The following is a 97,389-nucleotide window of genomic DNA, read 5'->3' as shown; positions in this document are numbered from 1 at the left end:
GCGGTGTATCAGGCACACATTTGGTGACTGGCACAGCGCATTCGCGAGCAAGCCCGCTCCCACATTGGTTATGCATTTATCCAGAAAAAAACCGGGCGGCTTTTGGGGCCGCCCGGTTTTGGTTGTGATGCGGTTACAGATGCGTTTCGGCGTATTCAGCCAGGATCGAGCGAGGCACCCCTTGCAGGGTGATGTGCACACCGTTCGGGAAATCCTTGAAGCGTTCGGTCAGGTAGGTCAGCCCGGAGCTGGTCGCGGACAGGTAAGGGGTGTCGATCTGTGCGAGGTTGCCCAGGCACACCACTTTCGAACCGGCGCCGGCACGGGTGATGATGGTTTTCATCTGGTGCGGTGTGAGGTTCTGGCATTCGTCGATCAGGATCAGGCTCTGCTGGAAGCTGCGACCACGAATGTAGTTGAGCGATTTGAACTGCAGCGGCACTTTGCTGAGGATGTAGTCGACGCTGCCATGGGTGTTTTCGTCATCCATGTGCAAGGCTTCGAGGTTGTCGGTGATGGCGCCCAGCCACGGCTCCATTTTTTCCGCTTCGGTGCCGGGCAGGAAACCGATCTCTTGGTCGAGACCCTGCACGCTACGGGTGGCAATGATGCGGCGATAACGTTTGCTGACCATGGTCTGCTCGATCGCAGCGGCCAGCGCCAGAATGGTTTTACCGGAGCCTGCCGCACCCGACAGGTTGACCAGATGAATGTCCGGATCGAGCAGCGCGTACAGCGCCAGACTTTGATAGATGTCGCGCGGCTTCAGCCCCCACGCTTCCTGGTGCAGCAGCGGTTCCTGATGCAGGTCGAGAATCAGCAGGCGGTCTTCTTCAATCTCCTTGATCCAGCCGACGAAGCCCTGTTCATCAATGATGAACTCGTTGATGTGCACGGCCGGCAGGTTGTCGATCAGTTGTACCTGGTGCCAGGTGCGGCCGTGATCCTGACGGGTTTCGACCTTGCTCACGCGGTCCCAGAAGGAGCCGGTCATGTTGTGATAGCCGTTCGGCAGCAAGGACACGTCGTCGACCAGTTGGTCGGTGCTGTAGTCCTCGGAAGCGATACCGCAGGCGCGCGCCTTGAGGCGCATGTTGATGTCTTTGGTGACCAGCACCACCGGTTTTTTCGGGTCGCGAGTGTGCAGGTCGATCAGTTGGTTGATGATTTTGTTGTCGTTCAGATGCTCGGGCAGAATCAGGTTCGATTCGGCCTGCTTGCTCATCAGAATTGACAGCAAGCCCTTCGGCCCGCCCTTGCCGCGCTGGATCGGCACACCCAGTTCGACATCTTCCGGGGACGCATCGCCCAGGGTTTTGTCGATCAGCCGGATGGCCTGACGGCATTCAGCGGCCACGCTGTGATGCCCGCTCTTGAGCTTGTCCAGCTCCTCAAGCACGGTCATCGGGATCGCGACGTGGTGTTCTTCGAAATTCAGCAGGGCGTTTGGATCGTGAATCAATACGTTGGTATCGAGTACATACAGGATTGGCTGGTTGGAAGAAGGGCTACGTCCGTGATCATCCATACTCGGTCACCTATGTCAGAGCCAGTAGACGCAATACCTGAGCGGTGCTGCGCCTCGAAGTGACTGCCGAAATCTCACCTGCGGAGATTCAAGTGACTGCAAACAAACGGGTCTTGGAAGACGCCACCTGTGTTGCAGGTTTCGGCGGTCTGTCTTCGTAATACTCCAAAACCGATGACATAAAAAAGTACTTTGACGGTTTTTTTAAGTTTATTTTGCAAAGTGACGAAAAGCCCTTGGCGGACTCCGTCGACACCGTTAGAGTCGGAAGTCCACCTGCAGCAAATTCTCTGAAAAAATCACCCCAAGCCCAATGTTTCCGGGCTTTTAGCGTTTCTCAGCGAAACGCGTCCTGACAGTCTTCCCAACCGATGCCGCTCTGCGCGGTTTGCGTGATCAGCCACGGCAACGAGGTCTTCACCGCGTCCTGTTTCATGTTGAAATTGATCACCCCGTGACGCCACAACAGCATCAGGGTCAGCACCCGTTGCGCGCTCGGCGCGCCCTTGAGTTTGCCGGCACCGTCCTGAGCATCAATGTCCCACAGCGCCACTTGCAGGCCCTGAGTGTTGAAGAAACCTTGCGCATCACTGCGGCGCTGGCCGTCCGGCGGACGGAACAGCGGTACGTAGTTTTCCGGCAGTTTGTTCTTCACCAGATCGGCGCTGCGCCGCACCGAATCCTGCCAGTCCTGCCAGTGGCTGTGGGAGCGGAACTCCCAGCCCTGCACGCCGACGCACTGTCTGGAGAACTCGGTTTGCAGGCTGCTCACCGAACGATCGCTCAGGCGTGCCTGAATATCCTTGCCCAACACAAAGAACGTGCCGCTCAGATTAGCCTTGCGCAGATAGCCGGTGAGCCAGTCGGTATTGTCCGGTTGCAGGTTGGCGGCGCTGTCGAACGTCAGCAGAAACAGCCGGTCGTGCATCTCGTCGCCGTTGCGCTCGTAGTCGCCGAAACGATCGACTTCGCTGCTGGTCTGCGGAAACAGCGCGGCCTTACGCATCAGTTCATCGAGATACTGCACATGGAAGATCCGACTCGGCTCGGCCCACTTGGTGTAATAGCTGTCGTCGCTGACGACGAACTTGGCAGCTTGCTCACGCAGGGTCGGCAGGTCTTCGACGAGGAAGCAGAACGAGGCGTCCTGATCGCAGCTTTGCTGGGCGTAGTTGTAGTTGGCCAACAGGCGCTGCCAGAGGCGCTGACGCAGGCTGTTGACCGCGTCGATATTCACCGTGCGCAGGCCGAGGCGCTGGGCCAGCGCGGTTTCGTCCAGCGCCTCGGTGCCGAGCAGGCCCCGGGCGAACATGAGAATTTCGGCGCGCGAGGCGACGTCGAACAGCGTCGGGCTGCTGAGCTGCTCCGGCCAGGTGCTGCGATCCAGCGTCGCTACATCGCCCGGCGCCGCGATGGCACCGAAGCTCAACAGCCACGCGGTGAATAAAAGAACAATGCGCAAAGGGGCGTCTCCATAACAAAACCCGCGCGGCACTATAGCTGATTAGATACGACGCTGATCCCTGTGGGAGCGGGCTTGCTCGCGAATGCGGTGGGTCATTCAACACATACAGCGACTGACAGGGCCTCTTCGGGAGCAAGCCCCCTCCCACAAAGGATTTGAGGTGAGCCGTCGATCACCTATGGGCTTGATAGCTGGAGTCAACACGGACAACCCCCTAGAATCGCCCCCACCATTAAAGGAGACGACTTCATGCTGATGGTGATTTCCCCCGCCAAGACCCTCGATTACGAAACACCGCCGGCGACCCAGCGCTTCACCCAGCCGCAGTACCTCGACCATTCTCAGGAACTGATCCAGCAATTGCGCGACCTGACCCCGGCGCAGATCAGTGAGCTGATGCACGTGTCCGACAAGATCGGCGGCCTCAACGCCGCGCGTTTCGGCAGCTGGACGCCCGCGTTCACCCCGGAAAACGCCAAGCAAGCGCTGCTCGCCTTCAAGGGCGACGTCTATACCGGCCTCGACGCACAATCTTTCAGTGAAGCCAACTTCGACTACGCGCAAAAGCATCTGCGCATGCTCTCCGGCCTCTATGGCCTGCTGCGCCCGCTCGACCTGATGCAACCGTATCGCCTGGAAATGGGCACCAAACTGGCCAACGCCCGTGGCAAAGACCTGTACGCGTTCTGGGGCACGCGCATCAGTGAATGGTTGAACGAAGCGCTGGCCGATCAGGGCGACGACGTGCTGCTCAACCTCGCATCCAACGAATACTTCTCGGCGGTTAAACGCACGGCGTTGAACGCGCGGATCATTAACACCGAGTTCAAGGATCAGAAGAACGGCCAGTACAAGATCATCAGCTTCTACGCGAAAAAGGCCCGTGGCCTGATGAGCCGTTTCGTGATTCAGGAAAAGATCAACGATCCGGCCCAGCTCAAGCAGTTCGATGCGCAGGGTTATCGCTACAGCGCCGAACAATCGAAACCTGACAACCTGGTATTTCTGCGCGACCACGCCCCCGAATAAAGCATGCCTAATGCACGACTCTTTTTATAAAGAGTCGTGCAGCTCGCACGACGTCAAAAATCCCTCGCTTGATTTCGCCATTTTTATGGCGCCAGAAAAAAATCCCTGTCCTTTCTAATTTTAGTTTCACTCGACACTGATCATTTTTTTCAGTAGTGGCACGTAACTTTTTTCACGGTAGTGGCACAAAACTATCTAGCGCAATGACGCCCCTATCAATAAAGGGCGAAACGGAAAGTGCTATCAAATTGAGACCAGTGCCATCTTTGTCAATATTTCAAAAAATTTCAGATGGCGCGATGAGCGGACTGGAACTATGTCCAAATGCGTAGTTCATACCACCGGTAACGATTCTCGCCGAGTTTGTACGAGATAACTTACGTAGGACAATTAGCCATGTAACCAAGTTGTCACAGCAACTTGCCTAGATGACTAACCGGTCGCAAAGCACACTGAAGGACAGGAGATACGCAGCATTAATATCCCCTACAAGGCCAAGGCCGCGCCCCTATAAACGTGCTCGCCTGAGCACCAAACCGCTTGATCTACGGGCCTTCCTGCCCGCCATCAAGCGCGCAAGACGAATGCACCTGAGTCTTCCACAAGGAAGATCCGCTGCATAACAGGGCAAGTCATAACTATAAGGCCTGGTTGCGCACATCTTGAGTGCACTTATTTAGACACTCGGAACTTTGTATGCCTGCACACGGCATTGTGGCGCCTGTAAGCCGCACTTTCGAGTGCACTAGTGAACGCTGAACACCATTAACTCCGGCCTTCTAAGGCCTGATATATACAGAGGTAATTGCGATGCGCATCAGCATATTTGGTTTGGGTTACGTTGGCGCAGTATGTGCCGGTTGCCTGTCTGCACGGGGCCATGACGTGGTTGGCGTCGATGTTGCCAAAGACAAGATCGACATGATCAACGCTGGCAAATCTCCCATTGTTGAACCGGGCCTGGGCGAACTTCTGCAACAGGGTATTCAAACCGGTCGTCTGCGTGGCACGACCAACTTCGCCGAAGCGATTCGTGACACTGACCTGTCGATGATCTGCGTCGGTACGCCGAGCAAAAAGAACGGCGACCTCGAACTGAACTACATCGAAGCCGTGTGCCGCGAGATCGGTTTTGTTCTGCGTGAAAAAACCACCCGCCACACCATCGTTGTACGCAGCACCGTATTGCCGGGCACTGTTGCCAACGTAGTAATCCCGATTCTCGAAGACTGCTCCGGCAAGAAAGCTGGCGTCGACTTCGGTGTTGCGGTCAACCCGGAATTCCTGCGTGAATCCACCGCAATCGCCGACTACGACCTGCCACCGATGACCGTCATCGGCGAGTTCGACAAGGCTTCTGGCGACGTTCTGCAATCGCTGTACGAAGAACTCGACGCACCGATCATCCGCAAGGACATCGCCGTTGCCGAGATGATCAAGTACACCTGCAACGTCTGGCACGCGACCAAAGTGACCTTCGCCAACGAGATCGGCAACATCGCCAAAGCGGTCGGCGTCGATGGTCGTGAAGTGATGGAAGTGGTCTGCCAGGACAAGACCCTCAACCTGTCCCAGTACTACATGCGCCCAGGCTTCGCCTTCGGCGGTTCGTGCCTGCCGAAAGACGTGCGCGCCCTGACCTACCGCGCCGGTTCGCTGGACGTCGAAGCACCGCTGCTCAACTCGCTGATGCGCAGCAACGAATCGCAAGTGCAGAACGCCTTCGACATCGTTGAAAGCCACGACAAACGCAAAGTCGCCCTGCTCGGCCTGAGCTTCAAGGCCGGCACCGACGACCTGCGCGAAAGCCCGCTGGTCGAGCTGGCCGAGATGCTGATCGGCAAGGGTTACGACCTGAGCATCTACGACAGCAACGTCGAGTACGCCCGTGTTCACGGCGCGAACAAAGACTACATCGAGTCGAAAATCCCGCACGTATCGTCCCTGCTCAACGCGGACTTCGATTCGGTGATCGACAACTCCGACGTGATCATCCTCGGCAACCGCGACGAGAAATTCCGTGCGCTGGCGCAACAGGCTCCGCATGGCAAACAGGTGATCGACCTGGTCGGCTTCATGGCCAAAGCCACCGACGCCGGTACTCGCACCGAAGGTATCTGCTGGTAAGGCAGACGTTGCACGGCGCCGCCCTCGCGACGCCGTGCAACAGAACCCAAATGTAGGAGCTGTCGAGTGAAACGAGGCTGCGATCTTTACCGGCAACGCTTGAGTTCCGAGTGAACCGGCAAAGATCAAAAGATCGCAGCCTTCGGCAGCTCCTACAGGGATCACCTGAATTGCGCGTGACATCGCAGTTTTTTGTAAGCCTGCCTTAACCCCATCGGGCCCGGCCCGAGATAGAGACGGATGCAGATTATGCACAGGCTAAAACACGGCCTACTTCAGGCCGCCGGTTGGCTGTTTTACCTAAGTTTGCTGATGGGCTTGGCCTTGATGCTGCCCACGTCCACGTTCGACTCCGAGTCGAAGGACTTCATTTTCCTGATTGGCGCCGTGGGTATCTGGCGCTATTCGATGGGTGCAACGCACTTTGTGCGCGGCATGATTTTTCTCTACATCGTTTACCCGCACCTGCGCCGCAAAGTGCGCAAGCTGGGTAAAGCGGCGGATCCGTCGCATGTGTTTCTGATGGTCACCAGTTTCCGTATCGACGCGCTGACCACAGCGCAGGTCTACAGCTCGGTGATCCGCGAAGCCATCGACTGCGAACTGCCGACCACCGTGGTTTGCTCGATCGTGGAAATGTCCGATGAGCTGCTGGTCAAGGCGCTGTGGGCGCGGATGAATCCGCCAGAGCGCGTCAAGCTCGACTTCGTGCGCATTCCCGGCACCGGTAAACGTGATGGCCTGGCCTACGGTTTCCGCGCGATCTCCCGTCACCTGCCGGACGACCGAGCCGTGGTCGCCGTGATCGATGGCGACACCGTGCTCGGCGAAGGCACCGTGCGCAAGACCGTGCCGTGGTTCCAGCTGTTCGGCAACGTCGGCGGCCTGACCACCAACGAATTCTGCGAAGTGCGCGGCGGCTACATCATGAGCGAATGGCACAAGCTGCGTTTCGCCCAGCGCCACATCAACATGTGCTCGATGGCCCTGTCCAAACGCGTGCTGACCATGACCGGGCGTATGTCGGTATTCAAAGCGTCTGTGGTGACCAATCCGGAATTCATCGCCGACGTTGAAAGCGACTCGCTGCAACACTGGCGTCTGGGCCGTTTCAAGTTTTTGACCGGCGACGACAAGTCGAGCTGGTTCAGCCTGATGCGCCTTGGCTACGACACCTTCTACGTGCCTGACGCGGCGATCAACACCGTTGAACACCCGCCGGAAAAGAGCTTCATCAAGGCCAGCCGCAAACTGATGTTCCGCTGGTACGGCAACAACCTGCGCCAGAACTCGCGAGCACTGGGCCTGGGTGTGAAACGCCTCGGCGCCTTCACCTCGGTGGTGCTGTTCGATCAACGCGTATCGATGTGGACGTCACTGCTCGGCCTGACCGTGGCGATCATTGCCAGCTTCAAATACGGCACCGCGTTCATCCTCGTTTACCTGCTGTGGATCGGCATCACCCGCCTGATTCTGACCCTGCTGCTGTCGTGCTCCGGTCACCGCATCGGCCCGGCTTATCCCGCGATTCTTTATTACAACCAGATCGTCGGTGCGCTGGTGAAGATCTACGTGTTCTTCCGCCTCGACCAACAATCCTGGACACGCCAACCCACATCCCTGACCCGTGATCTCGCCAGCTTTCAACGTTGGTTCAACACCTGGTCGTCTCGGACCATGACCTTCTCCGCCGGCAGCATTTTTGTCGCCGTGCTGCTGATGATGGTCTGACCCGCCCCTATTGAATTAACAAGGAAATCGCCCCTATGAATACCGCCGTCAACGCCAACGTAGTGCATGAATCCGAAGCCCAGCGCCAACACGCCCGCGTGAAAATCCCGGCCAAACTGCGCTTTTTCGGCCCCGACCGGACACCGGTTGAAGCGCGGGTCATCGACCTGTCGGCCGGTGGTCTGGCGTTCAACGCCGGGCAGTTGCCGCTCAAGGCTGGCGACGTGCACAAGGCGCGTCTGCAATTCGTCATCGACAACCTCGGGCTGGCGATGGACGTGGAACTGCAGATCCGTTCTTACGACCGCCAGACCGGCCGCGTCGGTTGCCAGTTTCAGAACCTCGAGCCGCAGGACATTTCCACCCTGCGCCACTTGATCACTTCGCACCTGGCCGGCGACATCGTCAGCATGGGTGAAGTGCTGGCAACGCTGCAGCGCGACAACTTCACCAAGGCGCGCAAAGTGAAGGACGGCGGCTCCGGCATGACCCCGTTCGGTCGACTGAAAGCAGTGACCTTCAGCGCCGGTGTGTTTGTCGTCGGTCTGGTCGCGGCGGGCTTCATTTTCAAATCGGTGTACGGCATGTACTTCGTCAGCCACGCGCAGGCCGGTCTGGTCAGCGTGCCGGGGATGAACATCACCATGCCGCGCGACGGCACCGTGCAGAGCCTGATCAAGTCCGACGGCGTTGCCGCCAAAGGCGCGCCACTGGCGACCTTCAGCACCAGCATGCTCGACGTGCTCAAGGGCCATCTGGAAGAAGATCAACTGTCCCCGGCCAAGGTTGAAGAACTGTTCGGCAAACAAATGACCGGCACCCTGACTTCGCCCTGCGATTGCACCGTGGCCCAGCAACTGGTGGCTGACGGTCAATACGCGAGCAAGGGCGACGTGATCTTCCAACTGGTGCCGCGCAACACTCAGGCCACCGTTGATGCGCGCTTCTCCTATCGCCAGTTCGGCGACGTGCGTCCGGGCACTCCGGTGAGCTTCCAGATCGCCGGCGAAGACAAGACCCGCACCGGCAAGATCGTCAGCAGCACCAGCCTGAAAAGCGCCGACCTGTCCTCTGACATCCGCGTACAGATCCAGCCAGACGAGCCGCTCGACAGCAACCTCGCCGGCCGCCCTGTGGAAGTCAACAGCGACCGTGGCCCGAACCTGAACTGGCTGATCGACAAAGCCATGGCTGCCGGTCTTTAAGTCGAGGACATGCCTGTGACTACTCCACCCATCCTGAAAACACCGCGATCCCTGTGGGAGCTGGCCTGCCGGCGATTGGATCAGCGCGGTGTGTCTGATGTACCGCGCCGCCTGAATCGCGAGCAGGCTCACTCCTACATGGGCACGGTGTGTGCCTTGGCGCTGGCGGTGAGTCTGGCCGGTTGCGCCGGCCTGCCCGATCAGCGTCTGGCCAACGAAGCGCTCAAGCGTGGCGACACTGCCACCGCTGCGCAGAATTATCAGCAACTGGCTGATCTGGGTTACAGCGAAGCGCAAGTCGGCCTCGCTGATATCCAGGTCGACAGCCGCGACCCTGAGCAGATGAAACAGGCCGAAGCGACTTACCGCGCCGCCGCCAGTGTTTCGCCGCGTGCTCAGGCGCGTCTGGGCCGCTTGCTGGTGGCCAAACCGGGTTCCACCGAAGCCGAGCACCAAGAAGCCGAAACCCTGCTGAAAAAAGCCGCCGCCAATGGCGAAGGCAACACGTTGATCCCGCTGGCGATGCTCTACCTGCAATACCCGCACAGTTTCCCGAACATCAACGCGCAGCAGCAGATCGATCAATGGCGCAAATCCGGTTATCCGGAAGCAGGTCTGGCGCAGGTGCTGCTGTATCGCACCCAAGGCACCTACGACCAGCACCTGGATGACGTGGAAAAAATCTGCAAAGCCGCGCTCAATACCACCGACATCTGCTACGTCGAACTGGCCACGGTCTATCAGAAACGTGCCCAGCCAGAACAGCAAGCCGAGCTGATCAAGCAGATGCAGGCCGGCTACAGCCGTGGCACCGTCACCGCCCAGCGCGTCGATTCCGTGGCCCGTGTATTGGCCGATTCGACCCTCGGCAAGCCCGACGAAAAAACCGCGCAGTCCCTGCTTGAGCCGATCGCTCCTGGCTACCCGGCGTCGTGGGTGACCCTCGCGCAACTGCTGTACGACTACCCGGAACTGGGCGACGTCGACCAGATGATGAAGTACCTCGACAACGGCCGCGCCGCCGACCAGCCGCGCGCTGAGCTGTTGCTGGGCAAGCTCTACTACGAAGGCAAAATGGTCCCGGCCGACGCCAAAGTCGCCGAAGAACATTTCCAGAAAGCCGTTGGCCGTGAAGTCGCCGCCGACTACTACCTCGGCCAGATCTATCGCCGTGGCTACCTCGGCAAGGTCTATCCGCAGAAGGCGCTCGACCACTTGCTGACCGCTGCGCGCAACGGCCAAAACAGCGCCGACTTCGCCATCGCGCAACTGTTCTCCCAAGGCAAGGGCACCAAGCCCGATCCGCTCAACGCCTACGTCTTCAGCCAACTGGCCAAGGCGCAAAACACCCCGAAAGCCGATGAGCTGGCGACCACCCTCGCCGCGCAATTGCCGCCCGAGCGTCTGGCCGAAGCCCAACGTCTGCTGCAACAGGAGCAAGCCAGCCGTGGCGCTCTGAACCAGAACACGCTGCAACTGCACGCCCTGCAAGAAGAAGACGGCGAGGAAAAATTATGAAGTTGAATCCATTCGTGAAGGCCGGCATTGGCCTCACTTTCGCGCTGATCTGGTCTTGCCCGACACTGGCCGCGATGACTGAAACCAAAAACTTCGGCCTCGAAGTGAAAGTCACCGGCCAGTCCGAAGACGACCGTGATCTCGGCACCGCCAGCGGCGGCGACGTCAACGGCGTCGGCCTCGACCTGCGTCCGTGGATCTACGGCGAAAGCGGCGCGTGGAGCGCCTACGCCATGGGCCAGGCCGTGACCTCGACCGACATCATCGAAACCGACACCCTGCAACAATCCGACGGTGAACAAGCCACCGACAACGGCGATCGCAAAACCAAGAAAAACTACCTGGCGATGCGCGAGTTCTGGGTTGGCTACAGCGGCCTCACGCCGTACCCGGGCGAGATGCTCAAGTTCGGTCGCCAGCGCCTGCGCAATGACGACGGCCAATGGCGCGACACCAACATCGAAGCGCTGAACTGGACCTTCGACACCACCCTGTTGCGCGCCAACGCCGGTGTCGCCGAACGCTTCAGCGAATACCGCACCGACTTGAAAGAGCTGGCGCCGAAAGACAAAGATCGCCTGCACGCCTACGCCGATGCCGCTTACCAGTGGACGCCGGGCCAGTGGGTCGGCATTCGTGGTCACCATACCCACGACGACGGCAAACTCGATTACGCCGAGCCGGGTGTCCCGCGTGATTCGCTGGATAAAACCGAGAACGGCGACATCAGTTGGATCGGCCTGACCGCCGACAGCGACGCCTACAACTGGCGCAACACCAACACCGTCAACTACTGGGGCAGCATCACCGGCATGAGCGGCGACCGCGACACGGTTAACGCGCTGAACGCCGATGGCACGCGCCCGGCACAAGCCAAGCGCAGCGATGACGTCAACGGCTGGGCCACCGACATCGGTGTGCGCCTGCGCCTTGATCCGCAATGGCAAGTCGGCGGTGCGTATGCCCGCGCCAGCGCCGATTACGAACAGAATGGTCTGGAGAGCAACCGCTCCAACTACACCGGTACGCGTTCGCGGGTTCACCGTTTCGGCGAAGCCTTCCGTGGCGAAATGAACAACATGCAGACCGCCACGCTGTTCGGTTCGTGGATGGTTAACGACGAGTACGACGCCAGCCTGATCTACCACAAGTTCTGGCGTGTCGACGGCAACAAGCCGGTCGGCAGCAACGGCATCAACGCCGTGGAAAACAACACCGACGACGCCACCGGCGCCATTCTTTCCAGCACCTCGCTGCCGCTTGAAGACGGCAACAAGGATCTCGGTCAGGAGATGGATCTGGTCGTCACCAAGTACTTCAAGCAAGGCCTGTTGCCGGCGGCGTTGAGCCAGTCGATCGACGAGCCTTCGGCCCTCGTGCGTTTCCGTGGCGGTGTGTTCAAACCGGGCGATGCCTACGGCAAGCAGGTTGATTCGTACATGCACCGCGCGTTCATCGACGTGATCTGGCGCTTCTGATGCAAACCGCCAAGGGAGTGCCCGACATGATCAGCACCAGGATAGGCTCACTCAGCCTGCTGGCCGGCGCGATGCTGCTGGCCAGCGCCGGCGCCTTCGCCAATGTGGAGCCGACGGCGCAACAACCGGCCAAGCCGGCAACCGTGGCCAAAGAACTGCAACAGGCCAAGACCTACACCGTCAGCAGCGCGCCGACCGACGCGCTGAATCTGGCCGCGCCAAAACTGCCCGACCTGTCCGGCTTCACCGCCGAAGCCGCTGCGGCGAAAATCGTCCGCAGCAAACCGGGCAAGATCAGCGTGCGCCGGATGATGCAGGAAGACGCCCTGAAGGACTTCATCGGCGGCGACAACAAGATGGCCGAATGGGTGGTGCGTCAGCACGGCATCCCGCAGGCGATCTTCGTCGACGACGGCTACATCAACCTCAAGGATCTGGCGCAGAAACTGCCCAAGCAGTACTTCAGCGAGACCTCGCCGGGCGTGTATCTGTCGAAGCTGCCGATTGTTGTCGGCCGCAAAGGCATCCTCGAAATCGACGGCCAGACTCAGGAACTGCGCCTGTCGCAAGAGGCCGGTTCGTTCCTGGTCAACGACGGTCAGTTGTTCGTGCGTGATACCAAAATCACTGGCTGGCGCGAGAAGGACAACGGCCCGGCAACCTTCCGTTCGCCGAAGGAATTCCGTCCGTTCCTGCTCGCCTGGGGTGGCACCGAGACTTACATCGTCAACAGCAAGATGGCCAGCTTCGGCTACGCCAACAGTAAGTCGTACGGCGTGAGTATTTCCCAGTACACGCCGAACATGGCCAAGGTGCTCAAGCGTCCTGAACCGACTGGCTGGATCGTCGGCTCCGAGTTCTCCGACATGTGGTACGGCTTCTACTGCTACGAGACCCGCGACTTCGTGGTCAAGGGCAACACCTACAAAGACAACATCGTTTACGGCATCGACCCGCACGACCGTTCCCACGGCCTGATCATTGCCGAGAACACTGTGCACGGCACGAAGAAGAAGCACGGGATCATTATTTCCCGTGAGGTCAACGACAGCTTCATCTTTAACAACAAGAGCTTCGACAACCATCTTTCGGGCCTGGTGATCGACCGTAACAGCGTCAACAACATCATTGCCTACAACGAGATCTACAAGAACCACACCGACGGCATCACGCTCTACGAGTCCGCCGACAACCTGCTGTGGGGCAACAAGGTCATCAGCAACAAGCGCCACGGCATCCGCATTCGTAACAGCGTGAACATTCGCCTCTACGAAAATGTCGCCATGGCCAACGGCCTGACCGGCGTTTACGGCCACATCAAGGATCTGAGCGACACCGACCGTGACATCAAGCTCGACCCGTTCGATGCGCAGGTGTCGCTGATCGTGGTTGGCGGTGAGCTGGCGGCCAATGGTAGCGGCCCGCTGTCGATCGATTCGCCTTTGAGTGTCGAGCTGTATCGCGTGTCGATGCTGGCGCCGACCAAATCCAGCGGCATCAGCTTCAACGGCATCCTCGGCGAGCGCCAGGATGAAATTCTCGACCTGCTGGTGCGCCAGCAGAAAGCCGTGCTGATCGACCCTGTCGAACGCCAGACCGAAATGCAGGACTGAGGATAATTTTATGCACCCACACTTGATCAAATTACTCAGCCTGTCGGCCCTGACCGTGGGCATTCTCGCGGCCAGCAACGGCGCCCGCGCCGATGAAGGCGCCGCCGCCACGCCGCCAAAGTTCAGCGCCGAACCGTGCTGCAACCTGTGCCCGGCGGCGCATGACGCGAAAAACTACACCACGCGTTATCAGCAGAACTTCACCACGCTGGTGCAGGCGCAAGGCGACTGGCTGTTCCGCACTCAGGAAGATTTGCGCACCGAGTTCAACACCACCCCGGCCGGCTACAAACGCCTGCAACAGCTGCACGATGCGTTCAAGGCCAAAGGCGTCGAGCTGGTGATTGTTTACCAGCCAACCCGTGGCCTGGTGAACCGCAACAAGCTCAACCCGCAGGAAAAAGCCGCGTTCGATTACGAGAAAGCGCTGGGCAACTACAAGACGATGCTCGGCCGTTTCGCCAAGATGGGTTACGTCGTGCCAGACCTGTCGCCGCTGACCAACGAATCGCTGCCAGACACCCTGCCCGCCCACGATTTCTACTTCCGCGGCGACCAACACTGGACGCCATACGGTGCACAGCGCACGGCGAAAATCGTCGCCGAGAAGGTCAAGCAGATCCCGGCCTTCGCCGACGTGCCCAAGCGTGAATTCGAAACCAAACGCTCCGGGCGCATGGGCAAGACCGGCACCCTGCACAACATGGCCGGGCAACTGTGCGGCACCAGTTACGCGATCCAGTACATGGATCAATTCACCACCGAGCCTAAGGGCGAGGCTGGCGACGGCGATCTGTTCGGTGATTCCGGCAACCCGCAAATCACCCTCGTCGGTACGTCGCACAGCGGCAAGAACTACAACTTCGCCGGCTTCCTCGAAGAAGCCATCGGCGCCGACATTCTCAACGTCGCGTTCCCCGGCGGTGGTCTGGAAGGTTCGATGCTGCAGTACCTCGGCAGCGACGAATTCCAGAAGACCCCGCCGAAAATCCTCATCTGGGAATTCTCGCCGCTGTATCGCCTCGACCAGGAGACCATCTATCGCCAGATGATGTCCCTGCTCGACAATGGCTGCGAAGGCAAAGACGCGCAGATGTCCGCGAGCACCACGCTCAAGCCGGGCGGCAAACAAGAACTGCTGGTCAACAGCAAGAACCTGAACCTGCAGAACAGCAGCCATCAGGTCGACATCCGCTTCGCCGATCCTTCGGTGAAAACCCTGCAAGCCACCCTCTGGTACATGAACGGTCGCCACGAGGACATCAAGATCGAGAAACCGGAAACCTCCGACACCGACGGTCGTTTCGCCTTTGAGTTGCGCACGGACGAAGACTGGGCCACGCAGAACCTGCTGGCGGTCGAAGTTCAAGGCCCGGAAGCGGGCACCGCGCCGCAAAAAGTCGAAGCGAAAATCTGCAAACGCAACGTATTCCCGGGCGCTGGGCAACAAACCGCTCAGGTCGGGCAATGAGGTCTGCTATGCGAAATCCGAAACTCAAAAATCTGTTGGCACCGACGCTGCTGAGCCTGGCGATGTTCGCCGGGGCGACTCAGGCCGCCGCGCCACTGCGTCCACCGCAGGGCTATTTCGCGCCTGTGGATAAATTCAAGACCGGCGACAACAGCGAAGGCTGCGATGCCATGCCGACGCCGTACACCGGGCCGCTGCAATTTCGCAGCAAATACGAAGGCTCGGACAAGGCGCGTTCGACGCTGAACGTGCAGTCGGAAAAAGCTTTCCGCGACACCACCAAAGACATCACCACGCTGGAACGCGGCACTGCCAAACGGGTGATGCAGTTCATGCGCGACGGTCGTCCGGAACAGCTCGACTGCACGCTGAACTGGCTGACCGCGTGGGCCAAGGCCGACGCGTTGATGTCGAAAGACTTCAACCACACCGGCAAGTCGATGCGCAAATGGGCGTTGGGCAGCATGGCCTCTTCGTACATTCGCCTGAAGTTCTCCGACTCGCATCCGCTGGCGCAACATCAGCAGGAAGCGCAGGTGATCGAGGCGTGGTTCAGCAAAATGGCCGATCAGGTGGTCAGCGATTGGGACAACCTGCCGCTGGAAAAAACCAACAACCATTCCTACTGGGCCGCATGGTCGGTGATGGCGACGTCGGTCGCGACCAACCGCCGCGACCTGTTTGACTGGGCGGTGAAGGAATACAAGGTCGGCGCCAATCAGGTCGATGCCGACGGTTACCTGCCGAACGAACTCAAGCGCCAGCAACGCGCCCTCGCCTATCACAACTACGCCCTGCCGCCGCTGGCAATGATCGCCAGTTTCGCTCAGGTCAACGGGGTCGATTTGCGTCAGGAAAACAACGGTGCGCTGAAGCGTCTGGGTGATCGGGTGTTGTCCGGGGTGAAAGATCCGGATGAATTCGAGAAGAAGAACGGCAAAGAGCAGGACATGACCGACCTGAAAGAGGACATGAAATTCGCCTGGCTCGAACCGTTCTGCACCCTCTACACCTGTGCGCCGGATGTCATCGAGAAGAAGCGCGGCATGCAGCCGTTCAAGACCTTCCGCCTCGGTGGCGACCTGACCAAGGTCTACGACCCGTCCCATGAAAAGGGCAACAAGGGCTCTTGAAAGGCGAAAAGCAAAAGCCCCTCACCCTAACCCTCTCCCGGAGGGAGAGGGGACTGACCGAGGTGTTTTTGAGAAATCCGCCGACCTGATACATCGAATCGATCTCAGGTGTTGAAAAACAACCGAGATCAGGCTGTAAGGAAATACCGAGTCGATCTCCATTTCTGAAAACCATGGAGATCAGGCTCCCTCTCCCTCCGGGAGAGGGCGGGGGGTGAGGGGCGCGGTCTGACGGCCAGCTCCGACCTCAAGCAAGCACTGTGTCACCCCTCCACTACCACGGGGGGTTTGGGGGGGCTTTGGCCCTTGACTGTTGGTTCAAACATGGAGAGATCGGGATGGTATTTTCATCCAACGTGTTCCTGTTTCTGTTCTTGCCGATCTTTCTCGGCTTGTACTACTTGAGCGGGCAACGCTATCGCAATTTGCTGCTGCTGATCGCCAGCTACGTGTTCTATGCCTGGTGGCGTGTGGACTTCCTCGCGCTGTTCGCCGCCGTCACATTGTGGAACTACTGGATCGGCCTCAAAGTCGGTGCCGCCGGTGTCAGAACCAAACCGGCGCAGCGCTGGCTGTTGCTCGGTGTCGCAGTCGATTTGTGCATCCTCGGCTACTTCAAGTACGCCAACTTCGGCGTCGACAGCATCAACGCGATGATGACGTCGGTCGGTCTGTCGCCGTTCATCCTCACCCACGTGCTGCTGCCGATCGGGATTTCGTTCTACATCTTCGAATCGATCAGCTACATCATCGACGTGTATCGCGGCGACACCCCGGCCACGCGCAACCTGATCGACTTCGCGGCGTTCGTGGCTATCTTCCCGCACTTGATTGCCGGCCCGGTGTTGCGTTTCCGCGACCTCGCCGACCAGTTCAACAACCGCACGCACACCCTCGATAAATTCTCCGAGGGCTGCACGCGGTTCATGCAGGGTTTCATCAAGAAGGTCTTCATCGCCGACACCCTCGCGGTGGTCGCTGACCATTGCTTCGCCCTGCAAAACCCGACCACCGGTGACGCGTGGCTTGGCGCACTCGCCTACACCGCGCAGCTGTATTTCGACTTCTCCGGTTACAGCGACATGGCGATTGGTCTGGGCTTGATGATGGGTTTCCGCTTCATGGAAAACTTCAAACAGCCGTACATCAGCCAGTCGATCACCGAGTTCTGGCGTCGCTGGCACATCAGCCTGTCGACCTGGCTGCGTGACTACCTGTACATCACCCTCGGCGGTAACCGTAAAGGCACGCTGATGACCTATCGCAACCTGTTCCTGACCATGCTCCTCGGTGGTCTGTGGCACGGCGCGAACATCACCTACATCGTCTGGGGCGCCTGGCACGGCATGTGGCTGGCGATTGAAAAAGCGCTGGGCCTGAACACTTCGCCACGCAGCCTCAACCCGATCCGCTGGGCGCTGACCTTCCTGCTCGTGGTCATGGGCTGGGTGATCTTCCGCGCCGAGAACCTGCACGTTGCCGGGCGCATGTACGGCGCGATGTTCAGCTTTGGCGACTGGTCGCTGTCGGAACTCAATCAGGCCAGCCTCACCGGTCTGCAAGTGGCGACTCTGGTTGTGGCGTACGTGACGCTGGCGTTCTTCGGCCTGCGTGATCTCTACACCAACCAGCCGCCGGCCAAGAGCAAACCTGAAGTCAACGTCGAGGCCAACGGCCCAGCGACGGCGACTCCGGGAATGATCAAGGCAGCCCCTGGCGAAAACCCGGCGAGCATCCATGAGCCTGGCTACACCGTCGGCGTCGAAGCCCAGGTGCAACCGGCCTACTGGAGCGCGGACTGGTCGCGCTACGTGATGCGCGGCTTGATCCTGCTGCTGTTCATCGCCTCGATTCTCAAACTCTCGGCGCAAAGCTTCTCGCCGTTCCTTTACTTCCAGTTCTGAGGGATCTGACATGACCCGCTCATTACGCATCTTCTACATCGCCCTGTTCCTGGTGACCCTGTTGGTCTTGGGTCTGTGGTCGGTTCGCAGCTTCTTCGGCTTCAGCACCAATGCCGATGCGACGGTGCTCAACGGCCGCTGGACCAAGGCTGTGGAAACCCACTACGACGATGAGTTCCCGATCAAGCGTCTGGGCACTAACCTCTGGGCCGCGCTGGATTTCAAACTGTTCAACGAAGGTCGTCCGGGCGTGGTGCTCGGCCGCGATCAGTGGTTGTACAGCGATGAAGAATTCAACCCGATCGTCAACGAAGAGCTGAACCTGCAAGGCAACTACGCGCTGGTCGAAGGCGTGCGCCAGACCCTGAAAGCGAAAGGCGTGAAACTGGTGATGGCGATCGTGCCGGCCAAGGTTCGTCTGTACCCGGAGCATCTGGGTGAAGTGAAACCGGCGAGCATTCACGAAAATCTCTATCAGGATTTCCATGCTCGTGTAGCCGCCGACAAGATCCTCGCCCCTGACTTGCTCAAGCCGTTCCAACAGGCCAAGCAAAGCGGTCAGCAAGTGTTCCTGCGCACCGATACGCACTGGACGCCTGAGGGCGCCGAGGTTGCAGCAAACACTTTGGCGAAAACCATCGCCGACAAGTTCCCGCTCAGCGGCGAGCCGCAGCGCTTCGTTACCACGCCAGCGGAAAAGGTCACGCACAAGGGCGATCTGCGCTTGTTCCTGCCGCTCGATCCGCTGTTTGAAAACCTGATGCCGGCACAAGAGCCGCTGCAAAAGCGCAACACCGTCGCGGCTGGCGATCAGCCTGCCGGTGACGACGCGCTGTTCGCCAGCAATGAAGTGCCGGTGGCACTGGTCGGCACCAGCTACAGCGCCAACCCCAACTGGAACTTCGTCGGTGCGCTGAAACAAGCGCTGCACAGCGACGTGGTGAGCTACGCCGAAGACGGCCACGGCCCGATCCTGCCAATGCTCAGCTACCTGAAAAGCGATGACTTCAAGAACAGCCCGCCACAGGTGCTGATCTGGGAGTTTCCTGAACGATATCTGCCTGTGAACAACGAAATCGGCGACGCCGACCCGCAGTGGGTCGCAGAGCTTAAACAAGCCGGCGCGCGCCAACAAAACGTAGCAATCAACACTAAATCCGAGACGCCCGATCGGGCGCAAAACTGAAAGAGAGGTACACCATGACTTTCACTACTACTCCTCGTCGTCTCGCAAAACGCATTGCACTGGTTGCAGGTCTGAGCGTGCTGTCGGTTCAAGCTTTCGCCGGTGGTGACGCCGCACTTTATGGCCCGACTGCACCGAAAGGCTCGTCCTTCGTGCGCGTCTATAACGCCAGCAACGCTGAAGTCAGCGCCACCGTCGGCAGCACCAACCTGAGCGACGTTGCGCCACTGGCCAGCAGCGACTTCAGCTTCATGCCGGGAGGTGATTACAGCGCCAAAGTCGGCAGCCAGACCCTGCCGGTGAAACTCGCCGGTGACCACTACTACACCCTGGTCAACAACGCTTCCGGCGCGCCGCAACTGATTGAAGAGCCGCCGTTCAAGAACAAGCAGAAATCCCTGGTGCGCGTGCAGAACCTCAGCGACAAACCGCTGACCCTGAAGACCGCCGACGGCAAGACCGACGTGGTGCCGAACGTCGCCGCCAAAGGCCGTGGCGAACGTGAAATCAACCCGGTGAAAGTCAGCCTGGCGCTGTACGAAGGTGACAAGAAAGTCGGCGACGTAAAACCGGTCGCCCTTGAGCGCGGTGAAGCGGCGGTGCTGTACGTCACCGGCAGCGGCAGCAGCCTGTCGCCAGTCTGGGTAAAACGCCCGGTGTCGACTCGCTAACAAATTTCCCGAGAAGACGCTGATCCCTGTAGGAGCTGCGGCACGCTGCGATCTTTTGACTCTGTTTATGAAGATCAAGATCAACAGATCGCAGCCTTCGGCAGCTCCTACAAGGGAATGCGGCGGCCTCTCGGTACGAAACAAAAACAAGAGTGAAACGACACAGCGTTCGTGCCTCTAACCAATCGATTTTATGGAGTAAACAATATGATTCCGGTGATCTTGTCAGGTGGTAGCGGTTCACGTCTTTGGCCGCTTTCGCGTAAGCAGTTCCCTAAGCAATTCCTCGCCCTGACCGGCGAACACACATTGTTCCAGCAGACCCTCGAACGCTTGGTGTTCGAAGGCATGGACACTCCGATCGTGGTCTGCAACAAGGATCACCGCTTCATCGTCAACGAGCAGTTGAGCAATCGTAATCTGGAATGCCAGCGCATCCTGATGGAACCGTTCGGCCGCAACACCGCGCCGGCCGTGGCGTTGACCGCGATGATGCTGGTCAATGAAGGTCGCGACGAACTGATGCTGGTGCTGCCGGCTGACCACGTCCTCGAAGACCAGAAAGCCCTGCAACGCGCCCTCGCCCTCGCCACCGTCGCCGCTGAAAACGGCGAAATGGTGCTGTTCGGCGTACCCGCGACCAAACCGGAAACCGGTTACGGCTACATCAAATCCACTGCAGATTCGCTGCTGCCCGAAGGCGTCAGCCGCGTCTCGCACTTCGTCGAAAAACCTGACGTCAAACGCGCTACCGAGTACGTGCAGTCCGGCGGTTACTACTGGAACAGCGGCATGTTCCTGTTCCGCGCCAGCCGCTTCCTCGAAGAGCTGAAAAAGCACGATCCGGACATCTACGACACCTGCCTGCTGACCCTTGAGCGCAGCGAGCAGGATGCCGACACCGTGACGCTGGACGAAGCTACCTTCGCCTGCTGCCCGGACAACTCCATCGACTACTCCGTGATGGAAAAAACCCAGCGCGCCTGCGTGGTGCCGCTGACCGCTGGCTGGAGCGATGTCGGTTGCTGGTCGTCGCTGTGGGAAGTCAACGAGAAAGACGCCAACGGCAACGTCACCAAAGGCGACGTGGTCATCCAGGACAGCAAGAACTGCATGATCCACGGCAACGGCAAACTGGTGTCGGTGATCGGTCTGGAAAACATCGTCGTGGTCGAAACCAAAGACGCCATGATGATTGCCCACAAAGACAAGGTTCAGGGCGTCAAGCAAATGGTCAACACGCTCAACGAGCAGGGCCGCAGCGAAACCCAGAACCATTGCGAGGTTTATCGTCCGTGGGGTTCGTATGACTCGGTGGACATGGGCGGGCGTTTCCAGGTCAAGCACATTTCGGTGAAACCGGGTGCATGCCTGTCGCTGCAGATGCACCACCACCGCGCCGAACACTGGATCGTGGTCAGCGGCACCGCCGAAGTGACCTGCGATGAAAACGTGTTCCTGCTCTGCGAAAACCAGTCGACCTACATCCCGATCGCCTCGGTGCATCGCCTGCGCAACCCGGGCAAGATCCCGCTGGAAATCATCGAAGTCCAGTCGGGCTCGTACTTGGGCGAAGACGACATCGAACGCTTCGAAGACATTTACGGCCGCTCCACCCCGATCGAACGCGGCGTGTCGGTGAAAACCATCGCGCAGTAACTGATCGGCAAAACAAGAAGCCCTCGTCCAGCCCGTTGCGTTCCCTATCCGCAGCGGGTTGGGCGGGGGCTTTTTTTTAGAAGCGAAAGATCGCAGCCTGCGGCAGCTCCTACAGGGCAAATGCGTTCCAACTGTAGGAGCTGCCGCAGGCTGCGATCTTTTGACTTTGCCCTTCCCATCGCCAACCTCACCTACGCTTAGGTAGGATGACCCTCTCTCTCCTAGAGGTTGTACACATGTTCATCGGCATTTTGCTGGTCATCACCTGGCTGATCCTGTTGCTGCGCTATCCGGCCAAAGCCTTGCCGGTGTCAGTGGCAGCCGCTATCGGCCTCGGTCTGGTAGCGATGTGGGTGGTGTGGCTAGACAACCGCGAGATCAAGCAACTGGCGCGCCTCGAGTTGCGCATCAGCTACGCGCCGGAGCAATGCCCGGCCGATCGCCCGCTGCAACTGAAGATGAACAACGGCAACAGTGTGCCGCTGACCGAACTGCGCTGGCGCATCGCAGCCTACGCGCCGGGCGACACGGTCAATCTGGCCGACAACCAATACACCGCACCGCGCTACCGTGGCCCCGGCGAATTGCAGGCCGGTTCGACGTGGGAAGACTGTTTGCCATTGCCGCCACTGCGTCCCGGTTATCGCCCGCAAACTCTGGAGTTCCGCGCCGAGCATTTGCAGGGTAGTTTCTCCGACTGATCCCCCTTCCCAACTTTTTTGCACAAGGAATGCGCCATGCCCGTTGCGTTGATTACCGGTTGTTCCAGCGGCATCGGCCGCGCGCTTGCCGATGCGTTTAAAACCGCGGGCTATGAGGTCTGGGCCAGTGCGCGCAAGGCTGACGATGTCGCTGCATTGAATGCGGCCGGTTTTACCGCCGTGCAGCTGGATGTCAACGACGGCGCGGCGCTGGCGCAACTCGGCGAGCGAATCAGTCAGGAGCATGGCGGCCTCGACGTGCTGATCAACAACGCCGGTTATGGCGCGATGGGGCCGTTGCTCGACGGCGGTGTGCCGGCGATGCAGCGGCAGTTCGAAACCAATGTGTTTTCCATAGTCGGCGTTACCCGCGCGTTGTTTCCGGTGCTGCGGCGGGGCAAGGGACTGGTGGTGAATATCGGCAGCGTGTCAGGGGTTTTGGTCACGCCGTTTGCCGGTGCTTACTGCGCCTCGAAAGCGGCGGTGCACGCATTGACCGATGCCTTGCGCATGGAACTGGCGCCGTTCGGCATTCGTGTGATGGAAGTGCAGCCGGGGGCGATTCAGTCGAGCTTCGCCAAGAATGCCGGGCATGAGGCCGAGCAGTTGATCAATGAACAATCGCCGTGGTTTCCGTTGCGTGAAGGCATTCTCGCGCGGGCCAAGGCTTCGCAGGACAAGCCGACGCCGGCTGCTGAGTTTGCCGCTGATTTGCTCAAGGCTGTGCAGCAGAGCAACCCGCCGCGCTTGATCCGCATTGGTAACGGCAGCCGGGCGTTGCCGCTGTTGGCGGCGTTGTTGCCGAAGGGGTTGCTGGAGTCGGTGTTGATGAGGCGGTTCGGGTTGCAGAGGCAGCTCTGAGACCAAGTTGACGCCATCGCGGGCAAGCCTTGCTCCTACGGTTTTGTGTGCGCCGCAAACCCAATGTAGGAGCAAGGCTTGCCCGCGAAGAGGCCAGACCAGGCACTGCAGTTCCTCAGCCCCACCCTTTCATGAAATCAATAAACGCCCGCACCTTCAGCGGCAAATGCCGGGTGTCCGGGTACAGCGCGTAGACCCCTTGCTGGGCAAAGCGGTGGTCGGGAAGCAAACGCACCAACCGCTGTGCATCCAGATCCTCCTGAATTAACCATTGCGGCAAAATCGCCACACCCTGCCCGGTCAACGCAAAGGCCCTGAGCGTCGCCGAGTTGTCCGCAACAATCGCAGTGGTTCCCGGTTTCGGCTGGTAGAAATGTTCAGCACCGTGCGGATCAGTCACCGTCATCTCCGGCACCCGCCCGTGCCCCAATGTCGGCATCGACTCCAGCACCGCCAGCGTATCAACCGGCGCAAAGCGCTCGACCAATCCCGGCGCTGCCACCGCGAACACCTCGAATGTCGACAACTGCACCGCTCGCAGATTGGAGTCATGCATGCGCCCCAAACGGATCGCCAAATCAAACCGTTCAGAGATCAGATCGGCATGCGTCGAAGACGTCGACAGGTGAATATTCAACTGCGGTTGCTGTTGACGAAATACCTCCAGCGCCGGCACCACTTGCGCCAGCGCGAACTCCACCGTCGTGGTAATCCGCAACGTGCCCTTGAGCTGTGAATGCTCCGAGCGCGCTTCCTCAATGGCCAGTCGCGCTTCATCCAGCGTGCGCAAACAGCGTCGATAAAAACGCTCGCCCGCATCGGTCAGCGCCAGTTGCCGGGTGTTGCGCGTGAGCAAGGTCACGCCCAATTCCTCTTCCAGCCGCTTGAGATTGAAACTCACCACCGCGCGAGTCTGGCCCAATGTGTCAGCGGCAGCGGTCAACGAGCCGGCCTCGACCACGGCTTTGAAGGTGTCGAATCGATCCAGACTGACCATGGCCACGGCGCTCCTTGTCAAAATAATTTTGACAAACTAGCAGCCAAACCAGCGTTTTCCTATCACCAGAAGCGCCCTACCCTGCACGTCTCATCACAGGGAAGCTGCCATGGCTTATCGCTCGAAAGTCGCGCTGGTGTATCTGTTGGGGTTCGCCCTCGACTTGCTGAACATGTTCGTCGCCAGCATCGCCTACCCCGACATCGCCCAACAATTGCATGCCTCGGTGACGCAACTGGCGTGGATCACCAACGCCTACATGCTCGGGCTGACGCTGATCATTCCGCTGAGCGTGTGGCTGGCGGCACGGGTCGGCGAGCGACGGCTGATTCTCGCCTCGCTGCTGTTGTTCGGGATTGGCTCGGTGCTGGTGGCGCAAGCGGCATCGATCGAAAGCTTGATTGGCTGGCGCTTGCTGCAAGGGCTCGGTGGCGGGTTGTTGCTGCCGGTCGGTCAGGCGTTGGCGTATCGACAGTTTCCTCCATCGCAGCGCGCGCATTTCACCGGCGTGGTGTTGCTGGTGGCGCTGATGGTGCCGGCACTGTCGCCGGCGGCGGGCGGATTGATTGTTCAGGCGTTGTCGTGGCGGTGGATTTTCTACCTGAATTTGCCGGTGACGCTGCTCGCGTTTGGCCTGGGTCTGTTCTGGCTGAAAGCCGATCAGCCTTCGAGTGAACGCCCGACGCTGGATGCGCGCGGCTTGCTATTGGCGGCGACTGCGCTGAGTTTGTTGTTGATCGCCGTCAGCATGCTGAGCGAAACAGACACCCGCATCCTCGGTCTTTTCGTCCTCGTGCTCAGCGTCCTGACCCTGTGCATTTATCTGCGTGACGGCTGGCGTAAACCCAACGCCATTCTCGATCTGCAACTGATCAAAAATTCCTCCCTGCGTCTGGCGATGCTGATCTACCTGTGCGTGCCCGGCGTCTTTACCGGCACCCACATGATCGCCGTGTTGTATCTGCACAACCTCGGCTTAGGCGCAGCGCAAATCGGGGCGTTGATGCTGCCATGGGCAGTGGGTTCGGGCGTGGCGATCATGCTCGGAAAACGCAGTTTCAATCGCCTGGGGCCGAAGCCGCTGTTGAGCGCTGGCATGCTCCTGCAATGCCTCGGTATCGTCTTGCTGATGCGCATCGAACAACCCGCCAGCACGCCGCTGATCATCGCCTACGGCCTGATGGGCCTCGGCGGCAGCCTGTGCAGCGTCACCGCGCAAACCTTGGCATTCGTCGGCATCGTGCCAGAAAAAATGGGCCACTCCAGTGCGCTGTGGAATATCAATCGTCAGCTTGGTTTTTGCCTCGGCGCGGCGTTGCTCAGTTCCTTGTTGGGGGCTTTGGGTGATGAGGGTTTTCGCTACTGCTTCCTCGCTGCCGCGTTGCTGACGATGCTGCCGATGGTCAGTGTTTTGCGGTTCGATTCGACGGTAGTGCTCGCGCTGCTGACTCAAACTCCCCTCAAGGAAAAATCTACATGACCGACTACAGCGAATACTTTGATGAAGTGAATCAGGCACACGAAGCCATCGAACGATGGTTTGCCGTGGAGGGAGACGACGCTGAACTGGAGCGACTGCTAGCGCGGTTTTCGCCTGAATTCTCTATGGTTTCGCCGTTGGGCCGGGTATTGGATTTCGAGGCGTTGAGCGGGTTGTTTCGGATGGCTGGAGGTAAGAAGCGCGGGTTCAAAATCGAGCTCAGCGAACTGTGCGGGATTGCATTACACGAGCGCGGTGCGATGGTGAGTTACCGCGAGCAGCAGACGGATGCGAGCGGGTTGCATACGGATCGGCGTTCGACGGTGGTGTTTGAAAAACCTGAGTCCGGGCGAGTGATTTGGCGGCATTTGCAGGAGACGTTTTGCGCTGAGTGATGACTTGGCACTCTCCTGGGATACCGAGCTTGCTCGCGAATTGAGCGATACGGTCTGTCAGTTATCCACAACGCTTTGATTCACCACAACGGTGCAAGTAATCCCCGCCGCCAACAGAACCCCCTCCGGCACCTCATCAATGTGTATCCGCACCGGCACCCGCTGGGCCAACCGCACCCAGTTAAAGGTCGGATTCACATCGGCGATCAGCTCGCGGCTTTCCGGGTTGTCGCGGTCGTAGATGCCGCGCGAAATACTTTCCACGTGGCCCTTGAGCACTTCGCCGCTCATCAATTGCATGTCGGCTTTATCTCCGACGCGAACGTGGGGCAGTTTGGTCTCTTCGAAGAAGCCGTAAACCCAGAACGAGTTCATGTCGACCACGGCCATTTTCGCTTCGCCGATACGGGCGTAATCACCGCGATGCACGTTGAGGTTGGTCACGTAACCGTCGACCGCCGCACGCACTTCGGTGCGTTTGAGGTTGAGTTCGGCGGCTTCCAGTTGCGCCTGGGCGTGTTGGTAATCGGCGAGCGCGGCGTCGGCGATGTTGCTGGCGTCGTCGCGGTTTTCCTTGGAGATCACCAGGTTGTCGAGGTCGGCGCGGCGATGGGCGTTGACCTTGCGCATCTCCCAGGTCGACTTGCGCGAAGCGACCAGCGACTGCGCTTGTTTGACGGCGATGCGGTAGTGCTCCGGGTCGATCTGCATGAGCAAATCGCCCTTCTTCACCAGTTGGTTGTCGCGCACCGGCACGTCGATCACCTCGCCGGTAACATCGGCGGCGACGTTGATGATGTCGGCACGCACGCGGCCGTCGCGGGTCCACGGTGTGTTCATGTAGAGCTCCCACAACGTGCGGCCGATCCACAGCGCCAAGGCCAGCACCAGCAGGGTCGCGAGCAGGCTGAAAAACTTTTTCATGGGGACGTTCTCAACGGTAGACAGTCAGCGCCATGGCGCCGAACAGACAGGTAAACAGACTCAGACGCAGCAGCGCCGGGTGCCAGAAAAAACGGTACAAATCGAAGCCGGACAAGAACCGGTCCACCGCCCAGGCCAGTGCCGCAGCGATGAAAAACATCAGGGTCATGGTCGGCATGTACACGCCGTGGAAAGCGATTTCACGAGGCATGGGCAAGTCCTTCGGGCTTGGCGACGGCGTAGGCAGCGAGCGGTGATTGCGGGTCGAGCAAGGAGGTGCGGATGAAGTGCAGATAGCTCTTCACCCGGCGCAATGCGGAGGTATCGAAATGCGGCGGGAACGGCTCATCAGTCGCGGCGACTCGACTGATCGCATGATCCACCGCGACCAGTGCGCGTTCGAGATTGCTGGAGTTGGGTTGCAGAAACAGCCGCACCAACGCACGACCCATCACGCGAATTGCTTGCCGCCACGGCTGCGATTCGGCATAGGCCGGGTGCACCGGCAGGATCGCCTGTTCCTTGCGCAACTCGATGATCGCGTGGCCGACTTCGAGCACCACGAACATCCAGCGCAGCAGATTCTTTTGCACCTTCGGCTCACCCGCCGCGAGACCGTAGGCCTGATGCAGCAGATCGCGGGTGCGGCTCTCGAAACTCGAGGCCAGGCCTTTTAGTTTGCCGCTGATTGCGTAAACCACTTGGCCGCGCAGATCCTGCTCCAGACGTTTCCACAGCCAGCGACTGTTCGGCGGCAGAATAATCGCCCCTGCAGCGGCGCAGACCAGCATGCCCATGACCATGGCGATGTAGTCGTTGATGAAGGTGTAGGGGTTGTAGATCGTCAGGTTGTCCGGCACCGAACCGGTGCTGAAGAAGATCAGCAAACCAAGGCCGACACCGGCGTATTGCGGGCGCGACGTGAGGAACGAGCCGAGCACGATCACTGGCGCGAGCATCACGCACAGCAATGGAAAACCGTCGATCCACGGGAAGATGAAAAACATCTCGACGAAGCCGATCAGGGCACCGAGGAAGGTGCCGCAAGCCATCTGGAAAGCCATGCGTTTCGGGTTGGGTGTGGCAGCCGAAAGGCCCACGGTGGCGGCGGCGATCAGGGTCATCGTCGCGCCACTTGGCCATGCAGTGGCGACCCAATAACTGCCGAGCACCACCAGAATGAACGAGGCGCGTATGCCTGATGCCGCAGCGGCCCACCAGTTGGTTTGCGGGGTGAACGGTTCATCCCAGCGCTCGCGTTCGTGACGGTGATCGGCGAGTGACGCGTGGGTCTGTGCATAACTGTGCAGGTCGTCGACGAAGCGATAAAGCAGTTCGTACGCGGTGTGGAAATCCAGTTGTTCGGCTTCGCTCGGATCGGTGTCTTGAAAGATCGCGCGCAAGGTTCGCACGCGTGTCGGCAAACCTTCTTTGTAGGTCGCCAGCGCAGTTGCCAAACGGGCGGCATCGGGGCTGGTGAGGGCGCGGCCGCTGAAGCCATCGAGCACTTCGGCGAGATCCTGCAGGCCCGGCCTGATCGCCGCGACCACGTGTTCTTCGCCGTTGACGCGCAGGCGTTCGAGCAATTGATGGAGGGCGTTGAAGCGTGTGGTGATGCCCATGAATTCGCTGTTCAAACGGCTCAGGCGACCGTTGCGTCGGCGCATGTGCGGGTCTTCGAAAACCGTCACGCTGCGCAAGCCTTCGAGGCCCACGGCTTCGGCGATAAAGCGCACGTTGCTCGCTTCGAAAGACTCGGCTTTGCTGCGTCCGCGCAGGCCATCGGTGACGAACAATGCGAACACGCCGAAGCGCTGGTACAAGGCGTTGCGCATGGCGGCACTGGCGGTTTGCGGCAGGATCGCGGCGCTGATCACGGTCGCGCAAAGGATGCCCAGCGAGATTTCCAGCACTCGCCATACGGCGGCCATGAACGCGCCGTCCGGGTGTGCCAGCGCGGGCAAACCGACCATCGCGGCGGTGTAACCGGCAAGGACAAAACCGTAGGCGCGGAAGTTACGGCAACGCGCGGCGCCGGCCGAACAGATACCGACCCAGATTGCCAATGAGCCGAGAAACAATTCAGTGTTTTGCGCGAATAACGCGATCAGCGTGACCATCATCGCCGACCCGGCCAATGTGCCGAGGAAGCGATAGAAACTCTTGGCAAACACCTGACCGCTTTGCGGCTGCATGACGATGAACACGGTGATCATCGCCGTGCGCGGTTGCGGCAGTTCCAGGCGCATGGCCAGCCACAGCGTGAGGAATGCGGCGAGCAACACCTTGAAGATGTAGACCCAGGTCACGCCATCGCTGCGCGCCCAGTCGAAAAATCCACGGCGCCATTCCAGGGAGTAGAGCCAGCGCAATGGTGCGGGCAAGGGAGTCATTCAATGTACTCAAGAATATTCAGGTAAAACGCGATCCCTGTAGGAGTGAGCCTGCTCGCGATGGCGGTGTATCAGCCAACATAAATGTCAGTTGATAGGGCCGCATCGCGAGCAGGCTCACTCCTACAATTGGTTTTGTGTTCAACGCAGGAATACCGGGGTTTTCGGGGCCGCTGTCTGTTCAGAGCTCGGCACATCGTTGCCAGCGCCAAGACCACCACCCAACGCAGTCACCAGTTCGGCATGCGCACTCAGACGCGCCGCCTGCACCTGCTGCTGCACTTGCTGTTGCTTGAACAGCAACGTCTGCGCATTGAGCACGTTGAGGTAATCGGTGAGCCCACGCTGATAAGCGATCATCGCGATGTCGTAGGTTTTCTGCGCCGTCGCCACCGACTCGGCGGCAAAGCCTTGCTGCTTGTCCATCGATTCGCGGCGGATCAACTGGTCGGAAATGTTCTTCAGCGCATTCACCAGCGTCTGGTTGTAATGCGCCACGGCGATGTCGTAACCGGCGGAGGCTTCACCGAGTTCGGCACGCAAACGCCCACCGTCAAAGATCGGCAGCGAGATCGCCGGGCCGACGTTGTAGTTGAGTTTCTTGCCGGTCAAAAACTCCAGCGCGCCGCCACCGGTGGCCATGTAGCCGAGGCTGCCGACCAAATCGACATTGGGATAAAACCCGGCATGCGCCACGTCGATCCCGCGCGCCTGCGCCGCGACTTGCCAGCGACTGGCGACCACATCGGGCCGCTGACCGAGCAATTCGGCCGGCAAAGCCGACGGCAGTTTCAACTCAGCGCCAAGGGACAAAGTCGGACGCTGCAACTGCGCACCCTCCCCCGGCCCTTTACCCGCCAGCGCGGCAAGTTGATTACGACTGAGGGCGATCTCTTCATCCAGCGCATCGATTTGCCGATGGGTTTCCGGCAGCGGCGTCTCGGCCTGGCTGACTTCGAAGTGCGTGCCGATCCCGCCGTTCAAACGCTTCTGCGCCAGATCGAGAATCTGCTGTTGCTGCTTGAGCGTCGCCGCGACGATGTCGCGCTGGGCGTAATGCAGCGACAGTTCGATGTAGGCGCGGACGATGTTGTTCTGCAATTCCAGCTGCGCCAGTCGCGCTTCGGCCGCGCTCATGTGCGCCAGATCCACCGCGCGCTCGCTGCTATTGCTTTCGCGGCCCCAGAGGTCGAGGGCGTAGCTGAAACCCAGCGCAGCGTTGTTATCCCAGGTCGTGGTGTTGGCCAGATCGCCGGGGCCGTAGAACTGATCGGTCGGCCAATTGTGGCGTTTTAACGTCGACTCGCCATTGATCTGCAACGACTCGGCCGCTTCGGCGACACCGGCCATGGCTTTCGCCTGGCGCACTCGCGCAGCGGCCATGGCCATGCTCGGGCTGCCTTGCACGGCGAGGTCGATCCAGCGATTCAGTTGCGGGTCGCCGTAGGCTTGCCACCATTGCGCGGTGGGCCAGTTGGCGTCACGGGCGGCGTGAGCGATGGCGTCGTCGGTGGCCAGTGAATTGGCCTCCAACGCCTTGCCCTGCGGGGCAATTCCGTCAGTTGAGATACAGCCGCTGAGACCCAGGGTAAAAGCCAGAACACTGAGCGGCAAAAGCGCTCTGTTGATGCGACGCGGCACAGCTGCGAATTCCTGAGAAGAGGATAAGGCGGGGCGTGTTCTCTGTAGGAGCTGCCGCAGGCTGCGATCTTTTGATCTTGATTCCCTTAAACCAAAATCAAAAGATCGCAGCCTTCGGCAGCTCCTACAGGGATCGGCGCAATTCTATGGAAGGCCCTGTGCGGCGATAAGCTGGGATTTCTGTGAATCTTTGTTACGGTTAACGAGATAATCCCTTGGTCGGGGGTCTCAGCCCCCGAAACTTCGTGTCACAATTTGCCATCTCCCTTGAGAGCACCCCATGGACACTTTGCAAAACATGCGCGCCTTCAGTTGCGTCGCCGAAGCCGGCAGCTTCACCGCCGCCGCCGTGCAACTCGACACCACCACCGCCAACGTCTCGCGCGCGGTCTCCAACCTGGAAGCCCACCTGCAAACCCGCTTGCTCAACCGCACCACCCGGCGCATCGCCCTCACCGAAGCGGGCAAACGCTACCTGCTGCGCTGCGAACAGATCCTCGCCTACGTCGAAGAGGCCGAAGCCGAAGCCAGCGACGCCCACGCGCGCCCGGCCGGGCAGTTGAAAGTGCACACCATGACCGGCATCGGCCAGCACTTCGTCATCGATGCCATCGCCCGCTACCGCAAAACCCACCCGGACGTGACCTTCGACCTGACCCTGGCCAACCGCGTGCCGGACCTGCTCGACGAGGGCTACGACGTGTCCATCGTGCTCGCCAGCGAACTGCCAGATTCCGGTTTTGTTTCGCAGCGACTGGGCATCACCTACAGCATCGTCTGCGCCTCGCCGGCCTATGTGAAAGCCAACGGCGCCGCGCAAAAACCCAGCGACCTGCTCAACCACGCCTGCCTGCGCCTGGTCAGCCCGGTGATCCCTTTGGAAAAATGGGCGTTCGACGGCCCGGAAGGCCAGGAAGTGGTCACCATTAACAGCTCACCGTTTCTGGTGAACTCCGCCGACGCGATGAAAACCGCGATCATCAGCGGCATGGGCCTGGGTGTGCTGCCGGTGTATGCGGCGATTGAAGGCTTGCGCAACGGCACGCTGGTGCGGGTGATGCCGAACTACCGCTCGCAGGAATTGAACCTGTATGCGATCTACCCGTCGCGGCAATATCTGGATGCGAAGATCAAAACCTGGGTTGAATACCTGCGCGGGTCGTTGCCAGAAATCCTCGCCGCACACCAAGCCGAACTGGCCGCCTACGAACTCAGCGGCACCCTCGCCGGCGCCCGAGTCGCCAACTGACCTTTAAACACACCACGCCCCTGTAGGAGCTGCCGCAGGCTGCGATCTTTTGATCTTCTTGTTTAAAAATCAAAAGATCGCAGCCTACGGCAGCTCCTACAGAACGGGGATTTCGCGGATGTTTCCGACAGGACGCGTCGGTTGTCCGTCGGAAGCGAGGTGGATAGGCTTTGGGTGTCGCTGACGAATCAGCGACCGGGCTTGGTCGCTCGGGTTTAGAATGGCGCACTTATCAAGCTTGCTTAATGGCGAGCCGTGCGTGGGAGAGCTTCGGCTCTGCCGGGTTTCCATTCCCTGGTCGACCAACCCGCGTACGGTTCGCCACCCTATTGCTTGGTCGCAGTGCTTGGCGAACTCCACTTCCCGAATGGAGCTTCACCATGATCAAACCAACACCGAATCCCCCCGAGCTCGACGACACCACCCCCTACGAATTCCCCGGCTCAAAAAGATTCCACGAAGCCGCCGAACGCGCCCTCGACCACTACCTCAAACCCAACGCACTCACCCTGCGCTTCCACAAACCCAGCACCATGTTCCAGGTCGCCCCGGATCAGGACAGCGAAAGCCTGCTGGTTCACGCCTGCGAATCACTGGCCCAAGCCAGCCTCATGACCAGCGACATCGCCGCCTACATCGAACTCCCGCAGCGAAGAACGATTCTGGCGATCCAGCAAATCATCATGCTCGCCGAACTGGCCGTGAATCGCGCGCTGGATAACCACGAAATAGCCCAAACCCCAGCACACAACTGAAAAGCCCCTCACCCTAACCCTCTCCCAGAGGGAGAGGGGACTGACCGAGGTGTTTGGACGAATGACGCCGACGTGAAATACCGAGCCGAACTTGAGCTTCAAAGCCTGAATCAATAGCCCCTCACCCTAACCCTCTCCCGGAGGGAGAGGGGACTGACCGAGGAGTTTGGGAGAAAGACGCCGACGTGAAATACCGCGTCGAACTCAGATTTTAAAAGGCTCACAAATCGGCTCCCTCTCCCTCGGGAGAGGGCTGGGGTGAGGGGCAAGAGCACCACAAAAACTAAAACCGTGCGCGCTGTGCTCTTCACCACTCAATAGGCCGAGTGTCAGCTCGCCTGCTCTTGATCTTGATCCACGGGCGACGTCGGAAGGCTGAGTGGAGGGATTGATCCGGGGGTGGGAGCGCAGCGACCGTTTGGCGCAGCCAAACACAGCGAGAGGAGGTGCAGCGAAGCAAACCGGAGGCGCTGCGCCCGGATCAATCCCGCAACGAAGGAACCCCGAGCCCCAGCGAGCGGGCCGAACGCAGGAGCAAAGCCTTTTCGGTTACCTTTTCGGCGTTTGGAAAAGGTGACTCGCCGTAAGGGCGAAACCTCAATCCGCCATCACCAAAAAAACGGATATACACCCAACCCCCCAAGAACATGGTCGGCCCAAAGGCCGCCAAGCCCCCCCGAGACAATCAAAGCGAGAAAATGTTAGCTTGCTTGCAATCAAGCCCGTCGAGCCCTCAGCAATGAAAAAGACTGTACTGGCCTTCAGCCGCATCACCCCGCCAATGATCGAACGCCTGCAACAAGAGTTCGACGTCATCGTCCCCAACCCAAAAACCGGCGACATCAACGCCCAATTCAACGAAGCCCTGCCCCACGCCCACGGCCTCATCGGCGTCGGCCGCAAACTCGGCCAGGCCCAACTCGAAACCGCGACCAAACTCGAAGTCGTCTCCAGCGTCTCCGTCGGCTACGACAACTACGACCTCGACTACTTCAACCAACGCGGCATCATGCTCACCAACACCCCCGACGTCCTCACCGAAAGCACCGCCGACCTCGCCTTCGCACTGATCATGAGCAGCGCCCGCCGCGTCGCCGAACTCGACGCCTGGATCAAGGCCGGCCAATGGCAAGCCAGCGTCGGCGCCCCACTGTTCGGCAGCGACGTACACGGCAAAACCCTCGGCATCGTCGGCATGGGCAACATCGGCGCCGCCATCGCCCGCCGTGGCCACCTCGGCTTCAACATGCCGATCATCTACAGCGGCAACAGCCGCAAGACCGAACTCGAACAACAACTCGGCGCCCAATTTCGCAGCCTCGACCAACTGCTGGCCGAAGCCGACTTCGTCTGCCTGGTCGTGCCACTCAGCGAGAAAACCCGCCACCTCATCAGCCACCGCGAACTGGCCCTGATGAAACCAAGCGCCATCCTCGTCAATATCTCCCGTGGCCCGGTGGTCGACGAACCCGCGCTGATCGAAGCCCTGCAAAACAACCGCATTCGCGGCGCCGGTCTGGACGTCTACGAAAAAGAACCGCTGGCCGAATCGCCACTGTTCCAGCTGAAAAACGCCGTGACCCTGCCGCACATTGGCTCCGCAACCAACGAAACCCGCGAAGCCATGGCCAACCGTGCCCTCGCCAACCTGCGCAGCGCCTTGCTCGGCGAACGCCCGCAGGATCTGGTCAACCCACAAGTCTGGCGCGGATAAAAAAAACGGGCAAGTGCAAAACTTGCACTTGCCCGCCACAACTTGACTACACAACTTGACTACACAACTTGAAATCCAACTTTAGCCCTAATAAAAGTCAAGCGTTATAAGCTCTCCACACTATCGAATTAACGATAACGCGCTATGGAGAGCGAACACCTTGAACAACATGACCACCGAAAAACTTATCCGCTACAGCAAAGTTATCTTGATGGCCTACATCAGCTTCTTTGGCCTGTTAGTGATCACCCATAACGTTACCGACTACAATTCAAACTACGAATACGTTGCTCACATCCTGAGCATGGACACCACCACCGCCAACGAAAACATTCTGTACCGGGCGATCGACTCACCGTATCTGCACCACCGGATCTACTGGTTCATCATTACGATGGAGGTCACGTACACCGTGCTCTGCCTGATGGGCACCTATCACTTGTACCGTAAGGTCAATGACTCGGCGGACGCTTTCCATGAAGCCAAGAAGTTTTCGATCATGGGCATACTGGTTGCCATCTTCATCTATTACGTCTGCCTGCAAACCGTCGGCGTCGAATGGTTCGACATGGACACTTCGCAATCATGGAATGCAAAAGACTGGGCTCGACATATCGTCGACTTCATCTTCCCGGTGATGATTTACATCACTTTGAAAGTCGAGCGCTGATCAACAGCGCTCTTTCATATCAAGCCAACTTACCGTGCGGCGGAACCAAGACTGTTTTCGGTTTACGAAACACCAACACGTTACCCAACATCACCAACACCAGCCCGACCAGCGCCGGCGCCGTCCACTGATAACCTTCGGCAAACGCCGAAACGTTAAGCGCGACCACGGGGAACAGCACCGTGCAATACGCCGCGCGCTCCGGGCCCATGCGGCCGACCAGCGTCAGGTAAGCGGTAAAGCCGATCACCGAGCCTGGGATGACCAAGTAAAGCAGCGCGCCGACGTAACGCGGCGACCAGTCCATGTCGAACGGAATGCCTTTGACCAGGCACCACACCGACAGCATCGCCGCGCCATACGCCATGCCCCAGGCATTGGTGGTCAGCGGCTTGAGGCCCGCCTTCTGCTGCAGGCTCGACAGCATGTTGCCCGCCGAAAAACACAAGGTGCCACACAACGCCAGACCCAGTCCCAACAAGGTTTGCGGACTGGCCTGATGCCCGGCCAGTTCGGGCCAGAACAACATGCCCAGACCGAACAGCCCCAGCGCCCCGCCCATCAATACATTGCGCGCGATGCGCTGCCCAAAGAACACCCGCGCATTCAATGCATTCCACAAAGTTGCGGTGGAAAACACCACCGCCACCAGACCGCTGGGGATCCACTGGCTCGCCGTCAGAAAACACATGAAGTTCACACAAAACAGGCACAAGCCCTGCGCCACACAAATCAAATGACCGCGACGGTTCATCGGTTGCAACCGACGGCTGAGCAGCAACAACACAAACAGCACCAGCGCCGCGAGGCCAAATCGATAAACAATCGACACCGGAATCGCCACCACCCCCAACTGCCATTTCAAGGCAATCCAGGTAGTGCCCCAGATCAGCACGGTCAGCAAATACAACGACAGGTTCATGGCGCTTACTCCTCAATAGGCCATGAGTGTCTGCCGAGGCTTGCCCTGGGCGCTTGCAGATTCTTGCGCTTTTGTCCGGCAGTGGGCTGGCAGCGCGAAGTCTACGGAGTAGGATGCAAGGCGTTGGAGAGAACCGATCATGGCCGCAATCGATAACCTGCAAGTCTTTCAAGCCCTCAACCGCTCGCCGAACGCACGCCTTGTGCACAGCGCCGAGCTCGGTGACGGCTTGTCTGCAGCTTTGTGGACCAACCATCACGACGCGCAGGAATACGAAGCGCCGAGCCATCACACGCTGTCCTGCTACATCGCTGGCGGCACCGGCACTTTTCGTCGCGGCCAGCCGGGGCAAAAAGGCGGGCCGGACAAGCTGTGCATCCTGCCCGCCGATCACGAATCGGGCTGGGTGATCAACGGTGATATTCGTTTGGCGCACCTGTATTTCAGCGCTGAACAATTCGCCCTCGGTTGCGTCACGCTGCTGGATCGTGAACCGCGTGAGATGCAATTGCGCGAGCAGACTTTTCTTGAAGATCCGCAACAGGCACAGCGCTTTCGGCAACTGCTGACGTTGAACTGGGCCGAGCCTGCCGAGCGTTTGCTGACCAGTAGCATTGCTCACGAATTGATCAGCCACACTTTGCTCAGCCAGGTTGGCGCGCGTCAGGGTTTGCGTTTGAAGGGTGGGCTGGCGCCGCATCAGCGTCGGCAATTGGTGGAGTTCATCGACAGCCAGTTGGCCGAGCCGATCAGCCTTGGGCAACTCGCCGGATTATGTTCGTTGTCGGAATATCACTTTGCGCGGATGTTTCGGATGAGCTTTGGCTTGCCGCCGCATCAGTACGTGCTGGCGCGACGTCTGGATCGGGCGCGGGCGTTATTGCGCGGTACGGCGTTGCCATTGGGGGAGATTGCTTTGGCTTGCGGGTTTGCCAGTGCGAGCCACTTTACCAATCGATTCAAGCAGGTGTTGGGCGGCACGCCGGGGGAGTATCGGCAGGCGTTTTTGCGTTGAGGCCTGGTTCCCCTCACCCCAGCCCTCTCCCGGAGGGAGAGGGAGCCGATTGGGGGATGCTCAAGCATTACACCGACCTGAAAGTACTTTTCTGAATCCATAATCAATTCGGTGTTTCAGGTCGCCGTATCGCGCAAGACACCTCGGTCAGTCCCCTCTCCCTCCGGGAGAGGGTTAGGGTGAGGGGCTTTTGATTTTGACTTAAAACTCCAACGTGCTGGACAACGAAACCTGCCGCGAATCCCCCATCGACACAAAGAACCGGCTCGCCGCCGACGTGTAATAAGTGCGATCAAACAGGTTCTTCACATTCAGCTGAAACTTGACCTTCTGCCCTTCAACCTGGGTGTCGTAAGTCGCAAACGCATCCGCCACGGTATAGCTCGGCAGATCAAAATCATTCACCGCGTTACCCGCCCGCTCACCGACATACCGCGCCCCGGCACCGACGCGCAATTGATCGCCACCGATCAAGCTGCCGAAGTCATACACCGCCGACAATGAGCCGCTATTCTTCGCCACGTTTTGCAGGCGCTTGCCTTTGTAGTCCGGGTCTTCCGTGACTTCGGCATCGGTGTAGGCGTAGCTGCCGATCATGCTCCAGCGCTCGCTCAACTGACCGCTCAAATCCAGTTCCAGACCGCGCGACCGCACTTCGCCGGCGGCGCTGTAAATCGTCGTTGGGCCTTCAGCATTGGCCACCAAAACGTTGCGCTTTTTGATGTCGAACAATGCAATGTTGCCGGTGACTTGTCCTGGCAGATCGAGGCGCGCGCCCAGCTCCCACGACTTGGCTTCTTCCGGCGCGATGCTGCCGTCGAGCACGCTGCTGCTGCCGCTCAGCGGGGCGATGGTCGAGTTGGGTTTGAACGATTCGGTGTAGCTGCCGTAGAACGACAAAGCGTCGGTGTAGCGATACACCAGCCCCGCGCGCGGCACCCATTTCTGCCCGTTACTGTCGGTGTTGGCCTTGAACGGCACGCCTTTGCCGGCGTACTGGTCGTACTCCTGAAAGCGCCCGCCGGCGACCAGAATCCATTGATCGGTGAGGTGAATCGAGTCCTGCATAAAGATCGAATCGCTGCGCAGTTCATCGGTCTGCGCGCTGTCGGCGGCACTGACCGTGGTGCCTTCGACTTCACGGCCATACACCGGATTGACGTAGCTGAAGGTGCTCAGGCTTTTCTGACGGATCAGGTCGGCGCGGTAGATCTTGCGGTACTCATCGTCGACGCCGAACACCAGGTCATGCTGCATGCCCAACACGTTGACCTTGCCTTCGAGGCTGGCGGTGGTGAAACGGTCGGTGCTGATCGCGTTTTGTGTGCCGTCCATGCTGCGGGTCAGCGTGCCTTTTTTGGTGTCGATGGCGGTGACGCGTACTTGGCTGGCGTCGTAGGTTTCGCGGTTCCAGCTGTAGCCGAAATGGGCTTTCCAGTCGTCGTTGAGTTCGTGGTCGGCTTCGAAGTGATAGAGATCCGAACGCCCTTCCATGTTGTTGAACGGCTCGTCGAGGCGCTCGTTGCGCGAGATATCCAGCGGATGATTGGTGCGCGGATCGATCAACGTGCCACGGTCGAACGGCGTGAGAAATTCGCGATGCTCGTAGGCGAACAACAGCTTGGTGCTTTCGCCGAACCAGACCAGCGAAGGCGCGATCAGGGTTTGGCGGAGCGTGCCGAAATTGCGCCAGTAATCTTCGTCTTCGTGATCGAGCACCATGCGATAGGCCAGCCCGGAATCGCCCAGCGCACCGGTGCTGTCGAAAGTGCCGCCGCTGCCATTCTTGCCGTCGCCGTAGGTCGAGCCGCGCAGGGTCAGCGCGTTGTATTGCGCCAGTTCCGGCTTCTTGCTGACCATGTTGACCACACCGCCGGGGTCTTGAATCCCGTAGAGCAACGACGCCGGGCCTTTGAGCACTTCAACGCGATCGACCGTGGCGTTCATGCCTCGGCCCTGCACGATTGGCATGCCGTCGCGCATGATCGAGCCGTTACGGTTGTCGCCGAAACCGCGGGTCATCACCGAGTCCTGCGTGCTGCCCAAGGTGTTGCCCTGAGTGATGCCGCTGACGTTGGCCAGTGCGTCGTCGAGATTGCGCGGCGCCTGATCGCGGATGACCTGCGCCGGGATGACGTTGACGGTCTGCGGGACTTCTTGCAGCGAGGCCGACGAGCGCATCACCGAACTGGTTTCCGGCGGCTGATAACTCAACGAATCGTCGCGCATCGAAGTGATGGTGGTGGCGCCGAGGTTCAGCGCGCCTGCGGTGGGCTGCGGCTCCAGTGCCAGGGTGTGGCTGTCGGTGCGGCGGAAACTCAGACCGGAACCTGTGAGCAACTTTTGCAGGGCCTGTTCCGCGCTCATCTGGCCGTTGACCGGCGGGGCGGTGAGGCCGTACGGCGCTTCGTCGGTGTAGACCACGCTCTGCCCGGTGACGCGGCTGAAATCGCTCAAGGCTTGCGGCAGCGGTTTGGCGGCCAGGCTGAACGTGAACTGCTTTTGCGGCTGGCTGCTGACGGTTTCAGCGGCGCGCGCCACACTCATCGGCAACAGCGCCAACGCCGAAAAGCTCAACGCCGACACGCCTAACCACTGTTTGACCGAACCCGATTTTGCCCTGGACTTCATGACTCATGACCTGTGTAGAACCGCAACGGATGCGAATGACTCGCAGTTTCAGTCACTACACGGATGGGGCCTGGGTTTACCTCATCACAATTTGAAAATATTTTTTCAGATCAAAAGATCGCAGCCTTCGGCAGCTCCTACAGGGGATCGCATTTCAATGTAGGAGCTGCCGAAGGCTGCGATCTTTTGACTTTGCCTCAACGCAAAATAATCAAATGCCCCAACACCTGATGCTGCTCAAACCCCAACACCCCCTGCAAAGAATTCAACACCGCCTGCGGATCCTTGCTCGGAAAACTGCCACTGACCTTGCGCGCCGCCAGCTCATCATTGAGCAGCACAATCCGCCCCGGATAATACCGGCGCAAATCCTCCACCACGTCCCCCAGCGTCGACTTGTAATACGTCAGCCAACCCTGCCGCCAGGCCAGTTGCGCCTTGCTGTCCACGGCATGCAGTTCTTCCGCCGATCCCGCGCCGTAAGCGACTTGCTGCCCGGCCGTGAGAATCTGCTGTTCGCCATCACGATCCGCCGTCACCCCGACACGCCCGGACAACACCGTCACCTGCGCGCCATGCGCTTGCAGTCGCACTTCAAATCGCGTCCCAAGCACCCGCGCCTGGCCCTTTTCGGCCTCGACCACAAACGGCTCACCGGTGTGCGTAACCGTGAAAAATCCGGCGCCACGGAGCAACTGCACATGCCGCTCACCCCGGCTGAAATCCACTGCAATCGCACTGTCAGCATCGAGGGTGACTTGCGATTGATCGGCCAACGTCACCGTGCGAATTTCCCCCGGCGCGGAAACGTAATCCGCCCCCAGATCATCAATCCAGCGCTGCGGCTGCCACCCGGTGCCAAGGCTGATCATCAACAACAGACACGCGGCCATCGCCAGCGCACCCGACCACCGCAACAGCTGCGGACGACGCGGTCGATCCATCGCATCGAGATAATCCTGCAGCGCCAAAGCGTCTTCATCGGCCAATGTTCGCGCCGGGCCTTCGCTCAGCTCCCAGACCACTTGCGCCTGCGCGTACGCCTCGACGTGCGCCGGATCGGCACGCAGCCATTGGCTGAAGGTGAGTTGATCGCCCGCGCTTGGCCGATCATGCAACAGGCTCAGCCAGGCGAATGCAGCCTGCTCCTGAGCCGGTGTCGGGGTGACGTAATCGGTTGGCTTCACGGTGCTTTCCCTGGCAGACGTGGCGCGGGTTCGCGCAGGCTGGCCTTACAGGCCTCGAGGGCGCGCATCATATGTTTTTCCACGGCACTTTGGGACAGGCCCATGGCTTTGGCGATGTCGGCGTACTTGCGACCGTGGATGCGATTGAGCAAAAAGATCTGTCGGGTGCGCTCGGGCAATGCACGCAACGCGGCTTCGACGTGACGCAGATCATTGCCCGCTTCGAGCGCGGCTTGCGGCTCGCTGCCGTGGCTGTGCGGCTCATCCGGTTGCCAGCCTTCATTGACTCGCGAGCGCGTACCTTCGCTGCGCAAATGGTCGATGGCGATGTTGCCGGCGCAACGTAAAAGATAAGTGCTGAGCTCTTCGACTTGCACCAGCGGCCGCCGCCAGAAACGCAGAAACAAATCCTGCACCAGATCCGCCGCCGTCGCCCGGCAGCCGACGCGCCGATTCACCAGCGCTTCCATCTGCGAACGCTGGGACAGAAACACCTGGAGAAAATGCGCACGCGCCCCGCGCGGTTCGTCGTCGCGGGATTCCGGAGGGAGACCTATCAGCACGTCAGCACTGCGCCCATGCCGCCACCGGGCTGGCCAACAGACTCAGCCCGGCGAGCGCCAACGCCAGACGCGGGCGATACGGCATCAGCAACACCAGCGTCAATGCGCTGAGCATCAGCACGGCGAACCAGTCGACCAAGCCAAAGCTCCAGCCATTGACCGTCACCGCCGCCCACAGCGACAAACACAGCAACAACCATCCGCCGATTTTCAGCGCCTGACGACGCGAGGCCGAAGGTTTGTGGCCAAGCAATTCATCGTGATGTCGCGGCATCGACAGACACAACGCGGTGAACCCGGCATAGCACAGCAGCAGCGCCAGCAACATCAGTTCGCTCCCTGCTCAAGGGTGATCGCCCGAGCCTTTTCGCGACGAGGATTTTTCACGCTGACGGTGCTGGCGGCGCGTTGCATTTTCCATGCGGCCCACGCCAGAAACACGCCGGTGGCGAAGCAGGTCAGATCGAAACCGGCGAGCGTCCAATCGCCCTGCGTCAGGGTTGCAGCGAGATTCCACGGCGTGGTCAGCGCGTTGATTACCGGCACGGCAGTAAACAGCAACGCGCCGCACGCCAGCTGCTCGACCCACGCCTTGCGCCCCGGTCGCAACAGCGCGTGAACCACGCTCAAACCCCAGGCGATAAAGAACGCATTCACTTCCCAATCCGCACGTCCGGCCAGACCTGTCGGCAGCAGACGATTGGCCAGGAAAAAAACCGCGATCGCCGTCACCAGCCCGGCCATGCTGGCGATGTTCAGCACTTCAACCAGCCGCAGTTCGAACGGCATCACACCGCTCTTCGCGTGTTTCAGCTGACGCTTGCCGAGCCAGATCACCAGCCCGGTGCCGATCATCGCCGTGCCGGCGAGCCCGCAAATGAAGTACAGCCAGCGCAGCACCGGGCCGGCGAAGTGGCCCATGTGCAACCCATAAAAAGCGCCGCCGACCGCCATGGCCATCGGCTGATTCTGTGTGCTGCCGAGCATCTGCCCGCTGACGCCATTGAACGTCACCGCACGGCCGAAATCGTGCACCACGCGGTCGCCGGCACGCGACAGCACCACCGTCGCATTGGCGTCGCCCGGATTGTTCACCGACAGTCGCGCCGTATGGCCGCCCGACCATTGTTCGCTGGCCTTGGCCAACAGCGGTGCCATGGGTGCCAGCGCCTGAGGAGTGTTGGCGCGTTCCGGGGTATTCGAGGCTGGGAATACTCCATCGTAAAACTTATTCACGTCGCTGCCGTACGACGCCAAAATGCTCGCCGGCATGACCATCGACATGAAAATCACCAGGCTGCTGTAGGTGATCATCAGGTGAAACGGCAGCACCAGCACGCCGACTGCGTTATGCCCGTCGAGCCAGGAGCGCTGGCCTTTGCGCGGACGGAAAGTGAAGAAGTCTTTGAAGATTTTTTTGTGGGTGATGATCCCGGTGATCAGCGCGACGAACATCACCATCGCGGCGATCGTCGCCAGCCAGCGTCCCCACGGATAGGGCATTTGCAGCTGAAAGTGGAAGCGGTAGAAGAACTCGCCGCCCATGCTTTCGCGGCCCTGCACTTCGCTGCCGGTTTGCGCGTCGAGGGTTTTCGATTCGAAGCGGCCGCGCTCGCCGGGTTTGCCCGGCGACTGCTGCCAGCGCACGGTCAGGCCGGGATCACGGGCGTCGGGCAAGTCGATCAACCAGCGCGAGGCGCCGGTGGCATGTTGCTGTAGATAATTTTGCGCCAGCGCCAGGCTCGCCTCGGCATTCAACGGTCGCGAGGGAATTTCAGGCTGCATCCAGTGCGTGGTTTCATCATTGAAATAGGCCAGCGTGCCGGTCAGAAAAATCGCGAACAGCAACCAGCCGAACACCAGCCCGACCCACGTGTGCAACCAGGCCATGGCCTGGCGAAAACCCTCTTTCATGCAAAGCCCAACCCGCGAGCAGCGCCGGAGATGGTCGCCAGAATCACGCTCGGCACTAGCAAACCGACCCACGCCGACCACGCCGTGCGGCAGGCAAAGCACCACAACACCGCCACCAGATAGACCAGAAACGAGACGGTCATGCCGGTCACCACGGCTTCGGCGCGGTTGAGCGGCAACCACATTGTCAGGGTGACACTGGCCAGCGCCGCGACCAGATAGCCGCCAAACACCGCCGCCAGCACCCGCGAGGTAACGGCCAGACGATAGGACATGGGAAGTGTGGCGAGTTTGGCTTTCATGTTTCGACCCTGAAACGAAAACGTCCGGCCGACAAGCCGAACAACAGTCGAGCAATATTAATGATAAATATTCTCATACGCAAAAGCATCTGATTGCCGGACACCGTCAGCGCACCCTACAATGCGAACAGTTCTTGTTCTCTAACGCACCTCTCTACCGCGTCAACAAAACGCCCGGAGTCACCGTTGTCGTCCGCCCATCCCGTCGAATCGCTCTATCAGGCCCACCACAACTGGCTGACCGGCTGGCTGCGGCGCAAACTCGGCTGCCCGGACAGCGCGGCGGATCTGGCGCAAGACACCTTCATCAAAGTGCTGACCGCTCGCGAACCGCCGGTGATCATCGAGCCGCGCGCGTTCCTCACCACCCTCGCCAAGCGCGTGTTGTTCAATCACTACCGCCGTCAGGATCTGGAGCGCGCCTATCTCGACACTCTCGCGCAGATGCCGGAAATGCTCGCGCCGTCGGAAGAACACAAAGCGATCATCCTGCAAACCCTGATGGAGCTGGATGAGTTGCTCGACGGTTTGCCGCGCCAGGTCAAACGCGCGTTTTTGCTGGCGCAGATCGATGGTCTGACTTATCCACAGATCGCCGCCGAGCTCTGCATTTCTGTGGCCACGGTCAAACGTCATCTGAACAAAGCGGCGATGCGCTGCTACTTCGCCCTATGAATCGCGCGCCGGATTTTTCTTCGCAGGTGGCCGAACAGGCTGTGCACTGGCTGATGGAAATGCAGCAAGGCGCCTTGAGCCCGCGTCAGCAGATGGCGATGCAGCAATGGCTGGAGGCGCACAGCGAACATCGGCGGGCGTGGGAACACATTCAGCGGGTCAATCAGCGGTTGCGCGGTGTGTCTTCACCGCTGGCGCATGCGGCGTTGAACGGGCCGAAGTCGGGCAGTCGGCGTCAGGCGCTGAAATTGTTGCTGATTCTTGGCGCTGGTTCGGCTGCGACCTGGGGAATGCGTGAGCACAATCCGCTGCCGTCGTTGCTTGCCGATTACCGCAGTCCGATCGGTCAACGGCGCAAGGTGGCGCTGGGTGCGGGCGATCAATTGCACCTCAACACGGCGAGTGCAGCTGACGTGCGGATTGATCAGCGTCTGATTCGTTTGCTTGAGGGAGAAATGCTCCTGACCGCGTCGCACGCGTTTGAAGTGCGCACGGCGCAGGGTGTTCTGCAAACCCAGGGCGCGCGTCTTAATGTGCGGCAATTGGCCGATCGCACGCAGGTGGCTTTGTTTGAAGGGCGGGTCGAACTAAGCGCCGATGGGCGTGCGCCGATGCTGCTGCCGGTGGCGCGGCAACTGAGTTTTACCTCGACGTTTGTTGGTGACGCGAAAGCGCTGGATGCCAACAGTGGCGCCTGGGTCGATGGCATGTTGGTGGCGGCGCATATGCGTCTGGGGGATTTTCTCGATGAGCTCGGTCGCTATCGTCGCGGGCAGCTTAATTGCGACAGGAAGGTTGCTGATTTGTTGATCTCCGGGACGTATCCACTGGACGACAGTGAGCGGATTCTTGATCTGCTGGAAATCAGTTTGCCGGTGAAGGTGAAGCGCTTTACCCGGTATTGGGTGACCGTTGAGGCGCGGGTGTAAGGAACAAGATCAAAGGATCGCAGCCTTCGGCAGCTCCTACAGGAGATATGCATTGCAAATGTAGGAGCTGCCGAAGGCTGCGATCTTTTGATCCTTGAAAAATAAATGAGCCGTTTTTCAGATCTGGCGTGACAGAGAAGGAAAGCCCCCTTGATTCAACCTTCTCAGGATCATCCACCATGCACCCCACCCGCCTCACGCCACTGGCCCGCAGCCTGCGCAATCTCGTCCTCGGCGCCAGCCTGAGCTTCAGCGCACTGCCCGCCGCGATGGCGGCCGACGCCAAGGCTTATCACATCGCACCGTCGTCGCTGGAAAACGCCCTCAACCAGTTTGGCCGTGAAGCGGGTGTGCTGATTTCTTTCGGTTCACAAATCACCAGCGGCGTGCAAAGCCGGGGTCTGGAAGGCAGCTTCACGCCTGAGCAAGGTTTGAATGCGCTGCTCGAAGGCACCGGTCTGCGAGCACGCGCCGAAGGTAACAACGCGTTCAGCCTGCAACCGATCACCGATGCCGCGCTGGAGCTGGACACCTCGAAAGTCGTCGGCGACTGGCTCGGCGATGCCGCGCAGATCAACGTCTTCGAACACCCCGGCGCGCGCGATGTGATCCGCCGCGAAGAGTTCGAACGACAAGGCGCGACTCAGGCGCGTGATGTGCTCAACCGCATCCCCGGCGTCAACGCCCCGGAAAACAACGGCACCGGCAGCCACGACATGGCGCTGAATTTCGGCATCCGTGGTTTGAATCCGCGCCTGGCTGCACGCTCGACCGTGTTGATGGATGGCATCCCGGTGCCGTTCGCCCCTTACGGCCAACCGCAGCTTTCGTTCGCGCCGATCAGCATGGGCAACATGGATGCGGTGGACGTGGTGCGCGGCGGCGGCGCGGTGCGTTACGGCCCGCAGAACGTCGGCGGCGTGGTCAACTTCGTCACCCGCGCGATTCCTGAAGCGCCTACGGTCAAGGGTGGCTTCCAGACTGAGACCAGCCCTTCGTCGAGCCACGACGGCTTCAAGACCAGCGCCAACCTGCTGGCTGGCGGCACCAACGCCAACGGTCTCGGCGGCGCATTGCTCTACTCCGGCACGCGCGGCGGTGATTGGCGCGAACACAGCGACACCGAAATCGACGACCTGATCCTCAAGGGCAAATATCAGCTCGACGAGGCCAACAGCTTCAACGCCATGGCGCAGTATTACGAAGGCAAGGCTGACATGCCCGGCGGTCTGAATGTTGCCGATTACGATGCCGATCCGTATCAGTCGACGCGCCCGAAAGACCAGTTCTGGGGTCGTCGCACCATGTTCAACTTCGGCTATCGCTATCAGGAAGATCGCCGCGAATTCACTGCCAATACTTTCTTCACCAAAACCCTGCGCAGCGGTTATCTGGATCAGGGCAGCTTCCTTTCGCTGTCGCCACGCGAGTATTGGGTACGCGGCTTGGAAACCCGTTTCGCCCAAGGCTTCGACCTCGGCCCGACCAGCCATGAAGTCGGCATCGGCTATCGCTACATCAACGAGGCCGGCCACGAACTGCGCTATCGCACGCCGATCGCCAGCAACGAATACCCGACCACCAACAGCCGCAACGACCGCGATACCCGTGGCGGCACCGAAGCCAATGCGTTCTTCGTCGACGACCGCATCGACATCGGCAAATGGACAATCACCCCGGGCGTGCGCTACGAGATGATCGACTCGCAGCAAACCAACAACCTGACCAACGTCAAATACGAGGGCGACTACAACACCGCGCTGCCGGCGCTGAACGTGCTGTATCACCTGACCGACAGTTGGAATCTGTACGCCAACACCGAAGGCTCGTTCGGCAGCGTTCAGTACAGCCAGATGCCCAACCGCGTGAGCAGCGGCGAAGTAAAACCGGAAAAGGCCCGCACCTGGGAGCTCGGTACTCGCTATGACAATGGCGCGTTGCGCGCGGAAATTGGTGCGTTCTTGATCAACTTCGACAATCAATATGAAAGTAATCAGACCAACGATTCGGTGATCGCCCGGGGTGAAACTCGTCATCAGGGCATCGAGACCAGCATCAACTACGCGCTGGATGACTTGAGCCCGGCGCTGGCGGGTTTCGATGTTTACGCGACTTACGCTTTCGTTGACGCGACTATTCGTGAAGACGGGCCGAATAAAGGTAATCGGGTGCCATTCTCGTCGAAGCACAAAGGCACGATTGGTGTGGGTTACACCGAAGGGGCGTGGAAGTTGAATCTGGACAGCAGTTTCCAGAGTGATCAGTTTGCCGATAATGCCAACACTTCGAAGGAAAGTGCGGATGGCAGTAACGGCAAGATCCCGGGTTACATGCTGTTCAGCAGCCGCGCGGGGTATGACTTTGGGCCGCAGTTGTCGGATCTGAATGTGGCGGTGGGGGTGAAGAACATTTTTAACACGCAGTACTTCACGCGCTCGTTTGATGACAACAACAAGGGCAAGTATGTGGGGGAACCGCGGACGGTTTATGTGCAGACTTCAGTAGCGTTCTGAGGATTGAAGAGCCCCTCACCCTAACCCTCTCCCGGAGGGAGAGGGGACTGACCGCGTTGTTTTGGCGTATTGCGCCGACATGCAATATCGAGCCGAACTCAAGTCTTGATACAACTAAGATCGGCCCCCTCTCCCTCTGGGAGAGGGCTGGTGAGGGTTCTCGGCTACAGTGAAATATCAAATCAACTTCACAAGGATCGTGAAGCATGCAAACTCGCCCCACCCTCGTCCAGTTCTCCCGCCAGTTACGCGCTAACCAAACCGACTGCGAACTCCTGCTCTGGCAGAGATTACGCTCCCGCCAAATCGCCAATCTTAAATTCCGCCGACAGTTTCCCTGCCCGCCTTACGTGCTGGATTTTTACTGTGCTGAGCTGAAATTGGTGATTGAGCTGGACGGTGGGCAGCACTTTGAAACGTCGGGATTGATTCATGATCAGCGTCGAACTCTCTATTTGTACCAGCAAGGCATTGAGGTCGTACGTTTCAGCAATCTGGAGGTACTCCAGCAGATGGATAACGTACTGGAGCAGATCATACGAATAGCGGCAGCTCGAAAATTGCCCTCACCCTAACCCTCTCCCGGAGGGAGAGGGGACTGACCGAGTTGTTCTGGCGGGTTACGCCGACATGCAATATCGAGCCGAACTCAAGTTTTGAAAACAACAAAAACCGGCTCCCTCTCCCTCGGGAGAGGGCTGGGGTGAGGGGCTGCTTTCTGCAGCCATACCCAAAACCATCCCACAACACAAAAAAAACGGGCCTGCATTCGCAGGCCCGTTCTCATCAGGTTGGCTTATAAAATCAGCGCATCAACTGTTGATCGCTGCCTGTTCATTCTCGTCAAATTCTTCCGCCAACAGCTTGTCGTTGGCCTTGCCGGTGAAGGGCACTACAGCGGCGCGTGGTTTACCTCGCAGTTTGCCGAAGAGGTGCTCTAGGGCGTGCTCGAGTTTTTCGGCAGCGCCGTCGATCGCCTGTTCCAGCGAATCGGCTTTGTGGGTCACGGAAATCGGTTGATGGCCTTTTGGCCGCGCTTCCAGTTGGCAGCGCATGTCATGCGGTCCTGGTTTGTCACCGTTCTCGTCGCTCAGATGGACTTCGACACGGGTCAGGTCTTCCTCATAACGGTCGAGCGTGCTCTCAATGGTTGTACGTACCCACTCCTCCAGTCGTTTACTGCCTTGAACATGGTTATCGCTGTTGACTTGGATTTGCATAGTTCATCCCTTATTTCAGCTAGCTCGCGAGGGGCCTGAATTGAATTTCCTGACCCCTTGGTTACAACAATCGGCCCGACTGCCGAACATTTCAACCCCTGAGAAAAGATAAATATTCATTCGCAAAAAAGCCGGACAACCGGGTAAAGCGCTGGTAAGGTCGGGAGTTGGGTCGCCTCGCAACCCGGCAAAATCTGCTCACAATTGCCCGTCGTTCAACGGGTGCAAGCTGCGAAAAATCCCCGCCTCTTCGACCAGCCAATCATGCACCGCACGCACGCCCGGATGGCTCAGCGCCCCTGGCGCATAGAGCAACACGTAACGTTTGTGATTGGGCACCGACAAGCCGAACGGCACGATCAACGCGCCCCGCTCCAGCTCATCGTTAAGCAATGTGCGCCGGGCAATCGCCACACCCATGCCGGCAATCGCCGCTTCGATGGTCAGGTGATTGCGGTTGAAGGTGTGCCCGCGCCGTACGTCGGCGCCCTCGAAGCCGATCGCGTTGAGATAAAACTCCCACTCCGCGTATTCATAACTGCCGCGCCAGGCGGTGATGTCGTGCAGCAGCGGGAAATGCCCCAGATCCGCCGGCCCGTGCAGCGGTGGGCGCCCGCGTAGCAGGCTCGGCGCGCACACCGGGAAAATCTGCTCATCGAGCAAGGCTGTGGATAACAATCCCGGATAGCTGCCGTCGTTGAGATCGATCGCCAGATCGAAGTCGCCTTCATGCAACGGCACGCTGCTGTCCTCCGCCACCAGTCGCAACTGGATATCCGGAAAACGCTGTTGCAGGCGCGGCAAGCGTGGCGTCAGCCATTTGCTCAGAAACGATGGAATCGAGCGTACCCGCAGCGTGCCGCTGATCATCCCGGCATCGAGTCGACGTAATTCCGCATCGATGCTGCCGTACGCCTCGTTGACCGTGATCGCCAGCCGCTGCCCTTCCGCGCTCAGTTCCACACCCCGCGCACGCCGATGAAACAAACGAAAGCCAAGGCGCTCTTCCAGTTGGCGGATTTGCTGGCTGACGGCGCCCGGGGTGATGTGCAGCTCTTCCGCGCAACGGGTGAATGACAGGTGCCGCGCGGCACAGGAAAACACCTGCAGCCAGACATAGGTCTGTGCGTGCAATTGACGACTCATCGTTTAGTCCTGCTAAAGGCTGTCTTAGGAAGTTTCGTTGGTCACGTCAGACCGAGAGAGGCAGTATCGCCGACATTGCGCTTGGCCTACAAAAAATGGCGGCGATTCCTACTCCATGACTTGCAAGGCTTTAGTATGGCTATCAGTGTTTTCGATCTTTTCAAAGTCGGCATCGGCCCGTCCAGTTCCCACACCGTCGGCCCGATGCGCGCCGCCGCGACCTTCGCTCAGGCGCTGATCGACCAGCGGTTACTCAATGATGTGCGGCGCGTGGAAATCCGCCTGTACGGCTCGCTTTCCGCTACTGGCGTCGGTCACGCCACCGATCGCGCCACGGTCATGGGCCTGATGGGCGAATGGCCAGACAGCATTGATCCGTCGACCATCGACCCGCGCATCCAGCAATTGCGTGAATCAGGCCAACTGTCCCTCGCCGGTCAACGCGCGATTGCCTTCAACTGGCAGGAAGATCTCCTACTGCTCGACGAGAGCCTGCCCTACCACCCCAACGCCATGTCGCTGACAGCCTTTGGCGAAACCGACGTGCTGCTTGAGCAAACGTACTACTCGGTCGGCGGTGGTTTCATCGTCGAAGCGGCGGAAGCCGAGTCGGGTGTCGCCCCGGCCGGCGACGTGGTGCTGCCGTACGATTTTTCCAGCGCCGCCGAACTGCTGTCGTTGTGCAAAAAGCACGGCCTGCGGGTGTCCGAGCTGATGATGGCCAACGAGCGCGCCTGGCGCAGCGACGCCGAAATCCGTCAGGGCCTGTTGCGCATCTGGTCGGTGATGCGTGAGTGCGTCGAACAAGGTTTGCGCCATGAAGGCATTCTGCCCGGCGGTCTCAATGTGCCGCGTCGTGCGGCGAAATTGCACCGCAGCCTGTTGGAAATCGGCAAACCGAATGTGATCAGCTCGACCTTGTCGGCAATGGAATGGGTGAATCTGTTCGCCCTCGCGGTGAACGAAGAAAACGCGGCGGGCGGGCGCATGGTTACTGCGCCGACCAACGGCGCTGCGGGGATCATTCCGGCGGTTCTGCACTACTACATGAAATTCAATCCGGACGCGTCTGACGACGATGTCGTCGCGTTCTTTCTCGGCGCGGCCGCCGTCGGTATTTTGTGTAAGAAAAATGCCTCGATCTCCGGTGCCGAAGTGGGTTGTCAGGGCGAAGTCGGCTCGGCCTGCGCAATGGCCGCTGCGGGTCTGGCTGACGTGCTCGGCGCCACTCCGGAGCAATTGGAAAACGCCGCCGAAATCGGTCTGGAACACAACCTCGGCCTGACCTGCGACCCGGTCGGCGGGCTGGTGCAAGTGCCGTGCATCGAGCGCAACGCGATCGCGGCGGTGAAAGCGATCAACGCCACGCAAATGGCCCTGCGCGGCGACGGCAATCACTTCATCTCTCTCGATCGGGTCATCCGCACCATGCGCGATACCGGCGCAGACATGCACGACAAGTACAAAGAAACGTCGCGCGGCGGCCTGGCGGTGAACTGGGTGGAGTGCTGATCGCGATTGCACTGTCAGCGGTCATCTGCGCAGTTCTGCCCTGAAACCGCGCGATAAAAAAAGGCGAGCCCCGTGGCTCGCCTTTTTTATCGCCGTGTTCATTGTTCGACAATTTTTCCGGCATGTCCCTTGCAAACTCCCCGTTGGAGCTGCCGAAGGCTGCGATCTTTTGATCTTCATGACTGAAATCAAAACACCGAAGATCAAAAGATCGCAGCCTGCGGCAGCTCCTACACGAGCAATTCGCGAATGGCCACGGAATGGCCGGTGATCAGGTCTGGCGAACCAACCCGATCACGGCCGGTCAACAACTGCACGTTCAATCAGGCGGTGACGCATCATGGACAATCCATTTCAGATCATTACCGATGCCTTTGCGCCGGACTATCAGATCAACCTGAGCATTCAAGGGCTGGACGGCAGCATCATGCTGACCTTGTCCAACAACGGCCGGATCGTGGCCAAACGCATGATCAGCGCCGAACAACGCAACGATCCCGCACGCCTTAAACGGCTGGTGCAGAGCATTCAATTCGGCATCGCCATCGAACAGGGCCACAGCGCCATGGCGATCCTCGAATCGATGACCAGCGGCGACGGACTGACCCCGCCACCGCAAAAAATCATTGATCAGCCCCGACCAGCGGCCGGACTTTAAAGCTCGCCCTTCTCGACCTCGGGATGCTCGCTGGAACCTGTACCGAGGGTGCGCTGTGGTTTCTCGATTTTCACCGAGGGAAATTGTGACGAGGCGTAACGCACCACCAGAATCGCCAGCGCCAGCAGCAGAATCCCGCCGCACAGGTAGATGATGCCCATGTCCGGCGGGTTGTGGTGCGAGACGTTGGAGATCAACAGGCGCGTCAGCGCAGTGATCGCCACGTAGATCAGGAAGCGCACCGGCATGTGGTTGGTCTTGAAATAAATCCCGACCATCGCGCCCAATTCGAGATAGATGAACAGCAGCAGAATGTCATCGATCTTGATGTGGCCTTCCTCGAGCATCCCGAGAAACTCCATCACCGCGGCGTATGCCGTCACCGCACCGATGGCAAACAGCGCCAGATAGTGAAAGGTTTCGACGAACAGGTTGCCCAGGGACTCGGCCAGTTGATGCACGTTTTGCCGCAGTTTCTCGGCCCAGTTTATTTTCACGATGATGTTCCTTAGCTCGATGCGAGCGGATGATGCGCGTTGGACGTGACGGTTTTCTGCACGTAACGGTTTTCATGCAGAAAAGAGGCCACGCCATCATGGCGAGCCATCACCAAACCCGCGCCGTGGCGTTTGGTCGCAGGCCTCGGGTTTGCACGATCCCTGTGGGAGCGAGCCTGCTCGCGAATGGCCCCAACACGATCCCACTGACAAACCCTAAATCCGGTCTACATTAAAATCCCACTACCCATGGCGCAGGGATTCGCTTATCCTTTTCGCTGTATATGGATACAGTAGTCGTCAAGACAACTTAATGTGAAGGCATGTGAGGTGGTGAATGGCCGTCGAAGTGGTATACCGCAGCAGCCGAGATCTGGAGCGCTTGTTCATGGATAAAGCCGAAGCTGACCGTCATGACAAAATGCTCGAACTGGCCGAATATCTGGCCGATGTCCTGCAAAAAGCCGTTCCGTCCCTGACTGAACAGCAAGTGGAAGAAGCCGGGATCTATATGGCGAAGAATCGCGATGTGTTCGCCCGAGCGTTCAAGAGCCAGCCTGACGCGCTGTCGGAGCTGATCAACGCACCGGCCGAGCCTGTCGAGAACGCTGAAGTGGTGGAAGTCGCTGAAGCGCCGGCCAAGCCTGCGAAAGCGGCAAAAGCCCCGAAGTAATCAACAAAGGATCGCAGCCCCTGTAGGAGCTGCCGAAGGCTGCGATCTTTTGATCTTCCCCCCATCACCGATACAAAACCCGCTCCGCCAACTCGTCCGCCACCCGCGCCGGCGAACGCTTCTCCGCCTGCGCATGAGCAAACACTTCCGTCAGTCGCGAACTGATTTTCGACAAATGCGCGGTAATTGTCGGCAACTCTTCGCCGCGATGCTTCAGCGAAACATAAATCAGCCCACCGGCATTGATCACATAATCCGGCGCATAGAGAATCCCGCGCCGTTCCAATTGATCAGCCACGTCCAGATGCGTCAGTTGATTGTTCGCCGAGCCCGCCACCGCCGAGCAACGCAATTGTGTGACGGTGTGACTGTTGAGCACCCCGCCCAGCCCACACGGCGCAAGAATGTCGCACGGCGTACTGAGCAACGCATCGTTGGCAATCGGATGCGCGTTGAGTTGCTCCATCGCCAGTTGCACCTTGCCGTGGTCGATATCGCTGACCAGCAATTCGGCACCCGCCGCGTGTAGTTGCTCCGCCAGCGCATACCCGACATTGCCCAAACCCTGAATCGCCACGCGCAAACCTTCAAGATTATCGCTGCCCAGCCGCGCCATGGCGGTCGCGCGAATGCCGGCGAACACGCCCATTGCCGCATGCGGGGCCGGATCGCCCGCCGAAGTAGTGCTGGTGACGTGTTGGGTTTGTAGAGCGATGCAATCCATGTCCGCCACTGAGGTGCCGCTGTCGATGGCGGTGATGTAACGGCCATCAAGCTGATCGATGCAGCGACCGAACGCCTCGAACAGCGCCGCACGATTTTCCACATGCGCCGGCCGCACGATCACCGCAACGCCACCGCCCTGCGGCAATCCCGCCAGCGCGGCTTTGTAGCTCATACCCTGAGCCAGGCGAATGGCATCCTCGATGGCTGATTCATCATTCGGATAGGCAAGGTAACGACACCCGCCCAGGGCTGGCCCGAGGCGACTGTTATGGATGGCAATGACCGCCTTCAACCCTGAAACCGGGTCGACGCTAAGGTGCAGCGAATCCAGGCGAGTGCTTTGCATGAGCGCAAACATTGTTGGGCTCCCGAATCACTTCTTGTAGAACGCCAGTATAGGCTTGCGCCTGAAAATTGCTGGAGCGCACCGGAATAAGCGGCCTCGAAGACAGATGTTTTGCGGCATAACTCAATCGCTGCAAAATCCGCCACTGGACGAATAGCACTGACGGGGCTAAAACGAGGCATTCGAGGGAGATTGCGATGAGTCCGCGTCAACGATTTTTCGAGTGCCTGCACCGTTCACCGCCCGCGCTGTTAGAAGCCGCGTTGTGGATTGCTGCCGAGCACGAAAAAGACGTCGACCCGGCGGCGCTGCTGCACGACTTCAAAGAGCTGCAACAGCGGGTGAGTTATGGGCTGCCGATGCTGCCGGTCAGTGAACTGGCGCAACCGTTGCTGCGGCGGATGACCGATCTGGGTTTCGCTCAGGATGATTTTTTGCCGTTACGACCGCAGGCGGCGATACTGCCCAAAGTCATGCAGACCCGTCGCGGTCAGCCTTTGGCGCTGGCGTTGATTGCGCTGGAGTTGGCACAGGGCCTGGAGATTCCGCTGGTCGGGGTCAACTTCCCCGGGCACTTCCTGCTGCGAGTACCGGGGGCTGATCACCTGCTTGATCCCTGCGGCGGTCGACGCCTGTATCCGAATGATTGTCGCGAGTTGTTGCAGCGCCAGTACGGGCCGAACATGAAGCTCAACGCCGAGCATTTACTGACCGCCTCGCCGGTGCAGATGCTGCAACGTTTGTCGCGCAACTTGCGGCAGTTGCACCTGACCCATGAGGACTACATTGCCTCGCTGATCGACGCTGAACGGGTACTCGAACTGGGCGATGCTGCTGCCGCTGATTATCTGGCGCGGGCGAGTTTGTATCAGCGGCTGGATTGCCCGAATGCCGAGCGCTTCGATCTGGAGCGTGCGTTGTTGCTGAGCGATGATCCGATCCAGCGGCTGCGCCTGACCGACCGGCTAAGCCACCTGCCGCCTAATTCTGTCGTCCACTGACTCCCGCCACACAATCTTGTAGGAGCAAGGCTTGCCCGCGAAGCAGCCGCCTCGATCCATACGTCAGATCGCGTTATCGTTCTTCGCGGGCAAGCCTTGCTCCTACAGGGGGCGGTGCGGTTTCGGAAGGCGAGCGCACCTGGATGATCAGCAGCGCCGCAATGACCGCCGGAATCGCGCAGAAGAAGAAAATCTGCGCCACCGGAATGTGCATCGCCAGTAGCAGGCTGCCGAACAACGGCCCGAGAATCGAACCAAAACGCCCTACACCCAATGCCCAACCAGTACCCGTGGCGCGAACGTGCGCCGGATAAAAATTACTCGCGAACGCATTCAACGTCAGTTGCCCGCCGATGATGCAGAACCCCGCCGCAAACACGCAGGCCACCAGGTAACGCGGATTGTCGTGATTAAGGCCGAGCAAAATCGTACACAGCGCCGCGCCGGCCAACACGCCAGACAACAGCCGCACCTTGCGCTTTAAACGGTCGGCAAACCACGCCATGCAAATCGCGCCGAGGGTGCCGGCGAACAGGAACATCGACGTCACCAGATTGGCTTCGTTGAGTGTCAGGCCACTTTCCAGCAGCAACGTCGGCAGCCAACTGATCATGAAATACAGAAGAATCAGGCTGACAAAAAACGTCGCCCAGATCAGCAGCGTCGGTCGCGCGTAGCCGTTGCGGAACAATTCAACCACGGTCAGTTTGCTGCCCTGCTCGCGTTCGTTTTGCTCGACGCTCACCACTGGCGGATGCCAGTCCGGCAACATTCGCGCGGTGACTTTGCGCAGGCGCGCATACGGCGGCGCGTCACGCAGCAAACGCGGCAGCGACTCCGGCAGCATCCACCAGAGCAACGGAAACAGCAGCAACGGCGTCACGCCGCCAGCGAGGAACACTGCTTGCCAGCCGAACTGATCGATAAATCCGGCCGCGACAAAACCACCGGCCGCACCACCGAACGAAAAACCGCACGCCGCCAGCGTCACCATCAAAGTACGCAAGCGTGGTGGCGAATATTCCGACATCAACGCCATCGCGCTGGGCATCGCGCCGCCCATGCCGATGCCGCAGATAAAACGCGCGATCATCAGCGTATTCAGGGAATCGGCGAACACCATCAACACGGTGAGCGTGGCGTAGATCAGCACGCAAGCAAGCAGAATCCGTCGCACGCCGAAGCGGTCGGCCAATGGCGTGACCACCAGCGAACCAATGGTCAAACCGAGCAGGTTGGCGCTGAAAACAGGTCCGAATGCGGCTTTTTCCAGACCCCAATCCTGAGCCAGTGCCGGGACAACGTAACCGAGCACCTGCGCGTCGTAGCCGTCGGTGACGAGCAGCAAGGCGAGCAGGATCAGGAGCAACCACTGATAGCGGGACACCGGACGGGCGTCGAGTGCCGCACGGAAGCTGGCAATCTGGTTGTGCATCGCAAGGTACCTGTTTTGTTTTTATGATTTTTTGCTGTGGCCACCGGATCGTTCCCACGCTCCGCGTGGGAATGCCGCCGGGGACGCTCTGCGTCCACTGTGACGCAGAGCGTCACGGGATGCGTTCCCACGCAGAGCGTGGGAACGATCAGTCACAATTTTGGTTACGGGGTGTCAGGTTGATTCGCGGGATGGGCTTTGATGAATGCCGGATGGTCTGCCGCCAGCGCCGCCACTCGGCAGATTCGCGGATAAGCCTCCAACGACACATTGAACCGCTCAGCCGCATACAACTGCGGAATCAGGTAAACATCCGCCACACACGGCCACTCGCCGAAACAGAAACCGCTATCACCAATCAACTGCTCCACCGTGGCCAAGCCTTGGCTGATCCAGTGACTGATCCACTCAACTACCTGCGGCTCTTCCTGCCCCAACTGGCGCAGGCGATTGAGCACGCTGACGTTGTGCAGCGGATGCACGTCGCAACCGATCACCGCCGCGACAGCACGCACATGGGCGCGGGCCGCGAGGTCTTCCGGCAACAACGGCACCTGTGGATAACGTTCCTCCAGGTACTCGATGATCGCCGGCGACTGGATCAACAACTCACCCTCGTCAGTGCGCAAGGCCGGCACCCGGCCTTGTGGATTGATCGCCAGATACGCCGCTTGCCGATGCTCGCCACCGGACGGCGCGATCAGATTGACCGGCAACGCCTGATAATCGAGGCCCTTCAATGCCAGCGCGATCCGCACGCGATACGACGAGGTCGAACGGTAGTAGGTATAGAGATCCATGAACCGCTCCTGTCAGCGCGCCGCCAACACTTTGCCACGGCATTCGCCGAAGCCGATCGAGGCGAAACCATCACGGGCGCAACGTGCGCGCAGGATGATTTCGTCACCGTCTTCAAGGAATTTGCGCACTTCGCCGGAGGCCAGTTCGATCGGTTTTTTACCGCCCTCGGTGATTTCCAGCAGGCTGCCGAACTGACCGTTTTCCGGGCCGGACAAGGTGCCCGAACCGAACAGATCACCGGCCTGCAACTGGCAACCGTTGACGCTGTGGTGCGCGACCATTTGCGCGACAGTCCAGTACATGTAGCGGGTATTGCTCAGGGTCAGGCGATGGGCTGGCAGATTCTGTTCGCGCATGGCTTCGGTGAGCAGCAGCACTTCCAGTTCGATGTCGAAAGCACCGCCGTCCTGATCGCGTTGATCGAACAGGTACGGCAGCGGCTGCGGATCACCCTCCGGACGCTTCGGTTGCGCGGTGCGGAATGGCGCCAGCGCTTCTGCTGTTACGACCCACGGCGAAACGCTGGTGATGAAGCTCTTCGACAGGAACGGGCCCAGCGGCTGGTATTCCCACGCCTGGATATCGCGCGCCGACCAATCGTTGAGCAGGCAGAAACCGGCGATGTGATCAGCGGCATCGCCGATGGCGATCGAATCGCCCATCTCGTTGCCCTGACCGATCCAGATGCCCAGTTCCAGTTCATAGTCCAGACGTGCGCACGGGCCGAAAGTCGGCTCAGTCTGACCGGCTGGTAGCGTCTGGCCTTTCGGGCGACGCACATCGGTGCCGGAGGCGCGCACGGTGGAGGCGCGACCGTGGTAACCGATCGGCACGTGCTTGTAATTCGGCAGCAACGGGTTATCCGGACGGAACAGTTTGCCGACGTTCTGCGCGTGCTCGATGCCGACGTAGAAGTCGGTGTAATCGCTGATGCGTGCCGGCAGGTGCAGTTGGCAATCGGCGGCCAGAGGCAGCAGTTTTGCACCTTGCGCTTCGATGCTGCCACGGTGCGTGCTGCCTTCGCTGAACAGTTCCAGCAAGCGTTCGCGCAGAGCCACACGAGCGTCGCGACCGAGTTCAAAAAACGCGTTCAAGTGGCCGCCGTGCATGGCTTCGACGGCACTGCGCGCGGCGCCGTCGAACAGCCCGGCTTCCAGCGCGACTTGCAGATCAAAAATCTGTTCGCCAATCGCCACACATGCGCGCGGCGCCGAACCGTCGATACTGAACACACCGAGCGGCAAGTTCTGCAGCGGGAAATCTGCGTGACCGTTGGCTGAAGCGACCCAGCTGCGGGTGATGGAATTCTGCGTCATGGGTTATCTCCGGGTCGGGTCGAACGTGGCGGGCAGCGTGGCCCAGCAAGCGTCGTAAGTAGATTGCAGTTGCGGGCAGTCGAGGGCGAAACGGCTTGGGCGCAGCACCTGACTGGTCTCGAACATGAAGGCCATGGTGTTGTCGATTTTCGCCGGTTTGAGCTCGGCGTTGATCGCCTTGGTGCAGGTCTCGCCGTCCGGGCCGTGGGCGCTCATGCAGCTGTGCAGCGACGCGCCGCCGGGCACGAAGCCTTCAGCCTTGGCGTCGTATTCACCCTGGATCAGGCCCATGAATTCGTTCATCAGGTTGCGGTGGAACCACGGTGGCCGGAAGGTGTTTTCGGCGACCATCCAGCGCGGCGGGAAGATCACGAAGTCGAGGTTGGCCAGACCGTGCACGCTGGTCGGCGAGGTCAGCACGGTGAAGATCGACGGATCCGGGTGATCGAAACTGACCGTACCGATGGTGTTGAAACGGCGCAGGTCGTATTTGTACGGCACGTTATTGCCGTGCCAGGCGACCACGTTCAGCGGCGAGTGATTGAGTTCAGTGGCCCACAACTGACCGAGGAATTTCTGCACCAGCGTGGTTGGCTGCTGCAGATTTTCGTAAGCGGCAACCGGCGTCAGGAAGTCGCGCGGATTGGCCAGACCGTTGCTGCCAATCGGCCCCAGATCGGGCAGACGCAGCGGCGCGCCATGGTTCTCGGCGACATAACCGCGCGCTTGCGGGTCGAGCAGTTCAACGCGGAATTTCAAGCCGCGCGGCAGCACGACGATTTCCAGCGGCGCCACTTCCAGCACACCCAATTCAGTGGCGATGCGCAGACGGCCGAGTTGCGGCACTAGCAGCAGTTCGCCGTCGGCATTGAAGAACACGCGTTCCATCGAACGATTGGCGGCGTAGTTGTAAATGCTGATGCCGGACGGTTTTTCGGCGGCGGAGTTGGCCACCATGCTCACCATGCCATCGATGAAATCAGTCGGCTCAGCGGGAATCTCCAGCGGATTCCAGCGCAGACGATTCGGTGTCACATCGCCCAACGGCCCACCGGCCAATTGCCGTTCCAGTTTGACGAACGCCGGGTGATTGGCCGACGGCTGAATCCGGTACATCCAGGTGCGCCGCGCTTCACTGCGGGCCATGGTGAACGCGGTGCCGGAAAACAATTCGGTGTAGAGGCCGTACGGGGCTTTTTGCGGGGAGTTCTGGCCGACGGGCAGCGCGCCGGGCAACGCTTCAGTGCTGAATTCGTTGCCGAAACCGGACTGATACGCCAGCGCCTGAGCGGTTGAATCGAGGTTCATGGAGCCTCCTGAACAGGGAGTCGGCAGTGGCCCATCGCTCTGGCTCAGAGGTTTCGGCACGCCGGGGTTGTTATTATCGTAATTCGATTACGCATAACGTAATTTGCTCGCTATCCAGCGTCAAGCTATAAAGACGCCCATTCGTATCGGAACCCGGCCGCACCATGGAAAAAACCAGCGACAGTAACGGCAAACAGAAAGTCCGCTCCGCCGAAGTCGGCACCGACATCCTCAAGGCTTTGGCCGAGTTGTCACCGTCGACCTCGCTGTCGCGTCTGGCCGAACACGTACAGATGCCGGCGAGCAAGGTGCATCGCTATTTACAGGCGTTGATCGCCTCGGGTTTTGCCGAGCAGAACGCCGCCACCAACCATTACGGTCTCGGCCGCGAAGCGTTGCGCGTGGGTTTGGCCGCACTCAACAGTATGGACGTGCTGAAAGTCGCCGCCCTGCCGTTGGCCGAACTGCGCGACGAACTCAACGAGACCTGTTTTTTGGCGGTGTGGGGCAATCAGGGTGCAACCGTTGTGCACATCGAACCGGCGGTGCGTGCGGTGACGGTGGTAACGCAGTTGGGCTCGGTGCTGCCGCTGCTCAGTTCTTCAACGGGACTGGTGTTCAGCGCGTTTCTGCCGCATCGGGAAACCGATGATCTGCGCGAGCAGGAAATCGCCGTTGCCGATCACCCGCTCAAAGACGAAAAGACTTACACAACCCTGTGCGAACAGATCCGCGAACGCGGTCTGCACCATGTTCACGGCTTGCTGATGCCCGGCGTGGACGCGTTGTCCGCGCCGGTGTTCAATGCCGTCGGCCAGGTCGCAGCCGTGCTCACTATCGTCGGCCCGACCTCGTTGTTTCACGCTGACGAAAACGGCCCGGCGGCGCAGCGCTTGTTGGCGGCGACGCGGGCCGTGAGCTGGCGAATGGGCTTTCAAAGCGATGAGGTCAGTCGCTGAGCAGCGCCATTAGTGTGCGACGCTGTGGCATGGCACGGGACTGGGTCAGATAACCGTGGTTTTACTGGTCAGGGCTTGTGGGTCATCCAAGAGCTCCTGAATGGCATCTTTTGCCAGACCGGGCAGACCAGGGTGTCCTGTTGCCTGCCTGTAAAAACTCTCGATCTTATAAACGTCACCGATGAGTGAACCGAAGCTACTTTGCATTTTCGACGCAGCGCGCTTACCCGCGGCAGCCTTGCCCAACGAGGCCAGTTCCGCAATTGCTTCCACAAAATGCTTCAGCGCTTTCGCCCGATCACCCTGAACAAGTGCATCAAGGCCGGATAACGTTTCTTTGGTGAACAACACAACACTCAGAGCAATGCCCGCCGGCGGAAAGACGAAACTCAGTGCAGTGACCGCCGTGACAACGCCATCAAAAACCAGCCCGAAAATAATTTCGCTCACGCATTCGAGTCGGGCGCGTGACGATTTGTCGTGCAGCCCATACAGCGCAAACTCGGTCAGACTCCGTGAGTTGTCCTGCTGAATAGTGTGCGGGCGTACTTTGAAAACATATTGTGAACGAACGGTGACTTGATCAGGATTCAATACCGCACCTAAATCGAGCCTGATCGAATCAGCAATGACAAAGCGTGCATAAGACTGGAGATCGGTCAGGTGCCCCAGTTGTCGTTCGAGATGCAGTCGACTGGCAACAAGCTGTTGCTCTAACTGCGCAAACTCGAGCTGCTTATCACCCTCGGCATTTCCCAGCCACTTTGCAGGTTCTTGCACGTTCGCCAAAATTCGCTTATCAAACAAGTTGATTCAATGCCCCTGAGTTATTTCAGAACGAGACCAGCCGAATGGCAGGTCAACGGGCAAAAATTACTTCAGTTGGCGAAAACAAAAAAACCGACAAGCAATTCAAAATATGGGCAAAGCATGCAAAACGTCTCAATGACTTCAACGCACTGTTAACACGCTTTATTTTTAACTCAGCACGCCTAACAATTTTGCCTTCGCGACCGCCTGAGTCCGGCGTTCTACGCAGAGCTTTACGTTAATACGTCGAGCGTGAGTCTTTACCGTGTGTAACGAGATAAACATTTCATCGGCAATCTGTTGATTCGAATAACCGAGGGCAATCAGCTTTAAAACTTTCAGTTCGCGCTGACTCAACAAAGGCAAACTGGCGGAGTTTTCAAAATCCGCATGATGAGCCGATGGCAGCGCCACCGTTTGCAGCATCTCGGCCCTGCGCAGACTCAATTCTTGCAACGCCTGACGGCACTGAAAATCCGCCGCCAGCCGCAGCCCCTGTCGCAAGGCTTTATCGGCTTCATCCTTGCGGCCGGCGAGCCACAAAAGCTCGGCGATGACCAGCTGCAATTCCGTGTGCAAGGCGTTCATCGCGCTGGATTGGGCCTGGTTCATCCTGCGCTGCAACTGCGCCAGGTGCTCAGCGTCCATCGGCGAACCGGCAGCGCGAGCAAGGATCAGCAGGTATTCAATTCTCGGGATCAGCAACACGGTTGCTGGCGGAGCCTGCACAGCTTGAGCTCCTTGGTAATGGCGCAACACGCGGCTCAGCGCTTCACAAGCGAGATCCTGACGTTGCTGTTGCAACCAGAAATGGCTGCTGACCTGCAGCAGCACACCGCGATAGACCGTGTCGGGAATCTGCCGCTGCTGCATCAAGCGTTCAGCCGCCCGGAGCCGATTGAAGGCCAGCTCAAAATCACGCTGATTGGCCGCCAATTGCGCCTGTCCCAAATAGCCGTACAGCACTCGTTTGTCGTGGCTGCGCAGGCAATCATTCAGGCCACTTTGAAACAGTGCCGCCGCGCATTCGTCCAGCCCCTGATTAAGTGCGAGGCGCCCGCGCAGCAGCGCGATCCTGCCGTGCAAAGGCGTCAGCCGCACAGTGTGTTCGCGAAGCAATTCATCCATGTTGCTCAATAACGCCTCGGCCCGCGCGCTCGCACCGCGCTGTTCGAGCAGGTGCGCATGATCAAGTTCGAGCAGGCCTTCGAAGACCAATGAATCATGCGCCCGCGCCAGGCACAGCGCTTGCCGGTTGAACGCCTGCGCCACGTCGAGTTCACCGCGCAGAAATGCCTGCTGAGTCAGCCCCGACAGGCACAGCAGTCGGGTCGGCCACGTCTCGGGGGCCAGTTCGGCCAGCGCCTGCTGAAAGTGTTCCTGCGCAGGCTGCATCTGCCCTTGCAAATGCAGGAGCCAACCCTGTTGCGCCTGCCAACGGGCAATTAACTGCCGCTCGGATTGCGCTGACGGTTGTGGCAGGAATCGCGTCATATGCGCAATGCATTGTTCTGCTTGTTCAAACCGTCCGGCAAATAACAGCGCCCCAGTAAACAGACCGACCAATTGCGGCGAACTCAAAATCAATTCTTCGCCCTGTTGCTCGTGCAATTGCAGCAACAACACCACGGTCTGCTCTTCAAAAAGATGCTCGAAACTGAAGTGCTGCAACAGGCTGACCGCCACTTCGAATTCTTCTGCGAGCAGCGCCTGCTCGAACGCCGAACGCCAATCCTTGCCGACGGTAAAAAACTGACAGGCACGCCGATGCCAGGAACGGCTCGCCGGCCATTGCTCTTCGCGCATGACTTGCGCGAGCGGCGGGAACACTTGCAGCCATTCAGCCGATTCGTGCCACGGCTCGATAAAGCAGCCCAGCGTTTGCAGCGTGCGCAAGAGTTGCGCACCCTCGCCGGCACCGAACAAGTGCTCGCACAGTTCGGCATTGAATCGCGGCAGATGCGCCAACACCCGCCAGGTTTCAGCCAGCTCCGGCGTAAGGCTGCTGAAGAGTTCGTGTTGCAGATAATCGAGCAGCGTATCGACCCGTTGTTGCGGTTGCAGACTTTGCGTCCAGTCGCACTTTTGCAGCAGCGCCATGCGCACCCCGGCGCACCAGCCGCCGGTGCGCTGGACAATTCGCCCGGCCACACTGTGGGCCTGCTCTGCCGTCAAATGCGTCAACGCACAGGCGATTTCGTCTTGGGTCAGAGCGAGGGTCACGCTTTCAGATTCATATAACTCATCGTCGAGCAGCAAACGCGGCCAGTTGCATTGCGGACGTCGGCGCGTGCCGATCCACCACGTGAGTGCCGGACTGCTGACCGCCAGCAAGCGATCAAGCAACGCATCCAGCGCCGGATCGGGCAGACGACAGTAATCGTCGATAAACAACCAGGTCGGCTCAGCCCAACGTGCCAGCGTCGCGATCAACCGCGCCTCATCCACCCGCTCGGCCAGTCCCAACGTCTGCGCCAGACGCTGGCAGAAGTCGGCGGGACTGAGCATTGCGCCAGCCAAAGGCAACCACCGCACCTCGCACGCGGGCGGCGCCTGAAACAGACATTCAGCAAGCAATGCACTTTTGCCGCTGCCGGCCGGCGCGCACACCAGCCGCACCCGCGCCACGGATTCGAGCAGTGGCTCGCTCAGGCGCGTACGCGACTGATGATGGGAAGAAAGCCTGGGCAGAAATCCGCGGCGATCCAGGCAGGGCGTCATGGCGGTCATCGAGTGAGCCTTCTTATCGTTGTGCACTCACCCTAGCCCGCTCCGGGCACCTTGTTGACGAGTATTCAGCGCGCTGATTGCGGCCCATAAAAAAGGCGACCGGGTGGTCGCCTTTTGCCTTGCCGATGTATCCAGACCGTTACCGAACGCCCTCGGCGCGCAAGGCCGATGGCGTGTAGTCGGCAGCCTTGGCTTCGAAGCCGAATTCGTAACTGTGTTTCTCTTCGTTCTTCATGCCCAGGGCAATGTAGCGACCGGCGATGATGTCGTAGAGCGCTTCGAGGGTGTAAGCCTGGGCCTGATGCTCGTAGTGATATTCAGAGTGACCTTCGGCCACACGCCACAGTTGACCGCGACCGTCATAGTGATCGACCAGTGCGACTTGCCAGCTGTCCTCATCGATGTACATGTGGCGCTTGGCGTAGATGTGCCGCTCGTTCGGTTTCACCGTACCGATCACCTCCCAGACACGGTGCAGTTCGTAACGGGTCAGATCCTGATTGATGTGCCCGGCCTTGACGATGTCGTCGTATTTCAGGCTCGGCGAATCGAGTTTGTAGCTGTTGTACGGGATGTACATTTCCTTTTTGCCGACCAGTTTCCAGTCGTAGCGATCCGGTGCGCCGGAGAACATGTCGAAGTTGTCCGAAGTACGCAGGCCATCCGCCGCCGTGCCCGGGCCGTCATACGCCACTTGCGGCGCCCGACGAACCCGACGCTGGCCGGCGTTGTAGATCCACGCCAGACGCGGCTCCTTCACCTGATCGAGGGTTTCGTGCACCAGCAGTACGTTGCCGGCCAAACGCGCCGGCGCGGTCACTGACTGTTTGAAAAAGGTCAGCACGTTGGCGGCTTTTTCCGGGTCGATATCCTTGATCAATTGCGGCACGGCGATCTCTTCTTCGAAGCGGATCGGTGTGTAGCTGCCGTTAGTCTGCGGGGTCACCTGAGTGATGATGCGTTTGACGTTGCCGCCGTGGTAACGGGTGATGTGGTTCCACAACACCTCGACGCCGTTCTTCGGAATCGGGAAGGCGTAGTAGCGGTTGCCGGTGAAATTGGCCAGGCCGTTACCGTCGTTGATGGTGGTGACGTTGAGCGCACTGCGCTTGGCCGATTCGTAGATTTCCGGCGGCACGGCGACGGTGCGGTGAGTGGTGTAGACCGGAATTTTGTAGGTTTCAGGATAACGCTTGAACATCGCCACCTGGCCTTCGGACAGCTTGTCTTTGTACTTGTCGACGTTGGCCGGGGTGATGGTGAACAACGGTTTCTCGTTGGCGAACGGGTCGGCGAGGAAACCTTTGCTGTCCACCGCGGCGGCGTTTTTCGGGATACCGCCGGTCCACGCCGGAATCGAGCCATCGGCGTTGCCGGCCTTTTCAGCACCGAGCGGGGTCAGGCTGGTGCCGAGTTTGTTCGCTTCATCCGGCGACACCGCCGCCATCACGTTGGCCGCCAGCACACTCATGGCCAGCACACCACATTGCAGAATCATTTTGCGCATTGCAGTCATCCTTCTCGGGCAGATCAGAAGTTCACGCCGAAGCTCAGGGCCACGAAGTCACGGTCTTCGAGGACGTTGTAGTCACCGCCAAAAAAGTCGGTGTAACTGAGGCTCGCGGTGTAGGTGTTGCGGTAGTCGGCATCGACGCCGACGCTGATCGCTTTCGCGCCTTCGTTGAACAGGCCGTTGGGCCCGTAACCGGCGACGTCATGCGACCACGACAGGTTGGGTTTGAAGTTGATCCCGCCGACCACGTTGGCGTAATCGAGAATCGCCCGGGCGCGGTAGCCCCACGAGGTCGAGGTGACAAAGCCGTCGGTGTCGCCACCGAAACCGTACTGGCCGTACACCGAATCGCGGCCATAACGCAGCTGACTGCGCGACTCCAGACCACCGACGTGCACCACCGCCGCTTCGCCGACCACGGTCAGACGTTCAGCGCCCAACACCTGATCGAAGAAGTGCGTGAGGGTGCTCTGCACTTGCGTCACTTCTTTACGGCGATAACCTTTGTTGTCCGCGCCCGGCGACGTCGCCAGTGGCGAGGCCGCACCGCCGGCAATCGGGTTGAGCAGCGCCAGCGTCAAGTCGTTGGTGTTGACCTGCACCGGCGCGTTGGGCCGGTAGCTGATCTCGCCAGTCCACGCGGTGCCGGTCGGTAAGGTGGTGGAGAAACTCGCGCCGTACAGGCGAATGTCTTCCGGGTATTCGAGGTAGTACTGACCGCGTCCAAGCATCACGCTCTGCGCCAGCCCCGCACCGCTGCCCGGCGCCAGACCGTTGGCAATGCCGACCATGCCCGGCAACGCCGCCAGCGTCGAAAGCCCCGCCGTGGTGGTGCCCACCGTTGGCGTGCGGCTGTGATAGTTCATGAAATAGAGGCCGTACTCGGTATCGTCGCCGAGCCAGCGCAGCGCCGTGCCCCACTGCCCGGAATCCCGCGCATCGCGGTCGCCGCCACGGGGAATCACCACCCCTTCGCGAGTGACCTGAATGCCCTGACCGAATGCCTGGGTCAACGGCACAAACGGTGCAATCGCTGGACTGCCGACGGTGTAGCCGTTGTTGCAACCATCCGCCGCCACGTCAACACCGAAGAACGTGCCGCAGTTGTCGAGAACGGTCTGATCCCACTCCAGTTGATAGAAACCCTCGACCGTCAGTTGATCGGTCAGACCTTGCGAACCGAACAACATGTTCACCGGAATCAGGCCTTCCTTGATCTCGGCACCGGGACGGCGAAACGCGGAAACGTCGACCGGGTTGATGCTGTTGATCGAGTTGCCGATGAAGGTACTTTCGCCCCAACTCACCACCTGCTTACCCGCGCGCACAGTGCCGGGCAAATCAGCGATGGAATAGTTGTGATAGACGAAGGCATCGAGAATCTGCGCGCCGGAAGACTTGGCGCCTTCCTTGCGACCGCTGTCGCTGATCTGTTTGAACTCGCGGTCTTCGTCCTTGAGCTCGAAGTCGTACCAATACTTGCCGCGCACAAACACCCCGGTGTCGCCGTACTTCAGTTCGAGGTCGTGAATGCCTTTGAAGATTTTCGAAAAGGTATCGCCTTTCTTGAAGTTCAGGCGCCCGTCATCACCCGTGGAAGATTGCCCGGTACCGCCGTTGACCGTGCCGACCAGCGACTTGTCGGCATCGCGCATGCCCCAGCTCGCCCCGATCGACAAGGACGAGTCGAACGTCCCTTCGATTTCGCCGATGTTGAACGAAACCGCCTGCGCCTGGGCACAGCAACCCAGAGCCACCGCAGCGGCCAGCGCTTGCGGTGTGAAGATGGCGCGCATTGTTGTTTTTGTCATGCGTCTTCCCCGGTGAGTGACAGAAGGCCCCACCCTACTGCCGCCACCACCGGACGATAAGCGCACCAAGGAGGTATTCACGCTGTCGCTCGAAAGGATGAATGCCCGCACAGCACGGGGCTTTGCGCGATCCATGAGTGAGCTGGATGGACGATCATCAGCGCAGCGCATGGTGCATGCCGGGACACAGCGACTGTTGCATGCTCCGCAATAGTGCATGTCCGGAATCGCTATTTTTCCTACAGGCCGAACTGCTTATTCTGAGCGGGCTTTCACGGGATACGCCGAAAAGCGCCAAAGCACTGGCCATGAGCAACGCTGGCCATTGCTGACAGATTTCAGATGAATCGACGTGTTCGGTTTATCGCCCCGGTGTTCACTGACGTTGATTTGTAGCTCCTTGATCCAACGTCTTACCTTGGCCGCTGCGTTTGCAGCGGCCTTTTTTATGGGCGCTGCATTGATCAGATCCTACAAGGCGCTGAGCTAACTACCGCGGCGCACTGTAAGAAATTTCCGCATTCCTACTAATCCTACATATTCATTAACAAAATCTGTCTCATCGCTTCCCAGACTCTCTTTGTCGTACCAGAAGTTTCCGACAACACACTAAGCCCATTCCTAGAAATTAATCACTTAGCATAAACATACCTGCTCACATCATTGGCGCAGGCTTGCAGCTTTACGCTTGCGACTAATGCCGCACAGCCAAAGCTATTTCGATGCCGCATTTAAAAAGGAATTTAAATGCAACGACCACCACAAGATAATTTTCCGGCTATCCATACTGTTGGACAAGCCCCGGAATGGATGACCCCGATTACCACTCATTCACGCCCTCGCGGCAGTGGCATGTTCGGGAACGGTACCAACACTCAACTCCACCAGGTGGAAACATCTGTCAGAACTCAAGAAGTAAAAAGACAAGTCCAGCAGGAATTTGAAACCAAGTCACAAGCACTGCCGGTTAATCTGGAAGCAGAAATTGCAGCCAATAGATCACTGCTGCCTGCTTCATCGATATCAGCCGTTCAGGCGTGGCAGAGAGAAGTAGATATAAGGGAAACATTACGCGCTCGAAAGACCGTCGAACTACAGCAAAAAAACATTACTGCGAATGCTTTTTTCGGCAGTGACCCGAGAGATAAATCATTCACCGACTTCGTTCGTAAAGCGACAACCATCGACAAGCTAATCTCGCCCGGCGCTCGCTCGACACAACTCTGGGAGCAATCCTATCTCGCGGCGCATGAGGCCCAGCTTCTATCTAAATCGATTGCCCTGCTACACCAGCAAGCGATGAATGCACAAAGTTACTTGAGGGCCGCACAGGCTGATGAGCACGCAAGGAATGCGGCGATGGCCGAGGCAGCTCGAGTGGCAGCCGAAAACGCCCGGATCGCAGCCGAGCAGCAACGGCAGAGAGACATTGCCGATGCGGCCCGCAGACAGGCGGAACACAACAGAGCGCAGGAGCAGGCAAGACTTGCTGCGGTCGCAGAAGCTCAGCGCCTGGCCGCTGAACGAGCACGTATTGCAACGCAGCAACAACGGCAGAAAGACCTTGCTGAAGCTGCACGCAGACAACAGGAAGAACATAGAGCGCGCGAACAGGCACGACTCGAGGGTCTGGCCAACGCCGAGCGCGCTCGAATTGCTGCTGAACAGCAACGCCAGAGAGAACTCGATGAAATAGCTCGCAAAGAGCAGGAAGAGGAGGAAGTCAGAGACCAAGCAGAAAGAGAAGAATTGAGAAAACTTTACAATGAATTAATCGAAAATGCGGCGCGTGAAAAGGCTAAGGCTCGAGCTGATGCTTTGGCATTGAAAACAGCGCTTGCCAGAGCGCAAGTCGATGCAGAAGCAGCCGCACAGTTTTTCGCTGTGGAGCAGGCTCGTCTTACTGCAGAAATGGAGCAGCGAATCGAGCAAATAAAGTCCCGACTGGAAGCCGAGCAGCGACGTCAGGAAACTCTCGACGGCGCCATCAGAACCGCTACATCTGTGGCTCAACAGCAAGCTCAATTGGCAACGCAAAAGATCAATCAGCAAAGAGCAGCGAAGTCGCAAGCGGAGGCCGATGAACGAGATGTAGAAGAGCCTCGGCAAATATCGGAAATTCACACCGTTTACCCAGCCTCCGGAGCGCTGGCTGTCAGCCGGCCGGTTTTCTCGTTCGCATCAAGTGCAGTTCGCCTGCCCCCTGCGACGACGACCTCGATTCTCAACGCTATGAGGTCAGGGCTTTTGACGCTGACAACGGCGGGAACTGCTTTGATAGCTCCAGCAGTTGTCGGTTTCGCGGCACTGCTGATGCCATCGCGCTTGGGTAACGGTGATCGATTCACGCTGAGCGTACCGTTTGCCGAACTTTCTTCAGAAACGCCCGAGACATTGCGCGAAATCGCCGACCGACAAGGAACACTCGATCTACCCGTTGGATTGGGAATTCGATCTTTTGGCCCCGGCGCTGAAGTATTCGTCACGACTACCGACGACTTCCATGTGCGCTCAAGTGTTCTGGTGTTGAACGCTGCATACGATTTATTAAATGACGTGTACGAAGCCGTTCTGCCGGATTCTCCAACTGATTTCCTTACCTGGACGCCCGCCCACTCACCGGGTAACAGCTCTACTGCATCACCCATTACGGAAACAGATACGCCCGCCTACTCGGGAGCCGCCATTATCCCGGTTAGAGGGCGACTGGATATAAATCCGATTCTGGTCGAGGGGTGGGAACGATTCATTATTGTGTTCCCTGATGACTCAGGGATTGCTCCGCTTTATGTGGTGTTCAGCAGTCCATACGAGGGAGCAATCCAAGAAGGAGAGCACAGCACCCGAAAGTTCAATCCGGAGAAAATTGGATTACCGATTATTCTTTCTCATTGGGGTTCTGCAATTGCAACACCGGAAGGAGTTTTTACGGTGGAATCCCACACCCTGAAATTCCCAAAATCAGCTGCAAACGAAATCATGGTCGACAGGTTATATAAAGTTCTTCAAGGGGAGCTTGAGATGACCGACACAGATAAGCGTTTTTACACACATGAAATCAGGGAATTTGAACGACTCAAAGCCATGGGGTATGGCGACAATGAAATGCCCGACAAAGACTCTCCCGTATGGAACAACGTGCATGCTGCGACCTTGGAAGACTATCAATTGAGAGACGATCCGGCTTTGCTCTACACACCGGAAGCTCTGGAAGCCGATGACCTACAGCAAGAGCGCGAATATCAGAAGTTACTCAAGGAGATGTGGTAATGAGCACCATTGAGCAAATCGTAAAAAATGAATCTTTGGATGACATCGTCACCGTATTCTCGCTGTTCAACGCGAATCCGCATCTGGACATGATGATCAGACGTTATAACCGAGAGCTGATCTCCGAATACGGAGCTTTGGAAATGGCATACGCGCGCCTTCTTGCTGCTGGTGTATTGGCACACGGCGACAAAGGCTTGGCAGCCAAAGGCCCAAACTGGAAAGCCCCAAAATTCATGATAGAAAACAGATACTCCTAACCGGACCATCAAGCCTGAGTTTGATGGTTCTTTTCTCAGAACGAAGACTTCTGTAAATGCGCCATCAATTGTCCAAGCGCCTCCATATTTATCTCAAAGATGCGCTCACTGACTTTTGATTTTTAGCTCCTTGATCCAACGTCTTACCTTGGCCGCTGCGTTTGCAGCGGCCTTTTTTATGGGCGCCGTTTTGCCCACCTCTCCTGCATTCATCAGGAAGTTTTCCCATCAGTTGTAGGAAATCTCTTTTTGACCCGCTGATGCCAAGCTTTAATTCAGGGCTAAAGATTATTCATACAAATACGCGCGTCATTACTGACGAACGATGCAGATATGTCTGTTCAAAAGCTGATGTAGGTTAATCGCTCCGAAAAATCCGAAAAACTTGCAGCGAGTAAAACGAATGTTGGAACAAGATTTTGTTAAAGCCGCAGAGACTAAAATCGAAAGAAAAGGATCTGCTGCCGACCTCATCATGCTTGCGCGTCTTGATGCCATCCTGGAGTGCAAGCTTGCGATGACCGACACCGATCGCCGGTACTATGCGCATGCGATTCGAATGATGGAGCGATTCAGAGCGATGGGGTTTGCTGACGACTACATTCCCAAAAGCAATCCGTCGCTTTGGAATAACGTCCATTCGGCCACGCTTGAAGATTTCAAACTGGGTGACGATGAGGCATTGCGCTACACCGCCGAGGCGATTGACGCTGCGAAAAAACAGGAACTGGAAGCATTTGAATGTGTCAGCGGAATCAAGAGTTCGCCTGCAAAACTCGAGCAGGCTGTCAGGCAAGAAAATCTCAGGGATTTGTTATCAGTGTTGGCAATCGGTTTGGCATTTCCCGCCCTCGATACACTGTTCGGGCGTTATCGATTTGAAGTCATTGCGCGCGGTGAACTGTGTAAAACATACGAGGAATTATTTCATGAGGGCGTATTGGCTGAGGGCAAAGAGGCTATCGCCATTTCGGGCCCAAATTGGAAACTCCCGGAATTCATAATTGATAAACGGTACGAGGAATAAAAGAAAGAGCCTCGCCACGTCGAGAACGCAGCGAGGCTAAAACGTCCCTTACAGCGAATACTTCTGCAAATTCGCCATCATTTCCTTCAGCGCTTCAATATTGTCTTTCGGATGCGCCGCCCCTTCGAAATCACAAATCTGCTGCCAATGCGCCGCGACATCTTCCGGCGAGAAACCTACTCGCGGATCAAACCCGGCACCAAGGCTACGCTCCCAACGCACTTTGCCCATCCAGCCGCCACCGACTTCGAACAGTCCAGAAGTCTCTTGGCATTGCTCGCTGGCCAGGTACACCACCAACGGGCTGACCAGTTCCGGTTTGAGTTGTTCGAACACTTGCGGCGGGATCAGGCCTTCGGTCATGCGCGTGCCGCCAGTTGGGGCGATGGCGTTGACGAGGATGTTGTTTTTGCGGCCTTCGATGGCCAGGGTGCGGGTCAGGCCGTAGAGGCCGAGTTTGGCCATGCCGTAGTTGGACTGGCCGAAGTTGCCGTAGATGCCCGAAGTTGATGCGGTGAAGATCACGCGACCGTAGTTTTGCTCGCGCAGGTGCGGCCATGCGGCGCGGGTGACTTTGTAGGCGCCTTCGACGTGGACGCGGTAAACCAGATCCCAGTCGGCGTCGTCCATTTTGTGGAAGGTCTTGTCGCGCAGGATCCCGGCGTTGTTGACCACCACGTCGACACGGCCGAAGACGTCGAGGGCGTTTTGCACGAGTTTGTCGCCGTCGGTGACCGAGTCGTGGTTGGCTTCGGCGGTGCCGCCGGCTTCACGGATTTCGGCGACGACGCGGTCGGCAGCGGAGGCATTGGCGCCTTCGCCCTGAGCCGAGCCGCCGAGGTCGTTGACCAGCACTTTCGCACCTTGTTTGGCGAACAGCAGTGCGTGGGCGCGGCCAAGGCCACCACCGGCTCCGGTGACGATCACGACTTTATCTTCGAAACGCACAGACTCATTCATCGAGGCAACTCCAGCAGGCCAATGGGACATTGAGTCCGAGTGTCAGGCACGGGGCGTGGTGTCACAACGAACAGGGCTGGGGCTGAATAGTGTGCGATAAGGTTGGGGGATAGTCAGGTTTGAAAAGCACAAGATCGCAGCCTTCGGCAGCTCCTACAGGGGATCGGTGTAGGAGCTGCCGAAGGCTGCGATCTTTTGATCTTCAGGAACAGGCCACTTTGCGCGGCGGCAGCACCTGACGCTCGCGAAATTCCAGATAGTGCTTAAGCACCTGCACCGGCGCTTCGGTTTGCGGGTAGTGACCAATGCCCGGCAACAGCACAGCGTCGGCATCAGGAATCAGCTCGCAATAACGCTGCACCATGTGTGCACCAGAGATCGGATCGACTTCGCCATCAATCACCCGCAACGGGATTTCACCGCGCTGCATCGCCGCGACCCAACGATCACGCTGCACCCGACGCTCCGGTATGTAGCTGATCAGTTTGTGCATGATCCGTGGCCCGCGATTGCTGTCGACCAGGCTCCAGAAATCATCCATCTCGCTCTCGGTCGGCCGGGTATTCGGCCCAAAGATCTGCCGAAAACTTTTCACCAGTGCATCGCGTGTAAACGCGCGGCCGATCATCCAGCCCAATGGGCTGAGCAGCAGTTTCTGCATCAACACCGGCCGATGGGTTTCCGGAAACAGGCCACCATTGAGAAACACGCAACTGGCGATTTCGAGGCGGTCTTCGTAATGCCGGGCCAGCAGTTCTTGCGCAACGCTGTCGCCGTAATCATGCGCCAGCACATGCACCGGTTGCTCGACCTGCAGATGCGCGAGCAATGCCTGCTGCAAATCCGCCTGTTCCAGCAAGCTGTAGGTGTGGTTGATCGGCTTGGCCGAATCGCCGAAACCGAGCATGTCGCAGGCAATCACCCGATAACGCTGGGCCAGTGGCTGCCACAGGTAATGCCAGTCCCAACTGGCGGTCGGGAAACCGTGGATCAGCAGCAGCGGCTCGCCCTGCCCCGCCGTCCAGTAACGGATCGGCTGACCACGAAAGACAAACGTCCGGCTGCGTTTACGCCAGACACACAGAGGAATCTCGGCAAGTGGCATTAGAGTTTATATCCGGGGTCTTGTTTATCGAGTTTGCGCAGCAGCGCCGGCCAGGCCAGCGCGCCACCCATGCCTTGAGCACTTTTGGTGACGCCGGCGATCATCGCTTTGGCGCCTGCCAGAATTTGCGGTTCGATAGCGATGAGTTCAGCGCCACCGGTTTGCGCCATCACCTGAATGTCGCAGGCGCGCTGGAAGGTGAACATCATCAAAAAGGTGTCGGCGATGGTGCTACCACAGGTCAGCAGACCGTGGTTGTGCAACATCAGGAAATTGTTTTCGCCGAGGTCGGCCTGCAAGCGCGCTTTCTCTTCGTGGTTCAGCGCCACACCTTCGTAGGCGTGATAGGCCAGGCTCGACAGCACGAACAACGATTGTTGGCTGATCGGCAACACGCCCTGCTTTTGCGCCGACACCGCGACACCGGAGGCGGTGTGCGTGTGCAGCACACAAACCACGTCGTGCCGCACTTCGTGCACGGCGCTGTGGATGGTATAGCCGGCAGGATTGATTTCGTACGGGCTGTCCATGAGTTTGTTGCCGGCCTGATCGACCTTCACCAGGCTCGACGCGGTGATCTCATGGAACATCAGACCAAACGGATTGATCAGGAAGTCTTCGGTGCCCGGCACCTTGGCGGAAATATGCGTGAAGATCAGATCGTCCCAGCCATGGGCGGCGACCAGACGATAACAAGCGGCGAGATCGACACGGGTCTGCCATTCCGCAGCACTGACCTGGTCTTTGACGTTAAGGGACGATTGGACGGGGGCTACGCTCACTGTATGCACCTCTGCGTTCTTATTGTTCTGCAACGTGTGAGCAGTCTAGTCAGGTGCAGGCAATCACGTAGTTGCATTGGCAGCCAGCTTGATGACTGACCGGGTCAGTCGTGCAAACAGCTTGGATCCATGTCAAAGCAACGACGCCAACAAAGGTGCGGCAAACAGATTGAGCAACCCGGTGAGCACCATCACCAGCCCGGCGACAGAGCCTTCTTCACCGCCCACTTCATGCGCGCGACTGACCCCGGCACCGTGCGCGCCGACGCCGAACAACGCGCCACGCGCCAAGGCACTGCGCAGCGGCAACCACTTCAACAGCACGCCGCCGAGCATCGCGCCGAACACGCCGGTGAACATCACGAACACCGCGGTCAGCTCCGGCACACCGCCGAGGTTTTGCGCGAGCGGCATGGCGAACGGCGTGGTGATCGAACGCGGTACCAGCGACATCGTCACCGAACTGTCGAGCGCCAATGCCTTGGCCAAGCCGAACGAGGTGCCGATCGATGCCGCACTGCCCGCCACCATGCCGAGCATCAGCGCCGACCAGTGCCGCATCAGCAATCGGCGTTGCTGCCAGATCGGCACAGCAAACGCGACGGTCACCGGGCCGAGTACCAACATCAGCCAATGGGTGTTGCTGGAATACTCGGCATAGGCGGTGTGCAGCGGCACGGCGAGCGCCAACAACAGCGCCGGCACCAGAATCAGCGGCGACAACACATAGCGTCCGGTGCGCCGATAAATCCAGCGGCTGAACAGGTACGCCAGCAAGGTGAAGGCGAGCCAGAACATCGGCATCCATTCAAGCTTCATGGGAACGCCTCGCGCGCACGGCCAATTCCACGGTGAATGCGGTCACCAGCATCACCATCAAGGTACTGGCGGCGATCACCAGCAAAATCCGCCAGCCGTCATCGCGCAGCAACGTGCCGTAATCGAGCAGGCTCATCAGCGCCGGGATAAAGAACAACAGCATTTCGGCCATCAACAAGCCCGCACCCAATTGCAGCGCCGCCGGTTTGACCCAACCGAATGCGAAGGCCAGCAGCAACAGCGCCATGCCGATCACGCCGCCAGGAATCGGCCAGGCCAGCCACGCGGCGAGTTGGCAGCCTAGCAGGTAGAGACCGAGTAACACGGCGAGTTCGACGAAGAGACGTGAAAGATGTTTGAAGCGGGCGGCGTTCATGAGATTGGCTCCTTACAGAAGCCTATTTTACGAAGTGACCTGCCATCCCCGAAGCGAATTGTTAGACTCAAAGCCATTCCAAAACGGAATCAGGCATATGAAATTCAAACAGCTGCGCAGCTTTGTCGAAGTCATGCATCAGGGCGGTTTCACCCAAGCGGCGAAAACCCTGCACATCAGCCAATCAGCGGTGAGCAAACAAGTCGCGCAACTGGAACAGAGCCTCGGCACGCCGCTGCTGGAACGCCTCGGTTCACAGTTGCGCCTCACCGCCGCCGGCAGCGTGGTCTTGCAACGGGCCGAAGGCATGCTGCGTTTACGCAACGAATTGCTGGTCGAACTGGACGATCTCAGTCATCTGGCCCGTGGCGAGTTGCGCCTCGGTCTGCCGCTGTTGGGCAGCGATGCTTTGTTTGCCGGGCTCTTTGCTGAATATCGCCGGCGCTATCCAAACATCAGCGTGCAGTTGCTCGAGGGCGGCAGCCGCAACATCGAGCAAGCCGTGCTCAACGGGGAATTGGAATTGGGTGGCAGTTTGTTGCCGAAGGATCCGCAGTTCGACTGTCAGCCGTTTTGCGATGAGAAACTTGATGCGTTGCTGCCGATCGATCACCCGTTGGCGGATCGCGGCGAGATCGGATTGGAGGAGCTCGCCGATACGCCGTTCCTGCTTTATCAGCGCAGCTTCGTGCTCAACGATCGTTTGCTGCAGGCGTGCCAGCAAATGGGCTTTACGCCGAAGGAAGGCGGGCGCAGCGGTCAGGCGGATTTTCTTGCGGCACTGGTGGCCGCCGGGCAAGGCGTGGTGTTGTTGCCCAGCGTGGTGGCGCGCGGGCTGGTGCGGCCAGGCGTGGTGCGCCTGACCTTGCGTGCGCCGGACTATCTGCGCTGGGACATCGCGTTTATCTGGCGTCAGGGCGCCTATTTGTCGAATGCCGCACAGGCGTGGCTGGCACTCCTGCGCGAGCGGCCGATCAGCCCTTGAGCGCGTCGATCAACTGCGCCAGCCAAGGCTCGGCGTCGGTTTCCGGGGTCACGCTCTCGCTGGCGTCGATGCGCAGCATCTCCAGCACTTCACGCACGCCCAGTTCGCCGAACAGTTCACGCATTTGCTCGCCGCCACCGCAGAAGGTGTCGCCATAACTGGCGTCGCCCAAGGCGATGACCGCGCCCGGCAAACCGCGCCACGCGGCTGGCAGTTGATCGCGAATGGTCGAATACAACGGTTGCAGGTTGTCCGGCAACTCGCCCATGCCAGTGGTCGAGGTTACCGCGAGGAACGCTTCCGGGCCGAACGCTTGAATGTCCGCCAGGCTGGCGCGCGAGTTGTAGAAGGTTTCAAAGCCAGCGGCTTTCAACAGGTTCTGGGCGTGGCGGGCGACTTCTTCGGCGGTGCCGTAAACCGAACCGGAGAGGATGGCGACTTTCATCAATCTGATCCTGAAACTGAAAAAATGAGCGGCGATAGTAGCAGTCCGAGCCGCAAAGCTGCGATTGGATCTCAACTGGCGATAATGGCCAGTAGACAGCGCTGACGGTTTATCTAGAATGCGAACCCTCGGCCATTCTGAACGGACTCACAGATGATCAACGCCAGCCTGCTGCAAATGGTGATCAACGCCTCCAACGATGGAATCGTGGTAGCGGAAAAGGAAGGCGATCAGGACACCATCCTGATTTACGTCAACCCCGCGTTCGAACGGCTGACCGGCTACAGCAGTGAAGAGATTCTCTATCAGGACTGCCGCTTTCTACAGGCCGGAGACCGCGCCCAGGCCAGTCTGGAGCGGGTTCGCGAGGTGCTGCGCAACAATGGATCGTGCCGGGAAATCCTGCGTAACTATCGCAAGGACGGCACACCGTTCTGGAACGAACTGTCGCTTTCGACGGTAAAAAACGCCGATGATGGGCTGACTTACTTCGTCGGTGTGCAGAAAGATGTAACGATTCAGGTCAAGGCTCAGCAGCGTGTTGCGCAACTCGAAGAGGAGGTCGCGACACTGAAAGCACAGCTGGCAGAACTGAAAGCGACGAACGGCGCAAACAAATCAGCGAACTAATTGTCATTAACTACAATCACCAATGACTTTGTAACTATATCTTTCGAGCTAGCCATGCAACGCGACGCCCTCCTCACTCAGGATGAGCTGGATTTCATCCAGACCATGCAGCACAACCCGCAACTCAATGTGCGGGATGCGACGTCGAGTCTGCTGGTTAATGGCGGTTCGCAGATCCGTGATTTGCTCACGCGCCTCGCCGCTCACGAACAAGTGACCATTCAGGCCAACTTCGAAAATCAGCAAATGACTTTCCCGCTGCACCTAGTGGAAGACGAGTTCCACGCGCTGCATTTGCGCCTCGGCGTGCCGAGCATTTACGAAGACGGCCCGATGGTGCGGCCATGGCGCCTGGCGCTGGACGAGCCGGTGGCGCTGGAAAACGCCAATGGCCAACCAGGGACGTTGTGGGTACATGAGGTGTCGCACAAAGGCGTGTTGCTGGAAGTGCGCAACAAGACCAAACCGCCGAAGCATTTCGCTCTGTGGTTCAGCCCTTCAGGCTATGAGCGAATTTCCCTGCGCGGCAATTTCGAGCGTGAGACCGACAAAGGTTTCTTCGCCTACGAACTGAGCCAGACCGATGCCGATGAAACCGAGCGCCTGCGCCAGTTCATTCTGCAACAACATCGCCTGACCCACCCTGCCCTGCACACCTGAGTCTCAGGTATCGAGTTTGCCCGCGAGATATTGCGTCAGCCGCTGACGCATGGTCGCGCCTTCATTGCCCAGACAACCGATTGACGATCCGGCCAGAGTTTCCTCTGCCAGATCCGCCGCATCCCCCGCCAGCAACACCTGACAATCCAGACTCAGCGCCAAACGGTTCAAACGCCGTGGCAGTTCGACGGCCGGTGCGTGATTGGAAAACAGCACCAGTGCCTGCGGTTTGATCTTTTCGCAGACCAGCGTCAATTCATCGAATGGCTGACCGGTCGTCAATACCCGAACACCCGCATCGCTGCTGCTCAAAAACAGCGCGGCCACCAGCAACTCCAGTTCACGGCACTGACCGGCCAATGCGCTGACGAGAATCTTGCGGGGCTGCGTGGTGCGTAACGCGATGATTCGTTGCAGTACGCGGGTTCTAAGGTAGCCGTCGTAGAACAGCCATTCGCTGGTGTGTCCGAAGGCGTCCTGCCCCAGCAGCAATTGCCGCCACAGCGGCAGCAGGATGTCCTGAAAAACCACGGGCAGCGAATAAGAAGAAAAAATCTGGCCGTAGACTCGATCCAGTTCAAGATCGTCGAAGGCGCTGATCGCACGCTTTACCTGATGCTGCCACTGCTGGTAATCGGCCTGCACCTGATCATCGGAAATGATGTGCGACAGTGCTTTTAGCGGTTCGGTCTTCGCGAGGATTTTGCCGACCTTGCTCACGGAGACGCCACGATCGATCCACTCGACAATGCTCCGAACGCGCTCGATTTCGGTCATTGAATACAGCCGATGCCCACTTTCGGTGCGCGTCGGTTCGATCAAACCGTAACGTCGCTCCCAGGCACGCAGCGTGACCGGGTTGACGCCGGTGAGTCGGGACACTTCACGAATGGGAAAGAGGTCTTCGCGCTCGAGCGCGTCAGACGCCCGTGAAACAGGGCTCAGCTCCGTGATGACAGGCATAGTGCGCTCAACGTCCTTGTAAAGTGATTGGATCCATTCTAGCTGCAATGCCCCCTAAAGGTAAAAGCGATGAACTGCGACGAAAGTCTCTGGTTAAATCGCGAAATTCAGGAATAATCCTTGCTTGGCAATAAACGCGGGCCTCTACCCCGGCGCGCGTCTGGCGAAACTCCTACCCGGAGTGCCGCGAACGAAATACGGAGATACACAATGTCTACTTCACCCGTCACGCTGATGGTCGCGCGTCGCGTCGCCGATGGTCGCTATCAGGATCTGATTGCCTGGTTGCGCGAAGGCGAACAACTGGCCACCGACTTTCCCGGTTATCTCGGCTCTGGCGTGCTCGCTCCGCCGCCCGGTGATAACGAATTTCAAATCATTTTCCGCTTCGTCGATGAACAGACTTTGCATGCGTGGGAGCACTCCGCCTCGCGCACGGCATGGCTGGATCGGGGCAGCGATCTGTTTGCCCATCCGAAGGAACATCGCGTCAGCGGCATCGAAGGCTGGTTCGGCGCGGCCGGTCAACGTCCGCCACGCTGGAAGCAGGCTGTGACGATCTGGCTGGCGTTCTTTCCGGTGTCGATGTTGTTCAACTTCGTGCTTGGGCCGTTGCTCGGCGAAATGAGCCTGCTGCCGCGGGTGTTTATCAGCACGCTGTGCCTGACGCCATTGATGGTTTATTTCTTTATTCCGCTGTCGACGCGGTTACTGGCCAATTGGTTGAACAGCGCGCCAGTTCGACGTGTACCAGCCGAGCCAGTATCCCAAAATCGCTGATATCTTTGTAGGAGCAAGGCTTGCCCGCGAAAGCAGCGTGTCATTCAGCATTGAAGGTGCCTGACACAACGCTTTCGCGGGCAAGCCTTGCTCCTACAAAAGCGCAAAGCAAGCCGTGTCGCTGTTATAGTTTTTGCTCCCACCGCGATGCGAGCCGTTCATGTCCACTTCCGCAGCCCCGATCCTCATCACCGGCGCCGGCCAGCGTGTCGGTCTGCACTGCGCGCAGCGTTTGCTTGAAGACGGTCATCGCGTCATCTTCACCTACCGCACCGAACGTCCCGGCGTACAAACACTGCGCGATTTGGGCGCCATCGGCCTGTTCGCCGACTTCTCCAGCGAAGCCGGGATTCTCGCCTTCATCAGCGAACTGAAAAACCACACCGACAGCCTGCGCGCCATCGTGCACAACGCCTCCGAATGGCTCGCCGAAACCCCGGGCAGCGAGGCCGAAGCCTTCACGCGCATGATCAATCTGCACATGCTCGCGCCCTACCTGATCAACCTGCACTGCGCCGATTTGTTGCAACGCTCGACGCCCGCCGACATCATCCATATCAGCGACGATGTCACGCGCAAGGGCAGCAGCAAACACATCGGCTATTGCGCCAGCAAAGCCGGGCTCGACAGCCTGACGCTGTCCTTCGCCGCGCGCTATGCGCCAGCAATCAAGGTCAACGGCATCGCGCCGGCCCTGCTATTGTTCAATCCCGACGACGACGCGGCGTACCGCACCAAAGCGCTGGCTAAATCGGCGCTGGGCATCGAACCCGGCAGCGAAGTGATCTACCAGAGCCTGCGCTATCTGCTCGACAACCCTTATGTCACCGGTACGACCCTGACCGTCAACGGCGGGCGGCACGTCAAATAACGCCTAGCTGCGAGGATGTCCATGAGCCTTTCCCTGCCCGAAAACTACCGTGAAATCCTCATCGGTCTCGGCGAAAATCCCGACCGCGAAGGGTTGCTCGACACCCCGGTGCGCGCGGCCAAAGCCATGCAATACCTGTGTCACGGTTACGATCAGAGCGTCGAGCAAATCGTCAACGGCGCGCTGTTTGCTTCGGACAGTGACGAGATGGTGATCGTCGCCGACATCGAGTTGTACTCGTTGTGCGAACATCACCTGCTGCCCTTCATCGGCAAGGCCCATGTGGCTTATATTCCGACGGGCAAGGTGCTGGGATTATCGAAGATCGCACGGCTGGTCGACATGTTCGCCCGACGCCTGCAGATTCAGGAAAACCTCACCCGGCAAATCGCCGACGCGGTGCAACAGGTCACCGATGCCGCTGGGGTCGCCGTGGTCATCGAAGCCAAACACATGTGCATGATGATGCGCGGCGTGGAAAAACAGAATTCGACGATGAACACCTCGGTCATGCTCGGCGCCTTCCGCGAGTCGAGCAACACCCGTCAGGAGTTCCTGCAATTGATTGGACGGAGCAAGTAAATGCTACAACTTCAACCGGGAATGGCGCGCATCCGGGTCAAGGATCTGCGCTTGCGCACCTTTATCGGGATCAACGAGGACGAGATCCTCAACAAGCAGGATGTGCTGATCAACGTCACCATTCTGTACGCCGCGCAGGAAGCGGTGCGTGACAACGACATCGATCACGCGCTGAACTACCGCACGATCACCAAAGCGATCATCGCTCACGTCGAGGGCAACCGTTTTGCGTTGCTCGAACGTCTGACGCAGGAACTGCTCGATCTGGTGATGAGCAACGGTTCGGTGCTGTACGCCGAAGTCGAAGTCGACAAGCCGCATGCGCTGCGATTTGCCGAATCGGTATCGATCACCCTCGCGGCAAGCCGCTGAGCTTCAAGCTTCCAGCTGCAAGCGTTAAGCTACCGCCACCCACAATCCAAACTTGCAGCTTGAAGCTCGCCGCTTGAAGCTGTCTCGAAGAGACCTCCATGAACGAGCAACAACGCCTCGAACTCGAAGCCGCCGCCTTCCGCCGGCTGGTCGCCCATCTGGACAGCCGCAAGGACGTGCAGAACATCGACCTGATGAACCTCGCCGGGTTCTGCCGCAATTGCCTGTCGAAGTGGTACAAGGCCGAAGCCGACGAGCGCCAGATCGACGTCAGCCTCGATGACGCCCGCGAAGTGGTTTACGGCATGCCGTACGCCGAGTGGAAAGCCCAATATCAGCAAGAAGCCAGCGCCGACCAGCAAGCGGCGTTCGCCAAAGGAAAAACCCATGAGTGACCTGAACACCCTGCGCGCCAGCCTGAAAAGCGGCGAGCACGCTTTCGCCGACACCCTGGCTTTCATTGCTGCCGGTTACGACTACCAGCCGCAAGCCTTCAACAACGGTGGCGTGGAAAACGCCGCCGGGCAGAACGAAGGTTCGTGCAAGACCTTGGGCCTGGCGCTGCTGGAAGGCCTGAGCGATGAAGAAGCGCTGCTGGCGTTTGGCGAGCATTATCGCTCGGTAGTGGCGACGCCTGAGGGCAGCGATCACGGCAACATTCGTGCTTTGATCAAACACGGTCTGGCCGGTGTGACATTCACCGCGCAACCCCTGACCCGCCGCTGATCAAGATCAAAAGATCGCAGCCTTCGGCAGCTCCTACACCGTGATCGTTCCCACGCTCCGCGTGGGAATGCAGCCGGGGACGCTCCGCGTCCCATCGGACGCAGAGCGTCCAGATGAGGAATTCCCACGCAGAGCGTGGGAACGATCATCACGTGGCTGAATCTGCGGGCACAAAAAAACCGGCCAATATGGCCGGTTTTTTTATGTCTGCGATTTAGAACGAAGCGTTCTGCAGACCGTCCAGGTAACGCTCGGTGTCGAGTGCCGCCATGCAACCGGCGCCGGCCGAGGTGATGGCCTGGCGGTAAACGTGGTCAGCCACGTCACCGGCGGCGAAGATGCCTTCGACGCTGGTCGCGGTAGCGTTGCCGTCACGGCCGCCCTGCACCACCAGATAACCGTCTTTGAGGCTCAACTGGCCTTCGAACAGCGAAGTGTTCGGGGTGTGGCCGATGGCGATGAACACGCCGTCGACGGTGATTTCGTCGAAGCTGCCATCGTTGTTCTTCAGACGCGCACCGGTCACGCCCATGTTGTCGCCCAGGACTTCGTCCAGGTTAGCGTTCAACTTGAGGATGATCTTGCCTTCAGCGACGCGAGCGTTGAGCTTGTCGATCAGGATCTTCTCGGCGCGGAAGGTTTCGCGACGGTGAATCAGGGTCACGGTGCTGGCGATGTTGGCCAGGTACAGTGCTTCTTCAACCGCGGTGTTGCCGCCGCCGACCACAGCGACTGGCTTGTTGCGGTAGAAGAAACCGTCGCAGGTTGCGCAGGCCGAAACGCCTTTGCCCATGAACGCTTCTTCCGACGGCAGGCCCAGGTAACGAGCGCTGGCGCCGGTGGCGATGATCAGGGCGTCGCAGGTGTAAACCGCGCTGTCGCCGGTCAGGGTGTAAGGCTTGGCAGCGAAATCCACAGCGTTGATGTGATCGAAAACGATCTCGGTTTCAAAACGCTCGGCGTGCTCGCGCATGCGCTCCATCAGGGCTGGACCGGTCAGGCCGTGAACGTCGCCCGGCCAGTTGTCGACTTCGGTGGTGGTGGTCAGTTGACCGCCGGCCTGCATGCCGGTGATCAGCAGTGGCTTGAGGTTGGCACGGGCCGCGTATACCGCAGCGCTGTAACCGGCAGGGCCGGAACCGAGAATAATCACTCGCGAATGACGGACTTCAGACATGACCTGCTCCTGTTGACCGGGCCGAAAAAACTGGCACGGATCGCCGGACTGCCGGCGGAAATAAAAAAGGACCGTGGAAAACCTTGGGGAAGGCTTGAGCTCGACAGTCCTGTAAAAAGTTGGGTGCAGCGTATCGAGGGGGGCAAGATTAAGGAAATACGGATTAACAATCCAGCTCATAGGTGGTCTCTATGCCGACACACTGACCAGATGGACGTCTTTGTTACAGTGAATGTCGATCGCTCTACCGTGCTTTCGCCGCCGTTGCAAAGTCGGTAAGGTCGGCGCGTTTTCCCTTGCTCGGAGCACCTTATGCCCGCCCCTGTTCTGTCCGGCCCGCAATACCTGCGCGAAGGCCTCAAACTGGTTCTCAGCCCTGGCCTGCGCCTGTTCGTGTTGCTGCCGCTGGCGATCAACCTCGTGCTGTTCGTCGGATTGATCTATCTGGCAGGCCACCAGTTCAGCCTCTGGGTCGACACGCTGATGCCGTCGCTGCCGGAATGGCTGAGCTTCCTCAGCTACATCCTCTGGCCGCTGTTCGTCGTGTTGGTGGCGCTGATGGTGTTTTTCACGTTCACCATGCTCGCCAACGTGATTGCCGCACCGTTCAACGGTTTCCTCGCGGAAAAAGTCGAAGTGGTCGTGCGCGGCACCGATGACTTCCCGGCCTTCAGCTGGGGCGAACTGATCGAGATGGTACCGCGCACCCTCGCCCGGGAAATGCGCAAACTTGGCTACTTCCTGCCCCGCGCAATCGGCCTGTTCATCCTCTCGTTTATCCCGGTGGTGAACATCATCGCCGCGCCGCTGTGGCTGTTGTTCGGCGTGTGGATGATGGCGATCCAGTACATCGACTACCCGGCAGACAACCACAAACTCGGCTGGAACGAGATGCTCGCCTGGCTGCGGCAGAAGCGCTGGCAGAGCATGAGTTTTGGCGGGATCGTTTATCTGGTGCTGCTGATTCCAGTGGTGAACATTTTGATGATGCCGGCCGCCGTCGCTGGTGCGACGCTGTTCTGGGTGCGTGAGCGTGGCGCCGAGAACCTGGTGACTCAACGCTAACGCGGCGTCACAAATCCATCATCCGAACGTCACAACGACGACATGGCCTCAGCCGACACTGAGGTCATGACGACAGCTCTGCATATCACCCTCATCAGCGAAACCTTCCCACCGGAAATCAACGGCGTGGCCAATACCCTTGGCCGCTTGTGCGATGGACTGCGCGCGCGCGGGCATCAAGTGGATCTGGTGCGCCCGCGTCAGGCCGGCGATCCGCAGCGCAGCGATGACGACGCGCTGCTGTTGTGCCGAGGCTGGCCGCTGCCGGGCTATCCGGGCCTGCAATGGGGCCAGTCGTCGATGCACAAATTGCTGCGCCGCTGGAAACGCCAGCGCCCGGATGTGCTGTACATCGCCACGGAAGGCCCGCTGGGTTTGTCGGCCTTGCGTGCGGCGCGGCGACTCGGCATTTCGGTGGTCAGCGGTTTTCATACGAATTTTCAGCAATACACCAGTCAGTACGGCCTCGGCCTGCTGACGCGGATGCTCACGCATTATTTGCGCTGGTTTCACAATCGTTCGGCAATGACGCTGGTGCCCAGTCCCAGTCAACGTCTGGAACTGGAGCGTCGGCATTTCGAGCGTTTGGCGTTGTTGTCGCGCGGTGTGGACAGCCAGTTGTTTCACCCGAGCAAACGCCTGAACGCTTTGCGTGAGCAATGGGGACTTCGCGAGCGCGACGTTGCCGTGATTCACGTAGGACGCCTCGCGCCGGAGAAAAACCTGGGCCTGCTCAAGCGCAGCTTCGAAGCACTGCGCAGCGCTTATCCACAGCGCAATCTGAAACTCATCGTGGTCGGCGACGGGCCGCAACGGTTGGCGCTGGAAAAGGAACTGCCTGAGGCGATTTTTTGCGGTGCCCAGCGAGGCGAAGCGCTGGCGGCGCACTATGCGTCGGGGGATGTGTTTTTGTTTCCGAGCCTGACCGAAACCTTTGGCAATGTGGTGCTGGAGGCGTTGGCGTCAGGGTTGGGAGTGGTGGCTTACGATCAGGCTGCGGCAGCGCAGCATATTCGCCATGGCTACAGCGGCGTGCTGGCGATGCCCGGGGACGAAGAGGCGTTTTGCGAGGCGGCGGTGTGGTTATTGGAAGAGGATGAGCGCTTGCGTTGCGTGCGCCTGAATGCGCGGCAGCATGCGAGTCGCCAGGGGTGGGCGGCGATTATCGAGCAGTTTGAGAGCCATTTGCGTGGGGCATGTTTGGGGGATTTGGTGGTGCCTGAGGCTCAAACACTGCCTTGAATTATCGTTGCCTTTGAAACAGCTTTCGCGAGCAAGCCCGCTCCCACATTTTGAAATGCATTCCAAATGTGGGAGCGGGCTTGCTCGCGAAGGGGTCGTGACAGGCGCCGCTTAAACCAGCGACATCAACGCCTCACGGCTGAACGGCAAAATATCCTGCTCACGCCCTTCGCGGACTTTCAGCGCCCAGTCCGGGTCAACCAGCAGCGCACGCCCCACCGCCACCAGATCGAATTCCTCTTTGTTCAGACGCTCCAGCAAGTTCTCCAGACTGGCCGGTTGCGCGACCTTGTCGGTGTTGACCATGAACTGCAGGAACTCGCCATCCAGACCAACGCTGCCAACAGTGATAGTCGGTTTGCCGGTCAGCTTGCGCGTCCAGCCAGCGAGGTTCAGGTCAGAGCCATCGAACTCAGGCTCCCAGAAACGGCGCGTCGAGCAGTGGAAAATATCCACGCCAGCGTCGGACAACGGCTTGAGGAATTCACCCAGCCCTTCCGGGGTTTGCACCAGACGCGCGGTGTAATCCTGCTGCTTCCACTGCGAGAAGCGGAAGATGATCGGGAAGCCTTCGCCGACCGCAGCACGCACGGCTTGAATCAACTCGATGGCAAAACGCGAACGGTTGGCCAGACTGCCGCCGTATTCATCGGTGCGCTGGTTGCTGCCTTCCCAGAAGAACTGGTCGACCAGGTAACCGTGGGCGCCGTGGATTTCCACGCCGTCCATGCCGATGCTTTGTGCATCTTTGGCCGCTTGGGCGAATGCTGCGATCACGTCCTGAATATCTTGTTTGGTCATGCCGTGCACCACGACCTGGCCGTCCTTGAGTTTTTCCGACGGGCCGTAACCCGGCACGCTGGCGTCCGGTTCGGTGCCGATGCGGCGCACGCTGCCCACGTGCCACAGTTGCGGAACGATCTTGCCGCCTTCAGCGTGAACGGCATCGACGACTTTTTTCCAGCCGGCCAACGGCGCTTCACCGAAGAACTGCGGCACGTTCGGGTAACCGTTCGAGGCAACGTGGCCAACGGTGGTGCCTTCGGTGATGATCAGGCCAACACCGGCGGCCGCACGACGGCGGTAGTACTCGATGACTTTCGAATTCGGCACGCCACCCGGGGAGAAAGAACGGGTCATCGGCGCCATGACCACGCGGGTCGGCAGTTCGAGGGCACCGAGGTGGAACGGTTTGAACAAGGCTTGAACGGGCATCGAGAGGCTCCACAGAGATGACTTTATGACGGCGATAATATGGAGAGCCGAAGCCTTTGAACAGCATTATTGATTTCGGTGATTAAGGATTAAAAGACGCAAAGCAAAAGATCGGAGCCTTCGGCAGCTCCTACATGGGATTTCGAGGTCACCTGTAGGAGCTGCCGAAGGCTGCGATCTTTTGATCTTGCTTTATCAACTCAGCGCTTTTTCAATCGCATGAACAATGGTCGGATCATCCGGCGCCGTGCGCGGCGAGAACCGCGCCAGCACCCGGCCGTCCTTGCCGAGCAGAAACTTCTCGAAATTCCAGGTGATGTCACCGGGAAACTCCGCGCCCTCGCCCGCCAGCAGACGGTAGAGCTGATGCCGTTCGTGACCGTTGACTTCGAGCTTGCTCGACAACGGAAACGTCACGCCATAGTTGAGGCTGCAGAAATCCTGAATGTCCTTTTCAGAACCGGGTTCCTGACCGGCAAACTGGTTGCACGGCAGGCCCAGCACGCTGAAGCCTTTGCCTTTGAACTGCTGATAGAGGTTTTCCAGCGCCGCATACTGGGGGGTCAAGCCGCATTTGGAGGCGACGTTGACCACCAGCACGACTTGGCCCTTGAAAGGCGCCAGCGGTAGCTCCTGACCATCCAGGGCTGTCAACTTAAGGTCGTGAAAAGCACTCATGACGAACTCCAAGATTCCCGTGTTCTACTCGAAACAGCCACTTGGCGAGACCACCAAGGACAGCCGCGGACTAAAAAGGCGCCCGCAGGCGCCTCTCCAGTACTCGAAGCTTAGCGCAGAAATCAGTGGTGATGGCCACCTTCGCCATGGACGTGACCATGAGCGATTTCTTCCTGGCTGGCATCACGGATGTCAACGATCTTCACTTTGAAGTTCAGACGCTGGCCGGCCAACGGGTGGTTGCCGTCAACGGTCACGTCGTCGCCGTCGAGGTCACGGATGGTGACGATTTGCATCTGGCCGTCCGGCGCCGAAGCGTGGAACTGCATGCCGACTTCCAGCTCGTCAACGCCTTCAAACATGCTGCGGCTCAGGGTGCTGACCAGCTCAGCGGCGTATTCGCCGTAAGCGTCTTCCGGTTCAACGGAAACGTCCAGCTCGTCACCAACGGTTTTGCCTTCCAGAGCTTTTTCCAGGCCCGGGATGATGTTGCCTGCGCCTTGCAGGTAGACCAGCGGAGCGCCGCCGGCGGAGCTGTCGATTACCTCACCAGCGTCGTTGGTCAGGGTATAGTCGATGGAGACAGCCTTATTGGCGGCGATCAGCATGGGGCGAGACCTTTTGCATAAGAATATAGAAAGGCCAAGTTTAGCGAAGCAATCGCGCGAAAGCGAACACAACCCGGACAAACGGGTTTCGACGATCACAGGCTTCCATCAAGACGAAGAGGGCCATTGGGTGGCCGAGCTTTCCTGTGGCCACACCCAGCACCTGCGCCATCAGCCGCCATGGCAAACCCGGGCGTGGGTACTCGACCCGGCGCAACGTATTGAAAAAATAGGCCAACCCTTTGCCTGCGGTTGGTGCGCACAAGGCTCGGTTAGCGATAACCTTGGCGACTGAATTTCGGTAGTCAGCCAGACATAAGCTGACACCACTGCCATGCAACTTTAGAGAATTCGCATGCAAACTTTTTTTATCGCCCCCACCGATTTTGGCGTGGGTCTGACCTCCATCAGCCTCGGGCTGGTGCGCACGCTGGAGCGAGCGGGCCTGAAAGTCGGGTTCTTCAAACCGATTGCGCAGCCGCACCCGGGCGACACCGGCCCTGAGCGTTCCACCGAACTGGTGGCGCGCACCCACGGCCTGAAACCGCCGCAACCGCTGGGCCTCGCTCACGTCGAGCGGATGCTCGGCGACGGCCAGCTCGATGAGTTGCTCGAAGAAATCATCACCCTGTATCAGCAAGCCGCCATCGGCAAGGATGTGCTGGTGGTCGAAGGCATGGTGCCGACCCGTAGCGCCAGCTACGCCGCGCGGGTCAACCTGCACCTGGCCAAAAGCCTCGATGCCGAAGTGATTCTGGTCTCCGCGCCGGAAAACGAAGTGCTCGCCGAACTCTCCGGGCGCGTCGAATTGCAGGCGCAATTGTTCGGCGGGCCGAAAGACCCGAAAGTCCTTGGTGTGATCCTCAACAAGGTCAAAACCGACGAAAGCATGGACGCCTTCGCCGCGCGTCTGAAGGAGCATTCGCCGTTGCTGCGCAGCGGTGATTTCCGCTTGCTCGGCTGCATTCCGTATCAGCCAGAACTCAACGCCCCGCGCACCCGCGACGTCGCCGATCTGATGGGCGCGCAGGTGCTCAACGCCGGTGATTACGAAACCCGGCGGATGACCAAAATCATCATTTGCGCGCGTACCATGCGCAACACCGTCGAGCTGCTCAAGCCCGGTGTGCTGGTGGTGACGCCGGGCGATCGCGACGACATCATCCTCGCCGTCAGCCTCGCCGCGATCAACGGTGTGCCGCTGGCCGGGCTGTTGCTGACCAGCGACACCCTGCCCGATCCGCGCATCATGGATCTCTGCCGTGGCGCGTTGCAGGCCGGTCTGCCGGTGTTGTCGGTGAGCACTGGCTCCTACGACACCGCCAATCTGCTCAACGGTTTGAACAAGGAAATCCCCATTGATGACCGCGAGCGTGCGGAGATCATCACTGATTTCGTCGCCAGCCATCTCGACGCGAAATGGCTGCACCAGCGCTGCGGCACGCCTCGGGAAATGCGCCTGTCGCCAGCGGTGTTCCGTTATCAATTGATTCAGCGTGCGCAGGCAGCGAACAAGCGCATCGTCCTGCCTGAAGGCAGCGAGCCGTTCACTGTGCAAGCGGCGGCGATCTGTCAGGAACGCGGGATCGCCCGTTGCGTGTTGCTGGCGAAACCGGAAGACGTCGAAGCCGTCGCCCGCGCCCAAGGCATCACATTGCCGCCGGGGCTGGAGATTCTTGATCCGGATCTGATCCGCGAACGCTACGTCGAGCCGATGGTGGCCCTGCGCAAAACCAAAAGCCTTAATGCGCCGATGGCCGAGCAGCAACTGGAAGACACCGTGGTGATCGGCACCATGATGCTCGCGCTGGATGAAGTCGACGGATTGGTTTCCGGCGTGATCAACACCACGGCCAACACCATCCGCCCGGCCCTGCAGCTGATCAAAACGGCACCGGGCTGCACGCTGGTGTCGTCGGTGTTCTTCATGCTCTTCCCGGAGGAAGTGCTGGTCTACGGTGACTGCGTGATGAACCCGCACCCAAGTGCCACCGAGCTGGCCGAGATTGCCTTGCAAAGCGCCGATTCGGCTGCGGCGTTCGGCATCACCCCGCGTGTGGCGATGATCAGTTACTCCAGCGGCGAATCGGCCACTGGCGAGGAAGTCGAAAAAGTCCGCGAGGCCACCTTGCTCGCCCACGAGCAACAGCACTCGCTGCTGATCGACGGCCCGCTGCAATACGATGCTGCGGCCAACGCTGAAGTCGCCCGGCAACTGGCGCCGAACAGTCAGGTCGCCGGTCGCGCCACGGTGTTCGTCTTCCCGGATCTGAACACCGGCAACACCACGCACAAAGCCGTGCAACGCAGCGCCGATTGCGTCAGCCTCGGGCCGATGCTGCAAGGCCTGCGCAAACCGGTGAACGATTTGCCGCGCGGCGCGCAAGTCGATGACATCGTCTACACCATCGCCCTCACCGCGATTCAAGCCGCCAACCGACCTATGGATGTGTAAATGCTGGATTTTCTACCTGCACCCGTGCGCGGTGTGATCGCTTCGCTGCTGTTGGCGCTCAACACGATTCTGCTCTGCTCGTTTCTGTTTTGCGTGGCGCTGGTCAAGGCGTTGCCGTTTGCCTTCACCCAGCGCATCGCCGGTTGGCTGATGAGCCACACCCATGAAGCGTGGATCAGCAACAACAAAGGCTGGATGAACCTGGTGCGCCGCACGCGCTGGCACCTCAGCGGCTTGCAAGGCCTCGACTATCAGCACTCGTATCTGATCACCAGCAACCACCAGAGCTGGGTCGATATTCTGGTGCTGCAATACGTGCTCAACCGTCGGATTCAGCCGCTGAAATTCTTCCTCAAGCAGGAGCTGATCTGGGTGCCGGTGATTGGTCTGGCGTGGTGGGCGCTGGGCTTTCCATTCATGAAGCGCTACTCCAAGGCGTACCTGGCCAAGCACCCGGAGAAGAAAGGCAAAGACCTCGAAACTACGCGTAAAACCTGCGCGAAATTTCGCAATAATCCGGTGGGGATTTTCAACTTCGTCGAGGGCACGCGGTTTACCGAGGGCAAACATGCGCAACAGCAATCGCCGTTCAAATATCTGCTCAAGCCGAAGGCTGGCGGCATTGCGTTTGTACTGGATGCGATGGGCGAGCAACTGGAGTCGATCGTTAACGTGACGATTCACTACCCGGCCGGGCGGCCGGGGTTCTGGGATTTGCTCTGCGGCAATGTGCGCGACGTGGTGGTGCATTTTGAAGAGCTGAAAATTCCGCAGCAATTCATTGGCAAGAATTACGATCAGGACGGCGAGTATCGTTTGCAGTTTCAGGGCTGGATCAATCAGCTGTGGCTGGACAAGGATGCGCTGCTGGAACAGATGCACCGCGAATATCCGAAGCATTAAGATCAAAAGATCGCAGCCTCCGGCAGCTCCTACATTGGATTGACGTACATCCTGTAGGAGCTGCCGAAGGCTGCGATCTTTTGACTTTTTAAAGATCACAAAAAAGCCCGCCGATGATACTCATCGGCGGGCTTTTTATTTGTCGCTAACGCTTAGATCGCGCCACGCTGACGCAGCAGATCCAGCACTTGCTTGACGCTTTCTTCCAGACTCAGCGTCTGCGTGTCGATCACCAGATCGGCATTCAGCGGCACGTCGTACGGGAAGGATTCGCCCGGGATGTTGTCGCCACCGGCGGCATACAGACCTTGCGGATCACGCTCGGCGCACACGGCCGGCGAGGCCTGTACGTAGACCGTCAGCAGACGCTCCTTGCCGATCAGATCCTTGGCCTGCTCGCGACCTTCAGCGCTTGGCGCCACGAACGAGGCCAGGGTCAGCAGACCCGCTTCGTTGAACTGACGCGCCACGTGTGCGGCACGACGCCAGTTCTCGGTGCGACCGGCGCGATCCTGTGGCAGGCCTTTGTTCAGGTCCTGACGCAGGTTCTGGCCATCCAGCACAAACACCGCACGGCCCATGTCGAACAGCTTGCGCTCGACCGCGTAGGCCAGCGTGCTTTTGCCCGCGCCCGACAGACCGCTGAACAGCACGGTGGCCGGTTGCTGGCCGAAACGCTGAGCACGTTCCTCAGTCGCAACATGCGCCAGTTTGCCGTGGTGCGTGGCAGTGCCATGCGTCACTGGCTGCGCGACGATCATGCCGGCGCCGACGGTGCCGTTGGTCAGGCGATCGATGATGATGAACGCGCCGGTGGTGCGGTTGCTTTCGTAACCGTCGAGGGCGATTGGCGCATCAAGCGCAATCTTCACCTTGCCGATTTCGTTGAGCTGCAACGCGCTCGCCGGGCCTTCTTCCAGGGTGTTCACGTCAACCTTGTTAACGATGCTGGCAATCGAGCCCGGCACGTAACTGGTGGCGCGTTTGATGTCGTATTTCTTGCCCGGCAGCATCGGCTCTTCAGCCATCCACACCAGCATCGCTTCGAAGCTGTCGGTGACTGGCGGCACGTTGTCGGCATGCACCAACAGGTCGCCACGGGAGATGTCGATTTCGTCTTCCATGGTCAGCGTCACTGCCTGACCTGGACCGGCGTGTTCCAGCTCACCTTCGAAGGTGACGATGGATTTCACGCGGCTGCTTTTGCCCGACGGCAGCACCACGACTTCGTCGCCTTTCTTGACGATGCCGCTGGCCAGCGTGCCGGCGAAACCACGGAAGTTCAGGTTCGGACGGTTGACGTACTGCACCGGGAAACGCAGATCAGTGAAGTTGCGATCGCCCGCCACTTCCACGGTCTCGAGAATTTCCATCAGCGACTGGCCTTTGTACCAAGGCGAGCGCTCGGACTTGTTCACCACGTTGTCGCCCTTGAGGGCAGACATCGGCACGAAATGCATGCTGGTCGGCTTCATCTTCAAGCCTTCGGCGAACTTCAGGTAGTCGGCCTTGATCGACTCGAACACGCCTTCGTCGAAGCCTTTCAAATCCATCTTGTTGATGGCGACGACGATGTGTTTGATCCCCAACAGGGAAGCAATGAAGCTGTGGCGACGGGTCTGGGTCTGCACGCCGTAACGCGCGTCGACCAGGATGATCGCCAGGTCACAGGTAGAGGCACCGGTGGCCATGTTGCGGGTGTACTGCTCATGGCCGGGGGTGTCGGCGATGATGAATTTGCGCTTGGCGGTGGAGAAATAGCGGTAAGCGACATCGATGGTGATGCCCTGCTCACGCTCGGCCTGAAGACCGTCAACCAGCAATGCCAGGTCGATGTCGTCACCGGTGGTGCCGACTTTCTTCGAATCGCGGGTAATCGCTTCGAGGTGATCTTCGTAGATCATTTTCGAGTCGTGCAGCAGGCGCCCGATCAGGGTGCTCTTGCCGTCATCGACGTTACCGCAAGTCAAAAAGCGCAGCAGCTCTTTACGTTCGTGCTGGCCCAGGTAGGCGAGGATGTCCTCGCTGATCAAATCAGATACGTGCGACATGACAGCCCCTTAGAAATAGCCTTGACGTTTTTTGTCTTCCATTGAGCCGGCACCATCGTGGTCGATGACACGGCCCTGGCGCTCGGAAGTTCGCGTCAGGAGCATTTCTTGAATGATGTCCGTCAGCGTTTCGGCTTCGGACTCCACGGCGCCCGTCAACGGGTAGCAGCCAAGGGTGCGGAAACGCACTTTCTTTTTGACGATGCGCGCTTTGTCTTCATCGGACAGGTGCTCGAGGATGCGCTCGTCGTCGATCATGATCAGCGTGCCGTTCTTCTCGATCACTTCGCGTTCGGCGGCGAAGTACAGCGGCACAATCGGGATGCCTTCGAGGTAGATGTACTGCCAGATGTCCAGTTCGGTCCAGTTCGACAGAGGGAATACACGGATGGATTCGCCCTTGTTGACCTTGCCGTTGTAGACATTCCACAGTTCTGGACGCTGGTTTTTCGGATCCCAGCGATGCTTGCTGTCGCGGAACGAGTACACGCGCTCTTTGGCGCGGGATTTCTCTTCATCGCGACGGGCGCCGCCGAAGGCTGCGTCGAAACCATGCTTGTCGAGTGCCTGTTTCAGGCCTTCGGTTTTCATGATGTCGGTGTGCTTGGCGCTGCCGTGGGTGAACGGGTTAATGTTCTGCGCCACGCCATCGGGGTTGATGTGGGTGATCAAGTCCAGGCCCAGTTCTTCGACCATCTTGTCGCGGAACTTGTACATCTCCTGGAATTTCCAGCGGGTGTCGACGTGCATCACCGGAAACGGCAGCTTGCCCGGGAAGAACGCCTTGCGTGCCAGATGCAGCATCACGGCGGAGTCTTTACCGATGGAGTACAGCATCACCGGGTTATCGAACTCGGCGGCCACCTCGCGGATGATGTGGATGCTTTCCGCCTCCAGCTGTTTCAGATGCGTCAGTTTGTCGACCATGGCTACTCACGAAAACTTTCTTATGAACGGCCAGCGGGCCGTGTTCGAGCGGGGAATCCTAGCACAGCGACCTTCTTCTAATCAGGACGCGGGCTAGAACGAAAGGGCATATGAATATGCCTCACAGTTCGGCCAACCCGCCCCTGTAGGAGCTGCCGAAGGCTGCGATCTTTTGATCTTGTTTTTAAAGATCAAAAGATCGCAGCCTTCGGCAGCTCCTACAGAGGTCGTGTCAGTTAGATCGGGTTGGGGATGTCGATGAAGATGTGTTCGAGGGCGAAGCGTTTTGCCAGGTAGTCGCCCAGTGCCTGCACACCGTAGCGTTCGGTGGCGTGGTGGCCGGCGGCGATGAAGCTGATGTCGTTTTCGCGAGCGCTGTGGAAAGTCTGCTCGGACGCTTCGCCACTGAGGAACAAATCGACGCCCGCCGCCACGCCGTGATCGATGTAGCCTTGGCCACCGCCAGTACACCAGCCGACCCGACGAATCATCGGGCTGCCTTCAATCAGCAGCGGCTCACGGCCCATGACTTCCTGCACTTTGCGGGCGAAGTCGCGGGCGGTCATCGGGTCTTTCAACGAGCCGACCAGGCCAACGATTTTCAGATTATCCGGATCCAGCGGCCCTTCCACGGTGATGTCCAGTTGGCGAGCCAGTTGCACGTTATTGCCCACGTCCGGGTGCAGATCCAGCGGCAAGTGATAGGCGAGCAAGCTGATGTCGTGCTTGAGCAGCGTCTTCAAGCGGCGCTGTTTCATGCCGGTGATGCACGGGTTTTCGCCCTTCCAGAAGTAACCGTGATGCACCAGCACCAGATCCGCCCCGGCCTCAACGGCAGCGTCGA

General features: G+C 59.1%; 87 protein-coding genes and 1 pseudogene (1 of these 88 cut by a window edge). 48 read left to right on the top strand and 40 right to left on the bottom strand.

All coding sequences use genetic code 11. The features are described from left to right. Window positions 1–133: 133 nt before the first annotated feature. Together GVL50_RS06865 and GVL50_RS06860 are read right to left on the bottom strand one after the other, a co-directional pair. Window positions 134–1,528 carry a PhoH family protein gene (locus tag GVL50_RS06865; RefSeq protein ID WP_053117311.1) on the bottom strand — a complete coding sequence of 465 codons (1,395 nt, stop codon included), beginning with the start codon at window positions 1,526–1,528 and terminating at the stop codon, window positions 134–136. Window positions 1,529–1,865: 337 nt separating this feature from the next. Beyond that, entirely contained in the window at window positions 1,866–2,990 is a 1,125-nt protein-coding gene (locus GVL50_RS06860) for a polysaccharide deacetylase family protein (protein ID WP_159812216.1), read from the bottom strand. A 252-nt stretch (window positions 2,991–3,242) separates the two neighbouring features. Between GVL50_RS06860 and yaaA the strand changes: the two genes are divergently transcribed. The 15 genes from yaaA (at window position 3,243) to GVL50_RS06785 (ending at window position 23,280) form a co-directional block, all read left to right on the top strand. Beyond that, window positions 3,243–4,022 carry a peroxide stress protein YaaA gene (yaaA, locus tag GVL50_RS06855; protein WP_159812215.1) on the top strand — a complete coding sequence of 260 codons (780 nt, stop codon included), beginning with the start codon at window positions 3,243–3,245 and terminating at the stop codon, window positions 4,020–4,022. An 810-nt stretch (window positions 4,023–4,832) separates the two neighbouring features. Then, entirely contained in the window at window positions 4,833–6,149 is a 1,317-nt protein-coding gene (locus GVL50_RS06850; RefSeq protein WP_008087506.1) for a nucleotide sugar dehydrogenase, read from the top strand. Window positions 6,150–6,398: 249 nt separating this feature from the next. After that, entirely contained in the window at window positions 6,399–7,880 is a 1,482-nt protein-coding gene (gene alg8, locus GVL50_RS06845; RefSeq protein WP_371262356.1) for a mannuronan synthase, read from the top strand. A 35-nt stretch (window positions 7,881–7,915) separates the two neighbouring features. Next, complete coding sequence (locus tag GVL50_RS06840; protein ID WP_053117301.1) at window positions 7,916–9,085, top strand: alginate biosynthesis protein Alg44; 1,170 nt, start codon at window positions 7,916–7,918, stop codon at window positions 9,083–9,085. Window positions 9,086–9,094: 9 nt separating this feature from the next. Continuing rightward, window positions 9,095–10,603, top strand: a complete 1,509-nt coding sequence (gene algK / locus GVL50_RS06835; protein ID WP_306109860.1) for an alginate biosynthesis TPR repeat lipoprotein AlgK — start codon at window positions 9,095–9,097, stop codon at window positions 10,601–10,603. After that, the gene (locus GVL50_RS06830; RefSeq protein ID WP_159812214.1) at window positions 10,600–12,081 is read left to right on the top strand and encodes an alginate export family protein; all 1,482 of its coding nucleotides are present in this window, start codon (window positions 10,600–10,602) and stop codon (window positions 12,079–12,081) included. Before algK ends, GVL50_RS06830 begins: the two co-directional genes overlap by 4 nt. A 26-nt stretch (window positions 12,082–12,107) precedes the next feature. Continuing rightward, window positions 12,108–13,694 carry a mannuronan 5-epimerase AlgG gene (gene algG / locus GVL50_RS06825; protein ID WP_159812213.1) on the top strand — a complete coding sequence of 529 codons (1,587 nt, stop codon included), beginning with the start codon at window positions 12,108–12,110 and terminating at the stop codon, window positions 13,692–13,694. A gap of 10 nt (window positions 13,695–13,704) precedes the next feature. Further along, entirely contained in the window at window positions 13,705–15,165 is a 1,461-nt protein-coding gene (locus tag GVL50_RS06820) for an alginate O-acetyltransferase (RefSeq protein ID WP_053117297.1), read from the top strand. Between the two features lie 8 nt (window positions 15,166–15,173). Further along, window positions 15,174–16,298 (top strand): mannuronate-specific alginate lyase, encoded by a 1,125-nt coding sequence (locus GVL50_RS06815; RefSeq protein WP_053117295.1) that lies wholly within the window; start codon window positions 15,174–15,176, stop codon window positions 16,296–16,298. A 338-nt stretch (window positions 16,299–16,636) separates the two neighbouring features. Then, entirely contained in the window at window positions 16,637–18,202 is a 1,566-nt protein-coding gene (locus GVL50_RS06810) for an MBOAT family protein (RefSeq protein ID WP_053117293.1), read from the top strand. A 10-nt stretch (window positions 18,203–18,212) separates the two neighbouring features. Further along, a complete protein-coding gene (locus tag GVL50_RS06805) occupies window positions 18,213–19,388 on the top strand; it encodes an alginate O-acetyltransferase (protein WP_159812212.1) in 1,176 nt (391 codons plus the stop codon). Window positions 19,389–19,402: 14 nt separating this feature from the next. Continuing rightward, on the top strand, window positions 19,403–20,059 hold the full coding sequence (locus GVL50_RS06800) for an alginate O-acetyltransferase AlgF (protein ID WP_105705573.1): 657 nt from the start codon (window positions 19,403–19,405) through the stop codon (window positions 20,057–20,059). Between the two features lie 207 nt (window positions 20,060–20,266). Continuing rightward, window positions 20,267–21,718: a mannose-1-phosphate guanylyltransferase/mannose-6-phosphate isomerase gene (locus GVL50_RS06795; RefSeq protein WP_159812211.1), complete on the top strand. Its 1,452-nt coding sequence runs from the start codon at window positions 20,267–20,269 to the stop codon at window positions 21,716–21,718. A gap of 236 nt (window positions 21,719–21,954) precedes the next feature. Continuing rightward, complete coding sequence (locus GVL50_RS06790; protein ID WP_053117285.1) at window positions 21,955–22,419, top strand: hypothetical protein; 465 nt, start codon at window positions 21,955–21,957, stop codon at window positions 22,417–22,419. Between the two features lie 36 nt (window positions 22,420–22,455). Further along, window positions 22,456–23,280 (top strand): SDR family oxidoreductase, encoded by an 825-nt coding sequence (locus GVL50_RS06785; RefSeq protein WP_159812210.1) that lies wholly within the window; start codon window positions 22,456–22,458, stop codon window positions 23,278–23,280. A 115-nt stretch (window positions 23,281–23,395) separates the two neighbouring features. On the opposite strand, the gene GVL50_RS06780 is transcribed toward GVL50_RS06785, so the two are convergent. Further along, the gene (locus tag GVL50_RS06780) at window positions 23,396–24,277 is read right to left on the bottom strand and encodes a LysR family transcriptional regulator (RefSeq protein WP_159812209.1); all 882 of its coding nucleotides are present in this window, start codon (window positions 24,275–24,277) and stop codon (window positions 23,396–23,398) included. 109 nt (window positions 24,278–24,386) lie between these two features. Between GVL50_RS06780 and GVL50_RS06775 the strand changes: the two genes are divergently transcribed. Then, complete coding sequence (locus GVL50_RS06775) at window positions 24,387–25,757, top strand: MFS transporter (RefSeq protein WP_159812208.1); 1,371 nt, start codon at window positions 24,387–24,389, stop codon at window positions 25,755–25,757. After that, on the top strand, window positions 25,754–26,152 hold the full coding sequence (locus GVL50_RS06770; protein WP_159812207.1) for a DUF4440 domain-containing protein: 399 nt from the start codon (window positions 25,754–25,756) through the stop codon (window positions 26,150–26,152). Before GVL50_RS06775 ends, GVL50_RS06770 begins: the two co-directional genes overlap by 4 nt. 57 nt (window positions 26,153–26,209) lie before the next feature. On the opposite strand, the gene GVL50_RS06765 is transcribed toward GVL50_RS06770, so the two are convergent. The 4 genes from GVL50_RS06765 to GVL50_RS06750 form a co-directional block, all read right to left on the bottom strand. Then, on the bottom strand, window positions 26,210–27,076 hold the full coding sequence (locus GVL50_RS06765) for an HlyD family secretion protein (protein ID WP_159812206.1): 867 nt from the start codon (window positions 27,074–27,076) through the stop codon (window positions 26,210–26,212). A 10-nt stretch (window positions 27,077–27,086) separates the two neighbouring features. Continuing rightward, window positions 27,087–27,287, bottom strand: a complete 201-nt coding sequence (locus tag GVL50_RS06760; protein ID WP_007914106.1) for a DUF1656 domain-containing protein — start codon at window positions 27,285–27,287, stop codon at window positions 27,087–27,089. After that, window positions 27,277–29,469 carry an FUSC family protein gene (locus GVL50_RS06755; protein WP_159812205.1) on the bottom strand — a complete coding sequence of 731 codons (2,193 nt, stop codon included), beginning with the start codon at window positions 29,467–29,469 and terminating at the stop codon, window positions 27,277–27,279. Before GVL50_RS06755 ends, GVL50_RS06760 begins: the two co-directional genes overlap by 11 nt. A gap of 141 nt (window positions 29,470–29,610) precedes the next feature. Next, window positions 29,611–31,110, bottom strand: coding sequence for an efflux transporter outer membrane subunit (locus GVL50_RS06750; RefSeq protein WP_159812204.1), 1,500 nt, complete (start codon window positions 31,108–31,110; stop codon window positions 29,611–29,613). A 280-nt stretch (window positions 31,111–31,390) separates the two neighbouring features. On the opposite strand from GVL50_RS06750, the gene GVL50_RS06745 reads away from it, so the two are divergent. The 4 genes from GVL50_RS06745 to GVL50_RS06730 all read left to right on the top strand — a co-directional run bounded on the left by GVL50_RS06745 (window position 31,391) and on the right by GVL50_RS06730 (window position 35,498). After that, on the top strand, window positions 31,391–32,359 hold the full coding sequence (locus tag GVL50_RS06745) for a LysR family transcriptional regulator (protein ID WP_008088899.1): 969 nt from the start codon (window positions 31,391–31,393) through the stop codon (window positions 32,357–32,359). Between the two features lie 380 nt (window positions 32,360–32,739). Next, window positions 32,740–33,114 (top strand): DUF6124 family protein, encoded by a 375-nt coding sequence (locus tag GVL50_RS06740; protein ID WP_159812203.1) that lies wholly within the window; start codon window positions 32,740–32,742, stop codon window positions 33,112–33,114. Window positions 33,115–33,853: 739 nt separating this feature from the next. Further along, a complete protein-coding gene (locus GVL50_RS06735) occupies window positions 33,854–34,828 on the top strand; it encodes a D-glycerate dehydrogenase (protein WP_159812202.1) in 975 nt (324 codons plus the stop codon). A gap of 160 nt (window positions 34,829–34,988) precedes the next feature. Continuing rightward, window positions 34,989–35,498: a DUF2165 family protein gene (locus tag GVL50_RS06730; protein WP_159812201.1), complete on the top strand. Its 510-nt coding sequence runs from the start codon at window positions 34,989–34,991 to the stop codon at window positions 35,496–35,498. Between the two features lie 19 nt (window positions 35,499–35,517). On the opposite strand, the gene GVL50_RS06725 is transcribed toward GVL50_RS06730, so the two are convergent. After that, window positions 35,518–36,420 carry a DMT family transporter gene (locus tag GVL50_RS06725; RefSeq protein ID WP_159812200.1) on the bottom strand — a complete coding sequence of 301 codons (903 nt, stop codon included), beginning with the start codon at window positions 36,418–36,420 and terminating at the stop codon, window positions 35,518–35,520. 139 nt (window positions 36,421–36,559) lie between these two features. Here GVL50_RS06725 and GVL50_RS06720 point away from each other — a divergent pair, with 139 nt between their 5' ends. After that, window positions 36,560–37,435 carry an AraC family transcriptional regulator gene (locus tag GVL50_RS06720; protein WP_159812199.1) on the top strand — a complete coding sequence of 292 codons (876 nt, stop codon included), beginning with the start codon at window positions 36,560–36,562 and terminating at the stop codon, window positions 37,433–37,435. A 201-nt stretch (window positions 37,436–37,636) separates the two neighbouring features. On the opposite strand, the gene GVL50_RS06715 is transcribed toward GVL50_RS06720, so the two are convergent. From GVL50_RS06715 to GVL50_RS06690, 6 genes are all read right to left on the bottom strand, one after another. Next, window positions 37,637–40,066, bottom strand: coding sequence for a TonB-dependent receptor (locus tag GVL50_RS06715; protein ID WP_159812198.1), 2,430 nt, complete (start codon window positions 40,064–40,066; stop codon window positions 37,637–37,639). 197 nt (window positions 40,067–40,263) lie between these two features. Further along, a complete protein-coding gene (locus GVL50_RS06710) occupies window positions 40,264–41,253 on the bottom strand; it encodes a FecR family protein (RefSeq protein WP_159812197.1) in 990 nt (329 codons plus the stop codon). Then, the gene (locus GVL50_RS06705) at window positions 41,250–41,816 is read right to left on the bottom strand and encodes an RNA polymerase sigma factor (protein ID WP_053117255.1); all 567 of its coding nucleotides are present in this window, start codon (window positions 41,814–41,816) and stop codon (window positions 41,250–41,252) included. The genes GVL50_RS06710 and GVL50_RS06705 overlap by 4 nt, the downstream gene beginning before the upstream one ends. 1 nt (window position 41,817) lies before the next feature. Further along, window positions 41,818–42,144, bottom strand: coding sequence for a DUF3325 domain-containing protein (locus tag GVL50_RS06700; protein WP_053117253.1), 327 nt, complete (start codon window positions 42,142–42,144; stop codon window positions 41,818–41,820). After that, the gene (locus GVL50_RS06695; RefSeq protein WP_159812196.1) at window positions 42,144–43,730 is read right to left on the bottom strand and encodes a PepSY domain-containing protein; all 1,587 of its coding nucleotides are present in this window, start codon (window positions 43,728–43,730) and stop codon (window positions 42,144–42,146) included. The genes GVL50_RS06700 and GVL50_RS06695 overlap by 1 nt, the downstream gene beginning before the upstream one ends. Then, window positions 43,727–44,032 carry a DUF3649 domain-containing protein gene (locus tag GVL50_RS06690; protein ID WP_053117249.1) on the bottom strand — a complete coding sequence of 102 codons (306 nt, stop codon included), beginning with the start codon at window positions 44,030–44,032 and terminating at the stop codon, window positions 43,727–43,729. The genes GVL50_RS06695 and GVL50_RS06690 overlap by 4 nt, the downstream gene beginning before the upstream one ends. A 186-nt stretch (window positions 44,033–44,218) precedes the next feature. Between GVL50_RS06690 and GVL50_RS06685 the strand changes: the two genes are divergently transcribed. From GVL50_RS06685 to GVL50_RS06670, 4 genes are all read left to right on the top strand, one after another. Continuing rightward, window positions 44,219–44,707: a sigma-70 family RNA polymerase sigma factor gene (locus GVL50_RS06685; RefSeq protein ID WP_159812195.1), complete on the top strand. Its 489-nt coding sequence runs from the start codon at window positions 44,219–44,221 to the stop codon at window positions 44,705–44,707. After that, on the top strand, window positions 44,704–45,636 hold the full coding sequence (locus tag GVL50_RS06680; RefSeq protein WP_159812194.1) for a DUF4880 domain-containing protein: 933 nt from the start codon (window positions 44,704–44,706) through the stop codon (window positions 45,634–45,636). The genes GVL50_RS06685 and GVL50_RS06680 overlap by 4 nt, the downstream gene beginning before the upstream one ends. Before the next feature lie 179 nt (window positions 45,637–45,815). Continuing rightward, window positions 45,816–48,149, top strand: a complete 2,334-nt coding sequence (gene fecA / locus GVL50_RS06675) for a TonB-dependent Fe(3+) dicitrate receptor FecA (protein WP_159812193.1) — start codon at window positions 45,816–45,818, stop codon at window positions 48,147–48,149. A gap of 206 nt (window positions 48,150–48,355) precedes the next feature. After that, on the top strand, window positions 48,356–48,724 hold the full coding sequence (locus GVL50_RS06670; RefSeq protein ID WP_159812192.1) for an endonuclease domain-containing protein: 369 nt from the start codon (window positions 48,356–48,358) through the stop codon (window positions 48,722–48,724). Window positions 48,725–48,961: 237 nt separating this feature from the next. On the opposite strand, the gene GVL50_RS06665 is transcribed toward GVL50_RS06670, so the two are convergent. Further along, complete coding sequence (locus GVL50_RS06665) at window positions 48,962–49,369, bottom strand: HPF/RaiA family ribosome-associated protein (RefSeq protein ID WP_053117239.1); 408 nt, start codon at window positions 49,367–49,369, stop codon at window positions 48,962–48,964. Between the two features lie 198 nt (window positions 49,370–49,567). Then, window positions 49,568–50,515, bottom strand: coding sequence for a LysR substrate-binding domain-containing protein (locus GVL50_RS06660; RefSeq protein ID WP_159812191.1), 948 nt, complete (start codon window positions 50,513–50,515; stop codon window positions 49,568–49,570). A gap of 135 nt (window positions 50,516–50,650) precedes the next feature. Here GVL50_RS06660 and GVL50_RS06655 point away from each other — a divergent pair, with 135 nt between their 5' ends. After that, a complete protein-coding gene (locus GVL50_RS06655) occupies window positions 50,651–52,027 on the top strand; it encodes an L-serine ammonia-lyase (protein ID WP_159812190.1) in 1,377 nt (458 codons plus the stop codon). 340 nt (window positions 52,028–52,367) lie between these two features. Further along, entirely contained in the window at window positions 52,368–52,685 is a 318-nt protein-coding gene (locus GVL50_RS06650) for a DUF3509 domain-containing protein (RefSeq protein ID WP_053117234.1), read from the top strand. Here the strand turns inward: GVL50_RS06650 and GVL50_RS06645 are convergent. After that, the gene (locus tag GVL50_RS06645) at window positions 52,682–53,182 is read right to left on the bottom strand and encodes a phosphate-starvation-inducible protein PsiE (protein ID WP_053117232.1); all 501 of its coding nucleotides are present in this window, start codon (window positions 53,180–53,182) and stop codon (window positions 52,682–52,684) included. The genes GVL50_RS06650 and GVL50_RS06645 overlap by 4 nt on opposite strands. Before the next feature lie 337 nt (window positions 53,183–53,519). Between GVL50_RS06645 and GVL50_RS06640 the strand changes: the two are divergent. Next, window positions 53,520–53,774: pseudogene (locus tag GVL50_RS06640) on the top strand (YebG family protein); the annotation flags it as partial. A 145-nt stretch (window positions 53,775–53,919) separates the two neighbouring features. Here GVL50_RS06640 and GVL50_RS06635 read toward each other — a convergent pair. Further along, the gene (locus tag GVL50_RS06635; protein WP_159812188.1) at window positions 53,920–54,939 is read right to left on the bottom strand and encodes a Glu/Leu/Phe/Val dehydrogenase dimerization domain-containing protein; all 1,020 of its coding nucleotides are present in this window, start codon (window positions 54,937–54,939) and stop codon (window positions 53,920–53,922) included. 185 nt (window positions 54,940–55,124) lie between these two features. Between GVL50_RS06635 and GVL50_RS06630 the strand changes: the two genes are divergently transcribed. Beyond that, on the top strand, window positions 55,125–55,928 hold the full coding sequence (locus tag GVL50_RS06630) for a transglutaminase family protein (RefSeq protein ID WP_159812187.1): 804 nt from the start codon (window positions 55,125–55,127) through the stop codon (window positions 55,926–55,928). A gap of 73 nt (window positions 55,929–56,001) precedes the next feature. On the opposite strand, the gene GVL50_RS06625 is transcribed toward GVL50_RS06630, so the two are convergent. The 4 genes from GVL50_RS06625 to hmgA form a co-directional block, all read right to left on the bottom strand. Next, complete coding sequence (locus GVL50_RS06625; protein ID WP_159812186.1) at window positions 56,002–57,363, bottom strand: aromatic acid/H+ symport family MFS transporter; 1,362 nt, start codon at window positions 57,361–57,363, stop codon at window positions 56,002–56,004. A gap of 164 nt (window positions 57,364–57,527) precedes the next feature. After that, complete coding sequence (gene maiA / locus GVL50_RS06620) at window positions 57,528–58,163, bottom strand: maleylacetoacetate isomerase (protein ID WP_159812185.1); 636 nt, start codon at window positions 58,161–58,163, stop codon at window positions 57,528–57,530. A gap of 12 nt (window positions 58,164–58,175) precedes the next feature. Continuing rightward, complete coding sequence (gene fahA, locus GVL50_RS06615) at window positions 58,176–59,480, bottom strand: fumarylacetoacetase (protein WP_159812184.1); 1,305 nt, start codon at window positions 59,478–59,480, stop codon at window positions 58,176–58,178. Between the two features lie 3 nt (window positions 59,481–59,483). Further along, window positions 59,484–60,788, bottom strand: a complete 1,305-nt coding sequence (gene hmgA / locus GVL50_RS06610; RefSeq protein WP_159812183.1) for a homogentisate 1,2-dioxygenase — start codon at window positions 60,786–60,788, stop codon at window positions 59,484–59,486. Between the two features lie 164 nt (window positions 60,789–60,952). Here hmgA and GVL50_RS06605 point away from each other — a divergent pair, with 164 nt between their 5' ends. After that, the gene (locus GVL50_RS06605; RefSeq protein WP_159812182.1) at window positions 60,953–61,747 is read left to right on the top strand and encodes an IclR family transcriptional regulator; all 795 of its coding nucleotides are present in this window, start codon (window positions 60,953–60,955) and stop codon (window positions 61,745–61,747) included. Between the two features lie 45 nt (window positions 61,748–61,792). On the opposite strand, the gene GVL50_RS06600 is transcribed toward GVL50_RS06605, so the two are convergent. The 4 genes from GVL50_RS06600 to GVL50_RS06585 all read right to left on the bottom strand — a co-directional run bounded on the left by GVL50_RS06600 (window position 61,793) and on the right by GVL50_RS06585 (window position 68,611). After that, the gene (locus tag GVL50_RS06600; protein ID WP_159812181.1) at window positions 61,793–62,554 is read right to left on the bottom strand and encodes a hypothetical protein; all 762 of its coding nucleotides are present in this window, start codon (window positions 62,552–62,554) and stop codon (window positions 61,793–61,795) included. A gap of 171 nt (window positions 62,555–62,725) precedes the next feature. Beyond that, the gene (locus tag GVL50_RS06595) at window positions 62,726–65,287 is read right to left on the bottom strand and encodes a LuxR C-terminal-related transcriptional regulator (RefSeq protein WP_159812180.1); all 2,562 of its coding nucleotides are present in this window, start codon (window positions 65,285–65,287) and stop codon (window positions 62,726–62,728) included. A gap of 139 nt (window positions 65,288–65,426) precedes the next feature. Further along, a complete protein-coding gene (locus tag GVL50_RS06590; protein ID WP_159812179.1) occupies window positions 65,427–66,794 on the bottom strand; it encodes a DUF1329 domain-containing protein in 1,368 nt (455 codons plus the stop codon). Between the two features lie 23 nt (window positions 66,795–66,817). Then, window positions 66,818–68,611, bottom strand: a complete 1,794-nt coding sequence (locus GVL50_RS06585; protein ID WP_159812178.1) for a DUF1302 domain-containing protein — start codon at window positions 68,609–68,611, stop codon at window positions 66,818–66,820. Window positions 68,612–69,358: 747 nt separating this feature from the next. On the opposite strand from GVL50_RS06585, the gene GVL50_RS06580 reads away from it, so the two are divergent. The 3 genes from GVL50_RS06580 (at window position 69,359) to GVL50_RS28940 (ending at window position 73,168) form a co-directional block, all read left to right on the top strand. Continuing rightward, window positions 69,359–71,881 (top strand): S-type pyocin domain-containing protein, encoded by a 2,523-nt coding sequence (locus tag GVL50_RS06580; RefSeq protein ID WP_256671829.1) that lies wholly within the window; start codon window positions 69,359–69,361, stop codon window positions 71,879–71,881. Next, the gene (locus tag GVL50_RS06575) at window positions 71,881–72,141 is read left to right on the top strand and encodes a hypothetical protein (RefSeq protein ID WP_053117206.1); all 261 of its coding nucleotides are present in this window, start codon (window positions 71,881–71,883) and stop codon (window positions 72,139–72,141) included. Before GVL50_RS06580 ends, GVL50_RS06575 begins: the two co-directional genes overlap by 1 nt. A 403-nt stretch (window positions 72,142–72,544) precedes the next feature. Next, on the top strand, window positions 72,545–73,168 hold the full coding sequence (locus GVL50_RS28940) for a hypothetical protein (protein WP_256671828.1): 624 nt from the start codon (window positions 72,545–72,547) through the stop codon (window positions 73,166–73,168). Between the two features lie 48 nt (window positions 73,169–73,216). Here the strand turns inward: GVL50_RS28940 and GVL50_RS06565 are convergent, their stop codons facing one another. The 5 genes from GVL50_RS06565 to GVL50_RS06545 all read right to left on the bottom strand — a co-directional run bounded on the left by GVL50_RS06565 (window position 73,217) and on the right by GVL50_RS06545 (window position 77,210). Then, window positions 73,217–74,128: an SDR family oxidoreductase gene (locus tag GVL50_RS06565; RefSeq protein ID WP_159812177.1), complete on the bottom strand. Its 912-nt coding sequence runs from the start codon at window positions 74,126–74,128 to the stop codon at window positions 73,217–73,219. A 202-nt stretch (window positions 74,129–74,330) separates the two neighbouring features. Next, complete coding sequence (locus GVL50_RS06560) at window positions 74,331–75,233, bottom strand: alpha/beta fold hydrolase (protein WP_159812176.1); 903 nt, start codon at window positions 75,231–75,233, stop codon at window positions 74,331–74,333. Continuing rightward, window positions 75,233–76,015, bottom strand: coding sequence for a class II aldolase/adducin family protein (locus tag GVL50_RS06555; RefSeq protein WP_008084971.1), 783 nt, complete (start codon window positions 76,013–76,015; stop codon window positions 75,233–75,235). The genes GVL50_RS06560 and GVL50_RS06555 overlap by 1 nt, the downstream gene beginning before the upstream one ends. Before the next feature lie 132 nt (window positions 76,016–76,147). Next, a complete protein-coding gene (locus GVL50_RS06550) occupies window positions 76,148–76,834 on the bottom strand; it encodes an LrgB family protein (protein ID WP_053117198.1) in 687 nt (228 codons plus the stop codon). Then, window positions 76,824–77,210 carry a CidA/LrgA family protein gene (locus tag GVL50_RS06545; RefSeq protein ID WP_159812175.1) on the bottom strand — a complete coding sequence of 129 codons (387 nt, stop codon included), beginning with the start codon at window positions 77,208–77,210 and terminating at the stop codon, window positions 76,824–76,826. Before GVL50_RS06545 ends, GVL50_RS06550 begins: the two co-directional genes overlap by 11 nt. A 97-nt stretch (window positions 77,211–77,307) precedes the next feature. Here GVL50_RS06545 and GVL50_RS06540 point away from each other — a divergent pair, with 97 nt between their 5' ends. Next, on the top strand, window positions 77,308–78,195 hold the full coding sequence (locus tag GVL50_RS06540; protein WP_159812174.1) for a LysR family transcriptional regulator: 888 nt from the start codon (window positions 77,308–77,310) through the stop codon (window positions 78,193–78,195). Here the strand turns inward: GVL50_RS06540 and GVL50_RS06535 are convergent. Then, window positions 78,185–78,640 (bottom strand): flavodoxin, encoded by a 456-nt coding sequence (locus GVL50_RS06535; protein ID WP_053117192.1) that lies wholly within the window; start codon window positions 78,638–78,640, stop codon window positions 78,185–78,187. The two genes, GVL50_RS06540 and GVL50_RS06535, sit on opposite strands and share 11 nt — an antisense overlap. Before the next feature lie 153 nt (window positions 78,641–78,793). Here GVL50_RS06535 and GVL50_RS06530 point away from each other — a divergent pair, with 153 nt between their 5' ends. Together GVL50_RS06530 and GVL50_RS06525 are read left to right on the top strand one after the other, a co-directional pair. Next, on the top strand, window positions 78,794–79,270 hold the full coding sequence (locus tag GVL50_RS06530) for a PAS domain-containing protein (protein ID WP_159812173.1): 477 nt from the start codon (window positions 78,794–78,796) through the stop codon (window positions 79,268–79,270). Between the two features lie 54 nt (window positions 79,271–79,324). Continuing rightward, the gene (locus tag GVL50_RS06525; protein WP_053117187.1) at window positions 79,325–79,930 is read left to right on the top strand and encodes a hypothetical protein; all 606 of its coding nucleotides are present in this window, start codon (window positions 79,325–79,327) and stop codon (window positions 79,928–79,930) included. A 3-nt stretch (window positions 79,931–79,933) separates the two neighbouring features. Here GVL50_RS06525 and GVL50_RS06520 read toward each other — a convergent pair whose 3' ends face one another. Beyond that, window positions 79,934–80,893, bottom strand: a complete 960-nt coding sequence (locus tag GVL50_RS06520) for a MerR family transcriptional regulator (protein WP_159812172.1) — start codon at window positions 80,891–80,893, stop codon at window positions 79,934–79,936. 210 nt (window positions 80,894–81,103) lie between these two features. Between GVL50_RS06520 and GVL50_RS06515 the strand changes: the two genes are divergently transcribed. From GVL50_RS06515 to GVL50_RS06490, 6 genes are all read left to right on the top strand, one after another. Beyond that, window positions 81,104–81,673 (top strand): antibiotic biosynthesis monooxygenase, encoded by a 570-nt coding sequence (locus GVL50_RS06515; RefSeq protein WP_159812171.1) that lies wholly within the window; start codon window positions 81,104–81,106, stop codon window positions 81,671–81,673. Window positions 81,674–81,833: 160 nt separating this feature from the next. Beyond that, window positions 81,834–82,544 carry a dihydromonapterin reductase gene (gene folM / locus GVL50_RS06510; protein WP_159812170.1) on the top strand — a complete coding sequence of 237 codons (711 nt, stop codon included), beginning with the start codon at window positions 81,834–81,836 and terminating at the stop codon, window positions 82,542–82,544. Between the two features lie 21 nt (window positions 82,545–82,565). Then, the gene (gene folE, locus GVL50_RS06505) at window positions 82,566–83,126 is read left to right on the top strand and encodes a GTP cyclohydrolase I FolE (RefSeq protein ID WP_053117179.1); all 561 of its coding nucleotides are present in this window, start codon (window positions 82,566–82,568) and stop codon (window positions 83,124–83,126) included. Then, window positions 83,127–83,498: a dihydroneopterin triphosphate 2'-epimerase gene (folX, locus tag GVL50_RS06500; RefSeq protein WP_159812169.1), complete on the top strand. Its 372-nt coding sequence runs from the start codon at window positions 83,127–83,129 to the stop codon at window positions 83,496–83,498. Between the two features lie 98 nt (window positions 83,499–83,596). Further along, window positions 83,597–83,893 carry a DUF1244 domain-containing protein gene (locus GVL50_RS06495; protein ID WP_053117177.1) on the top strand — a complete coding sequence of 99 codons (297 nt, stop codon included), beginning with the start codon at window positions 83,597–83,599 and terminating at the stop codon, window positions 83,891–83,893. After that, window positions 83,886–84,224, top strand: coding sequence for a HopJ type III effector protein (locus tag GVL50_RS06490; protein WP_159812168.1), 339 nt, complete (start codon window positions 83,886–83,888; stop codon window positions 84,222–84,224). The genes GVL50_RS06495 and GVL50_RS06490 overlap by 8 nt, the downstream gene beginning before the upstream one ends. Window positions 84,225–84,438: 214 nt before the next feature. On the opposite strand, the gene trxB is transcribed toward GVL50_RS06490, so the two are convergent. Further along, on the bottom strand, window positions 84,439–85,401 hold the full coding sequence (trxB, locus tag GVL50_RS06485; RefSeq protein WP_159812167.1) for a thioredoxin-disulfide reductase: 963 nt from the start codon (window positions 85,399–85,401) through the stop codon (window positions 84,439–84,441). A gap of 312 nt (window positions 85,402–85,713) precedes the next feature. Here trxB and cysZ point away from each other — a divergent pair, with 312 nt between their 5' ends. Both cysZ and GVL50_RS06475 read left to right on the top strand, forming a co-directional pair. Next, a complete protein-coding gene (gene cysZ / locus GVL50_RS06480) occupies window positions 85,714–86,466 on the top strand; it encodes a sulfate transporter CysZ (RefSeq protein ID WP_159812166.1) in 753 nt (250 codons plus the stop codon). Window positions 86,467–86,508: 42 nt separating this feature from the next. Further along, window positions 86,509–87,708 (top strand): glycosyltransferase family 1 protein, encoded by a 1,200-nt coding sequence (locus tag GVL50_RS06475; protein ID WP_159812165.1) that lies wholly within the window; start codon window positions 86,509–86,511, stop codon window positions 87,706–87,708. Between the two features lie 111 nt (window positions 87,709–87,819). On the opposite strand, the gene GVL50_RS06470 is transcribed toward GVL50_RS06475, so the two are convergent. The 3 genes from GVL50_RS06470 to GVL50_RS06460 form a co-directional block, all read right to left on the bottom strand. Continuing rightward, complete coding sequence (locus GVL50_RS06470) at window positions 87,820–88,923, bottom strand: NADH:flavin oxidoreductase (protein ID WP_159812164.1); 1,104 nt, start codon at window positions 88,921–88,923, stop codon at window positions 87,820–87,822. Between the two features lie 195 nt (window positions 88,924–89,118). Next, window positions 89,119–89,601 (bottom strand): glutathione peroxidase, encoded by a 483-nt coding sequence (locus GVL50_RS06465; protein WP_053117143.1) that lies wholly within the window; start codon window positions 89,599–89,601, stop codon window positions 89,119–89,121. 122 nt (window positions 89,602–89,723) lie between these two features. Beyond that, window positions 89,724–90,209: a peptidylprolyl isomerase gene (locus tag GVL50_RS06460; RefSeq protein WP_053117141.1), complete on the bottom strand. Its 486-nt coding sequence runs from the start codon at window positions 90,207–90,209 to the stop codon at window positions 89,724–89,726. On the opposite strand from GVL50_RS06460, the gene GVL50_RS06455 reads away from it, so the two are divergent. Genes GVL50_RS06455 through GVL50_RS06445 form a run of 3 tightly spaced genes read left to right on the top strand, consistent with a single transcriptional unit; the run spans window position 90,178 to window position 93,567 of the window. Further along, window positions 90,178–90,504 (top strand): DUF3565 domain-containing protein, encoded by a 327-nt coding sequence (locus GVL50_RS06455; RefSeq protein ID WP_082341397.1) that lies wholly within the window; start codon window positions 90,178–90,180, stop codon window positions 90,502–90,504. The genes GVL50_RS06460 and GVL50_RS06455 overlap by 32 nt on opposite strands. Before the next feature lie 60 nt (window positions 90,505–90,564). Further along, window positions 90,565–92,664 (top strand): phosphate acetyltransferase, encoded by a 2,100-nt coding sequence (gene pta, locus GVL50_RS06450; RefSeq protein ID WP_053117139.1) that lies wholly within the window; start codon window positions 90,565–90,567, stop codon window positions 92,662–92,664. Further along, window positions 92,665–93,567, top strand: a complete 903-nt coding sequence (locus GVL50_RS06445; RefSeq protein ID WP_053117136.1) for an acyltransferase — start codon at window positions 92,665–92,667, stop codon at window positions 93,565–93,567. It abuts the gene before it with no gap. 152 nt (window positions 93,568–93,719) lie between these two features. On the opposite strand, the gene cysN is transcribed toward GVL50_RS06445, so the two are convergent. The 3 genes from cysN to GVL50_RS06430 all read right to left on the bottom strand — a co-directional run. Then, window positions 93,720–95,618 carry a sulfate adenylyltransferase subunit CysN gene (gene cysN / locus GVL50_RS06440; protein WP_159812163.1) on the bottom strand — a complete coding sequence of 633 codons (1,899 nt, stop codon included), beginning with the start codon at window positions 95,616–95,618 and terminating at the stop codon, window positions 93,720–93,722. 9 nt (window positions 95,619–95,627) lie between these two features. Beyond that, a complete protein-coding gene (gene cysD / locus GVL50_RS06435; RefSeq protein ID WP_008085033.1) occupies window positions 95,628–96,545 on the bottom strand; it encodes a sulfate adenylyltransferase subunit CysD in 918 nt (305 codons plus the stop codon). Window positions 96,546–96,781: 236 nt separating this feature from the next. Further along, on the bottom strand, window positions 96,782–97,389 hold the 3' portion of the coding sequence (locus GVL50_RS06430; protein WP_159812162.1) for a Nif3-like dinuclear metal center hexameric protein. 151 nt of this gene lie beyond the right edge of the window; the window shows 608 of its 759 coding nt (coding positions 152–759); its start codon lies beyond the right edge, outside the window — the gene reads right to left on this strand; it ends in the stop codon at window positions 96,782–96,784.

The organism is Pseudomonas sp. 18058 (assembly GCF_902706155.1).
Lineage (GTDB): Bacteria > Pseudomonadota > Gammaproteobacteria > Pseudomonadales > Pseudomonadaceae > Aquipseudomonas > Aquipseudomonas rustica.
The sequence above is the reverse complement of the archived record's forward strand: the minus strand, read 5'-3'. Positions and strand labels throughout refer to the sequence as shown.

Coding starts and splice junctions, on each gene's coding strand:
- GVL50_RS06695 (WP_159812196.1), bottom strand. CDS start 43,730: ATGAAAGAGGGTTTTCGCCAGGCCATGGCCTGGTTGCACACGTGGGTC.
- GVL50_RS06660 (WP_159812191.1), bottom strand. CDS start 50,515: ATGAGTCGTCAATTGCACGCACAGACCTATGTCTGGCTGCAGGTGTTT.
- cysZ (WP_159812166.1), top strand. CDS start 85,714: ATGCCCGCCCCTGTTCTGTCCGGCCCGCAATACCTGCGCGAAGGCCTC.
- GVL50_RS06580 (WP_256671829.1), top strand. CDS start 69,359: ATGCAACGACCACCACAAGATAATTTTCCGGCTATCCATACTGTTGGA.
- GVL50_RS06595 (WP_159812180.1), bottom strand. CDS start 65,287: ATGACCGCCATGACGCCCTGCCTGGATCGCCGCGGATTTCTGCCCAGG.
- GVL50_RS06625 (WP_159812186.1), bottom strand. CDS start 57,363: ATGCACAACCAGATTGCCAGCTTCCGTGCGGCACTCGACGCCCGTCCG.
- GVL50_RS06840 (WP_053117301.1), top strand. CDS start 7,916: ATGAATACCGCCGTCAACGCCAACGTAGTGCATGAATCCGAAGCCCAG.
- GVL50_RS06585 (WP_159812178.1), bottom strand. CDS start 68,611: ATGACAAAAACAACAATGCGCGCCATCTTCACACCGCAAGCGCTGGCC.
- GVL50_RS06590 (WP_159812179.1), bottom strand. CDS start 66,794: ATGCGCAAAATGATTCTGCAATGTGGTGTGCTGGCCATGAGTGTGCTG.
- GVL50_RS06810 (WP_053117293.1), top strand. CDS start 16,637: ATGGTATTTTCATCCAACGTGTTCCTGTTTCTGTTCTTGCCGATCTTT.
- maiA (WP_159812185.1), bottom strand. CDS start 58,163: ATGGATCTCTATACCTACTACCGTTCGACCTCGTCGTATCGCGTGCGG.
- GVL50_RS06850 (WP_008087506.1), top strand. CDS start 4,833: ATGCGCATCAGCATATTTGGTTTGGGTTACGTTGGCGCAGTATGTGCC.
- GVL50_RS06525 (WP_053117187.1), top strand. CDS start 79,325: ATGCAACGCGACGCCCTCCTCACTCAGGATGAGCTGGATTTCATCCAG.
- GVL50_RS06800 (WP_105705573.1), top strand. CDS start 19,403: ATGACTTTCACTACTACTCCTCGTCGTCTCGCAAAACGCATTGCACTG.
- GVL50_RS06630 (WP_159812187.1), top strand. CDS start 55,125: ATGAGTCCGCGTCAACGATTTTTCGAGTGCCTGCACCGTTCACCGCCC.
- GVL50_RS06550 (WP_053117198.1), bottom strand. CDS start 76,834: ATGAAGCTTGAATGGATGCCGATGTTCTGGCTCGCCTTCACCTTGCTG.
- GVL50_RS06815 (WP_053117295.1), top strand. CDS start 15,174: ATGCGAAATCCGAAACTCAAAAATCTGTTGGCACCGACGCTGCTGAGC.
- GVL50_RS06530 (WP_159812173.1), top strand. CDS start 78,794: ATGATCAACGCCAGCCTGCTGCAAATGGTGATCAACGCCTCCAACGAT.
- GVL50_RS06775 (WP_159812208.1), top strand. CDS start 24,387: ATGGCTTATCGCTCGAAAGTCGCGCTGGTGTATCTGTTGGGGTTCGCC.
- GVL50_RS06560 (WP_159812176.1), bottom strand. CDS start 75,233: ATGCCACTTGCCGAGATTCCTCTGTGTGTCTGGCGTAAACGCAGCCGG.
- GVL50_RS06565 (WP_159812177.1), bottom strand. CDS start 74,128: ATGAATGAGTCTGTGCGTTTCGAAGATAAAGTCGTGATCGTCACCGGA.
- GVL50_RS06475 (WP_159812165.1), top strand. CDS start 86,509: ATGGCCTCAGCCGACACTGAGGTCATGACGACAGCTCTGCATATCACC.
- GVL50_RS06455 (WP_082341397.1), top strand. CDS start 90,178: ATGGAGACAGCCTTATTGGCGGCGATCAGCATGGGGCGAGACCTTTTG.
- GVL50_RS06755 (WP_159812205.1), bottom strand. CDS start 29,469: ATGACTCCCTTGCCCGCACCATTGCGCTGGCTCTACTCCCTGGAATGG.
- fahA (WP_159812184.1), bottom strand. CDS start 59,480: ATGACGCAGAATTCCATCACCCGCAGCTGGGTCGCTTCAGCCAACGGT.
- GVL50_RS06680 (WP_159812194.1), top strand. CDS start 44,704: ATGAATCGCGCGCCGGATTTTTCTTCGCAGGTGGCCGAACAGGCTGTG.
- GVL50_RS06700 (WP_053117253.1), bottom strand. CDS start 42,144: ATGTTGCTGGCGCTGCTGCTGTGCTATGCCGGGTTCACCGCGTTGTGT.
- GVL50_RS06655 (WP_159812190.1), top strand. CDS start 50,651: ATGGCTATCAGTGTTTTCGATCTTTTCAAAGTCGGCATCGGCCCGTCC.
- GVL50_RS06495 (WP_053117177.1), top strand. CDS start 83,597: ATGAACGAGCAACAACGCCTCGAACTCGAAGCCGCCGCCTTCCGCCGG.
- algK (WP_306109860.1), top strand. CDS start 9,095: ATGCCTGTGACTACTCCACCCATCCTGAAAACACCGCGATCCCTGTGG.
- GVL50_RS06720 (WP_159812199.1), top strand. CDS start 36,560: ATGGCCGCAATCGATAACCTGCAAGTCTTTCAAGCCCTCAACCGCTCG.
- cysN (WP_159812163.1), bottom strand. CDS start 95,618: ATGTCGCACGTATCTGATTTGATCAGCGAGGACATCCTCGCCTACCTG.
- GVL50_RS06795 (WP_159812211.1), top strand. CDS start 20,267: ATGATTCCGGTGATCTTGTCAGGTGGTAGCGGTTCACGTCTTTGGCCG.
- GVL50_RS06575 (WP_053117206.1), top strand. CDS start 71,881: ATGAGCACCATTGAGCAAATCGTAAAAAATGAATCTTTGGATGACATC.
- alg8 (WP_371262356.1), top strand. CDS start 6,399: ATGCACAGGCTAAAACACGGCCTACTTCAGGCCGCCGGTTGGCTGTTT.
- GVL50_RS06670 (WP_159812192.1), top strand. CDS start 48,356: ATGCAAACTCGCCCCACCCTCGTCCAGTTCTCCCGCCAGTTACGCGCT.
- GVL50_RS06715 (WP_159812198.1), bottom strand. CDS start 40,066: ATGAAGTCCAGGGCAAAATCGGGTTCGGTCAAACAGTGGTTAGGCGTG.
- GVL50_RS06520 (WP_159812172.1), bottom strand. CDS start 80,893: ATGCCTGTCATCACGGAGCTGAGCCCTGTTTCACGGGCGTCTGACGCG.
- GVL50_RS06650 (WP_053117234.1), top strand. CDS start 52,368: ATGGACAATCCATTTCAGATCATTACCGATGCCTTTGCGCCGGACTAT.
- GVL50_RS06460 (WP_053117141.1), bottom strand. CDS start 90,209: ATGCTGATCGCCGCCAATAAGGCTGTCTCCATCGACTATACCCTGACC.
- GVL50_RS06545 (WP_159812175.1), bottom strand. CDS start 77,210: ATGAACGCCGCCCGCTTCAAACATCTTTCACGTCTCTTCGTCGAACTC.
- cysD (WP_008085033.1), bottom strand. CDS start 96,545: ATGGTCGACAAACTGACGCATCTGAAACAGCTGGAGGCGGAAAGCATC.
- trxB (WP_159812167.1), bottom strand. CDS start 85,401: ATGTCTGAAGTCCGTCATTCGCGAGTGATTATTCTCGGTTCCGGCCCT.
- folM (WP_159812170.1), top strand. CDS start 81,834: ATGTCCACTTCCGCAGCCCCGATCCTCATCACCGGCGCCGGCCAGCGT.
- GVL50_RS06490 (WP_159812168.1), top strand. CDS start 83,886: ATGAGTGACCTGAACACCCTGCGCGCCAGCCTGAAAAGCGGCGAGCAC.
- GVL50_RS06725 (WP_159812200.1), bottom strand. CDS start 36,420: ATGAACCTGTCGTTGTATTTGCTGACCGTGCTGATCTGGGGCACTACC.
- GVL50_RS06635 (WP_159812188.1), bottom strand. CDS start 54,939: ATGTTTGCGCTCATGCAAAGCACTCGCCTGGATTCGCTGCACCTTAGC.
- GVL50_RS06735 (WP_159812202.1), top strand. CDS start 33,854: ATGAAAAAGACTGTACTGGCCTTCAGCCGCATCACCCCGCCAATGATC.
- GVL50_RS06820 (WP_053117297.1), top strand. CDS start 13,705: ATGCACCCACACTTGATCAAATTACTCAGCCTGTCGGCCCTGACCGTG.
- GVL50_RS06760 (WP_007914106.1), bottom strand. CDS start 27,287: ATGCCTCGTGAAATCGCTTTCCACGGCGTGTACATGCCGACCATGACC.
- yaaA (WP_159812215.1), top strand. CDS start 3,243: ATGCTGATGGTGATTTCCCCCGCCAAGACCCTCGATTACGAAACACCG.
- GVL50_RS06865 (WP_053117311.1), bottom strand. CDS start 1,528: ATGGATGATCACGGACGTAGCCCTTCTTCCAACCAGCCAATCCTGTAT.
- folE (WP_053117179.1), top strand. CDS start 82,566: ATGAGCCTTTCCCTGCCCGAAAACTACCGTGAAATCCTCATCGGTCTC.
- GVL50_RS06770 (WP_159812207.1), top strand. CDS start 25,754: ATGACCGACTACAGCGAATACTTTGATGAAGTGAATCAGGCACACGAA.
- GVL50_RS06470 (WP_159812164.1), bottom strand. CDS start 88,923: ATGCCCGTTCAAGCCTTGTTCAAACCGTTCCACCTCGGTGCCCTCGAA.
- GVL50_RS06745 (WP_008088899.1), top strand. CDS start 31,391: ATGGACACTTTGCAAAACATGCGCGCCTTCAGTTGCGTCGCCGAAGCC.
- hmgA (WP_159812183.1), bottom strand. CDS start 60,788: ATGAACCTCGATTCAACCGCTCAGGCGCTGGCGTATCAGTCCGGTTTC.
- GVL50_RS06465 (WP_053117143.1), bottom strand. CDS start 89,601: ATGAGTGCTTTTCACGACCTTAAGTTGACAGCCCTGGATGGTCAGGAG.
- GVL50_RS06515 (WP_159812171.1), top strand. CDS start 81,104: ATGTCTACTTCACCCGTCACGCTGATGGTCGCGCGTCGCGTCGCCGAT.
- GVL50_RS06830 (WP_159812214.1), top strand. CDS start 10,600: ATGAAGTTGAATCCATTCGTGAAGGCCGGCATTGGCCTCACTTTCGCG.
- GVL50_RS06605 (WP_159812182.1), top strand. CDS start 60,953: ATGGAAAAAACCAGCGACAGTAACGGCAAACAGAAAGTCCGCTCCGCC.
- GVL50_RS06740 (WP_159812203.1), top strand. CDS start 32,740: ATGATCAAACCAACACCGAATCCCCCCGAGCTCGACGACACCACCCCC.
- GVL50_RS06785 (WP_159812210.1), top strand. CDS start 22,456: ATGCCCGTTGCGTTGATTACCGGTTGTTCCAGCGGCATCGGCCGCGCG.
- GVL50_RS06780 (WP_159812209.1), bottom strand. CDS start 24,277: ATGGTCAGTCTGGATCGATTCGACACCTTCAAAGCCGTGGTCGAGGCC.
- GVL50_RS06665 (WP_053117239.1), bottom strand. CDS start 49,369: ATGCAAATCCAAGTCAACAGCGATAACCATGTTCAAGGCAGTAAACGA.
- GVL50_RS06445 (WP_053117136.1), top strand. CDS start 92,665: ATGCTGGATTTTCTACCTGCACCCGTGCGCGGTGTGATCGCTTCGCTG.
- GVL50_RS06765 (WP_159812206.1), bottom strand. CDS start 27,076: ATGAAAAAGTTTTTCAGCCTGCTCGCGACCCTGCTGGTGCTGGCCTTG.
- GVL50_RS06690 (WP_053117249.1), bottom strand. CDS start 44,032: ATGAAAGCCAAACTCGCCACACTTCCCATGTCCTATCGTCTGGCCGTT.
- algG (WP_159812213.1), top strand. CDS start 12,108: ATGATCAGCACCAGGATAGGCTCACTCAGCCTGCTGGCCGGCGCGATG.
- GVL50_RS06535 (WP_053117192.1), bottom strand. CDS start 78,640: ATGAAAGTCGCCATCCTCTCCGGTTCGGTTTACGGCACCGCCGAAGAA.
- GVL50_RS06805 (WP_159812212.1), top strand. CDS start 18,213: ATGACCCGCTCATTACGCATCTTCTACATCGCCCTGTTCCTGGTGACC.
- GVL50_RS06790 (WP_053117285.1), top strand. CDS start 21,955: ATGTTCATCGGCATTTTGCTGGTCATCACCTGGCTGATCCTGTTGCTG.
- GVL50_RS28940 (WP_256671828.1), top strand. CDS start 72,545: ATGTTGGAACAAGATTTTGTTAAAGCCGCAGAGACTAAAATCGAAAGA.
- pta (WP_053117139.1), top strand. CDS start 90,565: ATGCAAACTTTTTTTATCGCCCCCACCGATTTTGGCGTGGGTCTGACC.
- GVL50_RS06540 (WP_159812174.1), top strand. CDS start 77,308: ATGAAATTCAAACAGCTGCGCAGCTTTGTCGAAGTCATGCATCAGGGC.
- fecA (WP_159812193.1), top strand. CDS start 45,816: ATGCACCCCACCCGCCTCACGCCACTGGCCCGCAGCCTGCGCAATCTC.
- folX (WP_159812169.1), top strand. CDS start 83,127: ATGCTACAACTTCAACCGGGAATGGCGCGCATCCGGGTCAAGGATCTG.